The following is a 100507-nucleotide window of genomic DNA, read 5'->3' as shown; positions in this document are numbered from 1 at the left end:
CGGCCGGCTTCCGTCGGCCGGTAGCGCACCTCGGGCGCGAGCAGCCGCCCCCAGCGCCCGGCATCGCGCAGCGCCTGCGGCAGCGCCGGCAGCGCGACCTCGCCACGCCCGCGCTGGTAGTAGTCGGCGGCGAACGACACGAGCGCGAGCCAGTCCGGCGACAACGGCGGCAGGTCGGCGCAGATCGCGTCGACTGCGCGCAGCCGGGAGGGCGGCACATCGGTGTGAGTCGTCACTTCGCAAACGAGCCCGACGGCCTGCCGCTTGCCGAACGGCACCTGCACGAGCGTGCCGGGCACGGGCGCCGGTTGCGCGTCGCAGCGGTAGTCGAACAGGGTGGCAAGCGGATGGTCGAGCGCGACGCGCAGATAGGTGCCGCTCATCACCGCGCTCCGGCGGCTGCATGCGCCGCATGGGTACGGACGGCCGATATCCGCGCCCGCATCGGGGCAGCGGACTTAAAGTAAAACTTCAGATTCGGCGCTAAGTTTTGGATTCGCATTAGGAATCGCCGTATACCCTGCCCAGCCTGTGGATAACTTTGTTGAGAACTCGCCGCTCACTGGCCGCAACGCGCGCAGGGCCGCGCTTTGCGCTGATTTTCGCCGCTTGTAGCGGTGCCCCGCGGAGCCTTATTCCATAAGGCTGCTATTCAAATTACCGAACCATAGCGAGACAAATTGACCGATACAGGGCTCTACCGCGCTGCAACGAGGAAAATGTGTATAAGTCAAGTCTTGACAAGCACTGAATCGGCAACCGGTGCGGGGTTGCGCCCTGTTTAGTGCCAACAACGAAACGCTGTCACACCGCAGTGCAGCATGACAGCGCTTGCGTTCAGCCGGCGGCTCCGCTACGGATCGCGCGGCTGTGGCTATGCACTTCGTCGACGAGTTCGGCGACGTGATCGGGCGACGTGAATTGCGAAATGCCGTGCCCGAGGTTGAACACATGGCCCGGATGGTTGCCATAGCTGTCGAGCACCGCGCGCGCCTGCTCGCGCACCGCGGCCGGCGGTGCAAACAGGATCGTCGGGTCGAGGTTGCCCTGCAGCGCGACCTTGCCCGCGACGCGCTCGCGCGCGTTGCCGAGGTTGACCGTCCAGTCGAGCCCGACCGCATCGACGCCGGTCGCCGCGATCTCCTCGAGCCACAGCCCGCCGCCCTTCGTGAACGTGATCACCGGCACGCGCTCGCCGTCGTGCTCGCGCTTGAGCTGCGAGACGACGCGGCGGATGTAGTCCAGCGAGAAGCGCTGGTATGCGCCGTCCGCCAGCGCGCCGCCCCACGTATCGAAGATCATCACGGCCTGGGCGCCCGCTTCGATCTGCGCGTTCAGGTACGCGGCCACCGCCTGCGCGTTCACGTCGAGGATCCGGTGCATCAGGTCGGGGCGCGAATACGCCATCGACTTCACCGTGCGGAAATCGTCCGATCCGCCGCCTTCGACCATGTAGCACGCGAGCGTCCACGGGCTGCCCGAAAAACCGATCAGCGGCACGCGCTGACGGCCCTGGCTGTCGGTGAGCGCGCGGCGAATCTCGCGCACGGCGCCCGTCACGTAGCCGAGCGTCTCCTCGATGTCCGGCACCGCGAGCTTCGCGACGTCGGCCTCGGTACGCACCGGATGCGCAAACTTCGGCCCTTCGCCGACCTGGAAGTCGAGACCGAGCCCCATTGCGTCGGGAATCGTCAGGATGTCCGAGAACAGGATCGCGGCGTCGAGCGGAAAGCGCTCGAGCGGCTGCAGCGTCACTTCGGTCGCGTAGTCGGGATTCTTCGCGAGACCGAGGAAGCTGCCGGCGCGCGCGCGCGTCGCGTTGTATTCGGGCAGGTAGCGACCGGCCTGGCGCATCAGCCAGATCGGCGTGTAGTCGGTCGGCTCGCGCAGAAGCGCACGCAGGAAGGTGTCGTTGAGCAGGTTATGGGCCACGGTAGGAGCGACGATGCGAAGGCAAAGCGGCATTTTACCGGACAGCCGCCATCGGGCTGCGTATGCCGACGCGATGGCGGCCATATGACGCGCGCGATGGCTCCGTTATGATCGGACGCTCATATCGAACGAAACGAAGGAGGAGACCGATGAAGACACTCGCCACGCTCGCCGCGGCCGCGTTGCTTTGCTGCGCCGCCGCGCACGCGCAGACCGGCGCGGGTGCCGCTGCCGCAGCTCCAGGCGCCGGCTCGCGGCTCGACGACGTGCTCGCGCGCGGCACGCTGCGCGTGTGCACGACGGGCGACTACAAGCCGTATTCGTACTACCGCGCGGACGGCCGCTTCGAGGGCATCGACATCGACATGGCCGAATCGCTCGCGAAGTCGCTCGGCGTGAAGACCGACTTCGTGAAGACGAGCTGGCCGAACCTGACCGCCGATTTCGTCGCGAAATGCGACATTGCGGTGGGTGGCGTCTCGACGACGCTCGAGCGCCAGAAGCGCGTGTTCTTCACGCAGCCGTACGTGGTGGACGGCAAGACGCCGATCGTGCGCTGCGCGGACGCCGACAAATACCAGACCGTCGCGCAGATCGACCGGCCGGAAACGCGCGTGATCGTGAACCCGGGCGGCACCAACGAGCGTTTCGCGAAGCAGTATTTCACGCACGCGAACCTCACCGTCTATCCGGACAACGTAACGATCTTCAAGCAGATCCTCGCGGGCAAGGCGGACGTGATGGTGACGGATGCGTCCGAGACGCTGCTGCAGCAAAAGCTGAATCCGGGCCTGTGCTCGGTGCATCCGGACAAGCCGTTCCAGTTCGGCGAGAAGGCGTACATGGTGCCGCGCGGCGACGTCGTGTTCCAGCAGTACGTCGACCAGTGGCTGCATCTCGCGCTGTCGAGCGGCGAATACCAGGCGATTTCGGACAAATGGCTGAAGTAAGCGGGCCCGGACGCGGCGGCCGATAGCGGGCACCGACCCCGCAGCCGCAGCCCGCGAAAACCGCTGCGCGGCGGCGGCCGAAGCACCGCCGTTACACTTCGACGCCGCATGCCGGCACCCGCAAAATCGGCCCGAAGCCACCGAATTGGCCGAACGGCCGACTTCCGCGCATGCCAATCACGTTTCAAAATCTTTCTGACGAATGAATCGTCATGCGCGGTATCGGCCGAATGGCGCATTTTCTCGCGTGCAAACCGGCAATTCGTCGAGCCTGATACGCATGAAAAACGCATCGTGCGCATGCGCTGAAAACGCTGCGGAAAATATGAGTAAAAATGACCTTTTTCGGGCCCTCAAAAACAGCAAAAAATCCCGGAAAGCCTTATCTGGCGGGCGTTACAACCTGAAACACTTTGTTACCGCGAGGGGTCATTAATTCGCCCACAATGGCCTCAACGGTTTCAACACGGATGCGGTCTCGTGTGCCAAGTGTGAGCGGACGCGAAGCGCTGCGAGCCAGTCGGTCACGTACCGAAGCCCTTCCGAGGGGCATCCCTGTTGGAGTCGTTTCCGGCCCCCCGCCGGACTCGGTTTCATCTTTGGTCTCCTCGCGCTAACCCCGTAGCGTGTGGTTTTTAGCGGGCTAATAAGCCCGCTTTTTTTCGTCCATCGAAAGCGTAACGGCCCGCAGGCCGCCACGTCTTTTCCCGCCTCCATGCCGCGCTATGCGGTCTTCTGCACGTCGAGCGTCAGCTCCTCGATCATCCGGTCGCGCATCACGAACTTCTGCACCTTGCCCGTCACCGTCATCGGCAGCTCGTCGACGAAGCGGATGTAGCGCGGGATCTTGTAGTGCGCGATCTGCCCGTTGCAGAACGCCCGCACGTCGTCCTCGGTCATCTGCTCGTCCGCGCGCAACACGATCCACGCGCACAGCTCCTCGCCGTACTTCGCATCGGGCACGCCGAATACCTGCGCGCTCTGGATCTTCGGATGCCGAAACAGGAACTCCTCGATTTCGCGCGGATAGACGTTCTCGCCGCCGCGAATCACCATGTCCTTCAGCCGGCCGACGATGTTGCAGTAACCGTCCGCATCGAGCGTCGCGAGGTCGCCCGTATGCATCCAGCCGTCCACCAGCACCTCGCGCGTCTTCGCGTCGTCGTCCCAGTAGCCGAGCATCACCGAATAGCCCTTCGTGCACAGCTCGCCCGTCGAGCCGACCGGCACGATGCCGCCGCTCGGATCGACGACCTTCACTTCCAGATGCGGCTGGATGCGCCCGACCGTCGTCGTGCGTTTCTCGAGCGGATCATCGGTCGAGCTCTGGAACGACACCGGGCTCGTCTCCGTCATCCCGTATGCGATCGTGATCTCCGACAGGTGCATCTGCGACACGACGCGCTTCATCGTCTCGATCGGGCACGGCGAGCCGGCCATGATCCCGGTGCGCAGCGTCGACAGGTCGAAGTTCGGAAACTCGGGGTGATCGAGCTCGGCGATGAACATCGTCGGCACGCCGTGCAGCGCGGTGCAGCGCTCGTCGGCCACCGCCGCGAGCGTCGCGACCGGATCGAATGCCTCACCAGGAAACACCATCGCCGCGCCCTTCGACACGCACGCGAGCACCGCGAGCACCATCCCGAAGCAGTGATACAGCGGCACCGGGATGCACAGCGTGTCCTGCTCGGTGAAACGCATCGCCGTCGCGATCGAGCGCCCGTTGTTGACGACGTTGCGGTGCGTGAGCGTCGCGCCCTTCGGGCTGCCCGTCGTGCCGCTCGTGAACTGGATGTTGATCGGCTCGTTGGCCGCGAGCGTCGCGCCGATCGCATCGAGCAATGCGGGATCGACGGCCTCGCATCCGCGTGCCATCAGGTCCGTGAAGCGGAACATGCCGGCCGGTGCGACGTCGCCCATCGACACGACCGTGCGCAGGCTCGGCACGCGCGCCGCGTGCAGGTCGCCCGGCGTCGCGGTCGCGAGCTCCGGCGCGATGGTCTGCAGCATCTCGACGTACGCGGACGTCTTGAAGCGCTCGGCGGCGATCACGGCCTTGCAGCCGACCTTGTTCAGCGCGTATTCGAGTTCCGACAGCCGGTAGGCCGGATTGATGTTGACGAGCACCGCGCCGATCCGCGCGGTCGCGAACTGCGTGAGCAGCCATTCGCTGCGGTTCGGCGACCAGATGCCGACGCGATCGCCCTTCACGATGCCGAGCGATGCCAGGCCCGCCGCCAGCACGTCGACCTCGTTCGCGAACTCGCGCCAGGTCCAGCGCACCTGCTGTTCGCGGAACACGACGGCCGGACGATCGGGAAAGCGGCCGGCCGTGTCGAGCAGGAACCGGCCGATCGTCGCTTCAGAGAGCGGCACGTCGGTCGTGCCGCGCACGTAAGACAAGCCGTTTTCGGGCGCGATCAGCGCGCCCACGCCAAGGTCTGCTGCCATGAATGTCTCCGTCCTTTTTGTCTGATCGGCCTGCGCGCTTCCGGTGCCCGCCTCCGCCGCGCAATCGCGACGGACGGCCTCAACGCGGATGATGACGCGCGCGGCTGACGACACTCTGACATCAAATCGCGGCGGACGGATGAAATAGCACGACCGGACGGAATGATCCGACCCGTAAAAACAGACGAAAACGACGGACGAAAAAAAAGCAGCCCGAAGGCTGCTTTCTTTCGCGGGATACGCGGCGCGGCTTAATGCCGGCTGCGGATCTTCGCCAGACGCTGGATCGCCTCGAGCTGCGCCATCGCGGTCGCGAGCTCGGATTGCGCCTTCGCGAGGTCGAGGTCCGACTTCGCGTTCTGCAGCGTTTCCTCGGCACGCTTGCGTGCTTCCTCGGCTTTCGCCGCGTCGAGGTCCTTGCCGCGGATCGCGGTATCGGCGAGCACCGTCACGGCGCCCGGCTGCACTTCGAGAATGCCGCCTGCGACGAACACGAATTCGTCGTTGCCGCCCTCGACTTCGATGCGCACCGCACCCGGACGAATCCGCGTGATCAGCGGCGTGTGGCCCGGCAGAATGCCCAGCTCACCCGTTTCGCCCGGCAGCGCGACGAATTTCGCCTCGCCCGAGAAGATCTGCTCTTCCGCGCTGACGACGTCTACTTTGATGGTTGCCATATGGACTCCTGTCGGCGAGAGCGAACGCCTTGCGGCGCCTGCTCTCGTCCCATGCACGGCGGATTGAGCGTATTGCGGTCGGCGCGACCGGCCTGACTGTCGATCAATGAAGACCGACACCCCGACCCGCACGCGCCGTGCGACTCACTCGAATCCTTACGAGATCTTCTTGGCCTTTTCGAAGGCTTCGTCGATCGTGCCGACCATGTAGAACGCCTGTTCCGGCAGGTGGTCGCACTCGCCGTCGACGATCATCTTGAAGCCGCGGATCGTTTCCTTCAGCGGCACGTACTTGCCCGGCGAGCCCGTGAACACTTCAGCAACGTGGAACGGCTGCGACAGGAAACGCTGGATCTTACGAGCGCGCGCGACCGACAGCTTGTCTTCCGGCGACAGTTCGTCCATACCCAGAATCGCGATGATGTCGCGCAGTTCCTTGTAGCGCTGCAGCGTCTGCTGAACGCGACGGGTGATCGAGTAGTGCTCTTCACCGATCACGTTCGGGTCGATCTGGCGCGACGTCGAGTCGAGCGGGTCGACCGCCGGGTAGATACCCAGCGAAGCGATGTCACGCGACAGAACGACGGTTGCGTCCAGGTGGCCGAAGGTCGTAGCCGGCGACGGGTCGGTCAAGTCATCCGCAGGGACGTACACGGCCTGAACCGACGTAATCGAGCCCTTCTTGGTCGACGTGATGCGCTCTTGCAGCTTGCCCATTTCTTCAGCCAGCGTCGGCTGATAGCCCACTGCCGACGGCATACGGCCGAGCAGTGCCGACACTTCGGTACCGGCCAGCGTGAAACGGTAGATGTTGTCGACGAAGAACAGCACGTCGAGGCCTTCGTCACGGAAGTGCTCGGCCATCGTCAGGCCGGTCAGCGCAACGCGCAGACGGTTGCCCGGCGGCTCGTTCATCTGGCCGTACACCAGCGCGACCTTGTCGAGAACGTTCGAGTCCTTCATTTCGTGGTAGAAGTCGTTCCCTTCACGGGTACGCTCGCCCACGCCCGCGAACACGGAGTAACCGCCGTGTTCCTTCGCGATGTTGTTGATGAGCTCCATCATGTTGACGGTCTTGCCCACGCCAGCACCGCCGAACAGGCCAACCTTGCCGCCCTTTGCGAACGGGCAGATCAGGTCGATGACCTTGATACCCGTTTCGAGCAGTTCGGTCGACGGCGACAGTTCGTCGAACGCCGGAGCCTTCTGGTGGATCGAACGCGTCGTTGCGCTTTCGATCGGGCCAGCTTCGTCGATCGGACGGCCGAGCACGTCCATGATACGGCCGAGGGTCGGCTTGCCGACCGGCACCGAGATCGGCTTTGCCGTGTTCTTCACGGTCAGGCCGCGGCGCAGGCCGTCGGATGCACCCAGACAAATGGTACGGACCACGCCGTCGCCCAGCTGCTGCTGGACTTCGAGCGTCAGTTCCGAGCCATCGAGAATGAGCGCGTCGTAGATCTTCGGCATGCTGTCGCGCGGGAATTCCACGTCGATAACGGCGCCGATGCACTGTACGATCTTGCCTTCTACCAAAGCAGCAGTACTCATCGCTTTTCCTTTAAATACCTGATTCTTTACTCGCGCAAAGGCGCAGTTGTCGTCCCGGGCGCGCGCTTAAACAGCGGCTGCGCCGCCGACGATCTCCGACAGTTCTTTCGTGATCGCGGCCTGACGGCTCTTGTTGTACACGAGCTGCAGTTCGCTGATCACCGTCTTCGCGTTGTCGGACGCGGCCTTCATCGCGACCATGCGCGCCGATTGCTCGGACGCCATGTTTTCCGCGACGGCCTGGTACACCAGCGCCTCGACGTAACGCACGAGCAGTTCGTCGACGACTGCCTGCGCGTCCGGCTCGTAGATGTAGTCCCACGACGTGGCCGGCGTACCGTCATCGGCTTCGAAGTGTTCCGACGACAGCGGCAGCAACTGCTCGATCACGGCTTCCTGCTTCATCGTGTTGACGAAGCGCGTGTAAGCGATATAAACCGCCGACAGCTTGCCTTCCGAATACAGATCGAGCTGCGTCTTCACGGCGCCGATCAGCTTGTCCAGATGCGGGGTGTCGCCGAGGTGCACGACCTGCGACATCACCTTCGCACCGAAGCGGTTCAGGAACCCGAGGCCCTTGCTACCGATCGCGGTAGCTTCGACCTTCTGGCCCTTCTCTTCCAGCTCCTTGAACTTCTGCACCGTCGCACGCAGCACGTTGGTGTTCAGACCACCGCACAGACCCTTGTCCGTCGTGACGAGGATGATGCCGGCCGTCTTCGCGCCTTCGTTCGCCACCATGAACGGGTGGCGGTACTCCGGGTTCGCGCGGCTCATGTGCGCGGCGATGGCACGGACCTTGTCCGCATACGGACGAGCGGCGCGCATGCGTTCCTGCGCGCGACGCATCTTCGATGCGGCCACCATCTCCATCGCCTTCGTGATCTTGCGCGTGTTCTGCACGCTCTTGATCTTGCCGCGAATTTCCTTCATTCCAGCCATAGCTTGCTCCTTGACCGAAGCGGCGCGGGCGCATCAGCACCCGCGCGGCCTCAGTGTGTCACTCGCGGATCAATAGGCACCGGACTTCTTGAAGGATTCGATCGCCGAGCGCAGTGCGCCTTCGTCGTCCTTCGAGAGATCCTTGGTGTCTTCGATGCGCTTGATGAGGTCAGCGTTGCTGGTCTTCAGGCTTTCGCGCAGGCCCTTCTCGAACGACAGCACTTGCTTGACGTCGAGGTCGTCGAGGTAGCCGTTGTTCGCGGCGTACAGCGACACGGCCAGTTCCCACACCTGCAGCGGCTGGTACTGCGGCTGCTTCAGCAGTTCCGTCACGCGGCGGCCGCGCTCGAGCTGCTTGCGGGTCGCTTCGTCGAGGTCCGATGCGAACTGGGCGAATGCCGCCAGTTCACGATACTGCGCGAGGTCGGTACGGATACCGCCCGACAGCTTCTTCACGACCTTCGTCTGAGCGGCGCCACCGACGCGCGACACCGACACGCCGGCGTTGATTGCCGGGCGGATGCCTGCGTTGAACAGGTCGGTTTCCAGGAAGATCTGGCCGTCGGTAATCGAGATCACGTTCGTCGGAACGAACGCGGTCACGTCGCCAGCCTGCGTTTCGATGACCGGCAGTGCCGTCAGCGAGCCGCTCTTGCCCTTCACTTCGCCGTTCGTGAACTTCTCGACGTACTCTTCCGACACGCGAGCCGCACGCTCGAGCAGACGCGAGTGGAGATAGAACACGTCGCCCGGGTAGGCTTCACGGCCCGGCGGGCGGCGCAGCAGCAGCGAGATCTGACGGTATGCCCAGGCTTGCTTGGTCAAGTCGTCATAAATGATCAGCGCGTCCTGGCCGCGGTCGCGGAAGTATTCGCCCATCGTGCAGCCGGCGTACGGTGCGAGGTACTGCATCGCTGCCGAATCCGAAGCCGAAGCGGCGACGACGATCGTGTATTCCATCGCGCCCGTTTCTTCGAGCTTGCGAACCACGTTCATGATCGACGAAGCCTTCTGGCCGATCGCGACGTAGATACAGATCAGGTCCTTGCCCTTCTGGTTGATGATCGCGTCGAGCGCCACTGCGGTCTTGCCGCACTGACGGTCGCCGATGATCAGCTCACGCTGGCCACGGCCGATCGGCACCATTGCGTCGATCGACTTGATGCCCGTCTGCACCGGCTGCGACACCGACTTACGCCAGATCACGCCCGGGGCGATCTTTTCGATCGCGTCGGTCAGCTTGGCGTTGACCGGGCCCTTGCCGTCGATCGGGTTGCCGAGCGCATCGACCACACGGCCGACGAGTTCCGGACCAACCGGGACTTCCAGAATGCGGCCCGTCGTCTTGACGATGTCGCCTTCCGAGATGTGTTCGTATTCGCCGAGAATCACCGCGCCGACCGAGTCGCGCTCGAGGTTCAGCGCGAGGCCGAACGTGTTGCCCGGAAATTCGAGCATTTCGCCCTGCATCACGTCCGACAGGCCGTGGATACGCACGATACCGTCGGTCACGGAGATCACGGTGCCCTGGTTGCGAACGTCTGCGCTCGCTTCAAGGCCCTGGATCCGGCTCTTGATCAGCTCGCTGATCTCAGAGGGATTGAGTTGCATTATTCGCTCCTGATAGTCAATTCTGTTGCGTGCCGGCGTGGCGCTCAGGCGGTCAACGCAGCCTGCATCGATGCGAGGCGCGCGCGAACCGAGGTGTCGAGCACTTCGTCGCCGACCGTCACGCGCACGCCGCCAATCAGCGACGAATCGACTGCGACCGTCGGTTTCAGCTTGCGCTTGAACTTGCGTTCGAGGCCCGAGACGAGACTCTCGAGATCCGTGCCGTTCAGCGGGAACGCGCTCACGATCTCGGCGTCGGCTGCACCTTCACGTTCGTTCTTGAGCGCCTCGAACTGCTCTGCGATTTCCGGCAGCAGCGCGATGCGATGATTGTCGACCAGCATCTGCACGAAGTTCTTCGCTTCGGCGCCAGCACCGAGCGGCGACTTCACCGCAGCAAGCAGCAACTCGGCTACTTGCGTGCGCGTCACCTTCGGGCTCGACGCGACCGACAGCACTTCCGGCAGACGCGCAACCTGGGCCAGCTCTTGCACGAGCGTGGACCAGGCGGCGATGTCACCGCCCTCGGCCACGCGGAACAGCGCTTCTGCGTAAGGGCGGGCGATGGTTGCAAGTTCGGCCATGATCAGAGCTCGGCTTTCAGTTGATTCAGCAGTTGGGCGTGGGCCGTTTGATCGACTTCGCGCTTCAGGATCTGCTCGGCGCCCTTCACGGCCAGCGTAGCGACTTCGCCACGCAGCGCTTCGCGCGCCTTCACGATTTGCTGTTCTGCTTCCGCCTTCGCCTGGGCGATGATGCGGGCGGCTTCAGCCTGGGCGTTGGACTTGATTTCCTCGGCGACCGCCTGGGCACGCTTTTCAGCGTCGGCGATGCGCTGCTGGCCGTCATTGCGGGCCTGCGCGAGTTCCTGGTCCACGCGCTTGTGCGCTGCGTCGAGTTCTGCCTTGCCCTTCTCGGCGGCGGCGAGGCCGTCGGCGATCTTCTTCGAACGTTCGTCGAGGGCGTTGATCAACGGCGGCCACACGAATTTCATCGTGAACCACGCGAGGACCAGGAACACGACCATTTGCGCAAACAGAGTTGCGTTGAGATTCACGGTGTTTCCTTATCTGCTATTCCGGAAAAATGAAACGGTAAGGCGCTCATCGAGTTGCATTCGATCAGCGCCCCAAGTCTCCGTTCCGCCCTGCGCCGGCTTGCGCCGGACGCATGTTTCCGAGAAACCTTAGCCTGCGACGAGCTTCGACAGGAGCGGGTTCGCGAACGCGAACAGCATTGCAACACCCACGCCGATCAGGAATGCCGCGTCGATCAGACCAGCCAGCAGGAACATCTTCGTTTGCAGCGGGTTGATGAGTTCCGGCTGACGTGCGCAGGCTTCGATGTACTTACCACCCATCAGCGCGATACCGATACAGGCGCCGATTGCACCCAGGCCGATGATGATGCCGATACCGATGGCGGTCAGACCCTGGATGTTGGCGATGTAAGCTTGCATGATCACTCCTTTGTGAAAAGACTTGGAACTGAGATTTAAAAAACTAAAACGGAAACTCTTTCTTGCACGCCGCGCTTAGTGCTTGTCGTGCGCCTGGCCGAGATACACCAGCGTCAGCATCATGAAAATGAATGCCTGCAACAGAACAATCAGGATGTGGAAGATTGCCCAGACGCTGCCCGCGATCACGTGGCCAACGAAGCCGAGGAACGTTGCGTCGCCACCGAAGCTCCACATGCTGCCGAGCAGGGCGATCAACAGGAACAACAGCTCACCCGCGTACATGTTGCCGAACAGCCGCATACCGAGGGAGACGGTCTTCGCGAGATATTCGACGATGTTGAGCGCGAGGTTCGGGATCCACAGCAGCGGGTGGGCGCCAAACGGTGCCGACAGCAGCTCATGCACAAAGCCGCCCGCGCCCTTGATCTTGATGCTGTAGTAGATCATCAGGACGAACACGCCGAGCGCGATGCCGAGCGTGCCGTTCAGGTCGGCCGTCGGGACGATGCGATGGTGGGAAATTACGTTCGACAGACCGAGCAGCTCGATGACGCGGCCCGGCAGGTCGACCGGCAGGAAGTCGAGGGAGTTCATCAGCGCGACCCACACGAACACGGTGAGCGCGAGCGGAGCGATGAAGGTACGATTGCCGTGAACGATGGCCTTCGATTGGTCTTCGACCATCTCGACGAGCATCTCGATGGCGCACTGGAAACGGCCCGGCACGCCCGACGTCGCCTTGCGGGCGGCCAGACGCAGCACGAGGATCGTCACGATGCCGCAAACGATCGACCAGAACAGCGTGTCGAGATTCCAGACGTGGATGTCGAAAATCGACGTCTGATGCGAGGTGGAGAAATTCTGCAAGTGGTGCGCAATGTACTCGGACGGATCCGGACCACGCGTGCCTTCGCTAGCTGCCATATCGTTAATGCCACCCAAATTGTCGAAAATCGTTTTGCCAGTTCCGCAACACGCTATTGCGGGAACGGGCCGGTGCGGTTCGTTGTCGAAACCGCACGCTGCTTGTTCCTTACCGCCAGGCCAGCGCGATCCAGTACGTCTTCAGCACGACGAGGTACGTGACGAGGAACGGCACCCAGTGCACGCCGGCCCAGCCGAACGCCACTGCTGCGAACATCCCGATCGTCAGGCCGAGCTTCAGGGCTTCGCCCATCACCCAGCTCATCACGGTGGCCGAGCCACCTGCCTTCAGTCGTGCCACGAACAACGCACTGGGCACCCAGCCAATCGCTCCGCCCAGAAACGCGGATTGCGCAGCGGCGCCCGGCGACTTCGAAAACAGCCACCACGCCAGCGTTGCAACCAGGGACAGAACCACTTGCGCGAATACCACCTTATAGGGGGTCACGCGCGAGGGCTTGCTCACGTTCGGGCCGAACAGCTTCTCGGCTTCTGCCCGTGTGAGCGGAACGATGTTGTTATCTTGCTGCTCGGCATCCCAGTCATCATCGAATTCGCGCCGCTCGCCGGCCGCCGAAGCGGTGCGTTGCGTGCGCTGATCATCGTGCCTGTCGTCCGGCGCCTGACCCGCCATCGCAATCTTCCGCAAAATCCTTGAACCCGACCCCAAGCTTTCTGAAAGCTTTCAGGGGTGCCTAGCTAACAAATCCGGGCGATTGTAAGCGATAGTTGCAAGTGATTCAAGGCTTTAGACGCAACAAAAACCTGCGTAAAACGACGCCTCATCATGTGAAAAAAGCCGCGATTCGACGAGGTACGATGACAGTTGTAAGGTCGCTTTCTTGCACCGGTATTTCTTGCTCGAAAAAATCCGGCGATGAGGGAATGGCGAGGAAACGATGCCCGGCGCGGGCGCGGGCGGAGCAGCACGATCGCCACCTGAAATCCAGGCTGCGACACGGCCCCGGCTCGCGCCCGGCATGAGGCGCCGGACAAGCGAAGCACCATGACCGCCAGGCCGCACCGGATGCCCGGGATTCGAACCGACGCCGCCGCATCGAAACATCCAATCAGTTGTCATGCCACCACAGTCGATCGACTGTGAATTGCCGCACTTATCAACAGTCCGCAATCAGCACGAATGCTGTGCGCCCTCCTCGCGCCCCGAATGACACACCTGTGCCACGCGCACCCGCATCACTCAACCGTGAACGAGCAGCCACGCGCCGAGTGCGGCGCTCACGAGCGCGAACGGAATCGAGACCAGGTGGAACGGCAGCCACATGCGCGGCTCCTTCGCGAGACGCACCGCGATCAGGTTCGCCAGCGAGCCGATCGCGAAACCGAACCCGCCGACCGAGACACCGAACGCGAGCGCGCGCCAGTCATGGGTGAACTCCGACAGCAGGATCGCGGCCGGCACGTTGCTGATGCCCTGCGACAGCACGGCACCGGCCGCGAAGACGCGCAGCGGTGAATCGAGACGCGCATGCGCAATCGCGTCATGGATGACGGGCAGCGCAGCCGCGCTGCGCAGCACGACGAACATCAGCACGAAGATCAGCAGCAGCAGCCAGTCGATCTTCAGGACTGCGTCACGTTTTACGACGAGCAGCATGATCGCGACGGCAACCAGGCCCGGCAACGGATGGTGCGCATCGGCGAGCAGCACGAATGCCGCGAACAGCACCGCCGCGATCAGCGCGTGCATGCGTTGGACGGGAATGGCGACGACGTCGCCGGACAGGTCGAGCGGCTTCGCGCGAAACGCGCATGCGGTCACCACGAGCAGCAGCGCCATCAGCGCGATCGCGAGCGGCCCGAGCGTGACCACGAAGCGGCCGAACGACACGCCGCTCAATTGCCACAGGAAGAGATTCTGGGGATTGCCGAGCGGCGTCGCGACGGACCCCGCATTGACGGCCAGCGCGACGACGATCACGAGCCGCCGGAACGGCAGCGGCGTCAGCGCACGCAGCGACACCATCAACGGCACGACGACGAACAGCGCGACGTCGTTGGTGAGCCACATCGACAGCAACGCGGCGAACCCAACGAGCAGCAGCGCGAGCCCGCGTTCCGAATGCACGTGATGCACGATGCGGTGCGCGAGCCACATCAGGCAGCCGGACAACTCGAGCGCCTTGGTCAGCATCAGCAGGCCCGCGAGCGTCGCGACCGTCTGCCAGTCGACGCGCTCGGCCAATACGGAAAATGGTTGCGGACGCACCCATTGCAGCACAATCAGGCCAAGCGCAAGCACCGATAGCACGGGCTCCTGCGCAAGCCAACCCAACCACCGGCGCAGTGCCGGTGTGTTCGTCTCCCCCATGCGCCGCCCTTTACTCTTCGGTTGCGACGTTGCCGCGCAGTCGCACGAGAATGCCTTCGAGTGCGTCGAGGTTGCCGAAGTCGATCGTCACCTGCCCTCGCCCGCGGCGGCCGAGCTTGATCTTCACGGTCGACGCGAGCAGGTCAGACAACTCCTCCTCGAGACGGCGCGTATCGCGGCCGCCGTCGTCCTTCGCGCGCGCCTTCACCGCCGGCGCTTCCTTCGTCGTATGCGTGACGAGCTTCTCGGTCTCGCGCACCGACATGCGCTTGTTGACGACCTGATGCGCGAGCGTGATCTGCGTGGCCGCATCGACGGCGAGCAGCGCACGCGCATGCCCCATGTCGAGATCGCCAGCCAGCAGCATCGTCTGCACCGGCGAAGCCAGGTTCAGCAGGCGCAACAGGTTCGACACCGCGCTGCGCGAACGGCCGACCGATTCGGCCGCCTGTTCGTGCGTGAAACCGAACTCGTCGAGCAAGCGCTGGATACCGTGCGCTTCTTCAAGCGGGTTCAGATCCTCGCGCTGGATGTTCTCGATCAGCGCCATTGCCGCGGCGGCCTGATCGGACACATCCTTCACGAGCACCGGCACTTCATCGAGACCGGCCAGGCGCGCCGCGCGGAAACGGCGCTCACCCGCGATGATCTCGTATTTATCTGATGAAATGGGCCGTACCAGGATCGGCTGCATCACGCCCTGTGCGCGAATGCTTGCCGCGAGCTCCTGCAGGCTGCCTTCGTCCATCCGCGTCCGCGGCTGGTACTTGCCGGCCTGCAGCTTGCCGAGCGCGAGCGTGTTCGGTGCCCCTTCGATCTTCACCGCTTCGGTGATATCGGCACTGCCGCCGAGCAGCGCTTCGAGGCCACGTCCCAAGCCCTTCTTCTTTGGTACCGCGTTCATGTCTTTCTTCCTCGCTTCGCTCATGTCCGGATCACGACACCTCGAACGCGCGAACGCGGTCGATCATCTCGGCACCGAACTGGAGATACGCTTGCGCACCGCGCGAGCTGCGGTCGAACACGACGCCCGGCAGCCCGTAACTCGGCGCTTCCGCCAGGCGCACGTTACGCGGAATCACCGCGTCGAACACCTTGTCGCCGAAGTGCGCTTTCAGTTGATCGGAGACTTGCTGCTGCAGCGTGATGCGCGGATCGAACATCACGCGCAGCAAGCCGATGATCTTCAGGTCGCGGTTCATGTTCGCGTGAACCTGCTTGATCGTGTTGACGAGGTCCGACAACCCCTCCAGCGCGAAGTACTCGCACTGCATCGGGATCACGACACCATGCGCCGCACACAGCCCGTTCAGCGTCAGCAGCGACAACGTCGGCGGGCAATCGATCAGCACGAAGTCGTAGTCGTCGGCCACGTGCTCGAGCGCAGCCTTCAGCCGGCGCTCGCGGTTGTCGATGCTGATCAGTTCGATCTCGGCACCGGACAGCTCGCGGTTCGCGGGCAGCACGTCGTAGGTAACGCCGTCCGGGCGGATACGCGCATCGGTCACCGATACGCCGTCGACCAGCACTTCGTACACGGTCGCTTCGCAGGCAGCCTTGTCGATCCCGCTACCCATCGTCGCGTTGCCCTGCGGGTCGAGATCGATCAGCAGGACTCGTTGCTCCTGCGCTGCAAGGCTTGCGGCGAGATTGACCGATGTCGTCGTCTTGCCGACGCCCCCCTTCTGGTTCGCAACGCAGAAGATCTTTGCCATCGTTGGTGTGTTCCCTTTACCTTCAAACAAACGGCGCGCTACTGCGCGCCTTCCCTTCAATTCGCCTCGTCGACGGCTACTTCGATCAGATGCCGTTCGGCATCGAGCATCGGTACCGCCAGCCGTATCGTCTGCTTGACGCGGCTGCCTTCCGGCAACCGTGCAATCTCGTCGTCCGGGTGAACACCCTTCATTGCCCAGATCGATCCGCCCGGCGCGACCAGATGTCGAGCAAGTTTAACGAAGTCGGACAGATCCGCGAAAGCGCGGGATACGATCATGTCGAATTTTTCCGGCACTTCGACACCCGGCTGCAGCGATTCGACCCGGCCGGTGACCACCGACAGGTTCGCGAGCTTCAGCTCCGCGCGCATCTGAGTCTGGAATGCAGACTTCTTCTGCACGATATCGTTCAGCGTGACCTGCCAATCCGGCTCGACGATCGCCAGCACGATACCCGGCAACCCACCACCCGAACCGACGTCGAGCACGCGGGCCGATGTACGGCCACGCAGATGCGGGACGATGGAAAGCGAATCGAGGATGTGCTGGATCAGCATCTGCTTCGGGTCACGGATCGCGGTCAGGTTGTAGACCGCGTTCCACTTGCCGAGCAGCGCGACGTAGTCGAGCAGCTGGTTGAGTTGTGCATCCGTCAGGGTGAGGTCGAGCGCCGTCGTGCCTTCGACGAGCATCTGTTCCAGTACATCCCGATTAACCGCCGGCGCGCGACGCGCCGTCATTGTTGCGTCGGGACGGTGCCGTCCCCCTGCTCCGTTGCCGCTTCGGCAGTGCCATTACGGCGACCCAGGCCGCGGCGCTTCAGGTGCACCATCAGCAGCGAGATCGCTGCCGGCGTGACACCCGAGATGCGCGATGCCTGCCCGATCGTCTCCGGCCGGAACTCGTTGAGCTTCTGGCTCACCTCGAACGACAGGCCACGGACTTCGCGGTAATCGATACCGTCCGGCAGGCGCGTATTCTCGTTCGCGTCGTTGCGTTCGATCTCCGATGCCTGGCGCTCGATATAGCCCTGATACTTGATGCCAATCTCGACCTGCTCCTTGATCTGCTCGAGCAGCACCGGATCGTCGGCCAGCGGCTCCGCGGGGCCGCATTCGCCGCCCTTCAGCCCACACACGCCGTCGTAGCTGATACCCGGACGGCGCAGCAGCTCGGCGAGGCTGTATTCATGGTCGATCGCCTTGCCGAGGAGCGCGGTCGCCTCTTCCGGCGGCAACGTCTTCGGCGTGACCCACGTCGACTTCAGGCGTTCGGTTTCACGTGAAACAGCGTCGCGCTTCCGGCTGAATGCGTCCCAGCGCGCGTCGTCGACGAGCCCCAGTTCGCGGCCCATCTCGGTCAGGCGCATGTCGGCATTGTCTTCACGCAGGCTCAAGCGATACTCGGCACGGCTCGTGAACATCCGGTACGGCTCGGCCACGCCACGCGTCACGAGATCGTCGACCAGCACGCCAAGGTAGGCCTGGTCGCGGCGCGGGCACCATGCGTCCTTCTCCTGCACGTAGCGGCCCGCATTGAGGCCGGCCAGCAGACCCTGCGCGGCCGCTTCTTCATAGCCGGTCGTGCCGTTGATCTGGCCCGCAAAGAACAGCCCGTTGATCGCCTTCGTCTCGAGCGACGCCTTCAGCGCGCGCGGGTCGAAGTAGTCGTACTCGATCGCATAGCCGGGGCGCAGGATATGCGCGTTCTCGAGGCCGCGCATCGAGTGCACGAGCTCGAGCTGGACGTCGAACGGCAGGCTCGTCGAGATCCCGTTCGGGTAGAACTCGTTGGTCGTCAGCCCTTCCGGCTCCAGGAAGATCTGGTGCGATTCCTTCGACGCGAACCGGTGAATCTTGTCCTCGATCGACGGGCAATAGCGCGGCCCGACGCCCTCGATCACGCCTGTATACATAGGCGAACGGTCGAGGCCGCCACGAATGATGTCGTGCGTGCGCTCGTTCGTGTGCGTGACCCAGCACGGCAGCTGCCGCGGATGCTGTTCCGCGCGGCCCAGGAACGAGAAGACGGGGACCGGATCGAGATCGCCCGGCTGTTCGGTCAGCTGCGAGAAATCGATCGAACGGCCGTCGATACGCGGCGGCGTACCGGTCTTCAGGCGGCCCTGCGGCAGCTTCAGCTCCTTCAGGCGCGACGACAGCGACACGGCCGCCGGATCGCCCGCGCGGCCGCCCGTGTAGTTGTTCAGGCCGACGTGGATCTTGCCGTCGAGGAACGTACCGGCGGTCAGCACGACCGCGCGGGCGCGGAAGCGGATGCCGATCTGCGTGACGGCGCCCACCACACGGTCGCCTTCGACCATCAGGTCGTCGACAGCCTGCTGGAACAGCCAGAGGTTCGGCTGGTTCTCGAGCCGATGGCGGATCGCGGCCTTGTACAGGATGCGGTCGGCCTGCGCACGCGTCGCGCGCACCGCCGGACCCTTCGACGAATTGAGGATCCGGAACTGAATACCGCTCTCGTCCGTCGCGGCTGCCATTGCGCCGCCCAGCGCATCGACCTCCTTGACCAGATGGCCCTTGCCAATACCGCCGATCGACGGATTGCAGCTCATCTGCCCAAGCGTTTCGATGTTATGGGTCAGCAGCAGTGTCTTCGCGCCCATGCGGGCGGACGCCAGCGCGGCTTCCGTGCCGGCATGACCGCCACCGACGACGATGACGTCAAATTCTGTGGGAAAAAGCATGGTGGATTCCGTCCGCAGGACTGCGCACGAACCTATCTGAGAAATGTATGGGCCGAATTATAGCGGGTTCGCTTTTCACCCGAATGCCGTCCGATTGGTAGGGTCTGTGCATTTCGACGATTTTTCAGCGATGCGCCGATGAATCTGTGGCTCAGCGCCTGCTCCGGCAATGCTTTCGGGCCGTCCGCCGCACATCGTTGTGCCTGTGCAAAGAACCGCCTGCCCGGATGCTTCACGTGGAACACGCCCCTATTCGACGCCTGTGACCCACGCAATCACCCTGGCGAAACACCCTGTGCAACTGCACCCGCCCTCTCCCCACAGAACTTCCGCTTGTTGGTCCGGCACTTATCCCCTGTGACTCGGCACATCGTCGGTCTGTGGAGCGAGCAGCAGCCAACTCCGAACGACACACCGGATCGCCGCCTGCGCTGTGGATACCTCACCCGCCGCCACTGCACAGAGCTTTTGACTGTTCCTCCGGTACTTATCCCCTGGTTGTTCACCGTCGATGCATCGGAGTCAGATCTCAATCCAAAAACAAAAACGGCGTGTTTCACGTGAAACACGCCGTCCGTTTCCCACCAACCGCGCCACCGATCAAGCCGTTTTCTTAGCCAACCCGAGGTACGTTTCGATCACACGCGGGTTCTGCGCGAGTTCGGCTGCGGGCCCTTCCAGCGCAAACTCGCCTGTCTCCAGTACATAGCCATAGTCGGAGATCTGCAGCGCAGCCCGCGCATTCTGCTCGATCAGCAGCGTCGCCACGCCCGTACCGCGCAACGCGCTGATGATATGAAAGATCTCCTTCACGATCAGCGGCGCCAGCCCGAGACTCGGCTCGTCGAGCATCAGCAAGTCGGGCTTGCCCATCAGTGCGCGGCCGACCGCGAGCATCTGCCGCTCGCCGCCGGATAGCGTGCCGGCCGCCTGCTTGCGCCGCTCCTTCAGCCGCGGAAACAGCACAAACACGTGATCGAGCTGGTCGAGGAAGTTCGCTTCACCGGCCTGCTTGCGCCGATACGCGCCCAGCACGAGGTTGTCCTCAACCGTCATCGTGCTGAACAGCTCCCGCTTTTCCGGCACGAGACACATCCCGCGCGCGACGCGCTGCTCGACCGGCAATGCACCGACGTCGTGACCGCGATACACGACCGCACCCGACGCATGCCCGGTCACCGGCAACGCGCCCATGATCGCGTTCAGCAGCGTCGATTTGCCGGCCCCGTTCGGGCCGATCACGCTGACGATCTGCCCCGCTCCGACCTTGATCGCCGCGCCGTGCAGCGCCTCCACCTTCCCGTACCGGACGGCCAGCCCGCGCACTTCGAGAATCGGCATCGTCGTGTCCGTCATCACTCCACCCCGCCCAGATATGCTTCGAGCACCGCCGGATCCTGCTGCACGTCCTGCGGCAGCCCTTCCGCGATCCGCGTGCCGAACTCCATCACCACCAGCCGGTCGGTGAGATTCATCACGAAATCCATGTCGTGTTCCACGAGCAACACGCTCATGCCTTCCGCCTTCAACCGCCGCAGCAGGTCGGCGAGTTGCTGCTTCTCCTGGTAACGCAGCCCGGCGGCCGGCTCGTCGAGCAGCAGCAGCGTCGGGTCGCAGCACAGCGCCCGCGCAATTTCGAGAATCCGCTGCTGGCCCAGCGCGAGGCTGCCCGCTTCGTCGTACATGTGCTTTTCGAGTCCGACGCGGCGAATCTGGCGTGCGGCCTCGGCCAGCAACTGCGCTTCCTCATGGGCATTGAGCCGGGCGACGCTGCGCCACACACCCGTGCGGCCGCGCAGGTGCGCACCGATCGCGACGTTCTCGAGCACCGTCATCGCCGGCAACAGCTTCACGTGCTGGAACGTCCGGCCGATGCCGCGACGGACGATCTGGCGCGATGTGAGCCCGTCGATGCGCTCGCCACGGAACGTGATCGTGCCGCCCGTCGGCTTCAGCACGCCCGTCACCAGGTTGAACGTGGTCGACTTGCCGGCGCCGTTCGGGCCGATCAGCCCGATGATCTGCCCCGCTTTCACGTCGAAGCTGACATCGTTGACGGCCACGAGCCCGCCGAACTGCTTGCGTGCGTTGTCGACGACGAGCAGCGGCTCGCCGGCCGCCGGTTTCGCGCGCTGTGGCAGCGGATCGGCGTGCTCGGGCACATGCGCGCGCGGCCCGCGCGGGAACAGCCTGGCAACGAACGGCCACACGCCCTGGCGCGCGTACTGCAGCAGCAGCACCATCAGCACGCCGAACACGATGATCTCGAAGTTGCCCTCCGAGCCGAGCAGCTTCGGCAGCAGCGTCTGCAGGTAGTCCTGCAGCACGGTCAGGATCGCTGCGCCGAGCACCGCGCCCCACACGTGCGACACGCCGCCGACCACCGCCATGAACAGGAACTCGATCCCGTGGTTCAGCCCGAACGGCGTCGGGTTCACCGCGCGTTGCAGGTGCGCGTACAGGAAGCCCGACACGGCCGCCAGCACCGCTGCATAGACGAAGATCACGACGCGCATCCACGCGGTGTTCACGCCCATTGCCTCGGCCATCACACCGCCGCCGCGCAGCGCGCGGATCGCGCGACCCGGGCGGCTGTTCAGCAGGTTCTGCACCGACACGATCGCGGCCAGCACGACGGCCCAGATCAGGAAGTACAGGCTGCGGCCGCTTTCGAGCTCGATGCCGAACAGGTTCAGCGCCGGAATCCCGTTGATCCCGTCGTACTTGCCGAGCAGTTCGAGGTTGCCGAACAGGTAGAACAGCGCGAGGCCCCATGCGATCGTGCCGAGCGGCAGGAAGTGGCCGGACAGCCGCATCGTGACCGCGCCAAGCACGAGCGCGACGAGCGCCGTCAGCACGACGCCGACGATCAGCGCGAGCCACGGCGATACGCCATAGCGCGTCGTCAGGAGCGCGGTTGCATACGCGCCGATGCCGACGAACGCGGCCTGCCCGAAGCTCGTCATCCCGCCGACGCCCGTCAGCAGCACGAGCCCGATCGCGACGATCGCGTAGAGGCCGATGTAGTTCAGCAGCGTGATCCAGTATTCCGGCACCTGCAGCGCACCGGGCAGCACCGGCAGCGCGAACAGCACCACGAGAAACACCCAGAAGGTCTTGTTGCGTACCATCGTCTTCATCGTGTCACTCCTCTTCCTCTTCCACGTGCGGCGTGGCGAAGCTCCGCCACAGCAGCACCGGAATGATCAGCGTGAACACGATCACCTCCTTGTAGGCGCTCGCCCAGAACGACGAATACGACTCGAGCACGCCGACGAGCAGCGAGCCGGCGGCCGCGAGCGGATAGCTGACGAGCCCGCCGATGATCGCGCCGACGAAACCCTTCAGGCCGATCAGGAAGCCCGAGTCGTAGTAGATCGTCGTCAGCGGGCCGACGAGGATCCCGGACAGCACGCCGAGCCCCGCCGCGAACGTGAACGCGAGCCGCCCTGCCTCGGTCGTGCCGATGCCGACGAGCCTGGCGCCGAGCCGGTTCACCGACGTCGCGCGCAGCGCCTTGCCGGCGATCGTGCGGCCGAAGTACACGTAGAGCGCGCCGATCAGCACGAGCGCCGTCACGACGACCAGAATGCTCTGCACCGACACGGTCATGCTGCCGATCGACAGCGACGCATCCGAGAAGCCGTTGGTGCGCGAACCTTCCGCGCCGAACATCACGAGCCCGAGGCCGACCATCGCGAAATGGACGGCGACCGACACGATCAGCAGCAGCAGCGTCGTGCCTTCGGCGATCGGCTGGTACACGAGCCGGTAGATGAACGGACCCATCGGCACGACGATCGCGAGCGTCAGCGCGATCTGCGCGAGCATCGGCAGCGGCTGCGCAGCAAAGCTGCGCGTGATCGCGAACACCGCGAGCGGCAGCAGGACGTAGCGGCTGCCGAGCGTCGCGAGCGTGCGGCCGAGCTGATGGCGTCGTTCGCGATGCCGGATCAGGCCGCCGACTTCGAGCAGGAAGCACGCGATGCCCATCACGAACAGCAGCCAGCAGGTGGCGGGAAATTTCTGCGCCTGCAACGCGGCAAGCGTCAGCGCACCGTAGGCGACGAATTCGCCCTGGGGAATGAAGATCACCCGCGTGACGGAAAACACCAGCACGAGCGCCAGCGACAGCAATGCATAAATGGCGCCGGTCGTGATGCCGTCTTGCGCGAGGATCGCTGCAATCGAGAGATCCATACGTTTCGTGTATCGAGAATGCTGCGGAGAAACGAAAGACGGGAACGGCCGGGGCGCATGGACGGCACGATCGGCGCGTCAGGCGCCACGCGGCGGGCCCGGTGGTTCCATACGGCATGGGCACGGGCGCGGCCCGTCGGGCCGGCACCCTGCCGACGGCATGCACGGCGCCATTCGCGCCGCGCATGCCGGTTTCACGTGATGCTTACTCGGCCTGCAGCTTCCACTTGCCGTCGACGATCTGCACCATCACGCGCGCACGCGTGTCGAAGCCGTTGTGGTCGGTCGGCGTCATGTTGATCACGCCGTGCGACACGGGCAGGTCCTTCACGTTCTCGATCGACGCGCGCAGCGCCTCGCGGAACGCCTCGGTGCCGGGCTGGCCCTTCTTCAGCGCGTCCGGAATCGCACGCTGCAGCAGCAGCCCCGCGTCCCACGCGTGGCCGCCGAACGTCGCCAGCGAGCCCGCGCCGTACGCCTTCTCGTACGCGGCCTTGTAGCCGAGCGCCGGCTTCTTCACCGGGTTCGAATCGGGCAGCTGGTCGGTCACGAGCACCGGGCCGGCCGGCAGGATCTCGCCTTCGCAGTCCTTGCCGCACACGCGCAGGAAGTCGTTGTTCGCGACGCCGTGCGTCTGGTACACCTTGCCCTTGTAGCCCCGCTCCTTCAGCGTCTTCGCCGGCAGCGCCGCCGGCGTACCCGAGCCGGCGATCAGCACCGCATCGGGATTCGAGCCCATCAGCTTCAGCACCTGCCCCATCACCGACGCGTCGGTGCGGTTGTAGCGTTCGTTCGACACGACCTTCAGGCCGTTCTTCGCGGCCGCCGCGTTGAACGTGTTGTACCAGCTGTCGCCGTACGCATCGGCGAAGCCGATGAAGCCGACCGTCTTCACGCCGTGCTTCGCCATGTAGCCGGCGATCGCGTCGGCCATCAGCTGGTCGTTCTGCGGCACCTTGAACATCCATGCGCGCTTCGCATCCATCGGCGCGATGATCTGGGCGCTCGCCGCGAGCGAGATCGTCGGCGTCTTGCCTTGCGAGACCGGGTCGAGCATCGCGAGCGAGTTCGGCGTGACGGACGAACCGATGATCGCGTCGACGTGGTCCTCGTCGATCAGCTTGCGCACGTTCTGCACCGCGCGGCTCGTATCGGATGCGTCGTCGAGCACGATGTACTGCACGCTCTTGCCCGCGATTTCCTTCGGCAGCAGCGCGATCGTGTTCTTTTCCGGAATCCCGAGCGACGCGGCCGGCCCGGTGGCCGACAGCGTCACGCCGATCTTCACCTGCGCCGACGCCGTTGCCGCCGCGCACACGAGGCCCGCGGCGAGCACGGCCTCCATCCATCGATTCATCTTCATTTACGTTGTCTCCAAACGCTGCTCGAAAAAGCCACGGGTCGCTCGGGCGGCTCCCGGTCCCCAAAACAAGTTAATAATTTAACTATCTCGCCTTGCCACGCCTACGCTCGTTTTCCCGTGAAACACCGCACCCGCGACGGCGCCCGGACGGCACCGCGCGCGGACGCACCGGCTGTCGGTCGAAACGGTCGTTCGACCGTCACGATGCGCAGCAGCGGTGTCGTCAGGATGAAGAAAGCGGAGAAATAAGCGGAGAAATAAGCGGAGAAATGCGGAATCGTGCGGGCAATCGATGCATGCGCAACGATCAAGGAAAGGCACGTCGATCCGGCCCGATACGGCCAGGCCCGCGAGCGGCGCACGATCGGGAAGCCGGCCGCTCATGCGCATGCAGATCTGAAACCCGATACGGATGCGCACGCAACGACCGGCGATGGCACCGGAACGTGCCTACAGGCCGCAGGACGGCTCGGGAAGGCCTCGGCAACAACAGGGCCACCCCACGACGAACGAACGGCACCAGCCGCCCTTCCTGCCCCGAACCATCGTCCTGCGCTGCTCATCCAACCGTACTCCCTCTTCTGCATTCTGCTTGTAGGAGAACTGCCGACCGATTTTCCCGACCGCGCGGTCGGCGAAAGCCGAGTGTAACGGACGCGTTTTGCGCACGCCAACCGGGTTAGCCCGAACGGCCAGCGCACGGCTGAGCGTCGTCTGCGAACGAATGAATGATGGGAAACGGGAAAACGGAGGGACGCGGCGAAGCGCGGAAGAATCGCGGAAGAAACGCGGTGCGAACGCAAACGCGGGATACGGCCACTGAGCAGGCCGATGCACCACCGGCGAAAATCCGTGCACGCAAATGAAAAAGCGCTGTTGGATTCCGTCCAACAGCGCTTTGGGGTCCGGGCACTTTGTGCCTCGATTGTCTCCTCGTTCTCCACCTGCAAATTCGTTTCGCGGTGCATCAGAACTGAGACGAAGATTAAATTACCTTTCACACTGCGACAACTTAGCATTTACCCCTATGGTGCATCGCCGCACGAAAATGGGGCAGCAGCCAGCCGCGCGGCGCCGGCCCGAGCCCGGTGACGCGCCCTTCCGGAGCACACCGGATGGTGCTTCGCATCAACCCGCCATGACGCGCGCCGCAAGCATTCAGGACGCCCTGAGCGGCTTGATCCGCGCGACCATCTCGCCGACGATGCCACGCCGGAACGCGAGCACGCACGCGATGAAGATCAGCCCCGTGACGATCGTCGCCGATTCGCCGAGCGAATGGAACCACGCGACGCCCGTCGTCGATGCGAGCCATTCGCCGATGTCGCCGAGCCGGTCTTCCAGTGCAACGATCAGCGCCGCGCCCAGCAGCGGCCCGAACAGCGTGCCCATCCCGCCGACGAGCGTCATCAGCACGACGAGGCCCGACATCGTCCAGTACGCGTCCGACAGCGTCTCGAAGCCGAGCACGAGCACCTTCAGCGAACCGGCCAGCCCCGCGATACCCGCGGACAGGATGAACGCGAGCAGCTTGAAGCGGTCGGTGTCGTAGCCGAGCGAGATCGCGCGCGCTTCGTTCTCCTTGATCGCGACGAGCACCTGGCCGAACGGCGAATGCACGACTCGCACGATGAACGCGCACGCGGCCACGACGACCGCCAGCACGACGTAGTACAGCGCGACGTCGTTCGACAGGTCGAGCAGCCCGAACAGGTGGCCGCGCGGCACGCCCTGCAGTCCGTCCTCTCCGTGCGTGAACGGTGCCTGCAGGTAGATGAAGTAGACCATCTGCGCGAACGCGAGCGTGATCATCGCGAAGTAGATGCCCTGCCGCCGGATCGCGAACAGCCCCACGACGAGCCCGAGCAGCGTCGCGGCCACGGTACCGGCGAGCACGCCGAGCTCCGGCGTGAAACCGAGCGTCTGCATCGAATAGCCGGTCGCATAGCCGGCGGTCGCGAGAAACATCGCATGACCGAACGACAGCAGCCCCGTATAGCCGATCAGCAGGTTGAACGCGGCCGCGAACAGCGCGAACGTCAGCACCTTCATCACGAACACCGGGTACGCGCCGATGAACGGCGCGGCGAGCAGTGCGGCGAGCAGCACGCCGTAAAGCACTTTTCTCTGCATCATTTTTCCTTGCCGAAGAGGCCCGCCGGGCGGAACAGCAGCACGATCGCCATGATCACGAACACGACGGTGGCCGATGCTTCGGGATAGAACACGCGCGTGAAGCCTTCGATCACGCCGAGCAGCAGGCCCGTGACGATCGAGCCGAGGATCGAGCCCATCCCGCCGATCACGACCACCGCGAACACGGTGATGATCATCGGCTGGCCCATCAGCGGCGACACCTGGATCACCGGCGCGGCCAGCACGCCCGCGAACGCGGCGAGCGCGACGCCGAAGCCGTAGGTGAGCGTGATCATCATCGGCACGTTCACGCCGAACGCCTCGACGAGCTTCGGGTTCTCGGTGCCCGCGCGCAGGTAGGCGCCGAGACGCGTCTTCTCGATCACGAACCACGTCACGAGACACACCGCGAGCGACGCGACGACCACCCACGCGCGGTAGTTCGGCAGGAACATGAAGCCGAGGTTGGTCGCGCCGGACAGCTGCGACGGCACGTCGTACGGCTGGCCCGACGAGCCGTAGATCGACCGGAACACGCCTTCGACGACCAGCGTGAGCCCGAACGTGAGCAGCAGCCCGTACAGGTGATCGAGCTTGTACAGCCAGCGCAGCATCGAGCGCTCGATCACGATCCCGAACGCGCCGACCACCAGCGGCGCGATCACGAGCATCGCCCAGTACGGCAGCCCGAAATACGACAGGCCCATCCACGCGAGCATCGCGCCCAGCATGAACAACGCGCCGTGCGCGAAGTTGATCACGTTGAGCAGCCCGAAGATCACCGCGAGCCCGAGGCTCAGGATCGCGTAGAACGAGCCGTTGACGAGCCCGAGCAGCAACTGGCTCAGCATCGCCGGCAACGGAATGCCAAAGATTTCCATCGACTTAGCCGTCAGAATGAGTTTCGTTGCGCACGCAACCTTCGTGCGTCGCGTACGCGGGCGGCGCAGCGGGCACATCGCTGCAGCCGCCACCGAGCGGCGCGCCCGCGCGCGCCGCTACGCCCTGCTTACTTCCACAGCGCGCAGCGCGATTCCTGCTTGGTCGCGAACGCCTGCTCGCCCGGAATCGTCGCGAGCACCTTGTAGTAATCCCACGGCTCCTTCGATTCCGACGGCTTCTTCACTTCCATCAGGTACATGTCGTGGATCATGCTGCCGTCCGTGCGGATGTAGCCCTTCGCGTAGAAGTCGTTGATCTTGATCTTCTTCAGCTCGGCCATCACCTTGTCGGAGTCGGTCGTGCCTGCGGCCTGCACCGCCTTCAGGTAGGTCGTCACCGACGAGTAGTCGGCCGCCTGCAGGCTCGACGGCATCTTCTTCATCTTGCCGAAGTAGCGCTGCGCCCACTGGCGCGACGCCGCGTCGCGATTCCAGTACCAGCTGTCGGTCAGCACGAGGCCCTGCGTCGTCTCGAGGCCGAGGCTGTGCACGTCGTCGATGAACATCAGCAGCGCAGCGAGCTTCATCGTCTTCGTGATGCCGAATTCCTTCGCGGCCTTGATCGCGTTGATCGTGTCGCCGCCGGCGTTCGCGAGGCCGAGGATCTGCGCCTTCGACGATTGCGCCTGCAGCAGGAACGACGAGAAATCCGACGCCGACAGCGGATGGCGCACCGCACCGAGCACCTGGCCGCCGTTCGCCTTCACGACATCCGACGTGTTCTTCTCGAGCGCCTTGCCGAACGCATAGTCGGCGGTCAGGAAGAACCACGTCTTGCCGCCCTGCTTCACCACCGCCGAACCGGTGCCCTTCGCGAGCGCCATCGTGTCGTATGCGTAGTGGACCGTGTACGGCGTGCACTGCTCGTTGGTGAGCGTGTCGGCGCCCGCGCCGATGTTGATGTAGACCTTCTTCTTCTCGGCCGCGACCTGGTTCATCGACAGCGCGGTGGCGGAGTTCGTGCCGCCGACCAGCAGGTCGAGCCCGCCGCGGTCCATCCATTCGCGCGCCTTCGACGCGGCGATGTCGGCCTTGTTCTGGTGATCGGCATAGACGACCTCGATCGGCTTGCCCAGTACCTTGCCGCCGAAGTCGGCCACTGCCATGCGGATCGCCTCGAGGCCGCCCTGCCCGTCGATATCCGCGTAAAGCCCTGACATGTCGGTGATGAAGCCGATCTTCACGGTATCCGCGGCCTGCGCGGCGCCGGCGGTGAACGCGGCAGTCGCGAGTGCGAGACAGGCGTGTGCGAGGGTCTTCATTTTCATTGACGTCTCCTGTTGTTCTGATGCGTTGTGGTTGTTCGAGGGCCGCCACGGCTAGCGGCAAGGGAAACGGGGCGGCGTCACACCCCGAGCAGGTCGTGCAGGGTCGGCATCTTGCTTTCCAGTTCGGCCGCCTGGAAATGTTCGACGATGCTGCCGTGCTCCATCACGTAGAACCGGTCGGCGAGCGGCGCGGCGAAGCGGAAATTCTGTTCGACCATCACGATCGTGTAGCCGCGCGCCTTCAGCGCGACGATCATCCGCGCCAGCGCCTGCACGATCACCGGTGCGAGGCCTTCGGAAATCTCGTCGAGCAGCAGCAGGTTCGCGCCGGTGCGCAGGATCCGCGCGACCGCGAGCATCTGCTGCTCGCCGCCGGACAGCCGCGTGCCCTGGCTCTGCCGGCGCGACGCGAGGTTCGGGAACATCGCGTAGATCTCGTCGATCGGCATCGCGTGCTCGCGCGGCCCGATCAGCGGCGGCAACATCAGGTTCTCCTCGCACGACAGGCTCGAGAAAATCCCGCGCTCCTCCGGGCAGTAACCGATGCCGTAATGCGCGATGCGGTGCGTCGCCAGGCCGATCGTCTCGTTGCCCGCGACCTTGATCGACCCGCTGCGACGCCCCGTGAGGCCCATGATCGCGCGCAACGTCGTCGTGCGGCCCGCGCCGTTGCGGCCGAGCAGCGTGACGACCTCGCCGCGATGCACCGTCAGGTCGACACCGTGCAATATGTGGGATTCCCCGTACCAGGCCTCCAGGCCCGTGATCTCCAGCGCGGGCGTACCGCTTTCGACGCCGCTCAATTCGCGTTCCTCCCGTTCGCTGTGCTTCATGCGTGCGCCCCCGCGAGCGCCGCGTCGGCACTGCCCATGTAGGCCTCGATGACGAGCGGATTCTTCGACACTTCCGCATACGAGCCTTCGGCCAGCACCTCGCCGCGTTGCAGCACGGTGATCGTGTCGGAGATGCCCGCGATCACGTTCATGTTGTGCTCGACCATCAGGATCGTGCGGCCGCTCGCGACCTTCTTGATCAGTGCGGTCACGCGATCGACGTCCTCGTGGCCCATCCCCTGCGTGGGCTCGTCGAGCAGCATCAGTTCGGGCTCCATCGCGAGCGTGGTCGCGATTTCCAGCGCGCGCTTGCGGCCGTACGCGAGTTCGACGGTCGGCACCTGCGCGAAATCGGTGAGTCCGACCTGCGTGAGCAGGTCCATCGCGCGATCGTCGAGCCGCTTCAGCGTGCGTTCGCTGCGCCAGAAATGGAATTCGGTGCCGAGCGCGCGCTGCAGGCCGATGCGCACGTTCTGCAGCGCGGTCAGGTGCGGGAAGACCGCCGAGATCTGGAACGAGCGGATGATGCCGCGCCGCGCAACCTGCGCGGGCCGCTCGTCGGTGATGTCGATGCCGTTGAAGACGATCTGGCCGGCCGTCGGCGTCAGGAACTTGGTGAGGAGGTTGAAACAGGTGGTCTTGCCCGCGCCGTTCGGTCCGATCAACGCATGGATCGCACCGCGACGCACACGCAGGTTCACGCCGTTGACGGCCGTGAAACCCCTGAATTCCTTGGTCAGTCCGCGTGTTTCCAGAATCGTGTCGCCGAGAATCATGTTCCCTTCCGTACGAAGTCAGGCGAAGCACCGGGAAGATTCGCGCGAAGCGGCCGCGAAACAGGTCAGCGGATAAGCAGGCTGCCCCGGGCGCCGTGTTACGCCTCGAGGGTGGTCTCCCGCGCCGACGCGTATGCACACTGCGCCACATTGTCTCGCCGTTGGTGCAGTGCAATCATCGGGATTTGCACTTATAGGGCTGGCCGCCATGTCGCACGCGGCTGTGCACGGTTTTTCACGCCGTTTTTTTGACACGTGCATCATCGTCCGTTGCCCTCCGCACGGGCCGGCAGGCACGCAACAAAAAAGCCGTGCGGCTGCACGGCTTGCATGGATCTCGTCGGCTAACCGATGCAATCGGCGCCATCGGCACCGGTTCTGCAACGGCAGCTTGTTTCGCATAGCGAATCAGCGGACGTCATCATGACGGCCCGCTGTCGTGCGCGTCAGCGCTCCGTCACGCGGCTGTCACCGCGGCCTCCGTGCGCACCGTCGTCGCTTCGCGCGCCGCGCGGCGATCGGCACGGATCATGTCGCTCGCGCGCTCGGCGATCATCAGCGTCGGCGAATTGGTGTTGCCCGATGTAATGCACGGCATCACCGATGCATCGACGATCCGCAGCCCGGCGATGCCGCGCACGCGCAGCCGGCTGTCGACCACCGCGCGCTCATCGTCGGCACGCCCCATCCGGCAGGTGCCGACCGGATGGAAGATCGTCGTGCCGACGGCGCCGGCCGCCTCGATCAGCTCCGCTTCGCTCCGGTACTGCAGGCCCGGCAGGATTTCCTCGGGACGATAGCGTGCGAGCGCCGGCGCGGACGCGATCCGGCGCGTGAGCCGCAGCGCGTTCGCGGCGACGTGGCGATCGTGGTCGGTCGACAGGTAGTTCGGCGCGATCGCGGGTGCCGCGCCCGGATCGGCGCTCGCAATATGCACGCTGCCGCGCGACGTCGGCCGCAGATGGCACACGGACGCCGTAAATGCGTTGAAGCTGTGCAGCGGCTCGCCGAAGCGTTCGAGCGACAGCGGCTGCACGTGGTATTCGAGATCGGGGCGCGTGAGCGCCGGATCGTCCGGATCGGATTTCGCGAACGCGCCGAGCTGCGACGGCGCCATCGACATCGGCCCGCGCTGCAGCAACGCATATTCGGCGCCGATCATCAGCTTGCCCCACCAGTGCGCGGACAGCGTGTTGAGCGTGCGCACGCCTTCGACGCGAAATGCCATCCGCAATTGCAGGTGATCCTGCAGGTTTTCGCCGACGCCCGGCAGATCCTGCACGACGTCGATGCCGAGCGCCTGCAGCCGCCGGCCGTCGCCGATACCCGACAGTTCGAGCAGTTGCGGCGAATTCACGGCGCCGGACGTCAGCAGCACCTCCGAGCGCGCCCGCGCGACGTAATCGGTGCCGCCGCCGTGGTATTCGACGCCCACCGCGCGCCGCCCGTCGAAGATCACGCGCTGCGCCTGCGCGCCGGTGATCACGGTCAGGTTCGGGCGTGCCATCGCGGGCCGCAGGAATGCCTTCGACGTATTCCAGCGCACGCCGCGCTTCTGGTTCACCTCGAAATAGCCGACCCCGGAATTGTCGCCGCGGTTGAAATCGTCGGTTGCCGGGATGCCCGTCTGCTGCGCGGCCTGCGCGAACGATTCGAGGATCTCCCAGCGCAGCCGCTGCTTCTCGACGCGCCAGTAACCGCCCGCGCCGTGCGCGTCGCTCTCGCCCGCATGATGATCCTCGCTGCGCTTGAAGATCGGCAGCACGCTGTCCCACGACCAGCCGGCGTCGCCGGTTTCCTGCGCCCAGCTGTCGTAATCCTCGCGCTGGCCGCGCATGTAGATCATCCCGTTGATCGACGAGCAGCCGCCGAGCACGCGGCCGCGCGGATACGACAGCGCACGGCCGTTGAGCGCCGCTTCGGGCTGCGTCTTGTACAGCCAGTCGGTGCGCGGGTTGCCGATGCAATACAGATAGCCGACCGGGATATGGATCCAGTGATAGTCGTCCTTGCCGCCCGCCTCGAGCAGCAGTACGCGGATGTCGGGATCCTCGGTCAGACGGTTCGCGAGCACGCAGCCCGCGGTGCCCGCGCCGACGATCACGTAATCGAATTCGCCTTCTAGCGTGCGTTGGGTAGTCACGTTTTGTCTCCTGTCACGCGGCGCAACGCCGCGCGTCATTTCCAGCATAGTGCGTCGCGGGCCGCGCTTGCGGCCCCACGCGCCACGACCGATGAAGCGTACTCCGGCCGCCGGCCGCCGATCCAATGAGTTATGCTGAACTGCGTTATAAGCTGCGCTCATATCACGACGATGGATCTCACCCTGCTCCGCGCGTTCGCGACGGTCGCGCGCGAAGGCAACCTGACGCGCGCCGCCGTGCAGCTGCACCTGACGCAGCCGGCCGTCAGCCTGCAGATCAAGCATCTGCAGGAAACGCTCGGCGTCACGCTGTTTACGCGCACGTCGCGCGGCCTCGCGCTCACACGCGACGGCCAGACGCTGCTGCCGCATGCGGAACGCGCGCTCGCCGCCGCCGCCGACGTGCAGCGCGCCGCTGCTGCGCTGCGGCACGAGGTGCGCGGCCGGCTGCGGATCGGCACGATCCTCGATCCGGGCTTCCTGCGGCTCGGCGGCTTCCTGCGCGCGCTGGTCGAAACCCATCCGCAGATCGAGACGGCATTGCGGCACGGCATGTCGGGCTGGGTGATCGAACAGGTGCGCACGCAGGCGCTCGACGTCGGCTATTACATCGGCCGGCCGGGCGAGGACGATCCGCTCGACGGCGCACTGTTCCACACCGTCACGCTCACGCATTTCCAGTACCGCGTGCTTGCGCCGGCCGGCTGGAAGGAGCGCGTGCAGCGCGCACACGACTGGCGCTCGCTTGCCACGCTGCCGTGGATCTGGACACCGCCGGCGTCCGCGCACCACCGGCTGCTGTCGCGGCGCTTCGCCGATGCCGGCGCGCAACCACTCAAGGTGGCCGAAGTCGACCAGGAGCAGTCGATGCTCGATCTCGTCAAATCGGGGATCGGGTTGACGCTCGCGCGCGACTCGACCGCGCTGGCCGAAGCGCACGCGCATGCGCTCACGATCGTCGAGCCGGTGACGGTGCCGACCGAGCTGACGTTCGTGACGCTCGCCGAGCGGTGCGACGAACCGGCGATCGCGGCGGCGCTGCGGCTGATCGAAGCGCAGTGGGCGATATGAGTGCCGCTGATAGCGCCGCGGCTAGCGGCGTACCGGGCATCGGTGCCTGACACGTCGCCGGTCGGCAGCCGGCGGCCGTGCGGGCCATCGCGTGTGCGCGAACGGTGAAATCACGGGGCCGAACGCCCGGCCGCGTCGTGTCGCCGCGTCTCGCCGCTCGTCACGCCACCTTCGCGGGCTTTTTGCTAGATTGTGCGTTCGCACACCGCGAGACCCCGATTGAAGGAGACCCGCATGGCCCGCAACATCGAGATCAAAGCCCGCGCCCGCGAATTCGACCAGCTGCGCGAACGGGCGGCCAGGCTCGCGACCGAGGCACCGCTGTTCTATCGCCAGCAGGATTTCTTCTATGACGTGCCGCGCGGCCGGCTGAAGCTGCGCCGCTTCGAGGACGGCACGCCGGCCGAACTGATCTTCTACCAGCGCGACGACCGCGACGGCCCGAAGGCGTCGTACTACACGCGCAGCCCGGTGACGAACCCCGACGCGATGCACGCGCTGCTCGCCACCGCGCTGACCACGCGCGGCATCGTGACGAAGGAACGGCACGTGTACCTCGTGGGCCGCACGCGCATCCACCTCGACCGCGTCGACGGCCTCGGTGACTTCATCGAACTGGAAGTCGTGCTCGGCCCCGACGACGACGAAGCCGGCGGCGAAGCCGAAGCGCACGACGTGTTCGCGAAGCTCGGCGTGTCGCAGGACGATCTCGTCGCGGTCGCGTACGTCGACCTGCTGAACGCCGACACGCCGCACGAAACGGCCTGATCCGGCGCTGCCCTGAGGCGGCGCATCCCGCGCCGCCTTCGACCCTGCCGCCGCCTGGTTGCCGCCCTATCGCTGCATCAGGCGGCGCCGGGCGCCAAGTGCGCGAGCGGCAGCGCACCGTTGCGCTTGAAGGTCGTCAGCACGATGTTCGAGCGCACGCTGTCGACGCCCGGCACGCGCATCAGCTTCTTCATCACGAACTGCGACAGCGCGTTCAGGTCGGGTGCGACGATCCGCAGCAGGTAGTCCGCGTCGCCCACCACCGCATGGCATTCGAGCACTTCGGGCAATACGTCGATCTGCTGCTGGAACTGCTCGATGATGGAATCGCCGTGGTGCTTGAGCTTCAGGCTCGTGAACGCGGTGACGCCGAGCCCGAGCTTTTCGGGGCGCAGCATCACGCGGTAGCCTTCGATCACGCCGGCCGCCTCGAGCCGCTGCAGCCGCCGGCCGATCTGCGACGGCGACAGCGGCACCTCCTCGCCGAGCTGCTGATGCGTTGCACGGCCGAAGCGCTGCAGCACGTCCAGCAGCGCGAGATCGAAGTGATCGAGTTCCAGCATGAGCATGCTCCGCATTAATTCGTGATTTGATGCGTGATTATCGCATCATCAAGCGAATCAACGCCAATATTGCGCCCATTCCGCGCGCAGCCCGCTCTACACTTGCATGGTTCCCAACCGCCACGTGCAGAGCCAGATCATGTCCACCGTCGTCACCGCGAAACTGCAGGAGCAGTTCGATGCGGGCCTCGAAACCCGCGCCGATTTCACCATCGACCAGCCGCTCGCGCGTTACGGCCAGGTCGACCACGCGGTGTGGAAACAGCTCTATGCACGCCAGTCGGCACTGCTGCGCGGCCGCGCGTGCGACGCGTTCGTCGCGGGGCTCGGGAAGATCGACCTGCCGGCCGATCGCGTGCCGTCGTTCGCCGACGTGAACCGCCAGTTGAAGCCGGCGACGGGCTGGGAGATCGTCGCGGTGCCGGGCCTCGTGCCCGACCGCGTGTTCTTCGAGCATCTCGCGAACCGGCGCTTCCCGGTCACCTGGTGGATGCGCCGCCCCGACCAGCTCGACTACCTGCAGGAACCCGACTGCTTCCACGACCTGTTCGGCCACGTGCCGTTGCTGATCGACCCGGTGTTTGCCGACTACATGCAGGCGTACGGCCGCACCGCACTCGCGGTCGCCGACGACGAAGCCGCGCTGGCGCGCCTCGCGCGGCTCTACTGGTATACGGTGGAATTCGGGCTGATCCGCGACCCGCGCGGCACGAACGGGCTGTCGATCTACGGCGCCGGGATCGTGTCGAGCAAGGGCGAAAGCCTGTACAGCCTCGAAAGCGCGGCGCCGAACCGGCTCGGTTTCGACCTCGAGCGTGTGATGCGCACGAAGTACCGGATCGACACGTTCCAGAAGACCTACTTCGTGATCGACGATTTCGCGCAACTGTTCGCGCTCGCCGACGTCGACGGCCGTGCGCTGGCCGACCGGCTGGCGGCGCTGCCCGAGTTCGCGGCCGGCGCGGTGCTCGATACCGATCGCGTGCTGCATCGCGGCACGGGCGAAGGCTGGCCCGACGACGCCGACGCGTGACGTTCGAGGGTGCCGGAACGGACCACGGCCGGCCTCCCGATCGTCTTCCCCGGATGGCCGTCCCCGGATGCCCGTCGCCGGATGGCCTTCCCACAACTATGAAACAATGACCGGTGCCGGCTTCGCCGCGCGGCGCAGCCGCGCGCGGGCGCCGTTACCGACCGAGAGGTGCAAGATGATCCACAAGCTCACATCAGAAGAACGCAAGACCCGGCTCGAAGGCCTGCCGCTCTGGACGGCCGTACCGGGCCGCGACGCGATCCAGCGCAGCCTGCGCTTCGCCGATTTCAACGAAGCGTTCGGCTTCATGACGCGCGTCGCGATCAAGGCGCAGGAAATGAACCACCATCCGGAATGGTTCAACGTGTACAACCGCGTCGACATCACGCTGTCGACCCACGATGCCGACGGCCTGACCGAACGCGACATCGAACTGGCGCTGTTCATCGACCGTGCCGGCGCGCACGCGCAACCGGCCGCCTGAGGCCTTCCTCTACCGCCGCGCATCTTTCGATGCGCGGCGCGTCAACTTTTCATTTCGATGAACGTTTTCTAGGATGTAGTCAGCGGAAGCCTTCAGCTTTCCAAGCCATCCTTAAGGCGCACGTAAGTCTCGTAGGCTTTCCGTGCCTTGGGGTCCAAACCTTCCAGTTGCAGCGCGCTTTCGCGCTGTACAATCAGCAGCGCATACGGCTTGGAAAGCGCGCTGGCCTCTTCGCAGAGTTTGAGTTCGTCGCCGCTCGACGGCGAGCGGGCGCGCCAGAAATTGATCGCGGCTTCTAGGTCGTTGATCGAAATATCGGACATGTTTGGATTTAATCGTTCGCTGGCCGCCATGCTTGATGTCAGGTGTTGCGGCGCCCCTGTGGAAACGGCGTCGTGCTGTCCGCGTGCCTGAACCGCCAACCCATTGTACTTGAGCGAACTTCATGCGACTCCTTCTGATTGAAGACGACCGCCCCATCGCACGCGGTATCCAGAGCAGCCTCGAGCAGGCTGGCTTCACCGTCGACATGGTGCATGACGGCATCTTTGCCGAACAGGCGCTGGCACAGAACCGCCACGAACTCGTGATCCTCGACCTCGGCCTGCCGGGCATCGACGGGATGACGCTGCTCACGCGCTTCCGCCAGACCAACCGCCACACGCCCGTCATCGTGCTGACCGCACGCGACGAGCTGAACGACCGGATCCAGGGCCTGAACTCGGGTGCCGACGACTACATGCTCAAGCCGTTCGAGCCGGCCGAACTCGAAGCGCGCATCCGCGCGGTGATGCGCCGCAGCGGCCCGCACAGCGACATGCCGCGTCCGGAAGTGTCGCTCGGCGGCGTCCGCCTGTCGGGCGTCGACCGCCGCATCTTCAACGACGACAAGCCGCTCGAACTGTCGCCGCGTGAATTCGCGGTGCTCGAGATGCTGCTGCTGCGTCACGGCCGCGTCGTCAGCAAGGCCCAGCTGCAGGATCACCTCACGCACTTCGGCGGCGATCTCGGCGACACCGCGATCGAAGTCTACGTGCACCGCGTGCGCAAGAAACTCGAGCAGTGCCGTGTCGAAATCGTCACGGTGCGCGGCTTCGGCTACCTGCTGCAGGAAATCCGCCAGACGGCGAGCGTCTGAGCGGCACCGCACGCCGGGCGGCCACGTGCCGCCCGCGTGTGCGCGCTGCTCCGCGTGGCCGCCCGGCGCACGACCGCGCCGCTCCCCGTGAGCGGCGCTTATCCATTTGCCCGTCGAAATGTCTCCTGATCCGGCTGTCACCACCAGCCTGCGCCGCTCGCTGCTTCGGCGCCTCGCCGCCCCGCTGTCGATGCTCGCGCTGATGAGCGGCCTGATCGCCTACTGGCTTGCGTGGCAATACACGCAGCACGTGATCGATCGCTCGCTCGCCGATCTCGCGACCGCCATCTCCAAACAGATCCAGATTGCCGGCCCCGACGCGCCGTTCACGGTGCCGCCGCTCGCGCAGGCGATGTTCTCCGATCCCGCCGAAGCGCTGATCTACCGGATCAGCGACGGCGAACAGGAACTCGCCGGCGATCCGAAGCTGCCGCTGCAGGGCATCAACGTGCGCCGCATGCATCACGCGTACGTGTTCGAGGCCGAATACGACAACCGCGCGGTGCGGGTTGCGCAGGTGCGGGTCGACGACGTCGACGGCGGCAAGCCGATGGTCGTCGAGGTCGCGCAGCCGGTGCGGCACCGCTACCGGATCGCGGCCGAATTCCTCGTTGCGATCATGATGCCGCTGCTGCTGCTGCTGCTCGCGGGCTGGGGCATCGTGTGGCGCGTCGTGAACCAGCAGCTCGGCCCGCTCACGCACCTGGCCGATTCGCTGAACCGGCAAACCCACACGTCGCTGGAACCGGTCGACGAAACCGAGGTGCCGCTGGAAATCCGGCCGCTGACGAGCGCGATGAACGCACTGCTCGGCCGCCTGAAGACTGCCCTCGACGCGCAGCGCAAGTTCATCGCCGATGCCGCGCACCAGTTGCGCACGCCGCTGACGGCCGTGAAGCTGCACGCGGAGCAGGCAGCCGTGGCGCGCGACCCGCACCAGACCTTCGCCGCGGTGCGCGAGCTGCGCGCGGCCGCCGACCGCGCGGTACGGCTGTCCAACCAGCTGCTGTCGCTCGCCCGCGCGGAACCGGGCGAACAGGCCGCGCGGTTCGTCAACGTCGACCTCGCGGCGATGGCATTCGAGACGGGTGCCGAATGGGTGCCGCGCGCGCTTGCGTCGCACGTCGACCTCGGTTTCCAGCGCACCGACGATCCGGGTGACGACGAGAAACTGGTCGTGCGCGGCAACCCCGTGCTGTTGCGCGAAGTGATCGCGAACCTGCTCGACAACGCGCTGAAGTACGTGCCGCTCGCACGGCCGGACGGTGCACGGATCACGGTGAATGTCGCGCGCGGCGCACTCGAGGACGGCCAGCCGGCCGCCGAGATCGTCGTCGAGGACAACGGCCCCGGCGTGCCCGCCAACCAGCAGGCCGACCTGTTCAAGCGCTTCTTCCGCGGCGACGCGCAAAGCGGCAACGGCGTCGAGACGGGCGCCGGGCTCGGCCTCGCGATCGTGCACGACATCATCGCGATGCACGGCGGCACCGTCTCGTACGAGGATGCATCGGAAGGCGGCTCGCGCTTCGTGGTGCGGGTGCCGCTGACCACGCACATCGAGAAGCCGGCCAGCGAAACGCCGGCTGCCGCGCCGACGCACTGAGCGATTCGCGGCGGGCGGCCGCTGGTCGGGCCGCACGCCGGATGAGGGAGGCGGAAAGCACGGCTGCGCGATGCGCGGAGCCATCCGCCGAAACGGCAGGGGCAGCGGCAGCGCACGATGCGCCGCCGCCTGCGTCACTTCCTGCTTTTCTTGTCCTTCGATCGGGACTCGGACTTGCCGTCCTTCTTGTCCTTCTTCTTTTTCTTCTTCCCGCCGTCGTCGGACGTCGCGAGCAGCGTGCCGCGGCACGACGCCGCGCCACAATGGCACGCGTATTCGCGCTTGAGCGTCTTCGTCAGCTTCGCATCGATCACGAGGCCGTAGTCGTAGAACAGCTCCTCTTCCGGCCCGATGTCGCGCAGCGCGTGGATGAACACGCGGCCTTTGACTTCCTCGGCTTCGCAGTTCGGCGCGCACGAGTGGTTGATCCAGCGCGCGCTGTTACCGTCGATCTTGCCGTCGATCACCCCGCCCTCGTCCAGTGCGAAGTAGAACGTATGGTTCGGTTCGGCCGGGTCGTGCGGGTGACGACGCAGCGCTTCCTTCCACGAAATTCGCTCGCCCTTGTATTCCACTACGCGCTCGCCGGCCTTGATCGGCGCCACGGCGAACACGCCCTTGCCGTGTACTCCCGAGCGGCGCACCGCGATCCTGCGTGAACTCATCGAACGAATCCTTGTGAAGACGACTTGAATGGAAGACGGCCGCGGTCACGGCCTGGCGTCGCGCAAAACGAAAACGCGGCACCGGTTGGTGCCGCGTCGGGGCATGCGGCGAATCACCCGCATCCTACACGTTCACGATTGCTTCGTTCAACATCACGCGCAATATTGCACGCCTGACGCTCAACGCTGGCCGAATGCGATGTCGCCGAACAACGCCTTGTGCTCGCGCGGCTGCGAGCGCCAGTATTGCGGCGGCGCCGTCACCTGCGCACCGAGCTCGGCCGCCGCATGCCACGGCCAGCGCGGGTCGTACAGCATCGCGCGCGCCATTGCGATGAAATCGGCATCGCCGGCCTCGATGAGCCGGTTCGCATGCGCGGGCTCGTTGATCAGGCCGACGGCAATCGTCGGCATGCCGACCGCGCGCTTCACGGCCTGCGCGAACGGCACCTGGTAGCCTGGCGACAACGGAATCTTCTGCAGCGGCGACACGCCGCCGGACGACACGTCGATCCAGTCGCAGCCGCGGCGCTTCAGTTCGTGCGCGAACGCGATCGTATCGTCGAGCTCCCAGCCGCCTTCGACCCAGTCGGTCGCGGACACGCGCACGCCGACCGGCCGGTCTTCCGGAAACGCCGCGCGCACGGTCTCGAAGATCTCGAGCGGAAAACGCATGCGGTTTTCGAGCGAGCCTCCGTATTCGTCGGTGCGCTGGTTCGCGAGCGGCGACAGGAACTGGTGCAGCAGATAGCCGTGTGCCGCGTGCACTTCGATCGCGTCGATGCCGAGCCGCGCGGCACGCTTCGCCGACGCCGCGAACGCGTCGCGGATCCGGTTCAGGCCCGCGGCATCGAGTGCGAGCGGCGGCGTCTCGTCGTCCTTGTGCGGCACGGCCGACGGTGCATGCGGCAACCAGCCGCCGTCGGCGACGGACACGAGCTGGCCGCCCTGCCACGGCACGTTGCTCGACGCCTTGCGCCCCGCATGCGACAGCTGCATCGCGATGCGGACCGGCGAATGCTTGCGGATCGCGGCCAGCACCGGCTTCAGCGCGGCTTCGGTCACGTCGTCCCAGAGGCCGAGGTCGCCATGCGTGATGCGCCCGTCGGGTTCCACCGCGGTTGCCTCGATGCAGAGCAGCCCGGCGCCCGACAGCGCGAGATGGCCGAGGTGAATCATGTGCCAGTCGGTCGCCTCGCCGCGTTCGGCCGAGTACTGGCACATCGGGGAGATCACGATCCGGTTCGGAAGGGTCACGCCGCGCAGCGTGAACGGGGAAAACAGCGCAGTCATGGAGGCCGCTCGCCAGGAAGGGAAAGAGCGAACGAGCGTAGCACGCAGGCGGCAAGCGTGCTGGCAGTGCACGCGGCAGTAAGCGGATGGTCAGGTACGGCCCGCGGCCGGTTGCCGGCAACGCGGGAAAGGCGGCAAATACCGCGCGTACGGCGATGCGCCGGCCTGCAACGGATGCAGGCCGGGCAACACCTTCGCCGCTTGCGGCGTCAGAGTCCGACGCTGTCGAGCCACTCCGCGAACATGCGTCGCGCGGCCGCCTCGAGCGCGGGGCCATGCTGCGCGGTATCGGCGCGCAGCTGGTGCGCGTCGATGCCGGGCGTCGCCGCGATCTCGCCGGCGTTCGCGATCAGCCACGGTTCGAAACGGTCGGTGCGGATTTCCGGATGGCACTGCAGCGCCAGCACATGCTGGCCCCATGCGAATGCCTGGTGACGGCAGGCCGGCGTCGACGCGAGATGCATCGCACCGCCCGGCAGGTCGAACGTGTCGCCATGCCAGTGCAGCATCGACGTCGCCGCAGCGTCGAGATGACGCAGCGGCGACGCGCGGCCGGCATCGGTGAGCGTCAGCGGCGCCCAGCCGAGTTCGTGCTGCGCAGCCGGATAGACGCGCGCACCGAGCGCCCGGGCGATGAACTGCGCACCGAGGCAGATGCCGAGGATCGGCAGGCCCGCATCGATGCGCTTGCGCACCAGTGCCGCGAGCGGCGCGATCGTCGGATACTGCGCATCGTCGTACACGCTGATCGGCCCGCCGAGCACGACGAGCAGCGAAGGCTCGAGCACGTCGAGCACCTCGACCCGAGACGACCCGACGTCGACGTAGCGCACCCGCCGACCCCGTTCGCCGAGCACCTGCTCGAAGCTCCCGAGATCCTCGAAATGCACGTGGCGGATCGCCACGACTTCAGCGTTCATCATCGGCCTCCCGGTCGATCGACGGACGTCAGCCGGCGAAAATCTTCCAGGTCTTCTTCTGCGTCGCCGCGTCGGCCTCTTCCTGCACCGAGCAGTCGAGACGCAGATCGCTGTCGGACATCGAGATGTCGAGCGCCGCGCAGTGATGCACGGTCTTTTTCGACAGCTTGCCCGGCTGGAAGTGGGCGCACGTCACGCACATGCGCTGCGGCGGCGTCGCACCGGCCACCTGCAGTTCGCGCAGCGTCTTCAGCAGCGCGCGGTACAGTGCGCCCTGCTCGTCCGCGCCGAGCTTGCCGACCGCTTTCGTCAGGAATTCAGGCCATTGCAGCGCCTTCTTCGCGGCCGTACGGCCACGGGCCGACAGGCGCACGGCCAGCGCGCGGCCGTCGTCCAGCGCACGGCGCTTCTCGACGAGACCCTTCGTCTCGAGCGTGCTGACGGCATCGCTCGTGGTCGCAGCGGTCAGCTGCGTCTCGCGCGCGATCTCGCCGAGCCGCATCGGGCCCTTGCGCTGCAGCAGCAGCACGAGAATCTCGCCCTGCGTCGGCGTGAGGCCTGCGCCTTCCGCCCAATCCCATGCCTGGCTTCGCATGGCCGTACTCAACCGCAGCAGGCTGTGGGTCACACGTCCCGAAGCCTGATTCCCGTAAACGCCTTCGCTCATAGTCTTTTCGCTTTGCCGCCGCCCGGTTTGCCGAGCGGCCGTAGTGTGGAGATCGAATGTCTATCTCAAAACAGACACGCTCTTGCGAGTGTGTCAGCACGGCCGTCGCGAGGGCACACGCGGCGGTCGCGTTCGCGGCGACCGGTAAGACACGCATCGTTCCGGTGTCCGCAAAGCCGACATTCTAAGCGAGAGCGGAAAATCGCACAGCTAAGTTATCCCCTTCATTCTGTGGAAAATCGCTGGATAACCAAAATTTTTCGTTGTGCCTGCAATGCCGAACGCCCATGGAACGGTGCGTAAGGACATTTTCCTGTTCGGATCGGCCATCGGTCCGACCATAGTGATCCACCGGGTTATCCCGCGCACAGATCGTTGACTTTGCAGCGGAATATCAGGTTATCCACAGATTTTCAGGACAACCGGCAACGATTTCGGCGGCAATCGGGGCCGCCGGTCGTTCAGTGAATCGCGACTCGGTCGACCCCGTAATCTGCAAAACATTTTTTCACTCGCGCCAACGTAAGCACTGCTGGCGGACCGTCTCATTGAGCGATTTTTCCTGTTTGAAAACGGTTCTCAACCACGACGCGTCGTTCACGCGCGCCTTGGCCAGTGCGCCGATCTCGTCGAGTGCCGCGCGCGAACCGAGCGCGGCCGCATGCGGCGCGATCCGGTCGAGCGTATCGAGGATGTCTTCGGCGATCGTGCGGCGCTCACCCGTCTGAGGATTCACGCAGGTGCCCTCGAGCCCGAAGCGGCACGCCTCGAAACGGTTGAACGTGTAGACGAGGTAGTCGTCCTCCGACAGCTTCAGCGGCCGGTCGGTCAGCAGGTAGCGCGCGAGCGTCTGGATGTAGCAGGCGATCGCAGCCGCGCGGTCGACCGACAGCGGCGTGTCCATCACGCGCACCTCGATCGTCCCGTAGCCGGGCTTCGGGCGGATGTCCCAGTAGAAGTCCTTCATCGAGTTGACGACGCCGGTGTTCACCATCTTCATGAAGTACTCCTCGAAGCTGTCCCAGGTCAGCACGAACGGCGCGCGGCCCGACAGCGGGAACGCGAACACCGAATTCAGGCGTGCCGAATGGAAGCCCGTGTCGACGTTCTGCACGAACGGCGACGACGCCGACAGCGCGATGAAGTGCGGAATGAAGCGCGACATCGAGTGCAGCAGGAACAGCGCGCTGTCGGGATCGGGGCAGCCGATGTGCACGTGCTGGCCGAACACCGTGAACTGCTTCGCGAGATAACCGTACAGCTCGGAGATGTACTGGAAGCGCGGCGCATCGTAGATCTGCCGGTCGCTCCATTGCTGGAACGCATGCGTGCCGCCGCCGGCCAGCCCGACGTTGAGCTGGTCGGCCGCCTTCACGAGCACGTCGCGGATCGCGTGCAACTCGGTGACCGCCTGTTCGTGCGAATGGCAGATGCCGGTCGACAGCTCGATCATGCTCTCGGTGATTTCCGGCGTGATGTTGCCCGGAAAGGTCTCGCCCTGGATCAGGCGCATCAGGTCGGAGGCCGCTTTGGTCAGGTCGTAGTTGTGCGTGTTGACGACCTGGATCTCCAGTTCGACGCCGAACGTAAACGGCTCGGAATTGACGAAGGTTTCGAGTGCCATGGCAGGTTCCGGAATCAGTTGCTGTCGCTGCGTTCACCGACCGCCGACAGGCAGCGGTAGACGATGAACGGGCTGACGAGCTGCAGGATCACGATCGTGCACATCACGATCGCGCGCAGGTGCGGGTCGAAATTCGGATAGAGCTGGTAGGTGTCGTCGACGAGCAGGTACGACAGCGCGGACATCGGCGTGAGCGCGATGCCGAGCGCGACGCCCTGTTTCATCCCGATGCCGCTCGGCTTCGCGAACGCGACGACGCCGGCCAGTTTCGCGACGAGCCGCGTGACGATCAGTACGATCGCGAGCAGCCCGCCGAGCGCGATGTCGCCCCACGTGAACGACGTGAGCGTGAGCACGAACAGGATCACCGTCAGCAGCCAGCCGGCCGTGCCGAAATGCTCGGGCCACAGTTGCGGGCGAGCCTCGAGATTCTTCACGATGATGCCGGCGAGCAGCAGCGTGAGCAGCGTCGACAGCTTCAGCGCCTGGGCGACGGCGATCGCGAGCATCACGAGCCCGAACAGCGCGACGAACGAATGCTCGTCGCGCATCGTCGCGGTCATGTGGCGGAACAGGTAGTTGCACGAACGCGCGACGAGATACGCGACGATGAACGACCCGGCGATCAGGTAGAGCGGCTGCAGGATCGTCGCGAAAACGTTGCCGTACGCTTCCTGATGGAGCCAGCTCGTCACGAGCTTGGTCAGCACGATCGCATAGACGCTGTTGAGCGCGGTGAGCGTGATGAGGCGTTGCGACACCTGCCCTTCCGCGCGCAGTTCGGTCTTCAGCTGGATCACCATCGACGGCGACGTCGCGATCGCGATCGCCGACAGCACGAGCGCGACCATCCCCGACACGCCGAGCGCGAGCATCACGAACAGCACCAGCACGAACGTCAGCGTGGCTTCGGCGAGGCTCGACGCGACGAGCCACGGGTTACGCCGGATCCAGCGCAGGTCGAGACGGCTGCCGAGCTCGAACAGCAACAGGCCGAGCGCGACGTCGATCAGCAACCGGGAGGTTTCGTCGGTGCTTGCATCGATCACGCCGAATCCGAACGACCCGGCCATGAGACCGATCACCGCATAACCGGTGATGCGAGGCAGACGCCATGCGCGATAGCAAAGCTCGCCACACAGGCCGGCCGCGAACAGCGCGAGCCCGGCCCAGAACACGGCATCCGGCGTGAGCGGCCAGTTGGGCAGGAATGAGAACGCCGACTTCATCGTGGTGACTTCTCCTTTGGAAGCGACCGCCAGCGACACGGGTTCAAGCGTCAGAAATGGATGCGCGCCGGCTGGGTATCGCCCCGAATGTGATTGTTGTGTCGACGACGGCGGGACATGGGATCCGCCTTTTCCGCCACAGGGCGGAAAGTCGTTCAGGTTGCCGATCTGGATTGTCGGCCTGGTGTGTGAACGGACTGCGCAGTCTCGAAGATTCAGATTCGAAATCGTGCCGACCGTTCCATTGAAGCATGTCCGGCGCCTGGCCGGATGAACGCGAAGGAAACCGATTGTGCCACAGCTTTTTCGGTCTGGAACCCATTGAATCGACTCGCGGCGCTGTGCGGCACCACAGGTCTTTGGTTTCAAAGGTTTACTTGTATATATACATAGTAGAAGTTAACAAAGGACGCACAGTTCTGTGGATAACTTCGGTTTACGTCGACAGATCAAGGTGTTGGAGAGCCCATAACCCGTTGTACAGACTGTTCGTGCACAGAGGTTTGAGTTGAGCAACTTTCGGGCCGTCTCACAGCTGTGCCGAGTTGCCCAGTTTACGTCCACTGTGATTGCACACGAAGTGCGCACGGATTCCGCGCGGTTATCCACAGTGTCGAGTGGATAACCTTGCGCGAAAAAGTCGGGAAACTGTGAGCGGCTCGGGTGAGCGGTCAGCCGGCCTGGCCGACGCGACGCGCGCGCAACGCGCGGATCAGGAAGCGTGCGGGGTCGACGGCATCGGCGAGTTCGCGCTCGAGCGGCCATGGCTCGCCTTCGAGTTGCGACGCGATCAGTTCGGCGCCGAGTGCCGCCCATACAAGGCCCCGCGAGCCGAAACCGAATGCGCCGTAGAGTCCGGGCATGCGCGGCAGGTCGCGTGCCTGCGCACCGCTCAGCGCGCGGGCATTGGCGACGGCGCCCGCTTCGTCCGCGAGCGGGCCGAGCAGCGGCAGGCGGTCGCCGACGACCCAGCGGAACGCAACGCGGCCACGTAGCGTGTCGGGATCCGGCAGGTCGCCGATCAGGCCCGGCAGCAGATGCCGCACGCGCTCGACGTTTTCGAGATGGCCGGCCGTACGCATCGCGGGATCGACGTCGTCGGGTTCGAACGTCGCACCGATCAGCAGCGTGCCGTCGTCGAGCGGCACCGCGTAACCGTCGCCGATCGTCGGGCACGGCAACGGTGCCGTGCTGCCCGGTGGCAGCAACGTGAGCTGGCCACGCACCGGCTGCAGTGCGACATGCTGCAGCCCGGCGAGACGCGCGGCATCGCCGGCATTCGCGAGCACGACGACGGGCGCCTCGGCCAGCGTGTCGCCCGCATCGTCGAGCGCATGCCATGCGTCGCTCCGCCGTTCGAGTCGGGCCACGCCGGTGGAGGCGAGCAAGCGCACGCGCTCGCCGGCCGCCGCGTATTGGGCCGCGCAAAGGCCGGCCGGCCAGACGGCGCCGCCGTGCGGAAACAGCAGGCCACCCTGCGCGACCGGCAGGCTCAGATGCGCGCGCGCGGCATCGGTGTCGAGCAGTGAGACATAGTCGGACGGCGCACCGAACGCGTCGAATGCATCGCGCATCCGTTCGAAGTCGTCGGCCGATTCCGCGAGATGGATCATCCCGTGCGTGCTGCGCGCGAATGCGTGGCCTGCACGTTCGAGTGCGCGCCAGCGTGCGATCGCGTGCAGGAAGCCGCCACGCGTGAGCCGGCTCGCGATGTTGTCGTCGCGTGTCATCAGCGGATGGAATACGCCGGCCGGATTGCCCGACGCTTCGCTCGCGATCCGGTCATGCCGCTCGATCAACGTGACTTCCCAGCCGCGCGAGGCCAGGCGTTCGACGACCGCGCAGCCTGCGAGGCCCGCGCCGATCACGATTGCACGGCGCGCAGCAACGGGCAATGCGAGCGGCGGCTCGTGCCGGCGCGCGCGCCAGCGCGGCGCATATTCACCGACGATCAGATCGTCGACCTCGCGATACGTGAAACCCGATTTGCCGAGTGCATGTTTCAACCCATCGGAATTCGTATGCGCTGCGAACGTTGCGTGTTCGCCGGCGATTTTCGACAGCGCGCGGACCACGTCGGCCGATCGGAGATCCGCGTCGCTCGATGACGCGAAGCCGTCGAGACAGAACGCGTCGGCGCGCGCGACGATCTTTCCCAGCATGTCGATCGCGTCGCCGGACGCGAGCGTGAGCACCACGCGCCCTTCGTCGAATTCGAGCCGGTGCAGACCCGGTACAAGCATCGGCCACGCGTCGGCAAGCGCATCGACGTCTGCCGATATGGTTGTGTCCGCAACGATATGTGAAGCTGCGCGACGCAGGTCTTCGCGCGAGAACGGATGCGGTTCGACTGCGACAAAATGCAGCCGCTCGCAGCGCGCGGGATCGTCGCGCCATGCGGCCCAGGCCGCGAGGAAACTGCCGCCCGCGCCGAATCCGGTCGCCACGATCGTGAACGTGCGGCGGCCCTGCCAGCGCGCCGGCAGCCCGTTGCCCGCGACGAACACGCGATGTGCGAGCGCACCTGACGCGCCGCGATGGAGATCGCCGAACTCGGGCGAGACGAGCGTGCCGTCGTCGCGAAGCGCGAGCGAGGCGGGAACAAGTCGGTCGGTCATGCGAAACAAAAAACGTGGCAGCCAAGCCTGGCAAGGGATTGCGCGGGGCCGTCCGACCGGTCGTTGGAAAAAGCCAACGGGGCGGACCGCGCTGCGTATCCTGTCCGGGTGGCGCTGGTCAAAAAACGGGCAGTCAGTGATTCATTCGGCGAAATACCGATGAAAATCTTTGAAACCCTTGTCGTTATTGGGTTTGCGCTGCGCTATCATAGCAACGCCGTACCGCGGGGTGGCCACCGGCAAGCCGGAGGGCGCGTCGCGCGGGCCAGGATTCGGCGCTGTGTCGTCGGAGTCTGACTCTCGACGGCACGGTTCGCGCACGTATAATCGGCGCGTTCGCGCTGTTCGTGTCAACCTAACCTGATAAAGGAACCTTAATGAACAAACAGGAACTGATCGACGCCGTCGCCGCCCAAACGGGCGCCAGCAAGGCTCAAACCGGCGAAACGCTGGACACGCTGCTCGAAGTCATCAAGAAGGCCGTGTCGAAGGGTGATGCGGTTCAGCTGATCGGCTTCGGCAGCTTCGGTTCGGGCAAGCGCGCAGCACGTACGGGCCGCAACCCGAAGACGGGCGAAACCATCAAGATCCCGGCAGCCAAGACGGTCAAGTTCACGGCTGGCAAGGCGTTCAAGGACGCCGTCAACAAGCGTTAAACCAGCGCCTGTTCCAAGAAAAACCCGCCTTTCGGCGGGTTTTTTGTTGGGCGCGCGCAGCATTTTCGCCACAGTCCGCGCCCCTCTTGCAAGATTTAACGGTTGTTTTTACAACGCGTTACGCGTGCACGATCTGCGTGTCGCCGTGATCGTCGTCGTCGTGCGAATCGACGTCCCACGCCGGGAATGGATCGTCGAACGCGTGCCATCCCGCCGCGCCGAGCGCGAATTCCGCATCGGTCAGCAGGCACGCATCGAGCTTCGCGCGCCATGCATCCGCGTCGAGCGCGATGCCGATCAGCACGAGTTCCTGCCGGCGATCACCCACTGCGCGATCGTCGATATCGCCGTGCCATTCGGCGCGGATTTCACCGAGCAGCTCGTCGTCGTCCGGCCATTCCGCGCGATCCTGCGCCGCCCACCAGAGACCCGCCGGGCCATGCCGGCATACGCCGCCCGCCTGCGACAGCGAACCCGCGATGTCGTTGCGCGTCGCGAGCCAGAAGAAGCCCTTGCTGCGCAGCACGCCCGGCCACTCCTGATGCAGCAGCGCCCAGAGTCGCGCCGGATGAAACGGCCGGCGTGCGCGGTAAACAAAATTGCCGATCCCGAATTCGTCGGCTTCGCCGTGCACGTGCGCATGATGTTCGTCATGGCAGTCGGGGTCGTCGCAATGCGTGTGATCGTGATCGAGCGACGCGAGCCAGCCCGGTGCGTTCGCGGCCTCGTCGAAATCGAAGCGGCCCGTGTTCAGCACTTCGTCGAGCGGCACGTTGCCGAACGTCGACACGACCTGGTGCGCGCGCGGATTGAGTCGCGCGAGGATGTGCTGCAGGCGAGCAAGATCGTCCGCGGCGACGAGGTCGGCCTTGTTGATCACCAGCACGTCGCAGAACTCGATCTGCTCGATCAGCAGTTCGACGAGCGTGCGGTCGTCCTCTTCCGACGCGGCGATGCCGCGCGTCGCGAGTGCATCGTCCGAGCCGTAGTCGCGCAGGAAGTTGTACGCGTCGACCACGGTGACGAGCGTGTCGAGCCGCGCGATTTTCGACAGCGACGTGCCGTCGTCGTCGACGAACGTGAAGGTTTCGGCGATCGGCATCGGCTCCGCGATGCCGGTCGATTCGATCATGATCGCGTCGAAGCGGCCTTCGGATGCGAGCGTCCGGATCTCGACGAGCAGGTCGTCGCGCAGCGTGCAGCAGATGCAGCCGTTCGACATCTCGACGAGGCGTTCCTCGACGTGCGACAGCGCCTGAGCATCGCGCACGAGCGATGCGTCGATGTTGACCGCCGCGAGATCGTTGACGATCACGGCGACTTTCAGGCCCGCGCGGTTCGCGAGGATGTGATTGAGCAGCGTGGTCTTGCCGGCGCCGAGGAAGCCGGACAGCACGGTGACGGGCAACGGCTGGTTCATTGCCGGATTCATAGCGATATGCACCAACGGAAAAATTGAAAAAGCGGCCGCGGTGCCCTTCCGGGGCGCGATCCGCCCGCGGACGGGCGAAATTGCGGCGTGAGCCCGCATTGTGCATCAAACGCGCGCCGGCCGGCCGGTACCGCGTCAGGCCGCGCCGCGGCGCCGTGTCATTGCGCGGGCGGCAGCAGCTTCCACTGCGTCAGGATCGCGGCGATCTGCCGCGCGTACTTGTCGCGCAGCGACGGGGTTTCCGAATGATAGGCACCGACCGCCTGCCACGTGTTGCCGTAGCGGTTCATCTTCTGCTTGAGATGCCACGCGGCGATATAGACGTTCTTGCACGGTTCCATCAGCGTATCGCGGCCAATGCCGTAGCGCGACAGCGTCGGCAGATGGATCGAATTGATCTGCATCAGGCCGTAGTCGACCGAACCGTTCGTGTTCTTGTTCAGCGCACCGGGCCGGTTGCGCGATTCCTGCCACGCGATCGCGCGCAGGATCAGCGGATTGACCTGCTGATATTTAGCCGCCTCGTCGAAACAGTCCGCGCGAGCATTCGCGCTGGCGAAACACGCGCCGGCGGCGATCAACGCGATCGAAACGATCCGTCTGTTCATGGTGCGGAATCGACAAGAAAAATGCGTGAGGGTCGGGAAAACCCGTGCCTGTTATTCGTGCGACAAGAATCGTGCCGCCCGTATCATACCGACAGTCCGTTAGCTTGCGACATACAGGAATACGGCAGCCCGGTTATACCGCATTTCCGTGTCGGTTCATCGGGAAACGGGGGCGATGGCCGGCATGCCGAGAATAGCGTTAAAGCTTACATATTGCATACGGCTCGCCCGATACATGTCGTATGTGAGACAGTCCTCGGATCAATGTGATATTTCGGACATGAAAAACTGCTAATGTCGCCTCTTTCGGACTTGGATCCCAGCACTACCGCCGGAAGTGGCCTGAGCCGGCATCGACCCATTCATCCATGACAAGAAATCGCTTCGTTATGCGGCGTGTCGCCACGACCTTGATCGTCGCCGGCATCATCGTCTCGCAGGCCGCCTACGCTCAGGTCACGCTCAACTTCGTGAACGCGGATATCGACCAGGTCGCCAAGGCGATCGGCGCCGCAACCGGCAAGACCATCATCGTCGACCCTCGTGTGAAGGGGCAGCTCAATCTCGTGGCCGAACGGCCAGTGCCGGAAGACCAGGCACTGAAGACGCTGCAGTCGGCGCTGCGCATGCAGGGCTTCGCGCTCGTGCAGGATCACGGCGTGCTGAAGGTCGTGCCCGAGGCCGACGCGAAGCTGCAGGGCGTGCCGACCTACGTCGGCAATACGCCGCAGGCGCGCGGCGACCAGGTGATCACGCAGGTGTTCGAACTGCACAACGAATCGGCGAACAACCTGCTGCCCGTGCTGCGGCCGCTGATCTCGCCGAACAACACGGTCACCGCCTACCCGGCGAACAACACGATCGTCGTGACCGACTACGCGGACAACGTGCGGCGCATCGCGCAGATCATCGCGGGCGTCGACAGCGCCGCGGGCGCGCAGGTGCAGGTCGTGCCGCTGCGCAACGCGAACGCGATCGACCTCGCCGCGCAGCTGCAGAAAATGCTCGACCCGGGCGCGATCGGCAACAGCGACGCAACGCTGAAGGTGTCGGTCACGGCCGACCCGCGCACCAACTCGCTGCTGCTGCGCGCATCGAGCGCGTCGCGCCTCGCGGCCGCCAAGCGGCTCGTGCAGCAGCTCGACGCGCCGAGCGGGGTACCCGGCAACATGCACGTCGTGGCGCTGCGCAACGCCGATGCAGTGAAGCTCGCGAAGACGCTGCGCGGGATGCTCGGCAAGGGTAGCGGCAGCGACAGCGGCTCGTCGGCGTCGTCCAACGATGCGAACAGCTTCAACCAGAACGGCGGCTCGTCGTCGAGCGGCAACTTCTCGACCGGCACGTCCGGCACCCCGCCGCTGCCGTCGGGCGGCCTCGGCGGCTCGTCGTCCTCGTCGTCGTACGGCGGCTCGTCCAGCGGTGGCGGGCTCGGCACCGCTGGCCTGCTCGGCGGCGACAAGGACAAGGGCGACGACAACCAGCCGGGCGGAATGATCCAGGCCGATGCGGCAACCAACTCGCTGATCATCACCGCGTCCGAACCGGTCTACCGGAACCTGCGCTCGGTGATCGACCAGCTCGACGCGCGGCGTGCGCAGGTCTACATCGAAGCGCTGATCGTCGAACTGAACTCGACGACGCAGGGCAACCTCGGCATCCAGTGGCAGGTGGCGAGCGGCCAGTTTCTCGGCGGCACGAACCTGGCGGCCACGGCCGGCAGTGTCGCGGGCAACAGCATCATCAACCTGACGACCGGCGGCACGGCCGCCACCACCGGGCTGGCCGCCAATATCGCGGGGCTGAACCAGGGCCTCAACATCGGCTGGCTGCACAACATGTTCGGCGTGCAGGGGCTCGGTGCGCTGCTGCAGTATTTCGCGGGCGTGAGCGACGCGAACGTGCTGTCGACACCGAACCTGATCACGCTCGACAACGAGGAAGCGAAGATCGTCGTCGGCGAGAACGTGCCGATCGCGACCGGTTCGTACTCGAACCTGACGAGCGGCAATACGAACAGTGCGTTCAATACCTACGATCGCCGCGACGTCGGCCTGACGCTGCACGTGAAGCCGCAGATTACGGAAGGCGGAATCCTCAAGCTGCAGCTCTACACCGAGGATTCGGCCGTCGTTACGAGCACGACGGCCGCGCAGACCGGGCCGACCTTCACGAAGCGCTCGATCCAGTCGACGATCCTCGCGGACAACGGCGAAATCATCGTGCTCGGCGGCCTGATGCAGGACAACTACGCCGTGTCGAACAGCAAGGTGCCGCTGCTGGGCGACATCCCGTGGATCGGCCAGCTGTTCCGCTCGGAATCGAAGCAGCGCCAGAAAACCAACCTGATGGTGTTTCTGCGCCCGGTGATCATTTCCGATCGCAGTACCGCGCAGGAAGTCACGGCGAACCGCTACGACTACATCCAGGGTGTGACGGGCGCGTACAAGTCGGACAACAACGTGATCCGCGACAAGGACGATCCGGTCGTCCCGCCGATGCCGCTGGGCCCGAGCCAGGGCGGCACGCCGGCCGGTAACCTGTTCGATCTCGACAAGATGCGTCGCCAGCAGCTGCAGCGCCAGGTGGCGCCGGCGCCGGCCCAGCCGTTGCCGGAGGCGACGCCCGCGCAGCCGCAGAGCGTGCCGCAGCAGGCGGTGCCGCAACAGCCGCTGACGGCCACGCCGGGAGCGTCGCAGTGAGCGACGTGCTCGCGTCTCCTTCCCACGACGGCGCGCCGGGCGAACGGCAGCCGCCGTCGCCGCTCGCCGCGCGCCTGTTGCCGTACGGCTTCGCGAAGAGCGGCCAGGTGCTGATCGCGCACCAGCTCGACGACACGCTCGAGGTGTGGATCAGCGAACGCACGAGCGACGCCGCGCTCGCGGAGATCGCACGCAACTTCGGCTCGATCTCCGTGCATCGCGTGCCGGCCGACGAGCTCGTGCAGGCGATCAACCATGCGTACGCGCGCCAGGACGGCAGCGCCGCGCAGGTGGTCGGCGAGGTCGAAGGCGAAGTCGACCTGTCGCGGCTGATGCAGGACATCCCCGAAGTCGAGGATCTGCTCGAATCGGAAGACGATGCGCCGATCATCCGGATGATCAACGCGCTGCTCACGCAAGCGGCGCGCGAACAGGCATCGGACATCCACATCGAGCCGTTCGAGAACGCATCGGTCGTGCGCTTTCGCGTCGACGGCACGCTGCGCGACGTCGTGCGGCCGAAGAAGGCGCTGCACGGCGCGCTGATCTCGCGGATCAAGATCATGGCGCAGCTCGACATCGCGGAGAAGCGCCTGCCGCAGGACGGCCGCATCACGCTGCGCGTCGGCGGCCGGCCGGTCGACGTGCGGGTGTCGACGCTGCCGACCGGGCACGGCGAGCGGGCGGTGCTGCGTCTGCTGGAAAAGGATGCGGCGCGCCTGAACCTCGAAGCGCTAGGGATGGGCCGCGACACGCTCGCACAATTCGACAAGCTGATCGCGCGTCCGCACGGCATCGTGCTCGTCACGGGCCCGACCGGTTCGGGCAAGACGACCACGCTGTATGCGTCGATGTCGCGGCTCGAGACCGCGACGACCAACATCATGACCGTCGAGGACCCGATCGAATACGACCTCGGCGGCATCGGCCAGACGCAGGTGAACGAGCGGATCGGGATGACCTTTGCCCGTGCGCTGCGCTCGATCCTGCGCCAGGATCCGGACGTGATCATGATCGGCGAAATCCGCGACCTCGAAACCGCGCAGATCGCGGTGCAGGCTTCGCTGACGGGCCACCTCGTGCTCGCGACGCTGCACACGAACGATGCGGCCTCGGCCGTCACGCGTCTGACCGACATGGGCGTCGAGCCCTACCTGCTCGCGTCGTCGCTGCTCGGCGTGCTCGCGCAGCGGCTCGTGCGGCAGCTCTGCCCCGTCTGCAAGGAAGAGCGCCAGGAAGAAGGCCGCACCGTGTGGCATCCGGTCGGCTGCGACAAGTGCGGGCATTCGGGTTACGCGGGCCGGCGCGGCGTATACGAACTGCTGCTGGTCGACGAGTCGATCCGCTCGCTGATCCACCGCAACGCGGCCGACGCGGAGATTCTCGCCGCCGGCCGGGCGGAAGGGATGCGCACGCTGCGCGACGACGCCGAGCGATGGCTCGCGTCGGGCGCGACGTCGCTCGAGGAAGTGCTGCGCGTGACAGGAGGCGCATAGCGCGATGCCGGCATTCCGTTTCGAAGCAATCGATTCGGCGGGACGCGCGCAGAAAGGCGTCATCGATGCCGACAGCGCACGTGCCGCGCGCGGCCAGCTGCGCACGCAGGGGCTCACGCCGCTCGTCGTCGAACCGGCCGCCAGCGCGACGCGCGGCGCGCGGTCGCAGCGGCTCGCGTTCGGCCGCAAGCTGTCGCAGCGTGAACAGGCGATCCTCACGCGCCAGCTTGCGAGCCTGTTAATCGCGGGGCTGCCGCTCGACGAGGCGCTCGGCGTGCTGACCGAGCAGGCCGAGCGCGACTACATTCGCGAACTGATGGCCGCGATCCGCGCCGAGGTGCTCGGCGGCCATTCGCTCGCGAATGCGCTGGGCCAGCATCCGCGCGACTTCCCGGAAATCTACCGTGCGCTCGTCGCGGCGGGCGAGCACACCGGCAAGCTCGGCATCGTGCTGTCGCGCCTCGCCGACTACATCGAGCAGAGCAACGCGCTGAAGCAGAAGATCCTGCTGGCGTTCACGTATCCGGGGATCGTCACGCTGATCGCATTCGGCATCGTCACGTTCCTGCTGAGCTATGTCGTGCCGCAGGTCGTCAACGTGTTCGCGAGCACGAAGCAGCAGTTGCCGGTGCTGACGATCGTGATGATGGCGCTGTCGGATTTCGTGCGGCACTGGTGGTGGGCGATCCTGATCGCGGTCGTGCTGATCGTGTGGTTCGTGAAGGCGACGCTGTCGCGTGATGGGCCGCGCCTCGCGTTCGACCGCTGGGTGCTCACCGCACCGCTCGCGGGCAAGCTCGTGCGCGGCTACAACACGGTGCGCTTTGCGAGCACGCTCGGCATCCTCACCGCGGCGGGCGTGCCGATCCTGCGCGCGTTGCAGGCGGCCGGCGAAACGCTGTCGAACCGCGCGATGCGCGCGAACATCGACGACGCGATCGTGCGCGTGCGCGAAGGCTCCGCGCTGTCGCGCGCGCTGAACAACGTGAAGACGTTTCCGCCGGTGCTCGTGCACCTGATCCGTTCCGGTGAAGCGACGGGCGACGTGACGACGATGCTGGATCGCGCGGCCGAAGGCGAAGCGCGCGAGCTCGAGCGTCGCACGATGTTCCTGACGAGCCTGCTCGAGCCGCTGCTGATCCTGGCGATGGGCGGCATCGTGCTCGTGATCGTGCTGGCCGTGATGCTGCCGATCATCGAGCTGAACAACATGGTGCAGTGACGGCCTGACCGTTGGTCGGGCCGTCGCCTTCTGCTTCAGCGCACGTAGATCGCCGGGGACGGCGTGTTGGCGGGAAGCTGGACTTCGGTGCGGGCGCCGTTGCGCTCGACGATGATCGAGCGGGGGCGGACTTCGGCGAGCTTCGCGCCGGACGTGACGTCCGCGCCGAGCGACACGGCGCGCGGCGGTTCACCGCCGACACCGACGATCGCGGCGCCGCCGTGGTCGAGCGCGAGGATGCCGAACAGGTGGATGTCCTGCACGGGATTCTTGTCGAGCTGACCGCCGAAGAGCGCCGCGGCGTCCTCGGTGCGGATCGGCAGCCGCGCGGCGGCGGCGGGCAGCGGCGCTTCACGGGCTGACAGCGTGACGACCCAGTAGGTGGCCGTCGCGCACAAACCCGCGAAGAGGGCTAGGGAGAGGATCCGGATCGAGAGCGCGTTCATGCGCGCTATTGTACGGATGTATGTGAAATTTGCGTTGGGTGAAAGCCCTCGGCAATGCGCGCCTTACAATGCGTGCTCCGCGCCCGCGGGTTCGGAAGGTTGCCGACAGGCAATCGTCCGGTGCGCCGGGTGCGTCACCCGACCAACGACATTTTTTGGAAAGAGGTAGTCAGTCATGCAAACGTGGATCACTCGCCGCAACGCGGCCGTGCGTCGTCAGCGCGGTTTCACGCTGATCGAGATCATGGTGGTGGTCGCGATCCTCGGGATCCTGGCGGCGCTGATCGTGCCGAAGATCATGAGCCGCCCGGACGAGGCACGCCGCATCGCCGCGAAGCAGGATATCGGCACGATCATGCAGGCGCTCAAGCTGTACCGGCTCGACAACGGCCGCTACCCGACTCAGGAGCAGGGTCTGAACGCGTTGATCCAGAAGCCGTCCACCGATCCGATCCCGAACAACTGGAAGGACGGCGGTTATCTCGAACGCCTGCCGAACGATCCGTGGGGCAACGGCTACAAGTACCTGAACCCGGGCGTGCACGGCGAGATCGACGTGTTCAGCTACGGCGCCGACGGCAAGGAAGGCGGCGAAGGCAACGATTCCGACATCGGTTCGTGGCAATAAGCCTTCACTGACCGACCCGACGCTTCGTTCCCGTTCTTCATGCTCGCCATTCGCACGACCTCCCGCTGCGGCCGCGATCGCCGTGCGCGTCGCGGCGCGGCTTCGTCCGTACCGGCGCGTGCCGACGGCGGGCAGGCGTCATACGTGGCGCGGCGTCATCGCGCACGCGGCTTCACGCTGCTCGAGATGCTGGTCGTGCTCGTGATCGCGGGGCTGCTCGTGTCGCTCGCGTCGCTGTCGCTCACGCGCAATCCGCGCACCGACCTGCGCGAGGAAGCGCAGCGCATCGCGCTGCTGTTCGAGACCGCCGGCGACGAAGCGCAGGTACGTGCCCGGCCGATCGCGTGGCAGCCGACCGCACACGGCTTCCGTTTCGACGTGAGCTCGCCCGACGGCTGGCGCACGCTGCGCGACGACCTGCTGCGCCCGCGTGACTGGGACGGTGGCGTCACGGGCGCCGACATCGACTATCCGGGGTCCGACACGCATGCGAACCGCGTCGTGTTCGGCACCGAGAGCATCGACACGCCGGTGCGCGTGACGCTGCATTCTGCCGTCGGCAGCGCGACTATCGTCGGCACCGGCAACGGCCGCTACGAGGTGCAATGACGATGCGTCGTCGCCTGCCCTTCCCCGTTGCTTCATCGCGCCGCCCTTCCTCGAGGGGGCTTTCTTCGGCCCACCCCTGGAGTACCTCCTCCGGCGCGCGCGGTTTCACGATGATCGAAGTGCTGGTCGCGCTCGCGATCATCGCGGTCGCGCTCGCCGCGTCGATCCGCGCGGTCGGCACGATGGCGAACAACGCGTCCGATCTTCATCACCGGCTGCTCGCCGGCTGGAGCGCCGACAACGCGCTCGCGCAGATGCGCCTCACGCATGCGTGGCCGGAGATCGGCGAACAGAGTTTCGACTGCTCGCAAGGAAACGTGCAGCTCGTCTGCACGCAACGCGTGAGCACCACGCCCAACCCGGTGTTCCGGCGCGTCCGGATTTCGGTGAGCATGCCCGGGCACACCGGCGTGCTCGCACAGATGGTGACGGTGGTCGCGAATGAAACCAGCCGTCCGCTCTGACGCGCCGATGCGCCGCCCGCTCGCCCGCCCCGCCCGCGGCTTCACGCTGATCGAGCTGATGATCGCGATCGCGATCCTCGCGGTGGTCGCGATCCTCGCGTGGCGCGGGCTCGACCAGATCATGCGCGGACGCGACAAGGTTGCGGCCGCGATGGAAGACGAGCGCGTGTTCGCGCAAATGTTCGACCAGATGCGCATCGACGCGCGGCTCGCCGCGACCGACGACGAGGCCGGCCAGCCGGCGATCGGCGTCGCCGGCAATACGCTGCAGATCGTCCGCGAACTCGAAGTGCCGGGCGCTGCGCCGCGACTGCAGGTGGTCCGCTACCGGATCGCCGGCGGGCGCGTCGTGCGCTATGCGTCGCCGCCGATCGACGACGCGAACCGGTTGCGCAGCGTGCTGAAGGACAGCAGCGTCGAAGGCTGGAGCTGGGTCGCGCTGATGGGCGGCGTCGGCGCGATCGACGCGAAGCTGTACGTGCCGCGCGTGGGCTGGACCACCAACCTGCAGACGGCCAACGACGCGCTCGCGCAGAACAACGATGCGCTCAAGGTGCCGCAGCTCGGCAACGCGCCGCCTGCGCGCGCGGTGACGGGGCTGCAGGTCAGCATCGGCGCGACGTCGCTGCGCGTGCCCGTCACGCGCATCTTCCTCGTCGGGGAATGACGATGCGCGCGCGCCCTCACCGCTCATTGCTTGCCGCGCGTGCCGCCGGTTGCGCACGGGCACGCGGCCGCCAGCGCGGCGCGGCGATCATCACCGCGCTGCTCGTCGTCGCGCTGTCGGCGATCCTCGTCTCGGGGATGCTGTGGCGCCAGCAGGTGCAGATCCGCCGCATCGAGAACCAGCGCGTGCTCGCGCAGGCGCAGTGGGTCGCGCGCGGCGCGCTCGACTGGACGCGGATGATCCTGCGCTCCGAAGGCGACACGGCGCCCGGCATCACGTATCTGGGCGGCATCTGGGGTGTACCGATCGCGAAGACGAAGCTGTCGGACTTCCTCGGCCGGATCGGCGCGCCCAACGACAATGGCAGCGAAGACACCTATATCTCCGGCTCGATCGAGGACGCGCAGGCGAAGTTCAACCTGCGCAACCTCGTGGCGTCGCCGGCGCCCGGCGTGCTGCAGTTGAATGTCACGCAGGTCCAGGCGTTCCAGCGCCTGCTGACGACGCTCGGCTACGACGGCGCGTTCGCGAAGCGCATCGCGCTGCAGGTGCGCGCGAGCCTGCTGAATTCGGCGACGCGTTTCCAGATGCCGACGCTGCCGGGTGGTGGCACGGCGCCGCCGATCACCGCGCCGGTGACGACCGATCAACAGGGCGGCGGCGGCTTCACCGACGATCCCGGCATGACGGGCGGCGACCGCGGGCCGGCGCCGCTGATGATGACGGGCGTCGACAGCCTGCTCGATGTCGACGGCGTGACGCCCGAGATGGTCGCGCGGCTGCGCCCGTTCGTCACCGTGTTGCCGACCACGACGCCCGTGAACATGAACACCGCGCCGGCCGAGGTGATCGCGGCGCTGATGCCGGGGATGAGCGTGTCGTCCGCGCAGGCGCTCGTGTCGCGCCGCGAGACCGTGTTTTTCCGCAACGTCGGCGACGTGCAGCTCGCGCTGCGCGGCGCCGGTGCGCCGAACGTGACGCTCGACTCGAGCGTCATCGACGTCAATTCGAGCTATTTCATCGTGCATGGCCGGATTCAGCACGAACGCGCGGAGGTCGATCGCACCTCGCTCGTGTATCGTGATCCGACCACGCACTCGACACGGGTCGTGCGCATCCGCGACCAGCTATAACGACGCCAATCGGGAGAGGAGCTCTTGTGAGCACGTTGATTGTTTCTTTGCCGCCGCGCGAGCCTGCCGTGCCGTTGCAGGAATGGCAGTGGCCCGAGCTGCCGTTCACGCTCGTCGACAAGGCCGGCCATGTGCAGCGCGCCGGCCGCGCCGCGCTCGCGCTGCTGCCGCGCGCGAATGCGACGGTGCTGATCGTCGCCGCGCGCGACGTGCTGCTGCTGGCCGCGACCGTGCCGCCGTTGAAGGGACCGAAGCTGCGCCAGGCGCTGCCCAACATCGTCGAGGATCAGCTGATCCAGGATCCGCTCGGCTGCCATATCGCGCTCGATCCGGATGCGCTGCCCGACGGGCGCCGCGTGCTGGCCGTCGTCGATCGCGCGTGGTTCCGCACGATCTGCGAAGCGTTTACGGCGGCCGGCCACCGGCACCTGAGCGCGGTGCCCGCGACCCGCTGCCTGCCGGCGCCGCACGTCGCCGCCGCGCCGGCCGACAGCGAAGTCGATGCCGCCGCGGTTGCCGCGGACGCCGTCGACGTGCCGCCGGCCCGTCCGGCAACCGTGGCCGCGGTGCTCGGGCTTGCGACGTCGGTCGAATCGGTGCTCGTCGAGGCCGGCGCGCAGCCGGCTGCGACCGGTGCACCGCGCCTCGAACTCGCGGTCGCACGCGGTGCGCTCGGCGAAGGCTTCGCGGCGCCCGCGTCGCGCGCGGCCGGCACGCTGGCCGCGCTGGCGGGTGGCGGCGACGTCGAACTGTACGAACTCGGCGAGCCGGGCGCGGAGCCACGGCTCGCGTCGGTCGGCCGCGCCGACGGCCCGCTGCTGCCGGGCGCCGTGCCGCTGTCGTTCGACGCGTTCGCGCGACGCGCACTGACCGAGAAGTTCGACCTGTGCCAGTTCGAATTCGAATCGCAGCCGTGGCGCTTCGACCGCGCGACGGTGAAGCGCCTGCGCGTGCCGCTCGCCCTCGTCGCGGCGACGCTCGGCGTGGCGGTGATCGGGATGAACCTGCACTGGTGGAAGCTGTCGCGCGAGCGCGATGCGCTGTCCGCGCAGATCACCGAGACGCTGCTGTCCGCGTTCCCGAAGACGACGACGGTGCTCGATCCGCCCGCGCAGATGCAGCGCCAGCTCGACCAGTTGCGCCTGGCAGCCGGCGAGCTGTCGCCGAACGATTTCCTCGCGCTGTCGAGCGGGCTGTCGCGGTCGATGGGCGCGCTGCCGCTGAACGGCATCGCGTCGCTCGACTACCACGACCGGAAGCTCGACGTCGGCTTCAAGCCGGAGGTCAAGGTCGATCCCGATTTCACGCAGCGCCTCGCGCGTAACGGACTGTCCGGCGAAGTCGACAGCAACACGGGCAAATGGACGATCCGGAGCCGCTCATGAAGACGGAACAACTGAACCAGACGCTGGCCCAGTTCTGGGGCGAGCGTTCGCCGCGTGAAAAGACGCTGCTCGGCTGGGGGGGCACCGTGCTGGCGGTCGCGATCGCGTATTCGGTGCTGTGGTCGCCCGCGCAGGAAGGCCGCGCGCGGATCCAGCGCGAGCTGCCGACGATGCGCCGCGAGCTGGCGCAGATGACCGCGCAGGCGAACGAGGCGAAGTCGCTGACGGCCGCCGCGCAGGGCGTGGCACCGACCGGCCTCGCGCTGAAGGACGCGCTGACCGCATCGCTGTCCGATCACGGGATGCAGGGTGCGCAGGTGCAGATCGTCGGCAACGGCGTGCAGGTCCAGATGAAGAACGTGTCGTTCCCGGCGTGGACGCAGTGGCTCGACGATGCGCGCCGGCAGTTCAAGGTGCAGGTCGGCGAAGCGCATGCCACCGCGCTGAAGGACGACGGGCAGGTCGACCTGACGGCCGTGATGCAACCGTCTACGCAGAAATGACGCCGTTGGACGACGCAAGTGGCGGTCGGCCGATGAGGCCGGGAATCAAGCGGCTCGCCACCGCATTGCCGTGGGTACTGGCGGGCGGACTGGCGACGGCGGTGACGCTCGTCGCGCTCGCGCCGGCCGCGTGGATCGCGCCGCAGTTCGCGCGCGCGACCGGCGGGCATGTGAATCTCGTCGATCCCGACGGGTCGCTGTGGCACGGTTCGGGCACGCTGATGCTCGCGCCGGGGGCCGATCAGACCGCGGCGACGCTGCTGCCGGGCCGGGTCGAATGGACCACGCGCTTCTGGCCGCTGCTGACCGGGCGCGTGCAGATGCGCATGCGGCAGACCGAGGCGATGCCCGATGCGGTCACGCTCGATGCGACGTGGCGCGGCGCGGTGCTGTCGGCGGGCACGATGGCCGTGCCCGCGTCGCTGCTCGCCGGGCTCGGCACGCCGTTCAACACGCTCGACCTGCAGGGCGACGTGCGGCTCGGCTGGAGCGACTGGCGCCTGATCGGCAACAACGCGTTCGGCCAGCTGACGGTGACGATCGACTCGATGAGTTCGCGCGTATCGCGCGTGAAGCCGCTCGGTTCGTACCGCGCAGTGCTGCAGGCAAAGGGGGCCGGCGCCGATCTCGACCTGTCGACGACGCAGGGCCCGCTGTTCCTCGACGGCCACGGCACCTTCGGCCCGGGCCAGGGATCGTTCCGCGGCACCGCGCATTCGGCGCCCGAGCAGCAGGCGAACCTCGCGGGGCTGTTGAACCTGCTCGGCCACCCGATCGGGAACAACGAGGTGTCGCTGATCTTCGGCGACGCGCAGCGCTGACGCGCGCGTCGCCCTTTCCTTCCTACTTCTGCGCGAGCGGCGCGGCGACCGACGGTGCGGTGGCCGCGGGCGCGGCCGCACCGGACGCCGGCACGGGTGCAGGTGCCGCCATGTCGCCGTTCTCGCGCGTCATCTCTGCGACGTTCCAGCCGCCGCCGAGCGCCTTCACGAGCCCGACCGACGACGTCATCCGCTGCCCGGCGATCGTCGCGAGCTTCTGCTGCGCGGTGAACGCGGTGGTCTGCGCGGTCAGCACGTTCAGGTAGGCGACCGTGCCGGCCTTGTACTGGTTCGTGACGATCGCGAGCGAATGCAGGGCGCTGTCGACCGCCTGCCGCTGCACGTCGATTTCCTGCGCGAGGATGCGCTGCGACGCGAGGTTGTCCTCGACATCCTGGAACGCGGTGAGCACCGCGAGGCGGTACGCGGCGACGTCCTGGTCGTAGGTCGCGCGCGCGGCGTCGGTCTGCGCGGCGCGCAGCCCGGCGTCGAACAGCGTGGCCGCGAGCTGCGGGCCGACCGTCCAGAAGCGCGCCGGCAGCGTGAACAGCTGCGACCACACCGAGCTCTGGAAGCCGCCGGTGGCCGACAGCGTGAGGGTCGGGAAGAACGCGGAGATCGCAACGCCGATCTGCTCGTTCGCGGCCGCCGCACGGCGCTCGGCCGCGGCGACGTCGGGCCGGCGCTCGAGGATCGCGGACGGCACGTCGACCGGCGTGATCGGCGGCTCGGCCGTGAGCGGATTCGGCGGCAACGAGAAGGTGGACGCCGGTTCGCCGATCAGCGTCGCGATCGCATGCTCGTACTGCGCGCGGGCCACGCCATTGTCGATCGACGCGGCCTGCGCGCTCTGCAGCTGCGTCTGCGCCTGGATCACGTCCGCGCGTGCGGCGACGCCCTGCGCGTACTGGTTCTGCGTGAGTTTCAGCGACTGTTCGTACGACTTCACGGTGTCGTCGAGCAGCTTCTGCAGCGCATCGGACGTGCGCAGCTGGAAGTAGGTTTGCGCGAGCAGCGCTTGCTGCGACAGCCGCGCGTTCGCGAGATCGGCTGCGGCGGCCGCTTCGCCGGCGCGCTGCGCGCTGACGGTACGGCTCACCTTGCCCCACAGGTCGGGTTCCCAGCTCGCGTCGAGGCCGACGCTGTAGCTGTTGCTGATCGACGAACTGCTGCTGAAACTCGACGAACCCGACGACACCGACGTGCGCGGCGTGCGGGCGCGCGAGCCCGACGCGGTCAGCCCGACGGTCGGGAAATACGCGGCGCGCGCTTCGGTGACGAGCGCGCGCGCCTGCCGGTAAGCCGCCGCCGATTGCGCGATGGTCTGGTTCGACGCGTTGAGCCTGCCGATCAGCGCATCGAGCTGCGGATCGTTGTAGACCGTCCACCACGCGCCGCGGTCGGTGCGGTCGGCGGGCTGCGCGACTTTCCAGCCGGCCGGCGCTTCCTTGTATGCGGCGGGGATCGACGTGTCGGGCCGGTGATAGTCGGGCCCGACGGCGCAGCCGGCGAGCAGCACGGCCGTCGCGACGGCGACGGCGGCGCTCAGCGGGCGAAGGGCGCGCGGGAGGGAGGCGTACGGCATGGTGATTTTCCTGTCTGGGCGGGACATCCGGCGAGCGGTGTCGCGCGATGCGGTCGTCGTGCCGCTGGCGGACAAATGGTAACTGACGGCGGGAAAGCTGCGCAGCCCCAAGGGTACGGTGCGCGGGGACAGGAATGTGTTACCGGCGCGCGTGGCCGGTTTACCGGCCATTACGGCTCGCTGACGGGAAGACGGGCGTGCGCCGCCGGCCGTGCGGGGGCGCGGCCGGCGCTCGGTCGGAACAGTCAGGAAGGCGGGAGAAGCGCGATGTCAGTGGCAGCGCGCGGGCAGCGAGAGCGGTTCGGCGGCGGACCGCCATGTCGACGGCTCCGTCGCGGCCGGCTGGCCCGTGCGGCGAGCGCCGTCTTTCGCGTTGCGCTGCCGGCGATGATCGAACCATGCGAACCCGAGCGCCGCGAGCGAGCCGCCCGGGACCACCAGCATCGTCACGTACAGCGCGATCTTCCAGCCGCGGTGCGGCCCGGAAAACGCATGATGAGCGGTATCGGTCAGGTTGCGGCGCAGCGCGCCGGCGGCATTTTTCAGGAACAGCATCGCGAACATCCTCGGGGTGCCCGCAGCGCGGGCGCATCGGTCAGAACATCGTCTCCGGCAGTGCAACATGCACGTCGTAACTGGTTGCCTCAAATAATATTGACTAAGCAATCAATTTTCAAGATACTGGGCGCGTTTAAATCCGAAACGCACTATTGCTGCGCGCGCAATCGCATGACCGGCCGCCTCTACGATCCCGAGAACATCGCGCTGGAAACGAGCCTCGGCTATTACCTGTCGAAGGCGAAGCAGGCGCTCGTCGAGCGGATGGACCGTGCGCTCGAGCCGCTCGACCTCACCGCGCAGCAGATCGGCGTGATCCTGCTGCTGTCGCGCGGCTATGCGCGCACGCCGTTCGAGCTGTCCCGCAAGATGTCGTACGACAGCGGTTCGATGACACGGATGCTCGACCGGCTCGAACGCAAGGGGCTGGTCGCCCGCTCGCGCAGCGAGCAGGACCGCCGGATGATCGAGCTGACGCTGACCGAACGTGGCGCCGAAGCCGCCCGGGCGCTGCCGTCGCTGATCGCGAACGCGCTCAACGCGCAGCTCGACGGTTTCTCGGCTGACGAGCTCGTGACGCTCACCGGCCTGCTGCAGCGCTTCATCGCCAACGGGCCCGGCTCGACCGGTTGCCCGAAACCCGACGACGAAGCGGACAGCTGATGTGCGCGGAGGCCCCATGTCTAGGTTAAGCATTCGCTTATTTATCTGTCTGGGCAGAAGATGACAGGGCACGTGCTCCCCTTTTTCCCTTATCCGATCCACCCGGCCGGGCTGCGCTGCGGCGCACACCCGTGCGTTGTGCCGGCGCGTCGCGCGCGCCGCGTCTAGGAGATTCCGATGTCCGCCACCACGGCATCCGCCGCCGAACCCGCCGCTTCGCCCGCGCCGCTGTCCGGCGGCGCACTCGCGCTGCTCACCGTCGGGCTCGCGCTCGGCACCTTCATGGAAGTGCTCGACACGTCGATCGCGAACGTCGCGGTGCCGACCATTTCCGGCAGCCTCGGCGTCGCGACGAGCGAAGGCACCTGGGTGATCTCGTCGTACTCGGTGGCTTCCGCGATCGCGGTGCCGCTCACCGGCTGGCTCGCGCGGCGGGTCGGCGAGGTGCGCCTGTTCACGCTGTCGGTGCTCGCGTTCACGGTCGCGTCGGCGCTGTGCGGCCTCGCGACCAACTTCGAGACGCTGATCGCGTTCCGGCTGCTGCAGGGCCTCGTGTCGGGGCCGATGGTGCCGCTGTCGCAGACGATCCTGATGCGCAGCTACCCGCCCGCGAAGCGCGGGCTCGCGCTCGGGCTGTGGGCGATGACGGTGATCGTCGCGCCGATCTTCGGCCCGTTGCTGGGCGGCTGGATCAGCGACAACTACACGTGGCCGTGGATCTTCTACATCAACCTGCCGATCGGCATCTTCTCGGCGACCTGCGCGTATTTCCTGCTGCGCGGCCGCGAAACGAAGACGTCGAAGCAGCGGATCGACGCGATCGGCCTCGCGCTGCTCGTGATCGGCGTGTCGTGCCTGCAGATGATGCTCGACCTCGGCAAGGACCGCGACTGGTTCAACTCGACGTTCATCGTCGCGCTGGCGCTGATCGCGGTCGTGTCGCTCGCGTTCATGCTCGTGTGGGAGGCGACCGAGAAGGAGCCGGTGGTCGACCTGTCGCTCTTCAAGGACCGCAACTTCGCGCTCGGCGCGATGATCATCTCGTTCGGCTTCATGGCGTTCTTCGGCTCGGTCGTGATCTTCCCGCTGTGGCTGCAGACGGTGATGGGCTACACGGCCGGCAAGGCCGGCCTCGCGACCGCGCCGGTCGGGCTGCTCGCGCTCGTGCTGTCGCCGCTGATCGGCCGCAACATGCACCGGCTCGACCTGCGGATGGTCGCGAGCTTCGCGTTCATCGTGTTCGCCGGCGTGTCGATCTGGAACTCGACGTTCACGCTCGACGTGCCGTTCAACCACGTGATCCTGCCGCGGCTCGTGCAGGGGATCGGCGTGGCGTGCTTCTTCGTGCCGATGACGACGATCACGCTGTCGAGCATCCCCGACGAGCGGCTCGCGAGCGCGTCGGGGCTGTCGAACTTCCTGCGCACGCTGTCCGGCGCGATCGGCACCGCGGCCAGCTCGACGTTCTGGGAGAACGACGCGATCTACCACCATGCGCGGCTGTCGGAATCGGTGAGCGTGTATGCGCAGAGCACGACCGACTACCAGGGCGCGCTGTCGCAGCTCGGTATCGTCGGCCAGACGGCCAATGCGCAGCTCAACCAGCTCGTCACGCAGCAGGGCTTCATGATGGCGACCAACGACTTCTTCCTGCTGTCGGCGTTCATGTTCGGCGCGCTCGCGTTGCTCGTGTGGGTCACGAAGCCGAGGAAGGGGGCGGGGCCGGCGATGGGGCATTGACGGAGCGGCGGGCGGCCGTTGCGCCCGCCTCGTTCGTTTTACCGCCCGTCCCGGCGGGCGTCACTCCCGCGCCCGCAACCCGCCGAACGCCAGGTCGTCGCCGGGCGCGATCGGCAGCGTCGCCCGCGCCACTTCAAGCCACGCGCGCGCCGCGTGCGACAGATACCCCTTCTTCAGCCAGCCGAGCGCGATCGCCCACGTGATCTCCGGCTCGACGATCGGCCGGCACGTGAACTGGCCCGCGTCGAGCCGACGGCAATACGGCTCGGGCAGCAGCGCGATGCCGACCCCCGCATGCACGAGCGCGGCCATGAAATCCCAGTGGCCGCTGCGGCTCACGATCGACGGCGTGAAGCCGACCTTCCGGCACGCGTCGAGCACCGCGTCGTGCAGCGCGAGGCTTTCCGCGTAGAACACGAACGACTCGCGCGCGAGATCCGCGAGCGGCACGGCCGCGTGATCCTCCCAGCGCGACTCGCGCGGCGCGACGAGCCACAGCGGCGCGCGCACCATCGGCAGCCGCTCGAAGGTGCCGGGGTCGACCGGCTCCAGCAGCCCGCCCAGCTCCAGCTCACCCGACGTCAGCGCGGCCTCGATCATCCGCGCGCCCTGCTCGAACAGCTTCAGCTCGATGTTCGGATAGCGCTGCTTGTATGCGGCGATGATCGGCGTGAACAGCGAGCCGCCGAGCGGCGGGATCCCGATCGTCAGCTCGCCGCGCCCGAGCGTGCCGAGATCGTTCAGCTCCGACTGCAGTTGCGCCTGTGCGGCGAGCACGTCCTGGCCGCGCTGGAACACGATCCGCCCCGCGTCGGTCAGCACCATCTGCCGGCCGTCGCGCAGCAGCAGCGGCGAACCGATCTCGTCCTCCAGCGCCTTCACCATCTTGCTGATGGTCGGCTGGGTCACGAACAGCTTGTCGGCGGCCGCCGTGAAGCTCTGCTGGCGAACCACCTCGACGAAGTACCGCAGCGCGCGCAATTCCATCGATGTCTCCCCAAAATGGTGCGGCGATCAAAGGTGAATTCCGAATTGGAATGACAAGGATAGAGACAAGTCATTTTATTTATGGTTAGGGGAAACCCTATACTCCCACCATCAACGGAATATCTGTAGGGAGCCTGCCATGACCAAGCCGACCGCCGCACTCGCCGCCCGCCCCGCCGCTTCGGGCAGCATGGCGCACACGGGCCGGATCGCGCTGCAGGCCGCCGCGCTCGGCGTGCTGTGGATGGCGGTCGACTGGGCCGTGCGCAAGGTCGGGCTGCCGATCCCGTCCGGCGTGATCGGCCTCGCGGTGCTCCTCGTGCTGCTGTTCTCGGGCCGTGTCGCGCCCGCGTGGGTGAAGGACGGCGCGAACTGGCTGCTGTCCGACATGCTGCTGTTCTTCGTGCCGGCCGCCGTCGCGGCCGTGCAGTACGGCGGGCTGTTCCGCGAGGACGGCTGGCGCATCGCGCTGGTGATGCTCGCCGGCACCGCGTTCGTGATGGTCGCGGTGGCCGTCGCGGTCGACCTCGCCGCGAAGCTCGAGCGCCGGCTCGCCGCGCAGCGCGTATTCGCCGAACGCCGCCGCACGCGCCTGAGCGCCGCGTCCGCCCACTGAGCCGGAGCCTGCCATGCTTGCCGCATTGTCGAACCTGTCCGCCGACCAGGCGAACACCGCGATCTCGTTCGGCTGCTTCGTGCTGACGGTCGTGCTGTATTTCGCGTCGAAGCGGCTCTACGCGTACAAGAAGACGCTGCTGTTCTCGCCGCTCGTGTTCGTGCCGGGCGTGCTGGTGCTGCTCGTCCTGCTGACCGGCATCCCGTATTCGGTCTACTTCCGCGACACGCGCTGGCTGATGTGGCTGCTCGGCCCGGCGACGATCGCGTTCGCGGTGCCGATCTACGACTATCGCGACCTGATCCGCCGCCACTGGCTGTCGCTGTCGGTCGGCGTGGCAGTCGGGATCGCCGCAGGCGTGTGCGGGTCGCTGCTGCTCGCGAAGCTGCTGCACCTGTCGCCCGAGCTGCAGCGCTCGCTGATGACGCGCTCGGTGTCGACGCCGTTCGCGCTCGCCGTGTCGGACAAGATCCACGCACCGAAGGATCTCACCGCCCTCTTCGTGATCGCGACCGGCATCTGCGGGATGCTGCTCGGCGAGCTGGTGCTCGCGCTGGTGCCGATGCGCACGCGGCTCGCGCGCGGTGCGCTGTTCGGCGCGGCCGCCCACGGCGTGGGTACCGCGAAGGCACGCGAGATCGGCAGTGAGGAAGGCGTCGTGTCGAGCCTGACGATGATGATCGCCGGCGTCGCGATGGTGCTGATCGCGCCGCTCCTGACGCTGCTGCCGATCTGACCGGGCGGCCGGCGCCCGGCCAAACGCCGGCCCGGCGCGACCGTGCCCGCCGCCATCGGCGCGGCAGGCTCCGTGCGGCGGGAACGGCGCCTTCTCCCGGCCACGCACGCTTTGGCCGCCAGTCCGGTGGCCCTTTCCGCCCCCACTTACCCTGCATCCGGCCGACACCCGGCCGACAATCGGCTGAGATAGCCGCAAATCCCCCCTCTTTTCCGCCCATCGGGCTCGGCCCGGATGCCGAACAATGCATGCTACGAGACATCACGCACGCATTCACATGGCCTCCACGACCGCAAACCCGACCGCCGACAAGCCGACTTCGTCCGGCAAGTTCAAGCGCATCGCGCTCATCGCCGTCATCGCGCTGGGCGCGGCAGCTGCCGCAGCCGGCGGCATGTACGTGTTCCTGAGCAAGGAAGGCGTCGGCCATGCGAGCACGCCCGCCGAGCCGGCGCCGCTTGCCGCGCCGGTGTTCTTCCCGCTCGACCCGCTGACCGTGAACCTGCAGTCCGACGACGGCGCGCAGCACTACCTGCGCGTCGGCCTGTCGCTGAAGCTCACCGACCCGAAGGCGCAGGAGCAACTGACCGCGCGGATGCCGGAGATCCGTAGCCGGATCCTGCTCGCGCTGTCGAACAAGCATCCCGAGGATCTCGCGACGCCGGACGGCAAACGTTCGCTCGCGAAGGAACTGCGGGACCTGATCGAGCAGCCGACGCAGCCGGGCAACCAGCGCGCGAAGGTCGACGACGTGCTGTTCACCGAGTTCGTCGTCCAGTAACGCGGCCGCGAAAGGAGCGCGTATGGGTCACCAGGAGTTCATGTCCCAGGAGGAGGTCGATGCCCTCCTCAAGGGCGTCACGGGCGAAGCCGATGCAGTCGACGAGCAGCGCGACACATCGGGCGTCCGCCCCTACAACATTGCGACGCAGGAGCGGATCGTCCGCGGCCGGATGCCCGGCCTCGAGATCATCAACGACCGCTTCGCGCGCCTGCTGCGGATCGGCATCTTCAACTTCATGCGGCGCACGGCGGAAATCTCCGTCAGCCAGGTGAAGGTGCAGAAGTACAGCGAGTTCACCCGCAACCTGCCGATCCCGACGAACCTGAACCTGGTGCACGTGAAGCCGCTGCGCGGCACGTCGCTGTTCGTGTTCGACCCGAACCTCGTGTTCTTCGTCGTCGACAACCTGTTCGGCGGCGACGGGCGCTTTCACACGCGCGTCGAGGGCCGCGATTTCACGGCCACCGAGCAGCGGATCATCGGCAAGCTGCTGAACCTCGTGTTCGAGCACTACACGACCGCGTGGAAGAGCGTGCGGCCGCTGCAGTTCGAATTCGTGCGCTCGGAAATGCACACGCAGTTCGCGAACGTCGCGACGCCGAACGAGATCGTCATCGTCACGCAGTTCTCGATCGAGTTCGGGCCGACGGGCGGCACGCTGCACATCTGCATGCCGTACTCGATGATCGAGCCGATCCGCGACGTGCTCAGTTCGCCGATCCAGGGCGAGGCGCTCGAAGTCGACCGCCGCTGGGTGCGCGTGCTGTCGCAGCAGGTGCAGGCCGCCGAGGTCGAGCTGACCGCGAACCTCGCCGAGATCTCGTCGAACTTCGAGAAGATCCTGAACCTGCGCGCGGGCGACGTGCTGCCGCTGGAAATCGAGGACACGATCACCGCGAGGGTCGACGGCGTGCCGGTGATGGAATGCGGCTACGGAATTTTCAATGGTCAATATGCGTTGCGCGTGCAGAAGATGATCAGCGCGGGCGACTCGATGAAGGAAGGTGGATATGAGTGAGCTGAACCAGACGCCCGAGGACGACGCACAAGCGATGGCCGACGCGGCCCTCGCGGCCTCGGCCGCCGCCGCGCAGGCGGCACCGGCCGCGGCGGAAGAAGATCCGGGCATGGACGACTGGGCGGCCGCGCTCGCCGAGCAGAACCAGCAGCCGGTGCAGGCGGGCGCGACGGGCGCCGGCGTGTTCCAGCCGCTGTCGAAGGCCGCCGCAAGCTCGACGCACAACGACATCGAGATGATCCTCGACATCCCGGTCAAGATGACCGTGGAGCTCGGCCGCACGAAGATCGCGATCCGCAACCTGCTGCAGCTCGCGCAGGGTTCGGTCGTCGAGCTGGACGGCATGGCCGGCGAACCGATGGACGTGCTCGTGAACGGCTGCCTGATCGCGCAGGGCGAGGTCGTGGTCGTCAACGACAAGTTCGGCATCCGCCTGACCGACATCATCACGCCGGCCGAACGCATCCGGAAACTGAACCGGTGAACGCAGCAAAGCCCGGCCGCCGCGTGCGCGTCGCAAGCGTGGCAGCGGCTGCCGCGGCCATGGCGGCGTCGCTTGCCTGCGCGCCGGCCGGCGCCGCCGACATGAACGCGGTGAACAACGCCGGGGCGATCGCATCGAGCGTGATGGTCGGTTCGGCCGCACCGTCGCTCGGCTTCGGCGCGGTGCTGCAGACGCTGGTCGGGCTCGCGGTCGTGATCGGTCTCGTGTTCGCGTGCGCATGGCTCGCGCGCCGCTTCGGCTTCCAGCATGCACGCCGCGGCGGCCCGCTGAAGGTCGTGTCGAGCGTCGCGGTCGGTGCCAAGGAAAGCGCGACGATCGTCGAGATCGGCGACACCTGGCTCGTGCTCGGCGTCGCGCCGGGCAACGTGCGCTTGCTGCATACGCTGCCGGCCGGTTCGGCAGCGGCCACCGCGACCGTGGCATCGACCTCGGCCGACGCGCCCGCCGGCGCCGCAGCGTCCGAAGGCGGCCTGCCCGGCACGTTCGGCTCGCGGTTTCGCGACGCGCTCGCGGGCGAAGCCGCGAAGCGCCTCGGTCGCGGCAAGGACCGCTGACATGGCGCCGCGCCCTCTTTCCGACCCCGCATTCCGATGAAACACGCATTCCTGCATCGCGCGGCGCGCTTCGCGCCCGTGCTGATCCTCTGCCTCGCGCCTGCGCTCGCTTATGCGCAGGCGAACGGCCTGCCCGCGTTCAACGCGAGCCCGGGCCCGCACGGCGGCACCACGTATTCGCTGAGCGTGCAGACGATGCTGCTGCTCACGATGCTGTCGTTCCTGCCGGCGATGCTGCTGATGATGACGAGCTTCACGCGCATCATCATCGTGCTGTCGCTGCTGCGCCAGGCGCTCGGCACCGCGACGACGCCGCCGAACCAGGTGCTCGTCGGCCTCGCGATGTTCCTCACCTTCTTCGTGATGTCGCCGGTGCTCGACCGCGCGTACAACGACGGCTACAAGCCGTTCTCCGACGGCTCGATGCCGATGGAGCAGGCGGTGCAGCGCGGCGTCGCGCCGTTCAAGACCTTCATGCTGAAGCAGACCCGCGAGACCGATCTCGCGCTGTTCGCGAAGATCTCGAAGGCCGCGCCGATGCAGGGGCCTGAAGACGTGCCGCTGTCGCTGCTGGTGCCCGCGTTCGTCACGAGCGAGCTGAAGACCGGCTTCCAGATCGGCTTCACGGTCTTCATCCCGTTCCTGATCATCGACATGGTCGTCGCGAGCGTGCTGATGTCGATGGGGATGATGATGGTGTCGCCGTCCACCGTGTCGCTGCCGTTCAAGCTGATGCTGTTCGTGCTGGTCGACGGCTGGCAGCTGCTGATCGGCTCGCTCGCGCAGAGCTTTACGTAAGCGGCGGAGGAACCGCACGATGACGCCCGAACAAGTGATGACCCTGGCGCACCAGGCGATGATGGTCGGCCTGCTGCTGGCCGCCCCGCTGCTGCTGGTCGCGCTCGCGGTCGGCCTCGTCGTGAGCCTGTTCCAGGCCGCGACGCAGATCAACGAGGCGACGCTGTCGTTCATCCCGAAGCTGCTCGCGGTCGCCGCGACGCTCGTGATCGCCGGCCCGTGGATGCTGACGACGATGCTCGACTACCTGCGGCAGACGCTGCTGCACGTCGCGACGCTCGGCGTCGGCTGAGCCTCACGCACCACCCGGCGGCGATGTTCTCGGTTACCTACGCGCAGCTCAACGGCTGGCTCACGGCGTTCCTGTGGCCGTTCGTGCGGATGCTCGCGCTCGTCGCGACCGCGCCCGTCGTGGGCCACGCGGCGGTGCCCGTGCGCGTGAAGATCGGCCTCGCCGCGTTCATGGCGCTGGTCGTCGCGCCTACGCTCGGCGCGATGCCGGACGTCACCGTGTTCTCCGCGCAGGGCATCTGGATCCTCGTCACGCAGTTCCTGATCGGTGCCGCGATGGGCTTCACGATGCAGATCGTGTTCGCGGCCGTCGAGGCGGCCGGCGACTTCATCGGGCTGTCGATGGGGCTCGGCTTCGCCACCTTCTTCGATCCGCACACGAGCGGCGCGACGCCCGTGATGGGCCGCTTCCTGAACGCGGTCGCGATGCTCGCGTTCCTCGCGGTGGACGGCCACCTGCAGGTGTTCGCCGCGCTCACCGCGTCGTTCCAGTCGCTGCCGGTGTCGGCCGACCTGCTGCACGCGCCCGGCTGGCGCACGCTCGCCGGGTTCGGCGCGGCCGTGTTCGAGATGGGGCTGCTGCTCGCGCTGCCGGTGGTCGCGGCGCTCTTGATCGCGAACCTCGCGCTCGGCATCCTGAACCGCGCGGCGCCGCAGATCGGCGTGTTCCAGATCGGCTTTCCCGTCACGATGCTCGTCGGGCTGTTGCTCGTGCAACTGATGATCCCGAACCTCGTGCCGTTCGTGTCGCACCTGTTCGACATGGGGCTCGACGCGATGGGCCGCGTGCTGACCGGCTGGCGCTGAGCGCATCCCGCCCCCGTCCCCCGCCTGTTCCGGCCCTCCGTTGCTGGAAAACCCCTAAAGGAATCGCCCGCCCGCGAAAGGTAGCGGAAGGTTTCGCCTCCCTATACTCGTCGTGACGATGCAGCAAGCATCGCGCCATACGAATACAACGAACGGAGACGACCCGATGCGACCCATCCTGCGCACCCTCGCCGTTGCAGCCAGCCTGAGCTGCGCGCTTGCCGCTCACCCCGCTTTCGCCGACGACGGCGGCAAGATCACGATCATGGTCGGCGGGATCGCGAAGCTCATCTACCTGCCCGCGCGGCTCACGCAGGAACTCGGCTACTTCAAGGCCGAAGGGCTCGACGTCGAGCTGCTGTCGCAGCCGGCCGGCGTCGACGCGGAAAACGAGCTGCTCGCGGGCGCCGTGCAGGGCGTGGTCGGCTTCTACGACCACACGATCGACCTGCAGAGCAAGGGCAAGGACGTGAAGGCGATCGCCGTGTTCGGCCAGGTGCCGGGTGAAGTCGAGATGGTATCGACCAAGGCCGCGCCGACCTTCAAGTCGATGGCCGACGCGAAGGGCAAGACGCTCGGCGTGACGGGCCTCGGTTCGTCGACCAGCTTCCTCACGCAATACCTCGCGCTGCAGCACGGCGTGCCGTCGACGCAGTACACGATGCTGCCGGTCGGCGCCGACGCGAGCTTCATCGCCGCGATCAAGCAGGGCCGCATCGACGCCGGGATGACGACCGAGCCGACCGTGTCCGCGCTCGAGAAGATGGGCGACGCGAAGGTGCTGGTCGACATGCGCACCGTCGAAGGCACGCGCGCAGCGCTCGGCGGCACCTACCCGGCCGCGAGCCTGTACGTGCAGTCGGCGTGGGCCGATTCGCACAAGGATCAGGCGGTCAAGCTCGCACACGCGTTCGCGAAGACGATGCAGTTCATCCACACCCACAGCGCCGACGAAATCGCCGCGAAGATGCCGGCCGACTACCAGAAGGACAAGGCGCTGTACGTGACCGCGCTGAAGGCGTCGCTGCCGATGTACACGGCCGACGGCAAGATGCCGGCGGACGGCCCGGCGACCGTGCTGAAGGTGCTGTCGGCGTTCAACCCGTCGGTGAAGGGCAAGCATATCGACCTGGCGCGCACCTTCACGAACGATTTCGTGAACGCGAAGTAAGCGAACCCGGTAGCGGCGCAGGCGGCGGCGATCCCGCCGCCGTGCGTTCCCCGTTCCGGCCCGGTTGACCGGCCCGGCGTCGCCACGATGCGACGCCCTCCTCACCCGCAGGACGAATGCGATGAACCAGGCAGTCTCCCCGAGCACACCGGCGATCGAGTTTCGCAACGTGTCGTGCCGCTTCATTTCGCCGGAAGGCAAGGCCACCGTCGCGTTGCGCGACTTCAGCATGAGCGTCGCGCGCGGCGAGTTCATCGCGATCGTCGGGCCGACCGGCTGCGGCAAGTCGACGACGCTGAACCTGATCACCGGGCTGCTCAAGCCCGTGTCGGGCGAGGTGCGCGTGATGGGCCGCCCGGTCGACGGGATCGATCCGCGTATCGGCTTCGTGTTCCAGGCCGACGCCGTGTTCCCGTGGCGCAACGTGATCGACAACGTCGCGGCGGGCCCGCTGTTTCGCGGCCGCTCGAAGGACGCCGCGTACGCGCAGGCCGAGGAATGGATCCGCAAGGTCGGCCTCGACAAGTTCACGAAGCACTACCCGCACCAGCTTTCCGGCGGGATGAGGAAGCGCGTCGCGCTCGCGCAGACCTTCATCAACCAGCCGGAAATCCTGCTGATGGACGAGCCGTTCTCCGCGCTCGACATGCAGACGCGCACGCTGATGCAGGACGAGCTGCTGCAGCTCTGGTCGGCGAACAAAGGGTCGGTCGTGTTCGTTACGCACGATCTCGAGGAGGCGATCGCGCTTGCCGACCGCGTGTTCGTGCTGACCGCGCGGCCCGCTACGCTCAAGCGCGTGTACGAGATCGACCTGCCGCGCCCGCGCGTCACGTCGGAGATCCGCTACGACACGCGCTTCATCGAAATTTCCAAGGACATCTGGCACGACCTGCGCGAAGAAGTGCAGATCGGCTGACGCATACGCTCAAGGCAAGGACAGCAAGGACAGGAGCATGACCGACATGACGCTTCCCCCCACCGCCATTCCGGCGACGACGCTCGAGGACGACGAGCGCGCCGCGCAACGCCGGCTACGCCGCCGGCGCAACCTGATCGTCACGCTGCGGATCGCCGTGCTGGTGATCGTGCTCGGCGGGTGGGAACTCGCCGCACGCCTCAAGTGGATCGATCCGTTCTTCTTCTCGATGCCGTCGCTGATCTTCGACCAGATCCAGGACTGGTTCGTGAACGGCACGTCGCAGGGCCCGCTGCTCACGCAGGTGTGGGTCACGCTCGAGGAAACCGGCATCGGCTTCCTGATCGGCTCGGTGGCCGGCGTGATCTGCGGGATCGTGCTCGGCCGCAACAAGCTGATGGCCGACGTGTTCGGCCTGTACATCCAGATCGCGAACTCGATCCCGCGCGTCGTGCTCGGCTCGATCTTCGTGATCGCGCTGGGCCTCGGGATGGCGTCGAAGATCGCGCTGGCCGTCGTGATGGTGTTCTTCGTCGTGTTCGGCAACGCGTTCCAGGGCGTGCGCGAAGCCGACCGCTACCTGATCGCCAACGCGCAGATCCTCGGCGCGTCGCGCCGGCAGATCACCACGGCGGTCGTGATCCCGTCCGCGCTGAGCTGGATTCTCGCCAGCCTGCACGTGAGCTTCGGCTTCGCGCTGGTCGGTGCGGTCGTCGGCGAATTCCTGGGTTCCAAGCAGGGCATCGGTTTGCTAATCTCCACCGCCCAGGGCGCGTTCAACGCGAGCGGCGTATTCGCGGCGATGATCGTGCTGGCGGTGGTCGCGCTGGCCGCCGACTACCTGCTGACGTGGCTCGAGAAGCGGCTGCTGAAGTGGCGCCCCGCGGCGTTCTGAACGCCGCAGACGGACGCTTGACATGACACCCCCGACCGCGCCGGCGCCCCCGGCGCGGTTCGGCATTTCGGAGAAGGAGCGCAACAGGATGGCGCACAGCCTGCGCGGACGGCTGCTGTGGTGGCTGCTGCTGCCGCTCGCGGTGTTCATGCTGATCGCCGGCGCGATGTCGTACGACACCGCGCGGACCACGGCCGCGCTCGTGCAGGACAGCGCGCTCGTTGCATCCGCGCGCACGATCGGCGAGGACATCGAATGGCGCAACGGGCTGCCGGTCGCCGACGTGCCGCCCGCCGCGCTGGAGATCTTCGAATCGCCGTCGCGCGATTCGGTGTTCTACAAGGTGATCGACGGCCACGACCGCCTGCTCGCGGGCACGCCGGCGCTCGACATACCCGCGCGGCACGGCGTCGAGCCGACGCTGTACGACACGTCGCTCGACGGCGTGCCGCTGCGCGCGGTGGCCTACGACCGGCAGCTTTACGACGAGGGGAACGTCGAGACGGTCACGGTGGTCGTCGCGAAGACGACGCGCTCGCACCGCGCGATGGTCGCCACGATCTGGCGGCCGCAGCTCGTGCGCCTGTCGCTGATGCTGATGCTCGCGATGGGGCTCGTGTACCTCGGCCTCACCTTCGAGATGCGGCCGCTGATGAAGCTGAAGGACGACGTGGCCGACCGCGGGCCGATGGAGCTGGAGCCGATCCGCCCCGAGCGGCTGCAGAACGAGCTGCGGCCGATCGTCGACGCGATCAACCAGTGCATCGCGCGGCTCAACACGCACACGGCCACGCAGCGCCGCTTCATCGCGGATGCCGCGCATCAGTTGCGCACGCCGATCGCGGTGCTCGACACGCAGATCCAGTACGCGCAGCGGCGCGGGCACGACGATCCGGAGCTCGCGTCGGTGCTCGACAGCATGCAGCGCAGCAGCCGCAAGATGGCCGACGTGACCGACAAGCTGCTGCTGCTCGCGCATGCGGAGGCCACGCCGTCGACGCTGCTGAACCATCGCGTCGATCTCGCGGCCGTGGTGTCGAGCGTGCTCGAGGAAACGATCGTGCTCGCGCAGCGGCGCAACATCGATCTCGGGGCCGACCTCGGCGAGCGGCTCGACGTCGCGGGCAGCGACAGCCTGCTGACCGCGCTGGTGATGAACCTCGTCGACAACGCGGTGCGCTACACGCAGCCGGGCGGCTGCGTGACGGTGGCCGCCCGCCGCGACGGCGACGCGATCGTGCTCGACGTGGTCGACAACGGCCCGGGCATCCCGGCCGAAGCGCGGCCGCACGTGTTCAAGCGGTTCTACCGCGTGTCGGCCGACACCGAGGGCTCGGGCCTCGGGCTCGCGATCGTCCGCGAGATCGCGCAGGCGCACGGCGGCAGCGCGTCGCTCGCGCCGGGGGCCGGCAATCGCGGTATCGTTGTGACTGTACGGCTGCCCGCGTACGATTGAAGAGATGTCGCCATGAAACTCCTGCTGGTCGAAGACAACGCCGAACTCGCGCACTGGATCGTGAACCTGCTGCGCGGCGAGGATTTCGCGGTCGATTCCGTCGGCGACGGCGAGCGCGCCGATACGGTGCTGAAGACCGAACGCTACGACGCGGTGCTGCTCGACATGCGCCTGCCCGGCATCAGCGGCAAGGAGGTGCTCGCGCGGCTGCGGCGCCGCAACGACAACGTGCCGGTGCTGATGCTGACCGCGCACGGCTCGGTCGACGACAAGGTCGACTGCTTCGGCGCGGGCGCCGACGATTACGTCGTGAAGCCGTTCGAATCGCGCGAGCTGGTCGCCCGGATTCGCGCACTGATCCGCCGGCAGGCCGGCGTCGGCACGACGCAGCTCGTGTGCGGCGATCTCGTCTATGCGTTCGGCACGCGCGAATTCCGCTGCGGCGAAACGGTGCTCGCGCTGCGCCGCCGCGAGCACGCGATCCTCGAAACGCTGATGCTGCAGCAGAACAAGACGGTGTCGAAGGCGCGGCTGATGGACAGCGTGTTCGCGCTCGACGACGAGCCGAGCGCCGACGCGATCGACATCTACATCCACCGGCTGCGCAAGCATCTCGCTGGCAGCACGGCCGAAATCATCACGCTGCGCGGGCTCGGTTACATCCTGCGCATGAAGAGCACACAGGACTGACGGGCTCCTTTGCGAGCCCTGAATATCGATTCGTAGAACGAAACGTCATCGACGCATGCCGGCGCCCCGGCTTGCCTGCTTCCGCACGCCTGCCCGATCCGCGATTGTTGCGCGTTCGGTGTTTTCACCGATCCGATTCTTGCGTCCGGGAAAGCGTCGTGAAGGATTGCACCCACTACGATGCTACGCGTCGGCCCTCTCGCTGTGGCCGGCAAGAGTCGGCATACATTACGTACTGCCAACGACCAGATTTCAATGCGGCAGCTCGGAGGAGACGATCTTGAAACGAAAAACCCTTGCCCTTTCCATCGCGGCGGCAGGCCTGTGCGCCGGCACCCAGGCGCATGCGCAGTCGAGCGTGCAGCTCTACGGCCTGATGGACCTGAGCTTTCCGACCTACCGGACCCACGCCGATGCGAACGGCAATCACGTGATCGGGATGGGCAACGAAGGCGAGCCGTGGTTCAGCGGCAGCCGCTGGGGCCTGAAAGGCGCCGAGGATATCGGCGGCGGCACGAAGGTCATCTTCCGCCTCGAAAGTGAATACGTGGTCGCGAACGGCCAGATGGAAGACAACGGCCAGATCTTCGACCGCGATGCGTGGGTCGGCATCGAGGACGAGCGCTTCGGCAAGCTGACGGCCGGCTTCCAGAACACGATCGCGCGCGACGCGGCCGCGATCTACGGCGACCCGTACGGCTCCGCGAAGCTGTCGACCGAAGAAGGCGGCTGGACCAACTCGAACAACTTCAAGCAGATGATCTTCTACGCGGCCAGCCCGACCGGCACGCGTTACAACAACGGCATCGCGTGGAAGAAGCTGTTCAACAACGGCATCTTCGCGAGCGCCGGCTACCAGTTCAGCAACTCGACCGCGTTCGCGACCGGCTCCGCGTACCAGGTCGCGCTCGGCTACAACGGCGGGCCGTTCAACGTGTCGGGCTTCTACAACCACGTGAACAACGGCGGCTTCACGAACCAGACGTTCTCGGTCGGCGGCAACTACACGTTCAGCATCGTGCGCCTGAACGCCGGCTACTTCCGCTACAACGGCGACCAGGGCTCGCTCGGCCAGCGCCACGACGATTCGTGGACGGTCTCGATGAAGATCGCCCCGAAGGGCGCGCTCGACTACGAGCTCGGCTACCAGCAGATGCGCGTGAAGAACGCCGCGAACAACGCCGACGGCTTCACGCCGAACGCGAACCTCGGCGCGTTCAGCCTGACCAACGGCGTCGCCAACGGCTTCAAGGAAACGATCTACGGGTCGGTGTTCTATCACCTGAGCAAGCGCACCGAGGTCTACCTGGCCGGTGATTACATGAAGCTGCACGGCGGCTACACGGTGTCGTCGACGTTCGGCGCGAAGAACCAGCTCGAACTGACGTCGGGCATCCGCACGCGTTTCTGACCTGAAACGGGGCCCGACGGGCCCCGTCGCACCCTCCGTCCGGGATTCTCCATGCGGGCACGCCGGCGCTTGGCGCCGACCGTGCCCTTTTTTTCGTCCTTTCCGGCGCCCCCGGGGATGCCCGCCAGGCGGCTGCCGGCGGGCCATGCGACAACCGGCCCGAAGCCGCTTGCGGCCCGTCCGGCGGGCGATCGCGGCCAATGCCCGCACGATCGGCCCACATCGGCGCTTGACCTCGGACGATCGACTCGATAGCGTTTCGGGTTTGCCCGGGCGGCCGTTGCCGCCGGTGCCGCGAGCGCGCCCGACGTCCTGGCGCGCGCGGCCGGGCTCCGATGGAAAAGACGATGCAGAAACTCGATGCGGCGAGCCCGCAGGCGATGTCGACCGATTTCACCGCCGACAACGTCGCGCGCCTGAAGGCGCTGTTCCCCGAACTCGTGACCGAAGGCCCCGGCGGCGCGTCGGTCGACGTCGACGTGCTGAAGGCGCTGGTCGGCGAACACACGGTCGGCGACGCCGACGAGCGCTATGGCTTCCACTGGCACGGCAAGCGCAGCGCGCGCCAGGCCGCGCTCACGCCGTCGACGGGCACGCTGCGCCCCTGCCCCGACGACAGCGTCGCGTGGGACGACACGCGCCATCTCGTGATCGAGGGCGACAACCTCGACGTGATGAAGCTGCTGCACAAGAGCTACGCGGGCAAGGTGAAGCTCGTCTACATCGACCCGCCGTACAACACCGGCAGCGATTTCGTCTATCCGGACGACTTCAGCGACAGCATCCGCCACTACCTGGCGATGACCGGGCAGACCCAGGGCGGCGTGAAGCGCAGCACCAACACCGAGGCGAACGGCCGGTTCCACACCGACTGGCTGAACATGATGTATCCGCGCCTGAAGCTCGCGCACGCGCTGTTGTCCGACGAAGGGCTGATCGCCGTGCACATCGACGAGCACGAAGTGCACGCGCTGGTGCTGATGCTGCGCGAGATCTTCGGCGAGGAGAACGAGCTCGGCGTTGCCGTGTGGGACAAGCGCAACCCGAAGGGCGACGCGCGCGGCGTCGCGTACCAGCACGAATCGCTGGTGCTGTTCGCGCGCAACGCCGAGACGCTGCTCGAACAGGCGCCGCTCAAGCGCCCGAAGCGCAACGCGCAGCGCATGCTCGACGCCGCGCACGACGCCGTGTACCGCAGCGGCAACGCGAAGGACGCGCAAAAGGCGTACCGCGCGTGGATGAAGGCGCAGACCAACCTGTCCGGCGGCGAAGTGATGTACGACCGGCTGTCGGAAGAAGGCCGCGTGTACCGCCTCGTGTCGATGGCCTGGCCGAACAAGAAGAAGGCGCCGGAAGAGTATTTCACGCCGCTGATCCACCCGGTCACCGGCAAGCCGTGCGCGATGCCGGCGCGCGGCTGGCGCAATCCGCCCGCGACGATGCAGGCGCTGATCGAGCGCGGCCAGATCGAATTCGGCGCGGATGAAAGCACGCAGCCGCAGCGGATCTACTACCTCGACGAGAACATGTACGAGAACGTGCCGTCGGTGCTGCCGTTCGCCGGCTCCGACGACGCGCTGCTGAAGACGCTCGGCATCCCGTTCGACCTGCCGAAGCCGGTCGATTTCGCGGCGGCCGTGATCGGCTGGTGCACGCGCGGCGACGACATCGTGCTCGACTGCTTCGCCGGCTCCGGCTCGACCGGCCACGCGGTGATGCAGGTGAACGCGACCGACGGCGGCGCGCGCCGCTACGTGCTCGTGCAGTTGCCCGAAGCGCTCGACCGCCGCGACAAGACGCAGCAGAGCGCGGCCGATTTCTGCACGAAGCTGAAAAAGCCGCTGACGCTCGCCGAAATCACGAAGGAGCGCCTGCGCCGCGCTGCGCAGCAGGTCGCGCGCGACTATCCGGAAAGCTATGGCGACCTCGGCTTTCGCGTGTACCGGCTCGACACGACCAACGTGATCGAGTGGGACCCGCGCCGCGACGACTTCGACCATGCCCTCTTCGCATCCGTCGAGCACGTGAAGACCGGCCGCACCGAGGACGACCTGCTCGCCGAGCTGACACTGAAGCTCGGCCTCGACCTGTGCACGCCGGTCGAGCATCACCAGGTGGCCGGCAAGACCGTGCACCTGATCGGCCGCTCGATCGTCGCGTGCTTCGATGCGCGCATCGCGCGCGACGACGCGGGCCCGCTCGCCGACGGCATCGTCGACCTGCTCGACGCGACCGGCACGACGCACGACGTCACGTGCCTGTTCCGCGACAGCGGCTTCATCGACGACGTCGCGAAGCTCAATCTCGCCGCGCTGCTCGAACAGCACGGCGTGAAGCGCGTGCGGAGCCTGTGATGCGGCTGCATTTCGAAGCGGATCTCGACTACCAGCGCGAGGCGATCGACGCCGTCTGCGACCTGTTTCGCGGCCAGGAATCGTATCGCGGCGACTTCAGCGTGCTCGCGAACGCCGCGCCCGGCACGACGGCCGCCGCGCAAGGCTCGCTCGGCTTCGCGGTGTCGGAACAGGGCGTCGGCAACCGGCTGTCGCTGACCGACGACGCGCTCGCGCGCAATCTCGCCGACGTGCAGCTGCGCGGCGGGCTGCCGCCGTCCGGCCTGCCCGGCTCGCGCGACTTCACCGTCGAGATGGAAACCGGCACCGGCAAGACCTACGTGTACCTGCGCACGATCTTCGAGCTGAACCGACGCTACGGCTTCACGAAGTTCGTGATCGTCGTGCCGTCGATCGCGATCAAGGAAGGCGTGCACAAGACGCTCTCGATCACCGAGGATCATTTCCGCGCGCTGTACGCGGGCGTGCCGTACGACTACTTCCTGTACGACTCCGCGAAGCTCGGCCAGGTGCGCCACTTCGCGGCGAGCGCGGCGATCCAGATCATGGTGATGACGGTTGCCGCGATCAACAAGAAGGAAATCAACAACCTCTACAAGGACAGCGAGAAGACCGGCGGCGAGAAGCCGATCGACCTGATCCGCGCAACGCGGCCGATCGTGATCGTCGACGAGCCGCAGAGCGTCGACGGCGGGCTCGAAGGCCGCGGCCGCGAAGCGCTCGCCGCGATGGCGCCGCTCTGCACGCTGCGCTATTCGGCCACGCACGTCGACCGTCACCACATGGTGTACCGGCTCGACGCGGTCGACGCCTACGAGCGCAAGCTCGTCAAGCAGATCGAGATCGCATCGGCGATCGTCGAGGATGCGCACAACAAGCCGTACGTGCGGCTCGTCGGCGTGTCGAACCGGCGCGGCGCGATCAGCGCGCGCGTCGAACTCGACGTCGCGACGACAGCCGGCGTGAAGCGCCAGATCGTGACGGCCACCGACGGCGACGATCTCGAGCGCCTGACCAAGCGCGCGCTGTACGCGGGGCTGCGGATCGGCGAAGTCCATGCGGTGAAGGGCGCCGAATATGTCGAGCTGCGCCATCCGGAAGGCGAGGCGTTCCTGTCGCTCGGCGAGGCGTTCGGCGACATCGACACGCTCGCCGTGCAGCGCGAGATGATCCGCCGCACGATCCGCGAGCATCTGGACAAGGAGCTGCGCCTGGCCGAGCGCGGCGTGAAGGTGCTGTCGTTGTTTTTCGTCGATTCGGTCGAGCGCTATCGCCGCTACGACGAGAACGGCATGCCCGCGAAGGGCGACTATGCGCTGATCTTCGAAGAGGAATATGCGCGTGCGGCGCGCGTGCCGGCCTACCGTGCACTGTTCGACGGCGTCGACGTCGCGCTCGAAGTCGGGCGTGCGCACAACGGCTACTTCTCGATCGACCGCAAGGGCGGCTGGACCGATACCAGCGAAAGCAGCGCCGCGGCCCGCGAGAACGCGGAGCGCGCGTACGGCCTGATCATGCGCGAGAAGGAAGCGCTGCTGTCGTTCGACACGCCGCTGAAGTTCATCTTCTCGCACTCGGCGCTGAAGGAAGGCTGGGACAACCCGAACGTGTTCCAGATCTGCGCGCTGCGCGACATCCAGACCGAACGCGAGCGCCGCCAGACGCTCGGCCGCGGGCTGCGCCTCGCCGTCGACCAGGACGGCGAACGCGTGCGCGATGCGGGCGTGAATACGCTCACCGTGATCGCGACCGAGCGCTACGAGTCGTTCGCGGAGAACCTGCAGAAGGAAATCGAGGCCGATACGGGTATCCGTTTCGGGATCGTCGAGGAACACCAGTTCGCGGCGCTGCCCGTGCAGGAAGGCGACGGGCCCGCGCATGCGCTCGGCGTCGAGCTGTCTCGCGTGCTGTGGAACCACCTGCACGAGCAGGGCTACGTCGACGCACAGGGCAAGGTGCTCGACCGGCTGAAGGATGCGCTGCGCCAGAGCGCGCTGGTGCTGCCGGATGCGTTCGAGATGCTGCGCGCACCGATCGTCGCGACGCTGCGCAAGCTGTCGGGCCGCTTTGCCGTGCGCAACGCGGACGAGCGCCGTGCGATTGCACTGCGACGCGACGCGTCGGGCAAGGCCGTCGTGTTCGGCGAGGATTTCAGTGCGCTGTGGGACCGCATCCGCCATCGCACCGTGTACCGCGTCGAGTTCGACAACGCGAAGCTCGTGCGCGACTGCGCGGCTGCGCTGCACGACGCGCCGGACATCGCGCGCGCACGGCTGCAGTGGCGCAAGGCCGAGATCGACATCGGCAAGGCCGGTATCGAGGCGATCGAGGTGGCCGGCGCCGGCACGGTGCTGCTCGACGAAGGCGAGCTGCCGCTGCCCGACCTGCTCACCGAGCTGCAGGACCGCACGCAGCTCACGCGCCGTTCGCTTGCGACGATCCTGGCCGACAGCGGCCGGCTCGAGGATTTCCGCGTGAATCCACAGCAGTTCATCGCGGTCGCGGCCGATGCGATCAACCGCTGCAAACGGCTCGCGCTCGTCGCGGGCATCGCGTACCGCAAGCTCGGCGAGCGCCACGTGCATGCGCTCGAATCGTTCGAGAGCGAGGCGCTGACCGGCTACCTGCGCAACCTGCGGCCCGATGCGCAAAAGTCGATTCACGAGGCGGTCGTGTGCGAGACGGACGCCGAGCGCGCGTTCGCCGATGCGCTCGAGGCGCACGACGGCGTGAAGCTGTACGCGAAGCTGCCCGCGTGGTTCCGCGTGCAGACGCCGCTCGGCAGCTATCACCCGGACTGGGCCGTGCTCGCGGAACAGGACGGCGGCGAACGGCTGTACTTCGTCGTCGATACGCCGAACGCGGACGGCAACGTGCCGAGCGAGCACGAGCGTGCGAAGCTCGCTTGCGGCGAAGCGCATTTCCGGGCGCTGGTGGACGGCGACGGTGCGGCGCGCTTCGTGCGCGTCAGGCAGGCCGACGCGCTGTTCGAGCCTGTGGCGCCGCTGGCGGGCGCCGGGCGATAAGACCAGGGGCGGCGCTAAGCCGCCCTTTTTTATCGGCTGTTTCGTCGCGGCCGGGCGCGCTCGCGATGCGCTCGTCTCGCACCGGTTTCCTGTCTGTCATCCGCGTGTAAGCGATCTGTATTCGCGCTCGTTCGCGGCGCGGTTACGGCTGGTTGCAAATCGGGTCGGCACGATGTTTTCGCGCGACAGCCGCGTTGCATTCCCGCAATGAAAAAAGGGCGCCGAAGCGCCCTTCCATCGCGTTTGCGCGCTGCGCTTAAAGCGTGCGGCCCAATGCGTGGTGATGCGAACGATGCGTGGACGTCGACGCGTGCGTGGTGTGCCCATGCGCATGTCCGTGCGTGTGACCGCGGCCCGGCTGCGCACCGGCGCGATCGGCGATCGTGTCCGAGCGGTCGGCTGCGCGCGACAGGCCCTTGTCGCGGTCGCCCGCGTGCATGCCGTTCGAGTTGCCCAGCGCCTCGCCGCTCATGTGGCCGGCGGACATGCCGCCTGCATTGCCGCCCGAACCGCCTGCGCCGTGACCGCCACCACCACCGCCACCGTTTCCACCGCCATTGCCGCCGGCTGCTGCATACGCGGAAACCGTGCCGAGCGCGAGCAGCGCGGCCATCAGTACGGACAGATATCGTTGCTGTTTCATCTTGTGCTCCCTGGAGCGCGTTCGTGTGACTGCATTCTATGAACGCGCAAAATTCGCGCCACACGACGTTGTAAATGATCGTAACGATGCGCGCGACGCGTATTCGTCCGATCAATCCGGATCGTGCGTGAACGGGGAACGAAGCAGGCGGGTGCGGCGCCGCAGCGCCGCCCCGGTGACGATGGTGCTTACTGCGCCGGCTGCATGCCCTGCGCCGCGGCTTTGCGCTGCGCGGCCTGCTCTTCCGCGTGCTTCTTCGCCATGTGGTGGCCGACGATACAGCCGCCAACCGCACCGACGACCGCGTGGTGCCCCGCGTAGTGGCCGGCCACACCGCCCACCACCGCGCCCTTCATGCAGCCCGCCGCGTGCGCGCTGCCGATCGTGGCAAGCGCAACGATGGCGGCGGTGGCGCACAGCCTGATATGTCGAATGGGCATCATGTTTTGATTCTCCTCTTGTTGTGTTCAGTCGAACCGCTTAATCCCAGCGGCCGCCGCGCCAACCGCCGCGATCGTGCCATTCGTGCTCGCGCCATTCACGGCGGCGCCACTCGTGTTCGCGCCATTCGCGCTGACGCCAGCCATCGCCGCGCCAACCGTCATCGCGATAGCCGACCGGCGCGTACATGACGGGCGGAGGCGGCGCCACGTAGACGGGCGCCGGTGCCGCATACGCGGGTACGCCGATACCGACCGACAGGTCGACGTGGGCCGATGCGACGCCCGAAGCTGCCAGCGCCGCTACACCGAGAACTGCACCGAGAATGAGTTTCTTGTTCATCTCGCGACTCCCTGCACGTGTCGTGCGTCATGTGAATACGGTTCGGAGTCTAGGCACCGGGCACAGACACAGGTGAAACGGGTATGCGAGACCGGTAACGGACGTTTACGGGCGCCCGCAAAGCCTTGTGCGGCAAGGAGGGGGCGGCATTCTACGCACCGTTGCAGCGGTGCATCGGGCCGGCAAAACAGGGATGTTCGGCACGAAGCGGCGCGATCGGAGCGCGTCAACGCGTGCTGGAATGCGTCGAAAGCGAACCGCTCGCACCATCCGCGAGCGGTTCGCAAGCGCGGGCATCACGCGCGGATATCGTCGACGCTGCGCAGCCAGTGCACGCTGAACAGGTTGTCCGCGTCGGTCCACACGGTATCGGGCACGAATCCGGCGCGGCGCGCGATCGCATGGAAGCCGTCGATCGTGAACTTGTGCGAATTCTCCGTGTGGATACGCTCGCCGGCATCGAAGCGGAACACGTGGCCGCGCACGTGCACGGTCTGCGCGATGTCGCTGACGAGATGCATCTCGATGCGCTGCCGCGTGCTGTCGTAGAACGCGCAATGCGAGAACGCGTCGATGTTGAAATCCGCGCCGAGCTCGGTGTTCGCGCGCACCAGCAGGTTCAGGTTGAACTGCGCGGTCACGCCCTGCGCATCGTTGTACGCGTCGTGCAGCGTACGCTCGTCCTTCACGAGATCCGCGCCGACCAGCAAGCCGCCGCCACGCAGCAGCCGCGCGGCATCGCGCAGGAACGCGTCGGCCTCTTCCGGCGCGAAGTTGCCGATCGTCGAACCGGGAAAGAAGCCGATGCGCCGCGCCGGTGTCGCGGTCAGCGCGGCCAGTTGCTCGGCCTTCGTGTAGTCGGCCGCGATCGGCGCGACGTCGAGCCACGGATACGCGTCACGCAGTCGCGCGGCGGCGTCGTGCAGGTAGTCGGCCGAGATGTCGACCGGCACATAGCGCGCCGGCGCGTTCGCATAGTTGCCGGCGAACGCGTCGAGCAGCACGCGGATCTTCTCGAGCGAGCCCGCGCCGAATTCGACGAGTTCCGCATGCGGGCCGACGCGCCGCACGATCTCGGCCGCCCGGTCGCGCAGGATGCCGAGCTCGGTGCGGGTCGGGTAATACTCGGGCAACTCGCAGATGCGATCGAACAACGTGGAGCCAGCCGCATCGTAGAAGTATTTCGGCGGAATGCTGCGCGGCATGCGCGACAGTCCGTCGATCAGGTCGCGCTCGAACGCGCTCGGCCGCGAATCGCGGGCGGGTTGCTGGCCACCGCTCGTGGCCGTCTGGTCAGACGTCTCGCGCAAGTCGCACTCCCGTGAATTGCCAGCGCGCGGCCGGCGGAAAGAAATTGCGGTACGTCGGCCGTTCGTGCCCGGGCGGTGTCGCGATGCTGCTGCCGCGCAGGACCTGCTGGCCGACCATGAACTTGCCGTTGTATTCGGCTGCGACACCCGCAAGCGGCCGAAAGCCCGGATACGGCTCGTAGGACGAGCGCGTCCATTGCCACACGTGCCCGAGCATCTGCCGGATGCCTTCGGCGGGGAACGCGGCTTCCCATTCGAATTCGGTCGGCAGGCGTGCGCCGGCCCATTCCGCGTACGCGGCCGCTTCGTAGAAGCTCACGTGGCACACCGGCGCGTCGGGTGCGAGCGGTTCGACGCCATGCAGGCCGAACGTGCGCCGCACGCGCGTGGCGGCCACATCGTCGTCGTCGGGCATCCAGTACGCGGGCCCTTGCCACCCTTCCCGCTGCACCGTGGCCCAACCGTCCGACAACCAGAACTCGGGGCGTGTGTAGCCGCCGTCGGCGACGAACGCCGCGAATTCCGCGTTCGTCACGAGGCGGTCCGCGATCTCGTACGGCCGCACGAGCGCCGTATGGCGCGGCCGTTCGTTGTCGAACGAGAACGCATCGCCGTCGTGGCCGATCTCGACGAGCCCGCCCGGCTGGTGCAGCCAGTGCTGCGCGCCGGCGTCGCCCGCGGCCATCGCGCCCGCGTCCGCCCCGTTGCGCGGCCTGAATGCCGGCTTCAGCGGGTTGCACGAGAACGCGTGCAGCATGTCGGTGACGATCAGTTCCTGGTGCTGCTGCTCGTGATGCAGGCCGAGCACGACCTCGGGCGCGATCGTATCGAGCAGCGCCGCATCGGCGCCGGCCAGCGCGCGCAGCATCGCTTCGTCGACGTGCTGCCGGTACGCATGCACCTCGTCGAGCGACGGGCGCGTGAGCAGCCCGCGTTGCGGCCGCGGATGGCGCGGGCCGAGCGCTTCGTAATAGGAATTGAAGAGGAACTGGAAAGCCGCGTCGAACGGCGCGTAGCCGGGCACGCGGCGCATCAGCACGACGGTTTCGAAGAACCAGGTCGTATGCGCGAGGTGCCATTTCGTCGGGCTGGCGTCGGGCATCGACTGCACGGCCTGGTCCTCGGCGGACAACGTCGCGGTCACCGCGACGCTATGGGCGCGCACGTCCTGGTAACGGCGCTGAAGCTGTGATGCAAGGAGGCTCATCGGTTTACCGTCCACGTCGCGATTCGCTGCGTTGCGTGTTGCCGGAAAAGGGAAAGCCTTGCGCGTGATGCGCGCGGCTGACGTGCGACCTGCTGCTGCGTCGTCGGGCAGCCGGCGCGCGCGCCGGGCCGCGGATGCGGCGTCACTTCATCTGCCCGTGCAGAACAGTATGGGCCAGAAATGTGAATGCTGCTGATCCAGATGCGAACGAAACGGCAGATAAATGTAAATGAAAGCAACCGATCACCTGCCAATTGCTGACATCTGCGCGTATCGAGGTGCGTGCATCGCCCGTTGCGATCGACGCACGCCGCGGACGTTCACACGGCCGCGAGCGTCACCATCACGTGAACGCGGCATCGTCTGACCAGCACGGGCGTACGCAGCACGCTCGTTGCGTTTTTCGCGTTCGACGAGCACCCTCCCCGCCCTTGCCCGGCGGCCTTCCGCGTCGGCCCGCTCGGCGGCTTCGAAAAAAAAATTTTGCGTCGATGTCACACACGCAAGGGGCTCGCTCGTCATATCACCGGAACCCACACGAAAGGAGAAGGACCATGACTGCGAAACTCAACCCGTTTGCCGCCGCGCCCGCCCTGATGAAGAACTGGATGACCGTCTCGGCGGCCGCCGCGCAGAGCCTCGAGCCGACGCTCATCGAGCTGGTCAAGATCCGCGCGTCGCAGATCAACGCGTGCGCGAACTGCATTAACATGCACACGGCCGAGGCGCGTGGGCAAGGCGAGACCGAGCAGCGCATCTACCTGCTGTCCGCGTGGCGCGAAGCGCCCTGCTACACCGATCGCGAACGCGCGGCGCTCGGCTGGACCGACGCACTCACGCGGCTGTCGGAGGGCCACGCGGCACACGAAGCAGCCTACGCGGCGCTGAACGACCACTTCAGCCAGGAGGAACAGGTGAAACTCACGCTGATGATCAACGTGATCAACGGCTGGAACCGGCTCGCGGTCGGCTTCGGGCTGTGGATCGATCCGGCCGATGCAAAGGCCGCCGCGGCGAAGATGGTGGCCTGATGCCGAACCTCGACCCGGCCAAGGGCAGCGCCGAAGAACGGGCCGATGCGGCCGCGAGCTTCGACCCGCTGCGCCGCACGCTGATCCGCGTCGCGTACCGGATGCTCGGCTCCGTCGCGGATGCCGAGGACATGGTGCAGGAGGCGTTCATCCGCTGGATGGATGTCGACCGTACCGAGGTGCGCGTGCCTGAAGCGTTCCTGCGCCGCATGGTGATGCGCATGTGCCTCGACCAGCTGAAGTCCGCGCGGCGCCAGCGCGAGACCTATATCGGCCCGTGGCTGCCCGAGCCGGTTGTCGAGGAAGACGAACAGGAAGACGTCACGCTGCCGCTGCTGCTCGCGCTCGAACGGCTCTCGCCGCTCGAACGCGCGGCGTTCCTGCTGCACGACGTGTTCGGCCTCGAGTTCGACGAAGTCGCCACGACGATCCAGCGCGACCCGGCCGCGTGCCGGCAGCTCGCCGCGCGGGCCCGCACGCATGTGCGCGACGCGCGGCCGCGTTTCCATGTCGAGAAGCAGCGTGGGATCGAACTGGCGGAGGCGTTCTTTGCAGCGTCACGCAGCGGCGACATGCGCGCGCTCGGCGCGATGCTTGCCGAGGACGTGAGCCTGCATGCGGACGGCGGCGGCAAGCGGTCGGCCGCGGGCACGCCGGTGTTCGGCTTCGAGCCGGTGATGAAAGTGCACGAGTACCTGGCCAGGCTGTTCGCCACGCATGCGTCGAAGCTCGTGCGAGCCGGGTTCATCAACGGGCTGCCGGGTTTCGTCACGGAGGAATCCGATGGCGAGCTGCAGACCACCGCGCTCGAGATCGAGGACGGGAAAATCGTCGCGATCTATGTCGTGCGGAATCCTGACAAGTTGAAGCATCTGCACTGAATGCGGCGGGATCGCGCGTCGGGTGCCGTGCGCATGCACGGCCGCGATGCGCCCTTTTCTTCGTCCTGCTCCCTGCTTTACCGGCGGCCGGTTCCTGCGATCAATACGTCGCGGCCACGATGTAGATCAGGAAACCGAGCAACGGCGTTGCCACCGCGAAACCGGCCGCCGCGAGCCAGTTCGTGCCGCCCTGCGCTTCGAGCAACGCGAGAAACGATTCGCGGGACGTCGCATTCGGGCGCAGCTTTTCGATCTGGCGTACGACGTGCGTCCTGTAGAGGCTGTTCCCGCACCAGCCGAGCGTGACCGCGATCCCGATGGTGACCGGGTCGACCATGCTCGATTCGAAGTATTTCGGGAAGAACAGCAGTTCGACCAGCGTGATCGCGAGCGTCGCGCCAAGGACGGCTGCCGCCTGCCAGTACATGCATCGATACGCCATCCACACCGGGCCCAGGAAACAGGCCGCCCAGTTCCAGGACTGCCGGTTCTTTCGCGACGCGGCGATTTCCCACTTCCTCTCGAACCATGCGGCTTTCTTGCCGACGTAGGCGGCGATTTCGTCGTTGCTCGCGGATGATGTGGCAGTCGTGACGTCGGACATGATCGTGTGCTCTCGGTCGCGCGGATCGCGCGTTGTTGTTTTGATGCGCTGGAGATCGGGCGGCGGTCGGAACAGCCGCTTCGATGCGCACATGATTCTACGCGCGGCGCAGTGCCCGTTGTATGGCTGATCGAGGTGTCGGCGAGGAAGGATGCGATGCAGTGGATCGCGCAACGCATCGGGGCGACATGCGTTGTTTGGGCCGGAAAAAGAAAAACGCCACGCGAAGTTGCCGCGTGGCGTTTGTATGTTGGCGAGCCGCATTGCCTGTAGGCGATGTGTGCTGCCAGACCCCTTCATTTGTTCGTTGGTAGGCTCGATTGGATTCGAACCAACGACCCCCACCATGTCAAGGTGGTGCTCTAACCAACTGAGCTACGAGCCTAAGAAGCCGCGAATTATAGAGAGGGTTTTTGAGGAGCACAAGCCCTTTCATGAAAATTCTTTGAATCGACGTGTGCGAGGGCCGACGATCGATGTTGGCTGGCGATGCCAGGAACGTTGGCTTCACCTGTTCGCATCACAGCAAAACGCGTCGATGCGCTGTGGTGTTATCCACATTGACCTCTGGATAACTATCCGCCAAGCCTCTGGATTCACAGTGGAACGATTGAGGATATGTCGCCGCGGCTGTGGATCGACGAAAAGTTGTTCTGTGCTGTCCGGCGCTGTTCACGTGGCTCACCCAGGGTTATGCATTCTGCTTCCGGTCGAGAATTCATGGGGTTAGGGACGTTATCCACTGTGAGGCACAGGGTTTGTTAACTATCACTACGTATGTATACGAACTCTGTTAACACCTTTGGATAAGCACAGTCCATCGACTGTGATCCGCGCAGGATATGCACTGCGTGCAGTGCTCGGACAAACGAAGCGGCAAGCTGTGAGGTGCATCGGCGATGCGCGAGCCGCTGTGTCTGTAGAATCGCCGGCATTCAGGATGCGAGGGCCTGGCGCACAGGTTCACGATAGATGAGCGGTTCTTCGTTGATCCGGCTCGACGCACTCGACATCGATGCCGTCATACACCGGTTGCAGCAAGAGACAGGCGACATCCTGTTCGAGCAACGCGTGTCGATCCCGGAAGCTGACGTCCTGTGTTGCTGCTACAAAGGCGAGCGATTCAACGTGAAGTTCGATCTCGACTACGGGGTGTTCGTCGATCGCGTCGGGGAACTGTCTCGCCAAGACATCGAAGCGATCGTCAGATGGCTTACCAAGACGTGAACCGGCCGAACGGAGAGGCACAGGCACTTGATCGATTCCTTGCCTGCGCTGCAGCGCTGGTACGAATCGCGTTGCGATGGTGTGTGGGAACACGCGCACGGCATCGAGATCGCGTCGCTCGACAATGCGGAATGCAGTGTCGTCGCGGCTGAATGACGGAAGGCAAGACGATGACGTACACAGTCCTGATGGTGTCGCGCGGCGAGATTGTGCTGTCCGACGGACAGCGCACCGTGCGGGCGCCTGGCGAAGCATTGCTGCCCGGCGTGGACAACGGGCCCGCATTCGTCGTCTACGTCGATTCGATGAAGTACGTCGAGCCGATAAACGATGGCGAGACGATCGATGCCGTCACACGCCAGGCCGTGATTTCGGCGATCACCGCGTATTTCTCGTCGCGACGTGCGACGGTCGAGTTCGAACCCTGAGCGATCGATGATGACGACCGACACGATGAAACCGAAGAAAGACCCGGGCGACACGAGCAATGCCCGCAACCGGAGCTGGTAATGGGCCCCATTCACTGCCGTCGGCACGGATGCGACAACGGGATCACGACATCGAAGGGCATTGCCGCGCGCATCCGGCAGCGCGGGCAGTTCTTGTCAGGCGAGCTCGTGAAGGTTTCGCTCGATCGCCCGAAATACAGCCGGGAAATGTGGATGCTGCGTGCCGAACTCGACGAGCACGAGGTCGATGCGGCCTTTATCGACAACGTTGCGCACGTGAAGGCGTTCCCGAAAATTGCGGCGCTGGAGCGCTTGCGGGAGCATCTGTGTTCGGCATGCCTGGACGAACTGCTCGTGCGCTCCGGCGAAGCGCCCTATAAACCGACGACGAAAGAGCAGGCGTTCGACACGTCCGTCGTCGCGGCGAATGCGAATTGGCCGCGCGGCTTCGCGCGCTGCGAGTTGCACGGCTTGATCCGGCCGACGCGGACCTCACCGGATATCGAGGCCGCGATCTTGTCGATCGACGTGATCCGCGATTGTCATGTCGTGCAGGTGATCGATGCCAGGGGGAAGCATGAATCCACCTATTGGTCCGACGAAGCGTTTTTGCGCAAGGTGCTCGGGCCGGATCTCAACATCGTTGAATCGACGTTCCGGATCGACGATCAGGCCACATTCATCACGCTGTGGGACGCCGGTGAGTACGTGTGCCCGGTGTGCCTGCGGGAGGTGTTGAGACGCAGCGGCTTGGGCAACGACGACACGCGGACGTGAGCGCAACGGAGCGATCGTGATGGACATGATCGAGCAGTACGACATGAGCACCAGCCCGTGATATCTGGAGAACACCATGAGCAAGCTGAATTTCGGCGCGGTCGATCGATGCTCCGCGAGGCTCAATACCGCGACGCTGCTCGGCCTGAAGGCCGCCTATGAGGAATTTGCGAAGACCGGGCAGGACCTGCGCAACTTCGAGATCTGCATCACGGACGAAAGCGCCGCGAGGGTCGATCCAAAGCCCGAGGACGCCGTCATCAGCGTGACGTTCCTGGCAAAGATGCCGCCCGGCATGCGCGGGCTCGGTAACGCGAGTCCGCTCGGGACGTCGATCAAGTATGTCGTTTCTCCGGAAACCGGCGAGATTCTCAGGGTTTATCTGACCAAGTGACTTCGGAGGCGGTGGCGGTGGTCGCCTTCGTATGTGGATAACCGCGGCACAAAACGACGAGAAACGCTGTGCGAGCAAGCGGTGAGCATGCGCCCGGATCGCAAGCTGGGCGCGGATCTGGGCCAATCCTGGCCGTGAGGAGCCGATCCGGATGTACAAGTACACGACTGGACGGAGGGCTGCCGGTTCCACGACGTGGGCACATGTGGAATGTGCATCGCGTTTCGTGTGCCTGCCGGCGGCTACGTGTGGACAACTCGCACGCCCAACCAGTCGAATCGCTGTGCGTCGAACCGGTGAGCGCCTTGCATTCGACCACGTGAATCGGCCGAACGCCTTGTCTGGCAGGGCTTTCCCGGAATAGAGCAGATGATGCGGAAAGCCTTTGCGCGATCCGTCGCGATTGAATGCCTTGTGGATATCGAGCAGTCAAAGCACTCGAAGGCCTGTGCAGTCAGCGGGTGAGGGTAATCGAATTCGGAGCAGATGTTCGCGTTATCTCACGGGGTGTGGATATCGCACGCGAAAATGACGCGAAACACTGTGCCAGCCGAAGGTGAGCGAGTCGATCAATGGCCGCGCGAGGTGTCGCCATGATCGATGTGGATATCCTGTTCCACGGCGACTCAAAACCCTGTGACGCCAAAGGGTGAGGGTAGCGAAGGCGCGCTGTTGTGGACAACAGACCGAGCAAGTCAGTCAAAACGCTGTGCAAGCAAGCGGTGAACGTGAGCGCGCCCCAGCCAGCAAAGCCGCATCATTCCGGGCGCTGGCAGCCACCACCGACTGCAAGCGCGGCGCGCATCGTACCACTCAAGTCTGCTGATCGAGCGCCTGCACGACTGCTTTCTCCGCGAGGCTCCCAGCTGGCCCGACCACCGCGTAGTTGAGCCCGTTCACCGACCCGTACCGTGCCAGCAGCGCGCCATCCACGCGTTGGCCGGCCGGCAGCAGCCGATGTTTCGATTCCGCCGGCCGCATATAGAAGCTCAGCGTCCTTCCGGCTGCGTCCTCATAGAGCACCATCGCAGCCGTGGCGCCGCTATCCGTCGTGAACAACCGCCCACCGACCGGCCTGAACCCTGCCACACTCAGATCCGGCAGCTTCGCCGACGCACCCACGCGCCGGGTGAGCCACCCCTGCAAATCTCCCGCACCCGTCGGCCGGTAATCGACCTTTGCAGTCTGATCGACCACCATCATCCGGTAGGCCTCGACCGCATCGCTCATCGGCGCGATGGGCGGCGGCGCGTTCCACCCGCGCGCCTGCCACCCGCCGAACGTCCCCAGCCCGACGCAGAACACGAACGAAGCCGCCATCGCGAACCGCATCCGCGAGCGCTCCACGCGCCGTCCACGAATCGCCGCCGGATCCAGCGCGGGGTTATCCGCCGGCATCCGCACGCTCTCGAGCGCGGCCCGCAACCGCTGCGCATCCTGCTGCCATTGCTTCACCTGTTCCGCGCGCTCCGGATGCAGCGCGAGATAGCGCTCGACCGCTGCGCGCGCTTCATCGTCGAGCTGGCCGTCGACGTAGGCCTGAAGGTCGTGTTCGTTCGGAGGCGTGTTCATTTCTTCATCAATCGCAAAGAAGGAGCGGGAAGCTCGCCGTCGCTGAGCTGGCGCAGCGCCTGGCGCGCGCGGGAGAGCCGCGACATCACGGTGCCGATCGGCACGTCGAGCAGGTCGGCGACTTCCTGATAGGTGAAGCCTTCGACCGCCACGAGCAGCAGCAGGCTGCGCTGCTCGTCGGACAGTCGGCCGAATGCTTCGAGCGTTGCGCGCGCCGCGAATTCGCGTTCGGCGGACGGCCAGTGCGCTTCGTCGTCGTCGCTGATACGCCCGAGCAGCCACGCATAGCGCTTCGCGCTGCGTTTGCCGTCGAGAAACTGCCGGTACAGGATCGTGAAGAGCCAGCTGCGCAGCGACGCGTCGTCGCGGCGGCTCGACCAGCGCGACAGCGCGCGCTCGAGCGTCGACTGGACGAGATCGTCGGCCGTGTGGACGTCGCGCGCGAGCCAGAGCGCGAAGCGTCGCAGCCTGGGGATGAGTTCGCGCAGCGCGTCGTCGTCGAGGGCGGTGGAGGGCATGGCCGGGCCGGTTGCCGAATGGGTCGAGATGTCGCGTAAGACGCCGGTCGGCGCCGCTTATTCCACCAGCATAGGAAAAAATTTTTCGTGGAATAAAGCGGCGCGGGTGGCGTCCTACGCGGGTTCGACAATGACCTGACGGTCGGGAGCCTATATATGGAGCGATCTTCTTCCTCTTCTTCGCCGCAGCGCGAGCCCGGGCGCGGGTGGTGGCGCTGGGCCGCGATCGGCGGCGCGGTGGCCGGCGTGGCCGTGGCGTTCGGGTATGCCGGCGGGTGGTTCGCGCCGGCGCGTCTGACCCCGCACCGGATCGTCGATGCGTTGCAGACGGCCGGCGGCGGCATTCACCCGGGCTTCCGGCGCAATCACGCGAAGGGCGTGTGCGTGACCGGTTACTTCGAAGGCAACGGTGCCGCGAGCGCGTATTCGGTCGCGCCGTTCTTCAAGGCGGTGCGCACGCCGGTGGTCGGGCGGTTCGCGTTGCCGGGCGGGAATCCGTATGCGCCCGACAGCAGCGTACCGATCCGTAGCCTCGCGCTGAAGCTCACCGCGCCTGATGGTGAGCAATGGCGAACCGGGATGAATGCGATGCCGGTGTTTCCGGTGGCGACGCCGCAGGCGTTCTACGCGCAATTGATGGCGACCCGGCCCGATCCGAAGACGGGCAAGCCCGATCCGGCGAAGGTGAAGGCGTTTTTCGGCGCGCATCCGGAGACGGCCGCGTTCCTGCAGTGGATCAAAGGTGCGAAGCCGAGCGCGAGTTATGTCACCGAGAGCTATTACGGGTTGAACGCGTTCTACTTCGTCGATGCGGCCGGCAAGCGCCAGGCGGTGCGGTGGCGCGTCGTGCCGGAGCAGACGGCCGGCGCCGGGAACGTCGCGACGGCCGCGGACCCGAACGTGTTGCAGCAGGACGTGACGCAGCGCATCGCGGCCGGTGCGCAGAAGTGGAAGCTGCTGGTCACGCTGGCGGAGCCCGGCGATCCGGTGGACGACGCGACGAAGGTCTGGCCCGCGCAGCGCACGACGATCGATGCGGGGACGCTCGTGCTCGACCGCGTGGAGGCGCAGGACAGCGGGCCGTGCCGAGACGTGAATTACGACCCGACGGTGCTGCCGCAGGGGATTCAGGCGTCAGGGGATCCGTTGCTGGCGGCGCGGTCGGCTGCTTATGCGGATTCGTATCTGCGCAGGACGAGTGAAGAGGCCGGGGTGGCAGGCGTGGCGCGATTGAGTGGGGAGGGACGGTGATGAAGGCTTCGACGACGTTTAGCTTGCCGGCGCGGGTGCTGCACTGGGTGATGGCCGCGATGATCATCGCGATGCTGTTTATCGGGGTGGGGATGGTGGCGTCTGTTTCTGAGCGGCATGCGGTCCTGGTGGCGATTCATAAGCCTCTGGGTATTGCCGTGCTCGTGCTGGTTTGTGTGCGGATCGTGGTGCGGGTTCTGTCGAAGCCGCCGGCATTGCCCGAGGATCTGCCGTGGTGGCAGAAGGTTGCCGCGCACGGGTCGCATCTCGTGCTGTATGCGCTGATGCTCGCGATGCCCCTGATCGGGTGGGCGATGCTGTCGGCGGGCGGGTACCCGGTGACGTTGGGCGGTGGTGTGCAGCTGCCGGCGATCGTGGCGGCGGATCCGGTGACGTTTGCCTGGCTCCGGGTCGCGCACCGGGTGCTGGCCTATCTGTTCTTCGCGACGTTCCTCGCGCACTTTGCTGCTGCGCTGTATCACGGGCTGATTCGGCGGGACGGCGTGGTGAGGGCGATGGTGGGGCGGTGAGCGACGGAGGGTTGCGTTCGATGCGGCGGGGCTGTTCACGGGCGACCGAGGCTGCTCCTGCCGCATCGCCTATATATGACGCCGTGGGACAGGTTCAGCGGCCCCCGGTACCACATGTCAAAATAATTTCACAAAAGGGGTTGCGGAGTTGGAGGCGGGTGCTTAGAATCACGCCTCTTTCGCGCTAACGGAAACGCAGCGCGGGGGAAAGAAGGGAAGCGGTGCTGTTGATGTCGGTTTTAATGACTTCAGTGCACACGAAATTAAACCGCAGTCGTCGCAACGAAGTAGTTAAAAAAGTTGTTGACGAGTTTGAAAAAACGGTTGATAATCTCGCTTCTCTGCTGCTGAAAACGCAGCGCTGCTGAGAAACACGAAGTTCCTCGCAGAAATGCTCTTTAAAA

General features: G+C 66.1%; 97 protein-coding genes, 1 tRNA gene and 1 pseudogene. 47 read left to right on the top strand and 52 right to left on the bottom strand.

Going from position 1 to position 100507, the window contains the following annotated elements; all coding sequences use genetic code 11:
* Together BDI24065_RS30140 and hemE are read right to left on the bottom strand one after the other, a co-directional pair.
* Window positions 1-383, bottom strand: a pseudogene (locus BDI24065_RS30140) (primosomal protein N'); the annotation flags it as partial.
* Window positions 384-837: 454 nt separating this feature from the next.
* Complete coding sequence (gene hemE / locus BDI24065_RS30135) at window positions 838-1932, bottom strand: uroporphyrinogen decarboxylase (RefSeq protein WP_302479479.1); 1095 nt, start codon at window positions 1930-1932, stop codon at window positions 838-840.
* Window positions 1933-2081: 149 nt separating this feature from the next.
* Here hemE and BDI24065_RS30130 point away from each other — a divergent pair, with 149 nt between their 5' ends.
* Window positions 2082-2882, top strand: a complete 801-nt coding sequence (locus tag BDI24065_RS30130) for a transporter substrate-binding domain-containing protein (protein ID WP_175034307.1) — start codon at window positions 2082-2084, stop codon at window positions 2880-2882.
* Between the two features lie 723 nt (window positions 2883-3605).
* On the opposite strand, the gene BDI24065_RS30125 is transcribed toward BDI24065_RS30130, so the two are convergent.
* The 25 genes from BDI24065_RS30125 to BDI24065_RS30005 all read right to left on the bottom strand — a co-directional run bounded on the left by BDI24065_RS30125 (window position 3606) and on the right by BDI24065_RS30005 (window position 32917).
* Window positions 3606-5333 (bottom strand): AMP-binding protein, encoded by a 1728-nt coding sequence (locus tag BDI24065_RS30125; protein ID WP_175034306.1) that lies wholly within the window; start codon window positions 5331-5333, stop codon window positions 3606-3608.
* Window positions 5334-5584: 251 nt separating this feature from the next.
* A complete protein-coding gene (locus BDI24065_RS30120; protein WP_006477288.1) occupies window positions 5585-6010 on the bottom strand; it encodes a F0F1 ATP synthase subunit epsilon in 426 nt (141 codons plus the stop codon).
* Window positions 6011-6166: 156 nt separating this feature from the next.
* On the bottom strand, window positions 6167-7561 hold the full coding sequence (gene atpD, locus BDI24065_RS30115; protein WP_174940224.1) for a F0F1 ATP synthase subunit beta: 1395 nt from the start codon (window positions 7559-7561) through the stop codon (window positions 6167-6169).
* A gap of 66 nt (window positions 7562-7627) precedes the next feature.
* Entirely contained in the window at window positions 7628-8503 is an 876-nt protein-coding gene (atpG, locus tag BDI24065_RS30110) for a F0F1 ATP synthase subunit gamma (protein WP_043184895.1), read from the bottom strand.
* 69 nt (window positions 8504-8572) lie between these two features.
* Window positions 8573-10114, bottom strand: coding sequence for a F0F1 ATP synthase subunit alpha (gene atpA / locus BDI24065_RS30105; RefSeq protein WP_011350525.1), 1542 nt, complete (start codon window positions 10112-10114; stop codon window positions 8573-8575).
* Window positions 10115-10158: 44 nt separating this feature from the next.
* Window positions 10159-10698 (bottom strand): F0F1 ATP synthase subunit delta, encoded by a 540-nt coding sequence (locus BDI24065_RS30100; protein ID WP_069246773.1) that lies wholly within the window; start codon window positions 10696-10698, stop codon window positions 10159-10161.
* Between the two features lie 2 nt (window positions 10699-10700).
* The gene (locus tag BDI24065_RS30095) at window positions 10701-11171 is read right to left on the bottom strand and encodes a F0F1 ATP synthase subunit B (RefSeq protein WP_011350523.1); all 471 of its coding nucleotides are present in this window, start codon (window positions 11169-11171) and stop codon (window positions 10701-10703) included.
* A 129-nt stretch (window positions 11172-11300) separates the two neighbouring features.
* A complete protein-coding gene (gene atpE / locus BDI24065_RS30090; RefSeq protein ID WP_021160442.1) occupies window positions 11301-11573 on the bottom strand; it encodes a F0F1 ATP synthase subunit C in 273 nt (90 codons plus the stop codon).
* 75 nt (window positions 11574-11648) lie between these two features.
* Entirely contained in the window at window positions 11649-12500 is an 852-nt protein-coding gene (atpB, locus tag BDI24065_RS30085; RefSeq protein ID WP_174960089.1) for a F0F1 ATP synthase subunit A, read from the bottom strand.
* 109 nt (window positions 12501-12609) lie between these two features.
* Window positions 12610-13134: an ATP synthase subunit I gene (locus tag BDI24065_RS30080; RefSeq protein WP_174916784.1), complete on the bottom strand. Its 525-nt coding sequence runs from the start codon at window positions 13132-13134 to the stop codon at window positions 12610-12612.
* 567 nt (window positions 13135-13701) lie between these two features.
* Window positions 13702-14832 (bottom strand): SLC13 family permease, encoded by a 1131-nt coding sequence (locus BDI24065_RS30075; protein ID WP_175034305.1) that lies wholly within the window; start codon window positions 14830-14832, stop codon window positions 13702-13704.
* A 10-nt stretch (window positions 14833-14842) separates the two neighbouring features.
* On the bottom strand, window positions 14843-15736 hold the full coding sequence (locus BDI24065_RS30070) for a ParB/RepB/Spo0J family partition protein (protein ID WP_027788713.1): 894 nt from the start codon (window positions 15734-15736) through the stop codon (window positions 14843-14845).
* Window positions 15737-15767: 31 nt separating this feature from the next.
* Window positions 15768-16547 carry a ParA family protein gene (locus BDI24065_RS30065; protein ID WP_027788714.1) on the bottom strand — a complete coding sequence of 260 codons (780 nt, stop codon included), beginning with the start codon at window positions 16545-16547 and terminating at the stop codon, window positions 15768-15770.
* A gap of 56 nt (window positions 16548-16603) precedes the next feature.
* The gene (gene rsmG / locus BDI24065_RS30060) at window positions 16604-17290 is read right to left on the bottom strand and encodes a 16S rRNA (guanine(527)-N(7))-methyltransferase RsmG (RefSeq protein WP_175034304.1); all 687 of its coding nucleotides are present in this window, start codon (window positions 17288-17290) and stop codon (window positions 16604-16606) included.
* The gene (mnmG, locus tag BDI24065_RS30055; protein ID WP_175034303.1) at window positions 17287-19257 is read right to left on the bottom strand and encodes a tRNA uridine-5-carboxymethylaminomethyl(34) synthesis enzyme MnmG; all 1971 of its coding nucleotides are present in this window, start codon (window positions 19255-19257) and stop codon (window positions 17287-17289) included. The genes rsmG and mnmG overlap by 4 nt, the downstream gene beginning before the upstream one ends.
* A gap of 600 nt (window positions 19258-19857) precedes the next feature.
* Window positions 19858-20613, bottom strand: coding sequence for an ABC transporter ATP-binding protein (locus BDI24065_RS30050; RefSeq protein WP_175034302.1), 756 nt, complete (start codon window positions 20611-20613; stop codon window positions 19858-19860).
* Window positions 20613-22397 carry a branched-chain amino acid ABC transporter ATP-binding protein/permease gene (locus BDI24065_RS30045; RefSeq protein WP_175034301.1) on the bottom strand — a complete coding sequence of 595 codons (1785 nt, stop codon included), beginning with the start codon at window positions 22395-22397 and terminating at the stop codon, window positions 20613-20615. The genes BDI24065_RS30050 and BDI24065_RS30045 overlap by 1 nt, the downstream gene beginning before the upstream one ends.
* 4 nt (window positions 22398-22401) lie before the next feature.
* The gene (locus BDI24065_RS30040; protein ID WP_175034300.1) at window positions 22402-23457 is read right to left on the bottom strand and encodes a branched-chain amino acid ABC transporter permease; all 1056 of its coding nucleotides are present in this window, start codon (window positions 23455-23457) and stop codon (window positions 22402-22404) included.
* A 205-nt stretch (window positions 23458-23662) separates the two neighbouring features.
* Window positions 23663-24820, bottom strand: a complete 1158-nt coding sequence (locus tag BDI24065_RS30035; protein WP_175034299.1) for an ABC transporter substrate-binding protein — start codon at window positions 24818-24820, stop codon at window positions 23663-23665.
* 1158 nt (window positions 24821-25978) lie between these two features.
* On the bottom strand, window positions 25979-26953 hold the full coding sequence (locus BDI24065_RS30030) for a branched-chain amino acid ABC transporter permease (RefSeq protein ID WP_175034298.1): 975 nt from the start codon (window positions 26951-26953) through the stop codon (window positions 25979-25981).
* Entirely contained in the window at window positions 26953-27837 is an 885-nt protein-coding gene (locus BDI24065_RS30025; protein WP_043184865.1) for a branched-chain amino acid ABC transporter permease, read from the bottom strand. The genes BDI24065_RS30030 and BDI24065_RS30025 overlap by 1 nt, the downstream gene beginning before the upstream one ends.
* A 128-nt stretch (window positions 27838-27965) precedes the next feature.
* Window positions 27966-29165 (bottom strand): ABC transporter substrate-binding protein, encoded by a 1200-nt coding sequence (locus BDI24065_RS30020; RefSeq protein WP_175034297.1) that lies wholly within the window; start codon window positions 29163-29165, stop codon window positions 27966-27968.
* Window positions 29166-29242: 77 nt separating this feature from the next.
* Window positions 29243-29998 (bottom strand): ABC transporter ATP-binding protein, encoded by a 756-nt coding sequence (locus tag BDI24065_RS30015; RefSeq protein ID WP_039351472.1) that lies wholly within the window; start codon window positions 29996-29998, stop codon window positions 29243-29245.
* Window positions 29995-30774 (bottom strand): ABC transporter ATP-binding protein, encoded by a 780-nt coding sequence (locus BDI24065_RS30010; protein WP_021160426.1) that lies wholly within the window; start codon window positions 30772-30774, stop codon window positions 29995-29997. Before BDI24065_RS30010 ends, BDI24065_RS30015 begins: the two co-directional genes overlap by 4 nt.
* Window positions 30775-31231: 457 nt before the next feature.
* On the bottom strand, window positions 31232-32917 hold the full coding sequence (locus BDI24065_RS30005) for a GMC family oxidoreductase (protein ID WP_175034296.1): 1686 nt from the start codon (window positions 32915-32917) through the stop codon (window positions 31232-31234).
* A gap of 171 nt (window positions 32918-33088) precedes the next feature.
* On the opposite strand from BDI24065_RS30005, the gene BDI24065_RS30000 reads away from it, so the two are divergent.
* Both BDI24065_RS30000 and BDI24065_RS29995 read left to right on the top strand, forming a co-directional pair.
* Window positions 33089-33988 carry a LysR family transcriptional regulator gene (locus BDI24065_RS30000; protein WP_175034295.1) on the top strand — a complete coding sequence of 300 codons (900 nt, stop codon included), beginning with the start codon at window positions 33089-33091 and terminating at the stop codon, window positions 33986-33988.
* Between the two features lie 234 nt (window positions 33989-34222).
* Window positions 34223-34756: a class IV adenylate cyclase gene (locus BDI24065_RS29995; protein ID WP_175034294.1), complete on the top strand. Its 534-nt coding sequence runs from the start codon at window positions 34223-34225 to the stop codon at window positions 34754-34756.
* A gap of 77 nt (window positions 34757-34833) precedes the next feature.
* Here the strand turns inward: BDI24065_RS29995 and BDI24065_RS29990 are convergent, their stop codons facing one another.
* The gene (locus BDI24065_RS29990; protein ID WP_006408082.1) at window positions 34834-35319 is read right to left on the bottom strand and encodes an Lrp/AsnC family transcriptional regulator; all 486 of its coding nucleotides are present in this window, start codon (window positions 35317-35319) and stop codon (window positions 34834-34836) included.
* 139 nt (window positions 35320-35458) lie between these two features.
* On the opposite strand from BDI24065_RS29990, the gene phhA reads away from it, so the two are divergent.
* Together phhA and BDI24065_RS29980 are read left to right on the top strand one after the other, a co-directional pair.
* Window positions 35459-36352: a phenylalanine 4-monooxygenase gene (phhA, locus tag BDI24065_RS29985; protein WP_059676020.1), complete on the top strand. Its 894-nt coding sequence runs from the start codon at window positions 35459-35461 to the stop codon at window positions 36350-36352.
* A 175-nt stretch (window positions 36353-36527) separates the two neighbouring features.
* Window positions 36528-36836, top strand: a complete 309-nt coding sequence (locus BDI24065_RS29980; RefSeq protein WP_011350499.1) for a 4a-hydroxytetrahydrobiopterin dehydratase — start codon at window positions 36528-36530, stop codon at window positions 36834-36836.
* A gap of 92 nt (window positions 36837-36928) precedes the next feature.
* Here the strand turns inward: BDI24065_RS29980 and BDI24065_RS29975 are convergent, their stop codons facing one another.
* Window positions 36929-37159, bottom strand: coding sequence for a DUF3717 domain-containing protein (locus BDI24065_RS29975; protein WP_034183818.1), 231 nt, complete (start codon window positions 37157-37159; stop codon window positions 36929-36931).
* 122 nt (window positions 37160-37281) lie between these two features.
* Here BDI24065_RS29975 and BDI24065_RS29970 point away from each other — a divergent pair, with 122 nt between their 5' ends.
* Both BDI24065_RS29970 and BDI24065_RS29965 read left to right on the top strand, forming a co-directional pair.
* Entirely contained in the window at window positions 37282-37974 is a 693-nt protein-coding gene (locus BDI24065_RS29970) for a response regulator (RefSeq protein WP_006401494.1), read from the top strand.
* A 118-nt stretch (window positions 37975-38092) separates the two neighbouring features.
* On the top strand, window positions 38093-39577 hold the full coding sequence (locus BDI24065_RS29965) for a sensor histidine kinase (protein WP_175034293.1): 1485 nt from the start codon (window positions 38093-38095) through the stop codon (window positions 39575-39577).
* A 134-nt stretch (window positions 39578-39711) separates the two neighbouring features.
* On the opposite strand, the gene BDI24065_RS29960 is transcribed toward BDI24065_RS29965, so the two are convergent.
* The 7 genes from BDI24065_RS29960 to mnmC form a co-directional block, all read right to left on the bottom strand.
* The gene (locus BDI24065_RS29960) at window positions 39712-40242 is read right to left on the bottom strand and encodes an SET domain-containing protein (protein ID WP_175034292.1); all 531 of its coding nucleotides are present in this window, start codon (window positions 40240-40242) and stop codon (window positions 39712-39714) included.
* Between the two features lie 180 nt (window positions 40243-40422).
* The gene (locus tag BDI24065_RS29955; RefSeq protein WP_175034291.1) at window positions 40423-41535 is read right to left on the bottom strand and encodes an NADH:flavin oxidoreductase/NADH oxidase; all 1113 of its coding nucleotides are present in this window, start codon (window positions 41533-41535) and stop codon (window positions 40423-40425) included.
* A 209-nt stretch (window positions 41536-41744) separates the two neighbouring features.
* The gene (locus BDI24065_RS29950; protein WP_175034290.1) at window positions 41745-42455 is read right to left on the bottom strand and encodes a glutamine amidotransferase; all 711 of its coding nucleotides are present in this window, start codon (window positions 42453-42455) and stop codon (window positions 41745-41747) included.
* A 28-nt stretch (window positions 42456-42483) separates the two neighbouring features.
* The gene (locus tag BDI24065_RS29945) at window positions 42484-43122 is read right to left on the bottom strand and encodes a MarR family winged helix-turn-helix transcriptional regulator (RefSeq protein WP_043184842.1); all 639 of its coding nucleotides are present in this window, start codon (window positions 43120-43122) and stop codon (window positions 42484-42486) included.
* 508 nt (window positions 43123-43630) lie between these two features.
* A complete protein-coding gene (locus tag BDI24065_RS29940; RefSeq protein WP_175034289.1) occupies window positions 43631-44746 on the bottom strand; it encodes a YbdK family carboxylate-amine ligase in 1116 nt (371 codons plus the stop codon).
* A 14-nt stretch (window positions 44747-44760) separates the two neighbouring features.
* Window positions 44761-45975: a cation:proton antiporter gene (locus tag BDI24065_RS29935; RefSeq protein ID WP_175034288.1), complete on the bottom strand. Its 1215-nt coding sequence runs from the start codon at window positions 45973-45975 to the stop codon at window positions 44761-44763.
* A 671-nt stretch (window positions 45976-46646) separates the two neighbouring features.
* A complete protein-coding gene (mnmC, locus tag BDI24065_RS29930; protein ID WP_175034287.1) occupies window positions 46647-48593 on the bottom strand; it encodes a bifunctional tRNA (5-methylaminomethyl-2-thiouridine)(34)-methyltransferase MnmD/FAD-dependent 5-carboxymethylaminomethyl-2-thiouridine(34) oxidoreductase MnmC in 1947 nt (648 codons plus the stop codon).
* 377 nt (window positions 48594-48970) lie between these two features.
* Between mnmC and BDI24065_RS29925 the strand changes: the two genes are divergently transcribed.
* Window positions 48971-49249, top strand: a complete 279-nt coding sequence (locus BDI24065_RS29925; RefSeq protein ID WP_006401505.1) for an HU family DNA-binding protein — start codon at window positions 48971-48973, stop codon at window positions 49247-49249.
* Between the two features lie 118 nt (window positions 49250-49367).
* On the opposite strand, the gene BDI24065_RS29920 is transcribed toward BDI24065_RS29925, so the two are convergent.
* Both BDI24065_RS29920 and BDI24065_RS29915 read right to left on the bottom strand, forming a co-directional pair.
* Window positions 49368-50681 (bottom strand): GTP-binding protein, encoded by a 1314-nt coding sequence (locus tag BDI24065_RS29920; protein ID WP_175034286.1) that lies wholly within the window; start codon window positions 50679-50681, stop codon window positions 49368-49370.
* Between the two features lie 158 nt (window positions 50682-50839).
* On the bottom strand, window positions 50840-51289 hold the full coding sequence (locus BDI24065_RS29915; RefSeq protein ID WP_175034285.1) for a lytic transglycosylase domain-containing protein: 450 nt from the start codon (window positions 51287-51289) through the stop codon (window positions 50840-50842).
* 368 nt (window positions 51290-51657) lie between these two features.
* Here BDI24065_RS29915 and gspD point away from each other — a divergent pair, with 368 nt between their 5' ends.
* The 3 genes from gspD to gspF are packed head-to-tail and all read left to right on the top strand — an operon-like array spanning window position 51658 to window position 56706.
* Window positions 51658-53988 (top strand): type II secretion system secretin GspD, encoded by a 2331-nt coding sequence (gene gspD, locus BDI24065_RS29910; protein WP_175034284.1) that lies wholly within the window; start codon window positions 51658-51660, stop codon window positions 53986-53988.
* Window positions 53985-55484 (top strand): type II secretion system ATPase GspE, encoded by a 1500-nt coding sequence (gene gspE, locus BDI24065_RS29905; protein WP_175034283.1) that lies wholly within the window; start codon window positions 53985-53987, stop codon window positions 55482-55484. Before gspD ends, gspE begins: the two co-directional genes overlap by 4 nt.
* A 4-nt stretch (window positions 55485-55488) precedes the next feature.
* Window positions 55489-56706: a type II secretion system inner membrane protein GspF gene (gene gspF / locus BDI24065_RS29900; RefSeq protein WP_011350485.1), complete on the top strand. Its 1218-nt coding sequence runs from the start codon at window positions 55489-55491 to the stop codon at window positions 56704-56706.
* 35 nt (window positions 56707-56741) lie between these two features.
* Here the strand turns inward: gspF and BDI24065_RS29895 are convergent, their stop codons facing one another.
* The gene (locus tag BDI24065_RS29895) at window positions 56742-57152 is read right to left on the bottom strand and encodes a type II secretion system protein N (protein WP_174940276.1); all 411 of its coding nucleotides are present in this window, start codon (window positions 57150-57152) and stop codon (window positions 56742-56744) included.
* Window positions 57153-57327: 175 nt separating this feature from the next.
* Here BDI24065_RS29895 and gspG point away from each other — a divergent pair, with 175 nt between their 5' ends.
* From gspG to BDI24065_RS29855, 8 genes are read left to right on the top strand one after another with little or no spacing between them, the layout of a single operon-like run.
* Window positions 57328-57780: a type II secretion system major pseudopilin GspG gene (gene gspG, locus BDI24065_RS29890; RefSeq protein WP_089438894.1), complete on the top strand. Its 453-nt coding sequence runs from the start codon at window positions 57328-57330 to the stop codon at window positions 57778-57780.
* Window positions 57781-57819: 39 nt separating this feature from the next.
* The gene (locus BDI24065_RS29885; protein ID WP_175034282.1) at window positions 57820-58389 is read left to right on the top strand and encodes a GspH/FimT family pseudopilin; all 570 of its coding nucleotides are present in this window, start codon (window positions 57820-57822) and stop codon (window positions 58387-58389) included.
* A gap of 2 nt (window positions 58390-58391) precedes the next feature.
* Window positions 58392-58853 carry a type II secretion system minor pseudopilin GspI gene (gene gspI / locus BDI24065_RS29880; protein WP_368040799.1) on the top strand — a complete coding sequence of 154 codons (462 nt, stop codon included), beginning with the start codon at window positions 58392-58394 and terminating at the stop codon, window positions 58851-58853.
* Between the two features lie 7 nt (window positions 58854-58860).
* Complete coding sequence (locus BDI24065_RS29875; RefSeq protein ID WP_409951369.1) at window positions 58861-59520, top strand: PulJ/GspJ family protein; 660 nt, start codon at window positions 58861-58863, stop codon at window positions 59518-59520.
* Window positions 59521-59522: 2 nt separating this feature from the next.
* Window positions 59523-60653, top strand: coding sequence for a type II secretion system minor pseudopilin GspK (gspK, locus tag BDI24065_RS29870; protein ID WP_175034281.1), 1131 nt, complete (start codon window positions 59523-59525; stop codon window positions 60651-60653).
* Window positions 60654-60679: 26 nt separating this feature from the next.
* Window positions 60680-62038: a type II secretion system protein GspL gene (gene gspL, locus BDI24065_RS29865; protein WP_175034280.1), complete on the top strand. Its 1359-nt coding sequence runs from the start codon at window positions 60680-60682 to the stop codon at window positions 62036-62038.
* Window positions 62035-62541 carry a type II secretion system protein GspM gene (gene gspM, locus BDI24065_RS29860; RefSeq protein ID WP_175034279.1) on the top strand — a complete coding sequence of 169 codons (507 nt, stop codon included), beginning with the start codon at window positions 62035-62037 and terminating at the stop codon, window positions 62539-62541. The genes gspL and gspM overlap by 4 nt, the downstream gene beginning before the upstream one ends.
* Before the next feature lie 32 nt (window positions 62542-62573).
* Window positions 62574-63362, top strand: coding sequence for a type II secretion system protein N (locus tag BDI24065_RS29855; RefSeq protein ID WP_175034278.1), 789 nt, complete (start codon window positions 62574-62576; stop codon window positions 63360-63362).
* A gap of 22 nt (window positions 63363-63384) precedes the next feature.
* Here the strand turns inward: BDI24065_RS29855 and BDI24065_RS29850 are convergent, their stop codons facing one another.
* Window positions 63385-64947, bottom strand: a complete 1563-nt coding sequence (locus BDI24065_RS29850) for an efflux transporter outer membrane subunit (protein ID WP_175034277.1) — start codon at window positions 64945-64947, stop codon at window positions 63385-63387.
* 270 nt (window positions 64948-65217) lie between these two features.
* Entirely contained in the window at window positions 65218-65502 is a 285-nt protein-coding gene (locus BDI24065_RS29845) for a multidrug ABC transporter ATPase (RefSeq protein WP_175034276.1), read from the bottom strand.
* Window positions 65503-65676: 174 nt separating this feature from the next.
* On the opposite strand from BDI24065_RS29845, the gene BDI24065_RS29840 reads away from it, so the two are divergent.
* On the top strand, window positions 65677-66168 hold the full coding sequence (locus tag BDI24065_RS29840) for a MarR family winged helix-turn-helix transcriptional regulator (protein WP_175034275.1): 492 nt from the start codon (window positions 65677-65679) through the stop codon (window positions 66166-66168).
* 177 nt (window positions 66169-66345) lie between these two features.
* The gene (locus tag BDI24065_RS29835; protein ID WP_175034274.1) at window positions 66346-67908 is read left to right on the top strand and encodes a DHA2 family efflux MFS transporter permease subunit; all 1563 of its coding nucleotides are present in this window, start codon (window positions 66346-66348) and stop codon (window positions 67906-67908) included.
* 60 nt (window positions 67909-67968) lie between these two features.
* On the opposite strand, the gene BDI24065_RS29830 is transcribed toward BDI24065_RS29835, so the two are convergent.
* Window positions 67969-68895 carry a LysR family transcriptional regulator gene (locus tag BDI24065_RS29830; protein ID WP_175034273.1) on the bottom strand — a complete coding sequence of 309 codons (927 nt, stop codon included), beginning with the start codon at window positions 68893-68895 and terminating at the stop codon, window positions 67969-67971.
* Between the two features lie 139 nt (window positions 68896-69034).
* Between BDI24065_RS29830 and BDI24065_RS29825 the strand changes: the two genes are divergently transcribed.
* From BDI24065_RS29825 to BDI24065_RS29745, 17 genes are all read left to right on the top strand, one after another.
* A complete protein-coding gene (locus tag BDI24065_RS29825) occupies window positions 69035-69511 on the top strand; it encodes a CidA/LrgA family protein (protein ID WP_175034272.1) in 477 nt (158 codons plus the stop codon).
* 13 nt (window positions 69512-69524) lie between these two features.
* Entirely contained in the window at window positions 69525-70247 is a 723-nt protein-coding gene (locus BDI24065_RS29820) for an LrgB family protein (RefSeq protein WP_122944028.1), read from the top strand.
* Window positions 70248-70491: 244 nt separating this feature from the next.
* The gene (gene fliL, locus BDI24065_RS29815; RefSeq protein ID WP_175034271.1) at window positions 70492-71028 is read left to right on the top strand and encodes a flagellar basal body-associated protein FliL; all 537 of its coding nucleotides are present in this window, start codon (window positions 70492-70494) and stop codon (window positions 71026-71028) included.
* A gap of 22 nt (window positions 71029-71050) precedes the next feature.
* Window positions 71051-72049 (top strand): flagellar motor switch protein FliM, encoded by a 999-nt coding sequence (gene fliM, locus BDI24065_RS29810; RefSeq protein WP_175034270.1) that lies wholly within the window; start codon window positions 71051-71053, stop codon window positions 72047-72049.
* Window positions 72042-72533, top strand: coding sequence for a flagellar motor switch protein FliN (gene fliN / locus BDI24065_RS29805; protein WP_011350466.1), 492 nt, complete (start codon window positions 72042-72044; stop codon window positions 72531-72533). Before fliM ends, fliN begins: the two co-directional genes overlap by 8 nt.
* On the top strand, window positions 72530-73108 hold the full coding sequence (gene fliO, locus BDI24065_RS29800) for a flagellar biosynthetic protein FliO (RefSeq protein ID WP_175034269.1): 579 nt from the start codon (window positions 72530-72532) through the stop codon (window positions 73106-73108). Before fliN ends, fliO begins: the two co-directional genes overlap by 4 nt.
* 36 nt (window positions 73109-73144) lie before the next feature.
* Window positions 73145-73906 (top strand): flagellar type III secretion system pore protein FliP, encoded by a 762-nt coding sequence (gene fliP / locus BDI24065_RS29795; protein ID WP_046550042.1) that lies wholly within the window; start codon window positions 73145-73147, stop codon window positions 73904-73906.
* A gap of 19 nt (window positions 73907-73925) precedes the next feature.
* The gene (fliQ, locus tag BDI24065_RS29790) at window positions 73926-74198 is read left to right on the top strand and encodes a flagellar biosynthesis protein FliQ (protein ID WP_006491272.1); all 273 of its coding nucleotides are present in this window, start codon (window positions 73926-73928) and stop codon (window positions 74196-74198) included.
* Window positions 74199-74221: 23 nt separating this feature from the next.
* Window positions 74222-75004, top strand: coding sequence for a flagellar biosynthetic protein FliR (gene fliR, locus BDI24065_RS29785; RefSeq protein ID WP_175034268.1), 783 nt, complete (start codon window positions 74222-74224; stop codon window positions 75002-75004).
* A 166-nt stretch (window positions 75005-75170) separates the two neighbouring features.
* A complete protein-coding gene (locus BDI24065_RS29780; RefSeq protein ID WP_175034267.1) occupies window positions 75171-76175 on the top strand; it encodes an ABC transporter substrate-binding protein in 1005 nt (334 codons plus the stop codon).
* A 121-nt stretch (window positions 76176-76296) separates the two neighbouring features.
* Window positions 76297-77094: an ABC transporter ATP-binding protein gene (locus BDI24065_RS29775; protein ID WP_175034266.1), complete on the top strand. Its 798-nt coding sequence runs from the start codon at window positions 76297-76299 to the stop codon at window positions 77092-77094.
* 37 nt (window positions 77095-77131) lie between these two features.
* Window positions 77132-77989, top strand: a complete 858-nt coding sequence (locus BDI24065_RS29770) for an ABC transporter permease (protein ID WP_174940302.1) — start codon at window positions 77132-77134, stop codon at window positions 77987-77989.
* 88 nt (window positions 77990-78077) lie between these two features.
* The gene (locus BDI24065_RS29765; protein ID WP_175034309.1) at window positions 78078-79445 is read left to right on the top strand and encodes a sensor histidine kinase; all 1368 of its coding nucleotides are present in this window, start codon (window positions 78078-78080) and stop codon (window positions 79443-79445) included.
* Between the two features lie 12 nt (window positions 79446-79457).
* The gene (locus BDI24065_RS29760) at window positions 79458-80135 is read left to right on the top strand and encodes a response regulator (RefSeq protein WP_041492705.1); all 678 of its coding nucleotides are present in this window, start codon (window positions 79458-79460) and stop codon (window positions 80133-80135) included.
* 280 nt (window positions 80136-80415) lie between these two features.
* The gene (locus BDI24065_RS29755) at window positions 80416-81546 is read left to right on the top strand and encodes a porin (protein ID WP_175034265.1); all 1131 of its coding nucleotides are present in this window, start codon (window positions 80416-80418) and stop codon (window positions 81544-81546) included.
* 335 nt (window positions 81547-81881) lie between these two features.
* Window positions 81882-83900 (top strand): site-specific DNA-methyltransferase, encoded by a 2019-nt coding sequence (locus tag BDI24065_RS29750; RefSeq protein WP_175034264.1) that lies wholly within the window; start codon window positions 81882-81884, stop codon window positions 83898-83900.
* Window positions 83900-86926 (top strand): type III restriction-modification system endonuclease, encoded by a 3027-nt coding sequence (locus tag BDI24065_RS29745; protein ID WP_175034263.1) that lies wholly within the window; start codon window positions 83900-83902, stop codon window positions 86924-86926. The genes BDI24065_RS29750 and BDI24065_RS29745 overlap by 1 nt, the downstream gene beginning before the upstream one ends.
* Window positions 86927-87182: 256 nt before the next feature.
* Here the strand turns inward: BDI24065_RS29745 and BDI24065_RS29740 are convergent, their stop codons facing one another.
* From BDI24065_RS29740 to egtB, 5 genes are all read right to left on the bottom strand, one after another.
* Window positions 87183-87569, bottom strand: coding sequence for a hypothetical protein (locus BDI24065_RS29740; RefSeq protein WP_175034262.1), 387 nt, complete (start codon window positions 87567-87569; stop codon window positions 87183-87185).
* 188 nt (window positions 87570-87757) lie between these two features.
* The gene (locus BDI24065_RS29735) at window positions 87758-88012 is read right to left on the bottom strand and encodes a hypothetical protein (RefSeq protein ID WP_175034261.1); all 255 of its coding nucleotides are present in this window, start codon (window positions 88010-88012) and stop codon (window positions 87758-87760) included.
* 37 nt (window positions 88013-88049) lie between these two features.
* Window positions 88050-88352, bottom strand: a complete 303-nt coding sequence (locus BDI24065_RS29730; protein ID WP_089449610.1) for a hypothetical protein — start codon at window positions 88350-88352, stop codon at window positions 88050-88052.
* Window positions 88353-88648: 296 nt separating this feature from the next.
* Window positions 88649-89662 (bottom strand): L-histidine N(alpha)-methyltransferase, encoded by a 1014-nt coding sequence (gene egtD, locus BDI24065_RS29725; RefSeq protein WP_175034260.1) that lies wholly within the window; start codon window positions 89660-89662, stop codon window positions 88649-88651.
* On the bottom strand, window positions 89646-90869 hold the full coding sequence (egtB, locus tag BDI24065_RS29720) for an ergothioneine biosynthesis protein EgtB (RefSeq protein WP_175034259.1): 1224 nt from the start codon (window positions 90867-90869) through the stop codon (window positions 89646-89648). Before egtB ends, egtD begins: the two co-directional genes overlap by 17 nt.
* A gap of 554 nt (window positions 90870-91423) precedes the next feature.
* On the opposite strand from egtB, the gene BDI24065_RS29715 reads away from it, so the two are divergent.
* Both BDI24065_RS29715 and BDI24065_RS29710 read left to right on the top strand, forming a co-directional pair.
* Complete coding sequence (locus BDI24065_RS29715; protein WP_175034258.1) at window positions 91424-91900, top strand: carboxymuconolactone decarboxylase family protein; 477 nt, start codon at window positions 91424-91426, stop codon at window positions 91898-91900.
* Window positions 91900-92781, top strand: a complete 882-nt coding sequence (locus tag BDI24065_RS29710; RefSeq protein WP_175034257.1) for a sigma-70 family RNA polymerase sigma factor — start codon at window positions 91900-91902, stop codon at window positions 92779-92781. The genes BDI24065_RS29715 and BDI24065_RS29710 overlap by 1 nt, the downstream gene beginning before the upstream one ends.
* Before the next feature lie 100 nt (window positions 92782-92881).
* Here the strand turns inward: BDI24065_RS29710 and BDI24065_RS29705 are convergent, their stop codons facing one another.
* Window positions 92882-93385, bottom strand: a complete 504-nt coding sequence (locus tag BDI24065_RS29705) for a DUF2628 domain-containing protein (protein WP_175034256.1) — start codon at window positions 93383-93385, stop codon at window positions 92882-92884.
* Window positions 93386-93693: 308 nt separating this feature from the next.
* Window positions 93694-93770, bottom strand: a tRNA-Val gene (locus tag BDI24065_RS29700).
* 587 nt (window positions 93771-94357) lie between these two features.
* On the opposite strand from BDI24065_RS29700, the gene BDI24065_RS29695 reads away from it, so the two are divergent.
* The 5 genes from BDI24065_RS29695 to BDI24065_RS29675 all read left to right on the top strand — a co-directional run bounded on the left by BDI24065_RS29695 (window position 94358) and on the right by BDI24065_RS29675 (window position 96232).
* Complete coding sequence (locus tag BDI24065_RS29695; protein WP_175034255.1) at window positions 94358-94612, top strand: hypothetical protein; 255 nt, start codon at window positions 94358-94360, stop codon at window positions 94610-94612.
* A gap of 27 nt (window positions 94613-94639) precedes the next feature.
* A complete protein-coding gene (locus BDI24065_RS29690; RefSeq protein ID WP_175034254.1) occupies window positions 94640-94768 on the top strand; it encodes an Imm53 family immunity protein in 129 nt (42 codons plus the stop codon).
* Between the two features lie 14 nt (window positions 94769-94782).
* Entirely contained in the window at window positions 94783-95040 is a 258-nt protein-coding gene (locus BDI24065_RS29685; RefSeq protein WP_175034253.1) for an Imm74 family immunity protein, read from the top strand.
* A 189-nt stretch (window positions 95041-95229) separates the two neighbouring features.
* Window positions 95230-95838 (top strand): hypothetical protein, encoded by a 609-nt coding sequence (locus tag BDI24065_RS29680; protein ID WP_175034252.1) that lies wholly within the window; start codon window positions 95230-95232, stop codon window positions 95836-95838.
* Window positions 95839-95914: 76 nt separating this feature from the next.
* Window positions 95915-96232, top strand: a complete 318-nt coding sequence (locus tag BDI24065_RS29675; protein WP_175034251.1) for a hypothetical protein — start codon at window positions 95915-95917, stop codon at window positions 96230-96232.
* A gap of 813 nt (window positions 96233-97045) precedes the next feature.
* On the opposite strand, the gene BDI24065_RS29670 is transcribed toward BDI24065_RS29675, so the two are convergent.
* On the bottom strand, window positions 97046-97804 hold the full coding sequence (locus tag BDI24065_RS29670; protein WP_175034250.1) for an anti-sigma factor family protein: 759 nt from the start codon (window positions 97802-97804) through the stop codon (window positions 97046-97048).
* Complete coding sequence (locus BDI24065_RS29665) at window positions 97801-98322, bottom strand: sigma-70 family RNA polymerase sigma factor (protein WP_175034249.1); 522 nt, start codon at window positions 98320-98322, stop codon at window positions 97801-97803. Before BDI24065_RS29665 ends, BDI24065_RS29670 begins: the two co-directional genes overlap by 4 nt.
* A 156-nt stretch (window positions 98323-98478) precedes the next feature.
* Here BDI24065_RS29665 and BDI24065_RS29660 point away from each other — a divergent pair, with 156 nt between their 5' ends.
* Both BDI24065_RS29660 and BDI24065_RS29655 read left to right on the top strand, forming a co-directional pair.
* Entirely contained in the window at window positions 98479-99573 is a 1095-nt protein-coding gene (locus BDI24065_RS29660; RefSeq protein ID WP_175034248.1) for a catalase family peroxidase, read from the top strand.
* Window positions 99573-100103: a cytochrome b gene (locus BDI24065_RS29655; protein WP_175016418.1), complete on the top strand. Its 531-nt coding sequence runs from the start codon at window positions 99573-99575 to the stop codon at window positions 100101-100103. Before BDI24065_RS29660 ends, BDI24065_RS29655 begins: the two co-directional genes overlap by 1 nt.
* Window positions 100104-100287: 184 nt before the next feature.
* Here BDI24065_RS29655 and BDI24065_RS29650 read toward each other — a convergent pair.
* Window positions 100288-100507: hypothetical protein (locus tag BDI24065_RS29650; protein WP_217481838.1), on the bottom strand; the 220-nt coding region annotated here is incomplete at its 5' end.

Source organism: Burkholderia lata (assembly GCF_902499025.1).
GTDB classification, from domain to species: domain Bacteria; phylum Pseudomonadota; class Gammaproteobacteria; order Burkholderiales; family Burkholderiaceae; genus Burkholderia; species Burkholderia lata_C.
The sequence above is the reverse complement of the archived record's forward strand: the minus strand, read 5'-3'. Positions and strand labels throughout refer to the sequence as shown.

Bases quoted from the DNA above. Each gene is read 5' to 3' on its own strand.
- egtB (WP_175034259.1), bottom strand. From the start codon at position 90,869: ATGAGCCTCCTTGCATCACAGCTTCAGCGCCGTTACCAGGACGTGCGC.
- BDI24065_RS30100 (WP_069246773.1), bottom strand. From the start codon at position 10,698: ATGGCCGAACTTGCAACCATCGCCCGCCCTTACGCAGAAGCGCTGTTC.
- BDI24065_RS29935 (WP_175034288.1), bottom strand. From the start codon at position 45,975: ATGAAGTCGGCGTTCTCATTCCTGCCCAACTGGCCGCTCACGCCGGAT.
- BDI24065_RS29715 (WP_175034258.1), top strand. From the start codon at position 91,424: ATGACTGCGAAACTCAACCCGTTTGCCGCCGCGCCCGCCCTGATGAAG.
- BDI24065_RS29965 (WP_175034293.1), top strand. From the start codon at position 38,093: ATGTCTCCTGATCCGGCTGTCACCACCAGCCTGCGCCGCTCGCTGCTT.
- BDI24065_RS30125 (WP_175034306.1), bottom strand. From the start codon at position 5,333: ATGGCAGCAGACCTTGGCGTGGGCGCGCTGATCGCGCCCGAAAACGGC.
- BDI24065_RS29705 (WP_175034256.1), bottom strand. From the start codon at position 93,385: ATGTCCGACGTCACGACTGCCACATCATCCGCGAGCAACGACGAAATC.
- BDI24065_RS29765 (WP_175034309.1), top strand. From the start codon at position 78,078: ATGGCGCACAGCCTGCGCGGACGGCTGCTGTGGTGGCTGCTGCTGCCG.
- BDI24065_RS30000 (WP_175034295.1), top strand. From the start codon at position 33,089: ATGGATCTCACCCTGCTCCGCGCGTTCGCGACGGTCGCGCGCGAAGGC.
- BDI24065_RS29655 (WP_175016418.1), top strand. From the start codon at position 99,573: ATGAAGGCTTCGACGACGTTTAGCTTGCCGGCGCGGGTGCTGCACTGG.
- BDI24065_RS29745 (WP_175034263.1), top strand. From the start codon at position 83,900: ATGCGGCTGCATTTCGAAGCGGATCTCGACTACCAGCGCGAGGCGATC.
- BDI24065_RS29665 (WP_175034249.1), bottom strand. From the start codon at position 98,322: ATGCCCTCCACCGCCCTCGACGACGACGCGCTGCGCGAACTCATCCCC.
- BDI24065_RS30050 (WP_175034302.1), bottom strand. From the start codon at position 20,613: ATGACGGACACGACGATGCCGATTCTCGAAGTGCGCGGGCTGGCCGTC.
- gspI (WP_368040799.1), top strand. From the start codon at position 58,392: ATGCGTCGTCGCCTGCCCTTCCCCGTTGCTTCATCGCGCCGCCCTTCC.
- BDI24065_RS30040 (WP_175034300.1), bottom strand. From the start codon at position 23,457: ATGGATCTCTCGATTGCAGCGATCCTCGCGCAAGACGGCATCACGACC.
- BDI24065_RS29735 (WP_175034261.1), bottom strand. From the start codon at position 88,012: ATGATGCCCATTCGACATATCAGGCTGTGCGCCACCGCCGCCATCGTT.
- BDI24065_RS30070 (WP_027788713.1), bottom strand. From the start codon at position 15,736: ATGAACGCGGTACCAAAGAAGAAGGGCTTGGGACGTGGCCTCGAAGCG.
- BDI24065_RS30120 (WP_006477288.1), bottom strand. From the start codon at position 6,010: ATGGCAACCATCAAAGTAGACGTCGTCAGCGCGGAAGAGCAGATCTTC.
- fliR (WP_175034268.1), top strand. From the start codon at position 74,222: ATGTTCTCGGTTACCTACGCGCAGCTCAACGGCTGGCTCACGGCGTTC.
- BDI24065_RS29980 (WP_011350499.1), top strand. From the start codon at position 36,528: ATGATCCACAAGCTCACATCAGAAGAACGCAAGACCCGGCTCGAAGGC.
- BDI24065_RS29990 (WP_006408082.1), bottom strand. From the start codon at position 35,319: ATGCTGGAACTCGATCACTTCGATCTCGCGCTGCTGGACGTGCTGCAG.
- BDI24065_RS30130 (WP_175034307.1), top strand. From the start codon at position 2,082: ATGAAGACACTCGCCACGCTCGCCGCGGCCGCGTTGCTTTGCTGCGCC.
- BDI24065_RS30030 (WP_175034298.1), bottom strand. From the start codon at position 26,953: ATGCAGAGAAAAGTGCTTTACGGCGTGCTGCTCGCCGCACTGCTCGCC.
- fliN (WP_011350466.1), top strand. From the start codon at position 72,042: ATGAGTGAGCTGAACCAGACGCCCGAGGACGACGCACAAGCGATGGCC.
- rsmG (WP_175034304.1), bottom strand. From the start codon at position 17,290: ATGACGGCGCGTCGCGCGCCGGCGGTTAATCGGGATGTACTGGAACAG.
- BDI24065_RS29675 (WP_175034251.1), top strand. From the start codon at position 95,915: ATGAGCAAGCTGAATTTCGGCGCGGTCGATCGATGCTCCGCGAGGCTC.
- BDI24065_RS30080 (WP_174916784.1), bottom strand. From the start codon at position 13,134: ATGGCGGGTCAGGCGCCGGACGACAGGCACGATGATCAGCGCACGCAA.
- BDI24065_RS30010 (WP_021160426.1), bottom strand. From the start codon at position 30,774: ATGATTCTCGGCGACACGATTCTGGAAACACGCGGACTGACCAAGGAA.
- BDI24065_RS29915 (WP_175034285.1), bottom strand. From the start codon at position 51,289: ATGAACAGACGGATCGTTTCGATCGCGTTGATCGCCGCCGGCGCGTGT.
- BDI24065_RS29850 (WP_175034277.1), bottom strand. From the start codon at position 64,947: ATGCCGTACGCCTCCCTCCCGCGCGCCCTTCGCCCGCTGAGCGCCGCC.
- gspK (WP_175034281.1), top strand. From the start codon at position 59,523: ATGCGCGCGCGCCCTCACCGCTCATTGCTTGCCGCGCGTGCCGCCGGT.
- BDI24065_RS29920 (WP_175034286.1), bottom strand. From the start codon at position 50,681: ATGAATCCGGCAATGAACCAGCCGTTGCCCGTCACCGTGCTGTCCGGC.
- atpD (WP_174940224.1), bottom strand. From the start codon at position 7,561: ATGAGTACTGCTGCTTTGGTAGAAGGCAAGATCGTACAGTGCATCGGC.
- BDI24065_RS29840 (WP_175034275.1), top strand. From the start codon at position 65,677: ATGACCGGCCGCCTCTACGATCCCGAGAACATCGCGCTGGAAACGAGC.
- BDI24065_RS29830 (WP_175034273.1), bottom strand. From the start codon at position 68,895: ATGGAATTGCGCGCGCTGCGGTACTTCGTCGAGGTGGTTCGCCAGCAG.
- BDI24065_RS29895 (WP_174940276.1), bottom strand. From the start codon at position 57,152: ATGAACGCGCTCTCGATCCGGATCCTCTCCCTAGCCCTCTTCGCGGGT.
- gspD (WP_175034284.1), top strand. From the start codon at position 51,658: ATGACAAGAAATCGCTTCGTTATGCGGCGTGTCGCCACGACCTTGATC.
- BDI24065_RS29770 (WP_174940302.1), top strand. From the start codon at position 77,132: ATGACCGACATGACGCTTCCCCCCACCGCCATTCCGGCGACGACGCTC.
- BDI24065_RS30035 (WP_175034299.1), bottom strand. From the start codon at position 24,820: ATGAAGATGAATCGATGGATGGAGGCCGTGCTCGCCGCGGGCCTCGTG.
- BDI24065_RS29885 (WP_175034282.1), top strand. From the start codon at position 57,820: ATGCTCGCCATTCGCACGACCTCCCGCTGCGGCCGCGATCGCCGTGCG.
- fliQ (WP_006491272.1), top strand. From the start codon at position 73,926: ATGACGCCCGAACAAGTGATGACCCTGGCGCACCAGGCGATGATGGTC.
- BDI24065_RS29740 (WP_175034262.1), bottom strand. From the start codon at position 87,569: ATGAAACAGCAACGATATCTGTCCGTACTGATGGCCGCGCTGCTCGCG.
- BDI24065_RS29835 (WP_175034274.1), top strand. From the start codon at position 66,346: ATGTCCGCCACCACGGCATCCGCCGCCGAACCCGCCGCTTCGCCCGCG.
- BDI24065_RS29780 (WP_175034267.1), top strand. From the start codon at position 75,171: ATGCGACCCATCCTGCGCACCCTCGCCGTTGCAGCCAGCCTGAGCTGC.
- BDI24065_RS29960 (WP_175034292.1), bottom strand. From the start codon at position 40,242: ATGAGTTCACGCAGGATCGCGGTGCGCCGCTCGGGAGTACACGGCAAG.
- BDI24065_RS29750 (WP_175034264.1), top strand. From the start codon at position 81,882: ATGGAAAAGACGATGCAGAAACTCGATGCGGCGAGCCCGCAGGCGATG.
- BDI24065_RS29855 (WP_175034278.1), top strand. From the start codon at position 62,574: ATGAGGCCGGGAATCAAGCGGCTCGCCACCGCATTGCCGTGGGTACTG.
- BDI24065_RS29875 (WP_409951369.1), top strand. From the start codon at position 58,861: ATGCGCCGCCCGCTCGCCCGCCCCGCCCGCGGCTTCACGCTGATCGAG.
- atpG (WP_043184895.1), bottom strand. From the start codon at position 8,503: ATGGCTGGAATGAAGGAAATTCGCGGCAAGATCAAGAGCGTGCAGAAC.
- atpB (WP_174960089.1), bottom strand. From the start codon at position 12,500: ATGGCAGCTAGCGAAGGCACGCGTGGTCCGGATCCGTCCGAGTACATT.
- atpE (WP_021160442.1), bottom strand. From the start codon at position 11,573: ATGCAAGCTTACATCGCCAACATCCAGGGTCTGACCGCCATCGGTATC.
- phhA (WP_059676020.1), top strand. From the start codon at position 35,459: ATGTCCACCGTCGTCACCGCGAAACTGCAGGAGCAGTTCGATGCGGGC.
- BDI24065_RS29760 (WP_041492705.1), top strand. From the start codon at position 79,458: ATGAAACTCCTGCTGGTCGAAGACAACGCCGAACTCGCGCACTGGATC.
- gspF (WP_011350485.1), top strand. From the start codon at position 55,489: ATGCCGGCATTCCGTTTCGAAGCAATCGATTCGGCGGGACGCGCGCAG.
- BDI24065_RS29970 (WP_006401494.1), top strand. From the start codon at position 37,282: ATGCGACTCCTTCTGATTGAAGACGACCGCCCCATCGCACGCGGTATC.
- mnmG (WP_175034303.1), bottom strand. From the start codon at position 19,257: ATGCTTTTTCCCACAGAATTTGACGTCATCGTCGTCGGTGGCGGTCAT.
- fliM (WP_175034270.1), top strand. From the start codon at position 71,051: ATGGGTCACCAGGAGTTCATGTCCCAGGAGGAGGTCGATGCCCTCCTC.
- BDI24065_RS29925 (WP_006401505.1), top strand. From the start codon at position 48,971: ATGAACAAACAGGAACTGATCGACGCCGTCGCCGCCCAAACGGGCGCC.
- fliL (WP_175034271.1), top strand. From the start codon at position 70,492: ATGCATGCTACGAGACATCACGCACGCATTCACATGGCCTCCACGACC.
- mnmC (WP_175034287.1), bottom strand. From the start codon at position 48,593: ATGACCGACCGACTTGTTCCCGCCTCGCTCGCGCTTCGCGACGACGGC.
- BDI24065_RS29995 (WP_175034294.1), top strand. From the start codon at position 34,223: ATGGCCCGCAACATCGAGATCAAAGCCCGCGCCCGCGAATTCGACCAG.
- BDI24065_RS30020 (WP_175034297.1), bottom strand. From the start codon at position 29,165: ATGAAAATGAAGACCCTCGCACACGCCTGTCTCGCACTCGCGACTGCC.
- atpA (WP_011350525.1), bottom strand. From the start codon at position 10,114: ATGCAACTCAATCCCTCTGAGATCAGCGAGCTGATCAAGAGCCGGATC.
- BDI24065_RS29820 (WP_122944028.1), top strand. From the start codon at position 69,525: ATGCTTGCCGCATTGTCGAACCTGTCCGCCGACCAGGCGAACACCGCG.
- gspM (WP_175034279.1), top strand. From the start codon at position 62,035: ATGAAGACGGAACAACTGAACCAGACGCTGGCCCAGTTCTGGGGCGAG.
- BDI24065_RS30015 (WP_039351472.1), bottom strand. From the start codon at position 29,998: ATGAAGCACAGCGAACGGGAGGAACGCGAATTGAGCGGCGTCGAAAGC.
- gspG (WP_089438894.1), top strand. From the start codon at position 57,328: ATGCAAACGTGGATCACTCGCCGCAACGCGGCCGTGCGTCGTCAGCGC.
- BDI24065_RS29975 (WP_034183818.1), bottom strand. From the start codon at position 37,159: ATGTCCGATATTTCGATCAACGACCTAGAAGCCGCGATCAATTTCTGG.
- BDI24065_RS29695 (WP_175034255.1), top strand. From the start codon at position 94,358: ATGAGCGGTTCTTCGTTGATCCGGCTCGACGCACTCGACATCGATGCC.
- BDI24065_RS30045 (WP_175034301.1), bottom strand. From the start codon at position 22,397: ATGAAGACGATGGTACGCAACAAGACCTTCTGGGTGTTTCTCGTGGTG.
- BDI24065_RS29945 (WP_043184842.1), bottom strand. From the start codon at position 43,122: ATGAGCGAAGGCGTTTACGGGAATCAGGCTTCGGGACGTGTGACCCAC.
- BDI24065_RS29660 (WP_175034248.1), top strand. From the start codon at position 98,479: ATGGAGCGATCTTCTTCCTCTTCTTCGCCGCAGCGCGAGCCCGGGCGC.
- BDI24065_RS29670 (WP_175034250.1), bottom strand. From the start codon at position 97,804: ATGAACACGCCTCCGAACGAACACGACCTTCAGGCCTACGTCGACGGC.
- BDI24065_RS29730 (WP_089449610.1), bottom strand. From the start codon at position 88,352: ATGAACAAGAAACTCATTCTCGGTGCAGTTCTCGGTGTAGCGGCGCTG.
- BDI24065_RS29955 (WP_175034291.1), bottom strand. From the start codon at position 41,535: ATGACTGCGCTGTTTTCCCCGTTCACGCTGCGCGGCGTGACCCTTCCG.
- BDI24065_RS29775 (WP_175034266.1), top strand. From the start codon at position 76,297: ATGAACCAGGCAGTCTCCCCGAGCACACCGGCGATCGAGTTTCGCAAC.
- BDI24065_RS29685 (WP_175034253.1), top strand. From the start codon at position 94,783: ATGACGTACACAGTCCTGATGGTGTCGCGCGGCGAGATTGTGCTGTCC.
- BDI24065_RS30075 (WP_175034305.1), bottom strand. From the start codon at position 14,832: ATGGGGGAGACGAACACACCGGCACTGCGCCGGTGGTTGGGTTGGCTT.
- BDI24065_RS30065 (WP_027788714.1), bottom strand. From the start codon at position 16,547: ATGGCAAAGATCTTCTGCGTTGCGAACCAGAAGGGGGGCGTCGGCAAG.
- fliP (WP_046550042.1), top strand. From the start codon at position 73,145: ATGAAACACGCATTCCTGCATCGCGCGGCGCGCTTCGCGCCCGTGCTG.
- BDI24065_RS29710 (WP_175034257.1), top strand. From the start codon at position 91,900: ATGCCGAACCTCGACCCGGCCAAGGGCAGCGCCGAAGAACGGGCCGAT.
- BDI24065_RS29940 (WP_175034289.1), bottom strand. From the start codon at position 44,746: ATGGCACTCGAAACCTTCGTCAATTCCGAGCCGTTTACGTTCGGCGTC.
- BDI24065_RS29825 (WP_175034272.1), top strand. From the start codon at position 69,035: ATGACCAAGCCGACCGCCGCACTCGCCGCCCGCCCCGCCGCTTCGGGC.
- BDI24065_RS30025 (WP_043184865.1), bottom strand. From the start codon at position 27,837: ATGGAAATCTTTGGCATTCCGTTGCCGGCGATGCTGAGCCAGTTGCTG.
- BDI24065_RS29950 (WP_175034290.1), bottom strand. From the start codon at position 42,455: ATGAACGCTGAAGTCGTGGCGATCCGCCACGTGCATTTCGAGGATCTC.
- BDI24065_RS29845 (WP_175034276.1), bottom strand. From the start codon at position 65,502: ATGCTGTTCCTGAAAAATGCCGCCGGCGCGCTGCGCCGCAACCTGACC.